Below are 98,042 nucleotides of genomic sequence, written 5' to 3'. Positions count from 1 at the left end.
GTGCGGGAGGTGGGTCGGCGGGTGGTCGTGGCGGATCTGCGGGTGGTGATGGCGGCGGATCTGCGCGTGGCAGCGGCCGCGGCCGATCGGCGGGCGGCGGCGGCGGCGGATCCGCGGGCGGTGGCGGCCGTGGCGGCCCTACTTCGTCGCCGGCTCCCGGGCGGGAACCGTCGGGTCGGTGATCCGGGCGAGGGTGTCCTCGAGCCAGTCATAGACCACGGCATCCCAGACCCGCTGTCCGACACCGCCGCAGTGCCCGGAGATGCCGCTGTCCGGGTCGGGGGTGATCAGTCGCTTCGTCTCGACGGTGAGCGCGTCGAAGAGCGTCTGTCCCTGTCCGCCGACCGGGTCGCCGGGAGATTCGACGATGAGTGTCGGGCACGCGATGTCGGCGGCGATGTCGGTGAAGGTGAATGTCGCCAGTTCGGCAAAGTAGTCGGCGATGGTGTCGACGCCGTGGCAGGCCATGCGTGCGCGGAAGAAGTCGTCGCGTTCGCGGCTGATCTTGCTCAGCGCTGTCATCAGCGGCGCAGCGATGCGGCCCTTCCACCCGCCGGGGATCTTGGCGCCCATGTCGGGTTGGGCAGGATCGCAGACCATCGCGGCGACCCGGTGATCGACGGCCACACCGCGCGGGACGAGGTAGCCCGCGAACGAGCGGCCCATCGCGACCAGCCGGGCCCCGTCGACGCCGGGAGCGGACTCGAGCCAGTCGAGGATCTGTGAGAGCACGACCTCGTAGTCGCGGCGGAAGTAGATGCGATCGACGATCAGCGATGCGCCCTGGCCGGGGCCCTCGACGCTGAGGACATTGAATCCACGGGCGAGGGCGCCCTGGGCGAATCCCCAGCCCGACTCGGCGGTGGAGTCATAGCCGCAGGGCATCACGATTGTCGGACGTGCGCGGTCGGTGTTCGAGTCCGGGCGGAAGAGCCAGGCGTGGATGGCGGTCGGGTGAGGAGTGCCGGTGGTTGTGGTCTCTGTGGTCGCGGCAGACTCGGTGGGAGCGGCCATGTCGGCCGTGTCGGCGGTGACGGGCGCGGGACCTACGGGTGCCGGACCCGCGAGCGAGTCGGCGGTGACGGGGATGGTCACCTCCTCGGCGACGATCGGGCTGCTCGTGCGGGGGAGCAACTCCATGGCGTGCCGGAAGGTCCGGCAGTGAGCCTGATAGGCATCCTGCAGGCGTTGGTCATCGAGATCGGTCCGGAGGTAGAAGTAAGCCTGCCGGTAGTACTCGCTTGCGCGCAGATACGACTCGTGCGCGGTGACGAGGTGCCCACCGACGTAAGCGCGTTCGGCGGCATCCCGGACGGATTCGGCGCGGGCGAGCCACTGGTCGTACCAGCGTTGTGTGTCGTACTTGTCGCCGATGTCGCGGGCGGTCGCGAACGCCTCGCCGAGATCGGCGGCGCCGATGGCTGCGGCCTGCAGAGTGCGGCCGAACTGGCCGTCGAACTCCTCATCGGCGAACGCCAGGTACTTCTTCATGGGAACCTCCGTGGTGGTGTCTGTCCGGTCATCCCGGTCGTACGGCCGGTGATGAGAACAGGAGATCGTGGGGTCCTCACAAACTGCTCACATGGGGCGATCGGCGGCGCGCGTGCCCGGCGGGTGGCGAGGGTGTGTGAATGGTGGGCGTGGGACCGGGTGGCGGTCACCTATCCAGGGTGTGCGGGGTCGTCGCCCCCGTTGTGATCGGGTCGGTGACGTCGTGGGCCGAGGTGTTCGGGTGCGGGGTGTTCGGGTGCGGGTCGTCGCCAGGGGTGTGTCCAGGTGCGAGTCACCGGTCTGCGGCTGGTTCCGTCGGCAGGTCACATACCTGCGAAGCGTTCGTGGTCGCCTGTGGCGAGGGCATCGCGGGCGGCCGCGGAGCCGTCGCGCCAGCCGGCGTCGAAGGCGTCGTTGTCGGTTTCGCGGCAGCGGCGGACGGCGTCGTGGGTGAACGGTCCGCGGGGCCATGCCATGCCGGCGTCGGCGGCGTAGGTTCGTGCCACCGCGAATGCCGCGCCCGCGCGCCGGATGTCGGCGGCCGCGGCGAGGTGGTTGCCGCGTTGCTCGATCGTGTCGCAGATCTGCACACCCCCGGCGTCGAGGTAGGCGCGAAATGCCTGGTCGTTCCATTTCAGGCCCATCTGGGTGTCGCCCTCGAACAAGGCGCCGATGCCCATCATCACGCACGCGAGGTGCATCGCGAGTGGGTCGCCCAGTTCAGTGCTGAGTGCGAGTGCGCGGTGGGCGTTTTCGACGCCGGCCGCGACGTCGCCGGCGGTCAGTTCGCACAGTGCGACGGCGGCGGTGACGGTCGCGGCGATCGGCCGCGTGTCGGGACCGGCGTCCAGGGCCGACGCGGCGCGGCGGGAGAACCGTGAGGCGAGCTCGTGGGCGTCGCCCGTCCACGCCGCGAGCGTCACGAAAGCAAGTCGGAGCGTGCGGGTTTCGGGGTCGTCGTCGGCGGTGAGGGTGTCGAGCTCGTTCGGGGTGATCGCGGTGAGATGGTGATGGGCTTCGTCGGTGAGCTGGCTGAAGGCGAGTGCAGCGCCGAGTGACAGCGTGACCAACGCCTGCGTGCGAGGTGAGGTTTTCCCGGTGGTGCACGTCTGGGCCGCGCGTCGGAGCAGTCGTATGCCGTCGGCGAGACGACGACGCAGGAACCAGTACGGACCGAGGCGATCGATCAGATCGACGTGCTCCTCGACCCTGTCGGGGTCGATGACGACGGATTCGAGGAAGGCCACGACCGTGTGATGGTCGTTGTCGACGCGGGCGAGGTCGCGGGCCGAGGTCGCACTGCTGCGCATGGAGGTGGTTGTCAGAAGTGCGGTGATCGCGTCGTCACGTCGTTGCAGAGCTGTGCGGGCGGCGACGGGCTCGGCGGTGCGAGCATGGTCAGCGACGGTGCTCAGCACGGTGAATCGGGTCGGCCGGTGGCGATCGCCGCGGATCGGCCACAGCAGTGAGCGGCGGGCGAGCTCGGTGAGTGCGTCGGTGACCTGGCTGCCCCGGTTGTCGCACACCGATTCTGCGAGCGTCGGAGTGAAGGGGTTTCGCAGTGCGGTGAGGCGGAGGAACGTCGCGGCGAGATCGTCGCCGAGCGATTCGTAGGCGAGTGCGAATGCGCGCTGGACGGGCTCGGGCATCTCGGCGCCGAACTGTTCGGCGACCTCGTGCAGAGAGAACGTCGCCGTCCGGGCCGCAGCCAGCTCCAGCCCCAGTGGCAGCCCCCCCATGGCACGACAGATGCGGTCGAGGTCGGTGCGGTCGGCGGCGTCGGGGTCGAACGTGCCGATCGCCACGCGGATTCGGTCGGTGAGGAGGCGGTGCGCAGGAGGCGGCCCGGCGTAGCCGGCGGTCGCATCGACAGGGAGGGGGTGCACGGTGACCACGTGCTCGCCCTCGACTCCCAATGGGGCGCCGACGCCGAGGACGGTGACCGCTGCGCAGCGCTGCAGGATCGCGTCGACCACATTGGGTGCGGGTGCATCAGCGGTGTCAGGTGGTGCGCCGTCGAGTACGAGCAGGGCCGACATCGTCGACAGGTGCGCGCAGACCTGGTCGAGCGCCGTCGGGGCGTCAGCCGACGGCTGGACTCGCATCGTCGCAAGGATGGCGCCGGCGTCGTCGGTGCCGGTCCTGCGTGGGATGAACCAGACCCCGTCGTCGAACGAGTCGGCAGCGCGCCGAGCGGCTTCGAGTGCGAGGCGCGTCTTCCCGACGCCGGGGATGCCGGTGATCGAGATCGCGCGTTCGCTTCCGAGGAGGCGGACCAACTCGGCGAGTTCGTGGTCGCGGCCGACGAACGAGGTGTGTTGAGAGGGGAGATGGATACGTCGCACCGTGCGACTGTGATCGTCGAGCACACTGCGGTGCGCGGCGCGGAGTTCGTCGCCGGGGTCCATGCCGAGTTCGGTCGCCAGGAGTTCGCGGATGTCTCGGTAGGCCGTGAGAGCTTCCGCGCGTTGCCCACTCGCGGCGAGCGCGCCGATCTTGACCGTCCAGGCGTGCTCGTCGAGCGGGTCGTGGGTGATCAGGGCCTGTGCTTCATCCAGCGCGCGCTCGATGTGCCCTCCCTCGAAGAGCAGATCGGCGCGACGGGTCAGCAGCGCGGTGCGCGCGGTGTGCAGTCGTCGGCGGGCTTGATCGAGTGTCGGCGTCGATGCCGCCGTGGTGAACGGTTCCCCGCGCCACAGACTGAGTGCGTCGTCGAGGTCGCGCAGCGCGGTCGACGCGCCGTGGCGGGCGTTGGCTGTGGCCGCGGCCGCTTCGAACGTCGCCGAATCGAGCGTCACCGTCGACAGGTCGAGGCGATAGCCGGCTCGGTCGGTGGCGATGGGCGACCGGCCGTCGCCGTCCGGTGAGAGTGCCTTGCGTAGGCGCCACATCTGGGATTCCAGCGCACGCTGGGTCTTCTCCGGAGCGTCGGGACCCCACACCTCGGTGATGAGCGTCGACGCCGGAACGGGACTCCCGGCTCCGGCGCAGAGCAGCGCGAGAATGGTGCGAGGCTTGGTTCCACCGGGTTCGTGCGGTCGGGAATCGCGCTCGACGACGAGTTCACCGAGGTCGTGGATCAGCAGCACCTGTGGACCTCGCCGAACTCGCCGACCTGGTACGCCCAGCACCTCATTGAGAGATCATAAAGTCAGAATCCACTACCTCGCAGGTAGTAGATCTGGAGTCGCAGCCACCGGAACATGGAGGTATCCCGGCCGACCGCACCGAGGAGGCTCCCATGACCACGCGAGATGGCGCTGTCCGAGACAGACACACCCGAGGGCTCCCTGTCCGCGAGCTCCCCATCCGAGATCGCTCTGTCCCGGATCGCTCGGTCCCGATCCCCGTTGCCGCGCCTACGGCGGCGAGTCCGCGATGGCTCACGATCGTGATGCGTTGCGATCGCTGGGGGTCCTACTGGTTTGTCGCCGTGGGATTCTTCTTCGCGCCCCTGCTGATCCTGCTCGCGCCGTGGTCGATCGCGGTGGCGGTCGCGTGGACGTTGATCTCACTGTCGGGATTGTGGCTGGGGGTACTCGGCATCTTCATGGCGGTCGGCCTCGCCAGAGTTCTGCGCGCAGGAGAGGAGATCCCAGAGGAGTACTGGTGGTCACTCCTCGGAAAACCACCGCCGTCACAGCGATAGTGCTCGCCGCGATCAGCTGGGGTGGGTGGTGAGTTCGTACCCGGACTGAGCGTTGCGCCAGACAACAGTGCGGTCCACGTTCATCACGGGAATCCAGATCCCGAGATGCTTCCGCTGGTGATCAGGCGTACAGAGCGGGATGATGTTGTCGAGCAGCGTCCACCCGCCGGCCATCGGGTCGGCATGGTTGAACGGCACCAGATGATCGAGCTGACATTCGTGAGAAGGTCTGGTGCACAGCGGGTATCGGCACGTGAGGTCGCTGTACTCGACCTCCGCCCGCAATTTCGCCGAGGGCGCGTACATGAGAGCACCTGGAGGTGGGCGGTCGAATCCGCCGTGTCCGGTCGCGTCCACCGGCCGCGGGGGAGTTCGATCGGTGACGATCGCACCAGATGTCCGACGGGTGCGCGAGCTGACCGACGGGGGTCCGATGATGGTCGCGCGCGGCGCGAGTTCGGCAGCGAGTGCCGGATCGATGGCACCGTAGCCGCGCAGATGGGGAGGCCGTGCCAACGTGGGATCGAGGATGAGAGTGAGGGGCGAAGCCGGTTCGTCATCCACCGGATCGGCCCACTCATCGTCTGGGGTGATGGGACAGTTGGCCCCGCCAGGTGGGCCCCCGAACTCGGGGTCCGGGCCGGGGTCGTCGGGACCGCTGCCTCCGGCAGGGCCGCCATCGTCAGGATCGTCGGCCTCATCGCCGGGCTCCATGCGGCCGTGAATGTCCGGGACGTCGTTCGCCAGCTCGTCGCGGTCGAGTTGTTCGCAGTGGGGCTCGGAGTCGCCCGGCTCGCCACTACTGAGATCGCCACCGCTGGGATCGTCACCACTGAGATCACCCCCACCGAGATCACCCCCACCGAGATCGCCACCACTGAGATCGCCAGCACCGAGATCTGCAGCACCGAGGTCTCCGCCACCGACGGCATCACCACCGAGATCCGTACGGAGCGCATCATCGCCAGGCTCGTTGAACGGCTCGTTCTGCGCGTGAGCGGAGACATCGGCCGGAACAGCTGAGCGTTCTGGCGCCGCGGCGCCAGATGTCGAACCTCCACCGACCCGCGGTGCCGCCTTCCCGGTCTTCACCCGTGCGCGACAATCGGCGCGACCGCATTCGCAGGCAAGCCGAGCACCACGTTTCCGGGTGATCTCGGCGAAGGCGGCCACCCGCTGCTGGCCGAGGGTGCGCGGATCGCCAGGGCACACACGTTCGTGGATCAACGTGGCGATTCTCCGACTGATGCGCAGGCCGTCCTCGGCCGGAACGCACGCGTCGATACTCGCGTGTCCGGACGCATCGGTGGTCACGATCACGTTCTGGTATGTGCGGCCGAACTCTTCCCGCACCTCCGCGGCGCGGTCGGGATCCATGCTGATCACCACTGCGTCGAGCGCGTTCCCCAGAACAGTGTCGGTGGTCGGTCGCGACGCGAGATCCAGCGCGAGATCCTCGAAGTCCACGGTCGGCGAGCCGTCCGCCGGGTCGCAACCCGCCCCCGACGCATCATCGGCGTCACCACCAGTGCCGTCACCGCCACCACTGTCGTCACCCTCACGTTCACCGCGACCGCAGTCACCACGGTCATCGCTCTCCGCATCAGCGCGCGCATCAGCGAGCGCATCCTCCAGCGTCGCAGGGACTTCGGCGTCGATGTCATCATCGCCACCGCCACCGCCACCGCCACCGCCATCGCCCTTGCCATCGCCGTCATCGCCACCGCTGATGCTCGAGCCGTCGCCCCCGCCAACCTCACTGTCGCGGTCGGCCGACGGGTCCCGGGTCTCGGCCTCGTTCGCTGCGAACTCTCTGATCCATTCGTCGGTGATCGACGTATCCGGAACAGACTGCGCTGCGCGGACCATCTTGCCGACCCGATGGGTGCTGTGGTCTCCGGCGAGATACGACGCCATGATCTTGGGAAATCCATGCAGTGCCGCACCGAGATTGAACAGCCTACCGGCTTTGGAGCGGGACACCGACAGCTGCAGCGAGATCTCGCCGACGGCGGCCTTATCGGCGGCGTGCCGCACAGTCATCTGTCGGACCGGGTCGAGATTGTGGAGCACCTCGTCGTACATCGCCCCGCCGATCTCGTAGGCGGTCATCACCATCCGCGCCTCGAACCGGCGACTCAGTCGCAGGAGTGCACGCCCACGCTCACCCCGATCCGCCGACGACACGGCGGCCAACAGCTCCGCATCGTCGGTGAGGTCGAACTGTGTGTGCACGAGGGCTCCTCGGTTCGGATACAGCAAGGCCACAACAACATCGAAAGTCGGCGACATCACGACGCCGACACACCCACGTCTTTCGGATCGAACTCGACTCCGACGACGGTATGCCCTGATCGGTCGTAACGACCGGCCGCGGGCGGCTTGTGCACAAGCGGCCCACCCGCCGCATCGCCTGTGGATGACTGTGCGCGCGAATTGCACACACCGTCCGGGCTCGGCGTGAACGAACTTCGACTGAACCGAACCGGCGGCCGCTGCGTCTAACTGTCGTGACACCACGATTCACCATCGACCCCGGCGAGGTCTCTGTCGCCCTGACCATCTGGCGGTCGCAGGAGCGTACTGTCCGCGCCATCCGATTCGACCTCGCCGGCGAACTCCCGGCCTCGACGAGCCGTGTCGCCACCGTCCTGCGCGCCACCGCCACTCCGGCGACCGCCGCGATCACCCTGATCGCTGGCCGGCTCGAGTCGATAGCTCTCTCCGTCAATGGGTTTCGTTCCCGAGTGGTCGACGAGGACACCGCCTCCGCCGCCGCGCTCGACGGACGAGGTGCTCCGTGAACAGCATCTCGGAGATACGTACCTGGCGCGGCGATCTCGCAACTGCTGCCGGCGCTCAGGTCCAGGCGGCGGCCGCGACACTCGATCGAGCGATGGAGACCGTCGCCCGCGCCATGGACCAGATGGTGGTCTGGGTCGGCGACAGCCGTCACGTCGTGCAGGGTCGTGTCGAGGACCAGCGCGACCACGCCGCCGAGATCCGAAATGTGTTGAACCAGATCGCCGACGAGGCACTAGACGCCGCCACGGATCTGACACATGCCTGCGCGACAGTGCTGGCTAGGGTCGACGCGGCGATCGCCGACGGATACCTGGTCACCGACTTCGGCGAGGTCACCCACCCCGACGTCACCCTCCACGAGGAAGCGACAACGATCGAAGCGCACATCCGGGCCGGACTGACGACGGTCGCCGCACTCGACGACGACTACGGTGCCCGTCTCGACGCCCTGCGTTCCGATCTCTCCGCGATGACGAGCGGTCAACCGGCCGTGATCGTTCCGGATGGACGGCGCCTCGACCCCGACCGAGTCGTGACGACGCTTCGCGGCATGACGCCCGAACAGAGACGAAACATGCTCGCTGCCATGAGTAGCCAGGATCGGCGACGCGTCATGCACGCCGACCCGCACACCATCGGCAACATGGACGGTGTCGACTTCGCCACGCGTGCGGACGCCAACGAGATCGCCATCCGCACCGCCCTCGCCGCCGAGCAGCGCGCCGGCCGAGGCGACGGTCCGCGTGCCCGGCGTCTTGCCGAGTTCCTTCGGCAGACCGATGACCCGAGCGCTGGACGCGACGACCTCGACCGGACGACCGAGCGACGATTCATCGCCTTCGACGCGACCGGCGCCGGACGCTACATCGAGATGATCGGCACCCTTGCCGGAGCGCGTAACGCGGCAATCCTCGTGCCCGGAACCCATTCCTCCATGGACAACCGATCATCGACAATCGATGCGGCCCCGCTACTCTCGCGCTCCACCGGAGGTCCCGTGTTCGTCTTCCTCGACGGTGACTTTCCACAACGTCTCGGCTACGAGGGCCTCGGATCGGCGCTACCCCAGCTGGCACGCGGAGACATCCCCTCCGCGGCCGTCGACGTCGCAGTCGGACTGGCCGCCGGAGCATCCGGTTCGGCCGTCGATCCGTCCTTCGCGCGGACAATGGCGCCGCGCCTCGTCGAGTTCGCCGAACAGGTCGATGCAGAGATCGCCCTTCACGCCCCGGGTGCATCCACCACTGTCATCGGACACTCGTATGGAGGATCGGTCGTCGGTTCTGCCGAGCAGCTCGGCCTGCGCGCCGATCGGGTCGTCTACGCGTCTTCGGCGGGCACCGGTGTCTTCGACGGCCCGTGGCGCAATGCAAATCCCGGCGTCGAACGGTTCTCGATGACCGCTCCGGGAGATCCGATCGGCGTTGTCCAGTCCCTCGGGTCGCTCAACCCGCACGGCGCAGATCCCGACACGGCTGCGGGCGTCACTCGACTGGACTCGGGTCGCTTCTCCGACGGCACGCTGATCGAAGGAACCCGTGGACACGGTGACTATTGGAAAGATCCGGGGTCCACAGCGTTTCGGAACATGGTCGACGTGGTGCGAGGCGACAGTCCGATGCCCTATGTGGAACGACGCCCCGACGTCCTCCCCAAGCTGCACCTCGGTCTCGACAGCGGACTACCCGAGAAGCTCGCCGAGGGCACCGGTGAGCTTCTCGAGCTCGGCCTGGGACCGCTCGGCGACCTCCTCGACGGTGACATCGACCTCCCCGGGCCGATCCCGGATGTGCCGCTCCGGCTTCCGTGGTGACAGCGGTCGTCGCGCAATATCAGCGCGCGCGCAACTGTTCTCGCCAGTCCGCGGGCAGACGGTCCTGTGGGCCCGGTGCGGTCTGGTCACCGGGGTGTTCGGTGGGCTCGGCGAGACTGGGGCCGGTGAACAGTTCGTCGGTACCGAAATTCCAGAACCAGTTCTCGCCGGGCTCATAGCTCTGGATCACCAGATGGCCGGTCTCGGCGGCGTGCGCCCGTGCGTGCCGATGGAGCGAGTCGTCGCAACACCCGACATGACCGCACTCGGCACAGCGGCGCAGATGGAACCACCAGGAGCCGGTTGCCTCACAGTCGGCGCAGCCCGGTCCGCTGGGCTTCGCGGTGGGGTCGATGAACTGGTCGGACATGGGGTCTCCGTTCGATTGATCGGGTGTCGTCAGGGTTTGGCCGGCGGTAGGAGGCGTGAGTCGTCGGTGGCGTGGTCGATGATCTCCGCGAGCACGTCTGGCACGGTGAATGCGGACATGTGAGCCCAATCGGGACGTACAACGAACTTCGCGAACGGAATCCGTCGGGCCATATCGCCCATGGCATCCGGAGTCGACACGTGATCCCGGCCGGCGGCGACCACGGTCACCGGCATCCGCAACGTGGGCGTCAGATCCGAACTGTCGTAACCGGCGATCGCGTCCAGGGCCGCCGCCCATCGGATCGGGTCGGCGGTCGAAAGCTGTTCGCGCGCAGAGGAGATAGCGGCCATGCCTGCGTCGAGCTCCGCCTCGGTGAACCACCGCTCCAGCGAGGCGTCCACCGTTGGGCCGTGAGCGTTGCGCACCTGCGTGGCGAGTGGCGCGAATGGTGGGAACGGGGTGTCGCGGGTACACAGAAGCATCAGACTGTGCACGCGGTCGGGCGCCAGCAGGGCCATCTCGATCGCGATCTGACCACCGAATGAGTGCCCGACGACATCGACATCTCCGACGACCTCGGCCATGACCGCTTCGGCCAGCTTTGCCTGTGCGGCCGGGGAATCGGGAACACGAGTGCAGTCGGGAGTGTGGATCACCCGGTGGCCGAGGTAGCCGGCCGTCTGATCCCACACCGAAGGGGACAGCGGGGTACCGTGCACCAGCACCAGGGTACGACCCGAGTGCTCGTGCTGCTGTGCCATAGGCGGAGACTACCGCGCGCAGAAGGCATGTGCGTGCCCTTCGTGACGCTCGCGAGCTCGCTCCTCAGGGATCGGAGTGGCGCTGACGAGCTCGCTCCTCAGGGATCGGGTGGTGCTGATGAGCTCGCTCCTCAGGGGTCGGGGTGGTGCTGATGAGCTCGCTCCTCAGGGGTCGGGGTGGTGCTGATGAGCTCGCTCCTCAGGGACCTTCGTGTCGCCCCTCATCGGCCTCGCGCCCTCCGCCACGCCCGGGGATCCCGGCCAGTGATCGCGACCGTCGCCTCCACGAGGTCGTCATCGCCGACGACGACCCGATCTCCCCAGAGCGCCGGGATCGGTGCATTGGGCACGAAGACGACGACATGATCGTGGCAGGCTCGCACGAGGGAGGTCGGTGGGCGGTAATCTGCGCCGATCGCCACCGCCAGATCCCAACCGTGGACGATCACCTCGGTGAGCGCGATCCGTCCCCACGTCTCGTTCGGCAACGCCAGCCCACCCGGGTCCCCGGTGCCTGCCCATGGTTGCGGCGTCGACCATGCCCCGCCGAGATCGGTGACATGTGCTGCGACGCGTGCGCGGTGGTCGTCGCCCCGCACGTCGTCGACGCCCCGGCCCGTCGGCTGACCGCCGGCGGCCTCGGTGAACCCGGTCGCGAACTCCTCGACGTGTCCGAGCAGCCCGGCGACATCGAAGTCGGTGCACGGGGTGGGCAGCGGGAGGTCGTGGTCGGTGATCTGGACGACCATCCGATTCAGTTCGGCGCAGGCGTCCCGGAAATCGATCATCGTGCTCCTCATGCCGGCAGGTGCAGCGGTCGGTGAGATCTCAGTCGTGCTCATGACACAGGTGCTGACCTGCGGCGTCCCGAGAACTCATCGGAGGCACCGATGAACTTCGGCAGTCTGGTGGGTCGGCCCCTGAGAACGACCAACGGAAGAACGAATCGAGAAACGACACACAGGAGAGACCATGCGCAAGCTCGTCGTCACCCAGAACATCACCATCGACGGTTGCATCGAGATGATCACGTCCTGGTTCGACCCGACCGATCAGACGCCCGACCTCATCGAGGAGAGCCACAGGCAGGACTCCACGGCAGACGCTCTGCTGCTCGGGCGCCAGACGTTCGAGGACTTCCGTGGCTTCTGGCCACATCAGCAGGACGACGCGACCGGCGTCACCGACTACCTGAACGCTGTCGACAAGTACGTCGTCACCTCGACGATGACCGACCCCGACTGGCAGAACTCGTCGATCATCCCGGGCGACGACGTCCTCGCGGGTGTGCGCGATCTGAAGAACCGCGACGGGCAGGACATCGTCGTCACCGGCAGCATCACGCTCACCCACGCGCTGATCACGGCCGGCCTCGTCGACGAGTACCGGCTCTTCGTGTACCCCGCGGTGCAGGGCCGTGGGCGCGGACTCGTTCCGGACGGCGTGGAGATCCCGAAACTGTCGTTGATGCAGGCGAAGTCGTTCAGCAATGGCGTCGCGCTGCTGAACTACACGCCGGTCGACGGGGCCGGCGGCACAGGCGCCGCCTGACCGAATGGTCGTGTCCGATGACTTTTCGGTGCGACCCGGGTCATCATGTGCAGACCGGTGGCCGTGAGGGCCGCCGACACAACCGAGGAGTGGTCGATGGGCAAGATTCTCGTACATGAGTTCGTGAGCCTCGACGGGAGTTACGAGGACCCGAGTTTCACGTTCGAGTACGGGTTCCCGGCGGGAGTGGCGGAGGCGTTGGGCGAGCTGACCGGTTCGAGCACCGCGATCCTGCTCGGCCGGAACACCTTTCAGATGTTCGCGCCGGCGTGGTCGACACGTACCGCCGAGGACGATCCGGGTGCGCCGTTCTTCAACGACAGCCCCAAGTACGTGGTGTCGTCCACGCTCGAGAACGGCGACGAGTGGAACAACTCGACCATCCTCGGCGCCTACGACCCGGCGGCGATCCGCACCCTCAAAGCGCAGACCGACGGCAACATCTACATCAGCGGCAGCGGCACACTGGTCCGCGCGCTGCTGGCCGACGGGCTGGTGGACGAACTGCACATGCTGGTCTACCCGGTCGTCCTGGGTTCGGGTGCACGGCTCTTCCCCGACGGTATGGGGCAGACGAAGCTGGCCCTGCTCGAGAGCGAGTCCTTCGAGAATGGCGTCTTGCACCTGGTCTACGGCCCGGCGAGCTGATCCGGGCGCTGCCGCGTCACGCGAACGCGATCTGTCGAATGTGTACGAGATCGGCCGCGAAATCCGCGACGTCCTGATCGCGCCGATCAGCTGATCCTCGCTTCCCACAACTGCGGCGCTTCCCGTCTCCTCCTGTTTGTGCCCGCCGGCGCGTGGGTACAACTGGGCCAGCCACCGATGGGCGCCGCGGAGTCTGTCGGGGTGAGGTCTCCGGGGTTCAATCCTTGTAGCCCCGGTGGCCGCTCCCACCTGCGTTCTTCCGGCTATCATTGTCGAGGCAGTTAAGCAGCAGCGGCCGGATTCGACTGTTGGTGCCCAGCCGCCCTCTCGGCGGCAGGGCTGCACCGGAGGCACACATACAGGTGGAGAACTTCACGTCCGTCGACGGGACGGGCGGAACGCGCGACAACGGGATGCAGCGGGTGGGCAGCTTCCGCTTCCTGTATGAGGGTGAGCGCTGGGAATGGTCCGATGAGGTGGCCTGGCTCCATGGGTACGAGCCCGGACAGGTCACCCCGTCGACGGAGCTCATGGCTCAGCACAAACATCCCGACGACCGCGCCCATTTCGAGGCGATGGTCGCGGAGATGCTCACCAACCACGCACCGTTCTCCAGCCGCCACCGCATCATCGACACCCGCGGTCGGATTCACCCGGTGACGGTCATCGCACACACGATCTACGACCCCGACGGCCGCGCGATCGGCACCGAGGGGTTCTATCTGGATCTGTCCGGTTCGGTCGACGAGTCCGTCAAACAGCGGGTCGACGCCGAAGTCATGAACTTCCGTACGTCGCGCGCGTCGATCGAGCAGGCGAAGGGCATGCTGATGCTCGTCTACGGCGTCACCGAGGACCGTGCGATCGACGTACTCAAGTGGCGGTCACAGCAGGAGAACGTGAAGGTCCGCGACATCGCGGACACCATCATCATCGAGGCACTCGCGGGCATCGAGATCCCGGAGGTCACCCGCCGACGGTTCGACAACATCGTGCTGACGTCGTCTACGCGGCCCGATCCCGTCTCATCGGAGTGACCGGACGGCGCGGTGGGCGTCGAACTGTCGGTGCGGCGCGTCGGGAAATCCGCTCGACCGGTCGAACGCCGGTCGCGACGTGCCGTGCCCTGCGCGGCCTGCCGGCTCAGCCCGACCGATGGCTGGACAACAGATCGAACACGGCACCCAATTGTGCTCGTGCATCGTTGATCTCGTCGGTGCGCCCGGCGATCTGATGCAGTAGTGCGCGCTGGAAGATGCCGTCGACCATGACGTAGGCCGTCGACGACGGCATCGCCGGTTCGGTGCCGCAGAACTCGCAGTACCGCGCGATGACGCGCCAGATCATCTGCTCACGACGCGACTCGATCTCGAGCACATCCGCGCGGAACGAGTCGTCGAAAAGGCTCTGATTACGCAGGTCGTACCAGAGCCGGTGGATCGCGGCGTCGGCCGTCAGCGTCGCGAAGAAGGTGCTCGCGAAGTCGGCCCGGAGCTGGTCGGCGTCCTCGGCGTTGGCGACCACCTCGTCGTAGCGCGTGACGCATACCGCCTCGTACTGACGAACGGCATGCGCGATGAGATCCAGCTTGTCCGAGAAGTAGTAGTGCAGGACTCCATGGGAGTACTCGGAGTTCTGCGCGATCTCCCGCAGACTTGTCCGCGCGTACCCGAGCTCGGCCAGCGTGTGCAGCGTCGCCAGGGCAAGCTCTGTCCGCCGCTCCTCGAACTTGTCGCGGGAGCGTTCGGTGACGCGCGCTCTGCGGTCGTCGACCTGTGTCACTGCTGTCGATCCTGTCGTCTGGGTCACATCTCGGTGTGCAGCGAGTCTATCCGGTTCTCCGGGGCGATCTACCTGACGACCGCCCTTGACAACTGTCAAGGATTCTCTTGACGACTGTCAAGACTTCTGCCTACTGTGGCGTGCGACACAGTCGATATGTGCTGTGTGTCACACCGCGCGGCGGTGTCGACTCCACGATCTGCCGACTTCAAAGGAGAGGTGCGGATGACGAGTTACGACTTGACCGGGCGAACGGCACTGGTGACAGGCGGTGCGCAGGGTCTGGGCGCGGGTATGGCGGACGCGTTGGCCGGTGCCGGCGCGTCGGTCGCGATCGGCGACGTCAATGCTGACGGTGGCCAGGAGACCGTCGAGAATCTGCGGGCCCGAGGTGTGAAGGCGGAGTTCGTCGCGCTCGACGTCACCGACGACTCGGCGTGGGAAGCCGCCGTCGCCGCCACGGTCCAGTCACTCGGCGGCCTCGACATCGTCGTGAACAACGCAGGCATCGAGGTCACCAATCTGCTGGTCGATCTCGACGCCGCCGCCGCGTCGAAGATGCTCGAGGTGAACGTGCTCGGCACCGCACTCGGCATCAAGCACGCCTTCCGGGCGATGCGCCCGGGCGGTCCGGCCGGCAAGGGCGGAGCCGTGGTCAACATCGCCTCGGTCGCCGCAACCATCGCGTTCCCGGGGATCAGTGTCTACTCGGCGACCAAATCGGGCATCGACCGGCTCACCCGGGTGGCCGCGGCCGAATCCGGCAAGCTCGGCTACGGAGTCCGCGTCAACTCGATCTACCCGGCGCTCACCCCGACGGCCATGGGCAACAAGCTCGCTGTCGACTGCGCAGAACTGGGCCTCTTCCCGTCTCCGGAGGCTGCGGCCCAGGCGGTCGCGGAGATGACCCCGCTCGGGCGGCTCGGGCAGGTCGACGACATGGCCGATGCTGTCGTGTTCCTCGCCTCCGGCGCCGCCAAGTTCATCACCGGCGCGGGACTCCCCGTCGACGGCGGCATGGGTATGTGACCCGACCGCTTCCCCCATCCCGCACCCCACTGCCACATCCCACCGCCACATCACCGACCCGAGGAGATCAGTCATGTCCACCGACAAGCGTGTCGTCGTCTACGGAGCCTCCGGATACACCGGACGTCTCATCTGTGAATACCTGCGCGAGTACAACATCCCGTTCTTGGCCGCGGGCCGTGATCACGGCCGCGTCAAGGGCGCTGTCGACGCCGTTCCCGGCATCGACACCGTCGACCACGAGATCGTCGAGGTCGAACACACGACGGCAGCCCTCGTCGAGGCGTTCCGCGGCGCCGATGTCGTCCTCAACACGGTCGGACCCTTCGCCCGATACGGTCACGAGGTCGCGCAGGCGTGCCTCGAGATCGGCGCGCACTACACCGACACCAACGGTGAACAGAACTGGATGATCGACGCCGAGGCGCGCTACGGGGCGGATTTCGCCTCGCGTGGACTGGTTCTCACACCCGGGCTCGCCCAGATGTACACGATCGGTGAGATCGCCGCGAACATCTGTCTGGAGAATCCGGGCCTGGACACCCTCGACATCCAGGTGTTCTGGAAGGGCCACCCCACGGTGGCGTCGACCAACACCATCCTGACCAACGCGGCGTTCGCCAAGGCCTACTACCTCGAGCAGAACGAGTACGTGGAATGGCCTCCGGAGGAGGGGCTGTACACGGTGAGTGTGCCCGGCCAGCACGAGTTGGGGCTGGCATTGCCCTGGGGCGGGACGTCACACCCGGTGTGGTTCAAGAACGACCCGCGTGTCTCGACCGCCAAGGCTCTGGGTGGTGTGTTCAATCGCCCTCTGATGCAGGGTGTTCCGGTGCTCGTCGCAGCCGCCCTCGAGCAGATGGAGGGCAAGTCCGAGGAGGAGAAGTACCGGATCATCGACGAGCAGTCGGCGGCGATCCGCAGCGAGATGCCGCCGCGGGAGAATCCGCGCATCAACACCTCGCTGGATTCGGTGTACGCATCGGGTCCGCTCGGCCGGGCCCACTGCGTGATCCACGGCAACTGCAACTACAAGCAGACCGCACTGCTCAACGCACACGCTGCCGCCGAACTCCTCGCCGGTCAGCCACGCAAGGTCGGTTTCGCGTCCAGCTGCCAGGCATTCGGGCATCGCGAGCTGCTGGGTACCCTGCGCGCCTTCGGATTGGTCCTGGACCCGATCACGACCATCGCCCGCTGAGTCCGACGATGCGTCTCGCGGAGTATCTCGACAAGGGCGCCTCGCTCGGTCGTGAGGCGCCATGCCTCACGACCGGCGGGGTGACCGTCTCCTACGGCGACGTGCAGGATCGGTCCGTCGACATCGCCGGGGCGTTGCAGCACACCGGCATCGGGGCCGGTGACCGCGTCGCGGTCCTGTCGGCCAACGATCCCCTCGCGCTCACGTGCGTGTTCGGCATCTCGCGGGCCGGTGCCGTCTGGTGCCCGGTCAACCCGCGGAACGAGGCCGACGAGAATCGTCAGCTCTTCCAACTGTTCGGCTGCCGGTTCCTGTTCTTCCAGGAGAAGTTCGCCGGACTGGTCGACAAGATCCGCGCACAACTGCCGGCGCTCGAGTGGCTGGTCTGTCTCGACGGAGAGGTGGCCTGGGCGCACACCTTCGACAGCTGGCTGGCCGAACACAGGGCGAAACCCGATGTCGCGCTCCGACCCGACGGCGGTCTGTGCATGCTGGCCGGAACCGGTGGCACCACGGGTAAACCCAAGGGGGTCAGGCTGACCGAGAACAACATGATGACCTCGACCGCCCTGGCGCTGATGAGTTACCCTTTCGGTGACCGGCCACGCTATCTCGCGCTGGCGCCGCTCACGCATTCCGCCGGCGTGCTGACCTTCCCGATTCTGAGTCTCGGTGGTGAGGTGGTGATCATGCGGGCCCCCGACATCGGGGAGTTCCTGCGTCTCATCGAACATCATCAGATCACCCATGCATTCCTGCCGCCGACGGTGATCTACGGGGTGCTCGATCACCCGGACCTGGACTCACGGGACCTGTCGTCGTTGCGGTGCCTGTGGTACGGCGCGGCACCGATGTCTCCGACGCGTCTCGAGGAGGCGCTGTCGCGGATCGGTCCCGTGTTGGGGCAGTTGTTCGGACAGACCGAGGCGCCCAACATGATCGCGACCCTCGCACCGGCCGATCATTTCCGCGCCGACGGTTCTGTCGCGACCGAACGACTGACCTCGGCGGGCCGCCCGACACCTCTGACGACCGTCGCGATCATGGACGAGAACGGCGCGATGGTGTCCCGGGGACAGCGGGGCGAGATCGTCGTCCGGGGACCCCTAGTGATGGACGGCTATCACGACAACCCCACGGCGACAGCGGAGGTCAGTGCCTTCGGTTGGCACCACACCGGCGACATCGGCTATCTCGACGACGACGGATTCCTGTTCGTCGTCGACCGCGCCAAGGACATGATCATCAGTGGCGGTTTCAACGTGTACTCGGCGGAGGTGGAGCAGGCGCTCCTGGCCCACCCGGCCGTCAAGGATTCGGCCGTGGTCGGGCTCCCCGACGACAAGTGGGGCGAACGTGTCACTGCGGCAGTCGAATTACGCTCGGGCCAGAACGCCGGCGCCGACGACATCATCGCCTTCGTGAAGGAGCGCATCGGCAGCGTCAAGGCCCCCAAAGAAATCGAGATCTGGACGGAGCTGCCACGGTCGAAGGTCGGGAAGATCCTCAAGAACGAGGTGCGGGGAGCGATGCGGGAGCAACGTTCAGGTAGTTCTAGCTGATTCGTTGACCCAGATGTCACCGCAGAGGACCGTCGAGCGGGTCCGGGCGCTCGACGGTCAGCTGACGTGACATCTGGGTCAGCGCCCCGACTCAGGAAGCCGCCCCCGTTTCCACTGCGCGCAAGCAGTATCCGATCGACTCCGGCTGGGTGAACACCCAGGCGGTCTGGTCGTCGGTGCAGCTGACGGACGCGTCGGATCGGTTGACGGCCTCGGCGATGACGGTCGTCGCCGCCGGCGCTGCGCTGCAGTCCGATTCGCGGTAGTCGACGAGCTGGCCGCCGGGCAGCGGGATCTGATAGCACGCTCCGTTCGCGAAGTTCGGTGTCATGCAGAGCTTCTGCGGATCGTCGGGGAAGGACAGGCTGGCGCTGTTGTCGCCTGCACAGTCACCGTCGACCGCGACGGTGGACGCGGCGTAGAAGGTGAGTCCGTCGGCATCGCAGTCGACCTTGGATGCGCGGACCTTGCCGTCGTCGTCGGCCTTCTCACCGATCGTGAGGCATTCGCCCACCGCGATATCGGAGGTCTTCTCGACCGGTGTCTTCGCGGGCGTGCCGATCGACACGCTGCATGCCGCCAGCAGCGCGAACACCACACAGGCGAACAGAAGTCCGACTCCGCGGGCGATCTGCCATCGTCGGCGACGGGGTGAGTCGGCGGCGCCGTCGGCGATGTAGGTGATGGTCGGACGAGGGGAGGAGTCGTGGAACGACATCGGAAGAGCCTTTCGGTTGCTGGTCGTGCGACGAGCATCTCGATGGGCTCTTGCGGCGGACTTGGGGTCGACTTGGCGGAGGACCCGTCGTCGGCCGTATGACCGACGACGACGACACAGACGACCCCCGGAGCATGATGGTCACAGCTCCGGGGGTCTGACCGTCCCAGGACTGCCTAGAATTGCCAGGTCGGCTGTCGTGCCGGATTCCCGTATCCGGCAAGGATAAACGTGCGGCTGCGGGCGTCGGTGGTCGCCGCGGGGTCAGCGCCCCTCGGGTGGCAGCCGGTTGGCATCTGGATTCTGGGCGGCCCGGGGATCCATGGAGTGGCGCGGATCCTGCGCATGACGGGGATCCTGAATCTGCCGTGGGTCCTGGCCGTGCCGCGGATCCTGGGCGTGACGCGGGTCCAGGCCCGGGTTCCGATCGTTGCCCTGCATCGGCGAGCCGGTGGCATTGCCCTGGACCGCGTTGCCCTGAACCGCATCGCCCTGGACCGGTCGGCGCCGCTCACCGTTGCGGTCGACGTCCGGGTCGAGCTTGTCGGCACGAGCGAACTCCTTCTCGACCTCCTGGCGTGACTCTGCGGCCTGCCCTTGATGGGTGCGAGCGTGCTCGCCGAGTCGCTTGGCCTCGGCCGCTTTCGCGTCGGCTTCGGCCTTCGCCTGACGTGCGCGCGCCTCCGATTCCTCGGCTATCGCCTCACGCTTGCGTACCTCCGAGGCCTGATCGGACGCGTTCTCGCGGATCTCCTGCGCTTTCACACGCTGAAGTTGGCGGCGCTGGCGCATGGACAGCACCACCACGATCAACAACACGAGTACGACGACGATGGCGATGATGATCCAGACTGCGGCGTCCATGATCTCTCCTCTGACGACGATGGTCGTCGCGGAGTACCCGCGTAGCTGAGAATCAACCGTGGTGCGTCGACGGCACGACGGGTGGCTCGCTCGTCACCCTGACGCGGTCGATGACGTCCGGGACGCCAGGACCGCGGCCATCTGTGCGTATCCCTCGCGGACACTCGGATATCGGGGTGCCCAACCGGTCGTGCTGCGGAACAGGTTGTTGCGGACGCGTAGGGAGCGGGTCATCGACGTCGTCCGGTTGCCGAGCAATGCCGCCACGCGGCCGGGGCCCGACACCCACGAGCGTCGGCCGACGGCGGCGGCCATCGAGCGAGCGTCGTCGCGTTTGGTGACCGGTTCGTCGTCGACGATGTGATAGGTCCCGGTCGGGCAATCGAGGGCGGCGACGACGGCGGCGGCTGCGTCGGCGAGGTGAATCGACGAGACGTAGGCGTCGGGACGTCCCGCACGAAACCCGATGTGGTGTCGGGCCATTCGCATGATCTGCTCACTGTGGGCCGCGCCGGGACCGTAGAAGATGCCGAACCGCAGGACGACTCCCGTTCCGTGCTGCGTGCTGAATCTGTGGTTGTTCGCCTCTGCGGCGTGATTGCCGACAGCGAGTGGGAAGCGGTCGACCGGCGAGTCCTCGTCCACCCAGTCGTCACCGTTGTCGCGGCAGATCATCACGACCGACTCCTGGACGACCCGTGGCACCTCGGCATCGAGTGCGGCGTCCACGACGGCGGCCGACCCCTCCGTCCGAATGCGCTGGCATTCACGCCACGCCGAGGTCAGCATGAACCGCTCCGCCGACGGTAGGGCCGACGCGAGGTTGATCACCGCGTCGTGGCCGCGAAATGCCTCTCGGAGTTGGGAGCGGTCGAACAGTGAGACCTCAGCCGGTCGTGCACCCTGCTGTCGCACGACGGCAGACTTCTGCGGTGTGCGGGTCAGGGCTGTCACGGTGTGGCCCGCCGCAACGAGCGCGGGCACCGCGTATCCCCCGATCGCGCCGGTACCGCCCGTGACGAACACCTTCATCGGTCGCATGGCACGAGTGTCACATCCTGATCGAATGGATGTCGTTCGACCGGTGTCCAATCGTCCACTCGATGGACGTTGCGGGCGCCGACGTCTCGGCTCACTGCATAGCGCGCACAAGAAGTGCCTGATCGGGGCATGATGTGTTCGGATGGGCGCCAGTCGGCGTGCATCGACAATGCTTGATGCGGTGGGCTTCAGGTGTCGACCATCGCGTGCCGAGAGGACGCCCTGGATGACAGCGACCGGTGAATCACCCGCTCTGGGTGATGCGCATCTTCGCAGCGCATCGGACGTCGCCGCCGATGCGGATGTGGAACCGAATGTCGGTCTCGCCACCGTTGATGCCGCCGTCCGGCTGAAAACCTATGGACCCAACGAGGTGACCGCCGAGCCGCCGCCGTCCATCTGGGCGGTGTCACGTGGTCAGCTCGCGAACCCGATGAACATCATGTTGCTCATCGTCGCCGTCGCCGCGTTCGTGATCGGACAGATCGCCACGGGACTCGTCGTCGCATTCCTGGTCGTGTTCAACGTCGTGATGGGAACGCGGCAGGAGATGAAGGCGCAGGCGAGCGTTGATGCGCTCGCGAGTCTTCAGGTGCCCGTGGCCCGTGTCCGTCGGGGTGGTCAGGTTGCCGAGGTGCCGGCCGCTGATCTCGTCCCCGGCGATATCGTGCTGGTCGAGTCGGGCGACCTCGTGCCCGCCGACGGTCGGCTGATCACGTCGGCGACACTCGAGGTGCAGGAGGCGGCACTGACCGGCGAGAGCGCGCCGGTGGCCAAGGACCCGGCCATCGTCGCCGGCGGCGACGTCGCGCTGGGTGACCGCACCAACATGGTCTTCCAGAACACTCAGGTGACCCGCGGGTCGGCGGTGTTCGTCGTGACTTCGACCGGCGCAGGTACCCAGATGGGCCGGATCGCGGATATGGTCACCGCGACCAAACGTTCCAAGTCGCCGCTGCAGATCGAGCTGGACGGTCTGACCAAGGTGTTCGGTTTCCTCGCGTGGGGTGCGGTCGCGATCATCGGGGTCGTCGGACTGGTCCGCGGTCAGAGCGGTGAAACCCTTGCCCTCCTCTGTATCTCGACCGCCATCGCATCGATCCCGACCGGTCTGCCGACTTTCGTGCAGACGATGTTGTCCTCGGGCGCTCAACATCTCGCCGAGCAGAAGGCGGTGGTCAAGTCGTTGGCCGACGTGGAGACCCTGGGCGGTACCACGGTGATCAACTCCGACAAGACCGGCACGCTCACCATGAACGCCATGACGGTCACCTCGTTGTATGCGGATGATCAGTGGTTCCGCGTCGAGGGTTCCGGCTATGCCAAAGCGGGTGCGATCCTCGGCGCCGCAGGCGACCCACCCGACTTCACCCCACTGGCCCTCGGGTTGTCGCTCTGCTCCGACGCCACTGTCGGCGACGACGGTTCGGTGATCGGCGACCCCACCGAGGCGGCGCTCGTGGTCCTCGCCGCAAAGATGGGTGTCGACGCCGAGGCAACCCGTCGGGAGATCCCCCGCGTGACCGAGGTGCCCTTCGACTCCGACTACAAGTTCATGGCCACCTTCCACGACCGGCCGTCTTCGATCACCGGTGCGGTGATCGAGCAGCCACACCTCGTCGTCGTGAAGGGTGGGCCCGATGTGGTTCTCGACCGCTGCGGCGCGGCATTGCGACGCGGTGTGGTCGTTCCGATCGACGACATGCGCCGTCAGATCCTCGACGCCAATCGCGAACTGTCCGAGAAGGGTTTGCGCGTGCTCGCCTTCGCGGCCCGCGGGCTCGACGACAGTGCGATGGCGGCTGCATCGGCAGAGCCGATGGGCGCGGTCACCGATCTCGTGCTCGTCGGCCTCGTGGGCATCATCGACCCACTGCGTACCGAGGCGACCGACGCGGTGCACACCGCACTCGGCGCGGGCATCGACGTCCGCATGATCACCGGTGACCACACGATCACTGCGCGCGCGATCGCCGATCAACTCGGCCTGGGCCCCGGGGTGATCACCGGGACCGAACTGCAGAAGCTCAGCGACGACGATGTGAAAACCGAACTGCCACAACTTCATGTCTTCGGACGAGTGGCGCCCGAGGACAAACTCCGGCTGGCTCGGCTCATGCAGGAAGACGGCGACGTCGTCGCCATGACCGGCGATGCCGTCAACGATGCCGCGGCACTCAAGCAGGCCGATGTCGGCGTCGCGATGGGCAGCGGTTCCGAGGTGTCCAAGCAGGCGGCAAAGATCGTCCTGACCGACGACAACTTCGCCACACTGGTGCGCGCGGTGGAACTGGGCCGCGACATCTACCGCCGGATCTCGACCTACATCCGATTGCAGTTGACGATCCTGTCGTCGGTCCTCCAGCTGATGGTGTTCGCGACCATCTTCAATGTCAACGGCGGTGTGGCGATGCTGCCGATGCAGCTGTTGTTCTGCAAGCTGTTCGTGATCGTCACCGTCGTCGTCGGATTGATCGTCGACGTCCCTGATCCTGGCGTGATGCAGCGACCGCCCCGCAAGCCCGGAACCCGCATCGTCGAGGGCCCTCAGATCGTCCGATGGCTGATCAGCGGTTTTCTCGTCGCGGTCACCGCGCTGGCGTTGCTGCAATGGGGGCCTGACGAACCGTCGGCGGACAGTGGATCGGTGTCGATGACGATGGCTTTTGCCGTCGTCGCGCTGACCGGTGTCAATCTGGGTGTGGTCATGCGTCGAGAGCGTCAAGTGCCCTGGTCGCAGCCGATGTTTCCCTACTTCGGGTGGCTGATCGCCGGGTGGACACTCACATGGTCCGCCGTCGAACTGGGCATGCTGCAGCGACTGCTCGACACCGTGTCGCTCACCGGCGGGCAATGGCTGGTGGTGCTGGGATTGTCTTTGATCACGCCGTTGTTCGTCGGGGTCGACAAGGCGATCGGGATACGGAAGCTGAGGGCCGACGCCACGACACTCTGACCTGCCCGCGGCGAGCGGGGGGACCAGGACAACGACTCCCGCATCGGACACGGGCGACAGACAGACGCCGGCCCGGGCGACACCTTCGCAAGGCGTCGCCCGGGCCGGTGCGTCTGATCAGTGGGTTACAGGTGACGCTTCACGTAATCCGCGGCGTCGAGCGTCATGCCGTTGACGGAGTACAGCACATGCAGCCCGTTGGGCTGTCCGGCCGGCGCACCGTCACAGATGTTGTCTCCGGCGATGCAGTAACTCTTCGTCTTGGCCTTGTACTCGCGGTCGACCTCGATCGGAGGCGACCCGATGTCCCGCAGGAAGCGGTCCGACGGCGGCGCGAAGAGCACGACGGCCGCGATGTTGTCGGCGACGTCGCCCGGCAGCGGCGGCGGCACCTGGCTCGCGTACTGGCGGTACTCGGACGGCACGCTGATGCCGGTGGCGGTGGTGAAGCCGGCGACGACCGCACCCTGCGAATATCCGCCCAGCACGACGCGCGTGCCGGGGCAGTTGGCGGCGAGATACTTGATCCGCGACTGCGCCGAGCGCACGCCGACGGTCACGGAGTTGGCGATGGCGAGCCGGTTGTTGAACTTGTCGCTGGCCGGATACTTCACGCCGTAGCTGCTGACGGACTTACCGGGCAACTGGGAGCGGACGGCTTCGACGAACGAGACACCGGTCACCCCCATCGGGGGCGCGGGCTCGATAGTGCCGCGCGCGAAGATGACCTCGACATCGCTACACGGAGCCGCCTTGGCCTGGGCATTCGAGAAAATCAGAGAGCCGCTGAGCGCCATGGCCAGACAGGCCATCGACACCGTCACGCGGCGAAGAACGGTCGACACGGTCATAAATTCGAACTCCTCGGGTCAGACAGTGTTGGGTCGGGTCCTCGTGTGGTTGTTCGCACGGCGGCGCCGATCGGATGAGTCCGTCTGTGATCTGACCATAAACCCCTGGGTCGGCAATCTCGACCGATCGTCCATTCGGGTTCGTCGATCGCTTGTCCTGACCGGCTTCCACGACGACGCCGACGACGCGAGGGAAGAGGCCTCGTGCCGTCGGCGCCGGTGGGGTCGTCGCGGTCAGTACACGGGTGGTTCGCCCTCGGCCGCCGGGCCCTTCTCGACGGGAGTGTCGTCGATGATCGCCTTGTATGCGTGGTTCTCGTGACGGATCATCGCGACGAAGAAGGCGATGAAGAGCAGCACCGCCAGGACGAAGACGATCCACACTCCCACCGAGAAACCGCCGAAGGTGAACACGACGCCCGGGTCGTCATAGGAATCGATCGGATTGAACATCTACTTCACCTCGACTGGGGACGTGGCTTGTGTGGGAGGGACGGTCTCGCCGGGGGTGTCGGTCGGTACCGCGACGATGTCGCCGGTGTCGCCGCGCATGATGGTGACCGGGATACCTTCCGGATACGGGGTGGCAGGGACCTCGGTCAGATCGAGACCCTGGGCCTCCACCTCCGGTGGGATACGCAGCAGACCGACCTTCTTCAGGCCCAGCGACACCAGATAGGCAGGAAGGAATCCGAGGACGGCGAACACGGCTGCGCCGACGAGCTGACCCCACAGCGACACCGAGGGATTGCCGTCGGTGTTGGGATAGCCGGCCAGGAAGACGCCGGCCATGATCAGCGAGTACAGACCGATACCGCCGTGAACCGACACCGCACCCACCACATCGTCGATCCGGAACTTCTCCAACAACTTTCCGATGAAGGGGATCAACGCGCCCGCGCCCAGGGCAATGAGGAACGCCAAGGCCGGGTGATAGAGATCCATGCCGGCCGCGACGCCGATGACTCCCGCGAGGCCACCCGAGATCGTCCAGAACGGCTCGCCCCGCGACGTCAGGTAGGCGCCGATGATGCCGCCTGCCAGCCCCATCAACGTGTTGAATGCGAAGGCGGACAAGGTCGTCGGGCTGCCGTAGATAGTGGTGTAGCCTCCGGGGCCGTAGATGACACAACCCATCAGGAAGCCGAAGAAGCCGGTGAAGATCAGCATCAGGCCGAGCATCGTGAGGGGCAGGTTGTGCGGGCGGATCGTGACCGGGGTGCCGTCGGCTCGGAAGCGGCCGATCCGCGGGCCCAGGTTGAGCAGGATGCCGAGCGTGGCGAATCCCGCGATCATGTGCACACACCCTGCGGCTCCGACATCGTGGAACCCGAGTTTGGTCAGCATCCATCCGGAGCCGTGCCAGCCCCAGGCCGCCGCGATGATCCAGACGACGGAACCGACGAGCACCGTCAGCACCAGGAATGCGCTCGTCCGGATGCGCTCGAGCACCGCGCCGGACATGATGGAGCCGGTGGTGGCCGCGAACAGGGCGAATGCGCCCCAGAAGATGCCGCTGGCGGAGTCCGTGGTGTTCGGTCCCATGTTGTCGCTCCATGGCAGCGCGGCCTGCGCGGCGTCTGTCATCTCGACGAATCCGCTCGGCATCGCGTTGTAGAGAAACCAGCCGACGAAGAAGAACGACGCGATGATCGTCGCGAAGGCGAGCAGATTCTTCATCGCCGTCGCGAGCACGTTCTTCGAGCGTGACGCACCGACCTCGTAGGCGAGGAACCCTGCATGGATCAGCATCATCAGGGCGATGGACACCCAGTAGAAGAACTCATTGTTGACCGACCCCATCGTGGTGATGGCGTCCTCGACGTCTGGTGGCACGGGTTACCTCCGTTGGGCGACACAAGGTTTCGCTGGGTTTCGCACGAGTGTGCACTGCGCACCGACGGTGTACGCATGAGAGACGATAGGCCTGCCAACGTCTCGTTCTCGTGCCTCGGAGGTAAAGGGAACGTAAATCGATGCCGGGATCTGTTACGCGGGCGCGAGTGCGCTACACGAATGTGAATCGGGTGCAGTCTGTCGGAAACGACGCCCACGCGAGGGCTCGTTGAGGGGTGATCGCCCGCAGGCCACCGCCGTCGGTCGGTGATTGCCAGGACTCGGGGCCGGGGCGGTAGTCCTGATCCGCATATTTGGTGAAGGCGGCGGACAGCCGGGCGCCGAGGCCTTCCGGGAGAGCGCGCACGGCCGTCGAGTACCCGTCGATGATCACCACGTCGGTTCCGCTCTCCAGGTTGAGGGTGCATGCCGGATTCGCTTCGACGTTGCGTGCGTGGCGGGTCGTCGGCGCGCCGTCGTAGAAGAAACGACCGTCGACCCAGACTCCCCAGCGCGGCACCACATGCGGCGTGCCGTCGCCCCGGACCGATGTCAACCAATAGTGTGTCGACGCCACGAGACGCTCCTCGACCGAAGCCCACGAGCGTGTGCCGGCCAGACCCTCGCCGACGCCGTAGCCGTCCGGGAACACCGGTCGGTCGACCACCGGCGCCGACACGGTGGGCAGGTTGTCGGCCACCGGCAGGCCGTACGGGCGGGCGTCGGAGTTCGGGGCAGATGAGGTGGGTGCGTGGGGAGATTCGGTCACGGTTCAACCGTACGAGTGGGAGGTTCTCCGGGCTTGACCGTTCTTGCTCTGTTTCTGGTGCGCACACGACCACGGTGGAGCGTGTCATCGGTCACTCTGCGAATAGCCAGACGAGTCATGTCGTTGCACCACAGGTCACTGTCGTCGACCACAGAGGTGTTGTTGTGAAAATCGGGATCATCGGTGCCGGATTCATCGGCGGGACGCTGACGCGTCGACTCACCACACTGGGGCACGAGGTGCGCGTGGCCAATTCGCGGGCGCCCGAGACGCTCGCCGAACTCGCCGAGGAGACCGGTGCCACAGCGGTGTGGGCTGCCGATGCCGCGCAGGACGCCGACCTCGTCATCGTCAGCATTCCGCAGAAGAACACCCCCGATCTCGCCCCGGGAATCCTCGACGGCCGCAAGATCGGTGCGCCGGTCGTCGAGACCAACAACTACTACCCGCAGCAGCGTGACGGGAAGATCGACGCGATCGAGGAGGGGACCCCGGAGAGTGTGTGGGTGTCCGAACAGCTCGGCGTGCCCGTCTACAAGGTGTTCAACGGAATCTATTGGAAACACTTGCTGAACAAGGGTGTTCCGGCCGGCACCGAGGGGCGGATCGCGCTCCCGATCGCCGGGGACGACGCCGACGGCAAGAAGATCGTGTTCCAGCTCGTCGATGAGCTCGGTTTCGATCCGGTCGACGGCGGAACACTCGCCGACTCGTGGCGCCAGCAGCCGGGAACGCCGGTGTACGGGAAAGACTTCGGAGTCGACGACACGATCACAGCGCTTACGGATGCCACGCCGGAACGTACCGAGGAGTGGCGAGCGGCCTGACGGTCTCGCGCTGGGCTGCGCCACCCGGCCCCTCAGGAGTGGAGCGATAGCGCAGCGTCACGAAGGGGCTACCCAACCCGGCCCCTGAGGAGCGGAGCGAAAGCGCGGCGTCACGAAGGGCGTCACCGTCGTTTCGGACGCCCCGCCCCCCGCCGCGCACCTTTGCCGCGCACCTTCCCGGCGGCCTCGCGTGCCGTCCGCTTCGCCGCGGCCTTCTCTTTCGCCGAGCGCTTTGCTGTCGGCTCGGAGCGGCCGCGGGACGATGTCGACTTGCGTCCGCGGACGATGCCGATGAACTCATCGGCGAGATCCGTTGTCGGCGACGGCCACAGGAGTCCGACAGTCCCTTTGGGGGCGTCGATCACGGGCCGGTAGGTGAGGTCCCTGCGGTGGTGCAACCGCGCCAGTGATTGCGGCACGAGCACCAGCGCCATCCCTGTGGCGACGAGTTCGATTGCATCACCTGTTGTTTCGGGTCGATGATCGACGGCGCGGCCAGGTCGTCCGGCGACGGTCAGTGGTTCGTCGAGTGGCCATAGGAACTGCTCGTCGTCGAGGTCGGCGAGGGTAAGTTCGTCGGCTGCGGTGAGGACGTGGTCTTTCGGTACCACCGCCACCGTGGTCTCGTCGTACAGATCGATCGTGTGGTGCTCGCCGACCTCGCCATGGCGGAGCGCGTCGGGAAGGCGCGTGATCGCCATGTCCACCTGGCCGTCGTGAACTGCCTGCGCGCAGCTCGACACGTCGAGGGTGATGAGCTGTAGCGCAACGTCGCGTCGGCGCTCGGCCCAGATGCGGGCCCACTTGCTCGGGGTCACGCCCGGGACGTACGCCAGACGAAAGGCGGGGACGTCGTCGGGTGTGCTCACCCTCGAAGGCTACCGCCGGATACCCTCAGGACATGAGCTCGCAGTCGATGAAGCCGGCGACAGCCGCCAAGAAGCTGGACGTGTATCTGCCGGCCACGCCCGACGAGTTTCGGAGCGGATCCATCACCCGAGCCGAGCTCACCGCCCTCCAGAACGACCCGCCCGAATGGCTCCGCACACTGCGCGCCGACGGTCCGCACCCGAAGAACCTGGTGGCCGCGAAACTCGGGATCTCCAACTCCGGGCTGATCCGCGGCGGCATCACCGAAGCACTGACGACTGCGCAGATCGATGAACTCCTGGCGGAGATGCCCGAGTGGCTGGCCGCAGAGCGCGCCACGCGTGTCGAGGGTCGGCGCGAGGAGCGGCGGATCAAGTCGCTTCACGAGGACAAGCGACGGGATGCGGAGTCTGCTGAGGAGTGATGCGTCGAGGTGGATCGTTGATGTAGTCGCCGCCGCGACACCGGATCGATTCGACGACCACGACGGCAGGGTTACTCAGGAGCGCTCCGAAGCCCCTCACCGGTGCAGTCGAGTTGACCGCCGAAGAGGGTCCGTCGCAAGAATATGCACCAGTCGCTCGCGGGCCTCGTCATGAGGGAACGACATAGCAGCTTTCGCGTTCGGCGGTGTGCGCCGCGATGTCACGGCCGACCTGGTAGCCGAAGACCAGTGCCGGGCCAATGTTTGCGCCGTAGCCCGGGTAACCTCCGCCGAAGACACTGACCGCGGCGGTGCCCACCGCGTATAGGCCCGGGATGGGGGTGCCGTCGCCGGTGATCACCTCGCTGCGTCGGTTGACGGCGAGGCCCGCGTACGAACCAAGGTCGCCCATCTGGATCCGCACCGCGTAGAACGGGGCACGGTCGAGAACCTCGAGGTTCGGGTTGGGCGTGTGGTCGAGGTCGCCCTTGAAGTGGTGAAACCAATTGGAGCCGCGACCGAACCGCGGGTCCTCGCCACGGGCTGCGCCGTCGTTGAAATCGGCGACGGTGGCCTCGAGCCGATCCGCGGGGACGCCGACCTTCGCCGCGAGTTCGGAGAGGGTTGGCGCAGAAGTCAGATATCCGACCTTCTCGTAGTACCAGGTGGGCATGGGCCAGGGTTTTGCGTAGCCGATGCCGTAGGTATGCATCGCCTTGCGATCGGCGATGATCCAGCCATAGGTTTCGCGTTCCCCGTCGCTGTCGGCGAGCATCTGGACGCCGAAATCGTGATAGCTGAACGACTCGTTCGCGAACCGCTCGCCGTGCCGGTTGATCGCGATCAACCCGGGCAGGCCGAACGCCCGCAGGTGCGGGAAGATCCGGTCCTGGCCGCGCAGGCTCTTCCACACCGTGACCGGGCCCCACGAGGCGGGCTGATGCGGGCTGGCGTCGAGCACACCGCCAACAGCGGCAGCCAACCGGTAGCTGTCTCCGTCGTGTCCACGCGTCGGCGTGACATGGTTGTCGCCGTACCGATCATGGGGGAAGACACGCTTGCGCAGCTCGGCGTCGCCGGTGAAGCCGCCGGCGGCGATGACGACGCCGAGGCGCGCGTGGACCGTGGACTTGTGGGTACCGCCGACGACGACCCCGTTTGCGACACCGTCGTCGCCGATGAGAATCCGGAGCACGGGTGCCTCGGTGATCATTGGGATACACAGGCGGCGCGCCGCGGCGACCATGCTCGTCATCAGGGCGTTCCCGTTGGTTCGGTCGTATCCACGCTTGTGCGCGGCGGTCTCCCACCAACACTTGAGGATTCGGCGCATGACGTAGGCGAACGCCTTGGGTGAGCGGTTGGCGCGAAGGAACGTGGCGATATCGTCGCCGATCTCGGGCATATAGCCGAAGACGGTGTAGGGGTACAGGTATGGCTGAACGCGGAGCCTGTCGTCTCCGAGGACGCGGCCATCGGTCTTGGCCACGGTGACTGCGCGTCCTCCTTTGCGGGCGCCAGGGGCGTCCATCTGGTAGTCGGGCGCGGTCTCTGGTAAGACGAAATCGACACCGGCTTCGTCGGTGAGGAAGGTCATCGCGTTCGGGACTTCGTCGAGAAACGTTTGTACCGCCTCCGGATTGTAGGAGTCTTTCGCGAGAGTTCGGATATAGGTCTCGATATCGGCACGTGAGTCACCGCGGGCGATGCCCTCGCGGGTTCCGGGAACCCAGGCCCAGCCGCCTGAGATCGCCGACGTGCCACCAAGATATCGGTCTTTCTCGAGGACGACCACGCTCTGGCCCTGTTTGGCGGCCGTCAGGGCGGCGCTGATGCCGGCGGCGCCCGAGCCTATCACCACGATGTCGTAACTACTTTCGAGCATTTCTGTTCTTCCTTGTGCGGTCGGTGTTCTCATTGGGTGGTCAGTGGGCTGTGTAGCCGCCGTCAACGACCAGTTCGGTCCCGGTGGTGAAGGAGGATTCGTCGGAAGCCAAGTAGAGGACGGCATCGGCTATCTCGCGTGGAGTGCCCTGGCGCGTCAGCGGATTGCCGGACACCAATTGGCGGTAGTACGCCTCGGGTCCGATCGGACTGCGTTCCGCGGAGGATCGGCTCATCCTGGTGTCCATCGAGCCGGGGTGTACCGAGTTGACGCGTATCCCACTGGGCCCGTAAGTGACTGCGTCGGACTTCGCCAGCAGTCGGACGGCACCCTTGGACGCATGATAGAGCGGCACATTCGCGCCGCCGGTCAGCCCGTGAATCGACGAGAAGTCGACGATACTGCCCTGTCCCGCCGCGATCATGTGCGGAACAACGTATTTCGTCATCAGCCAGGTACCTTTGACGTTCACGCCGAAGACGACGTCGAATTCGCATTCGGTCGCCTCATGCGACGGTGCGGGTCGGCCGAGAATTCCGGCGGCATTGACCAGAATGTCCGGGGTGCCGAGGTCGGCGACGGCTGCGGCAACCGTTGTCGCCACATCGTTCTCGCATGTGATGTCGACGACCCGGTCGGTTATGACATCGGTGACGGCGAACGGCCATGCTTCGCGTGGCTTGTCGCGGTCGAGGTTGGCGACGGTGGCCCCCTCCTCGGCGAGCCGCTTGACGACAGCAGCACCGAGATCCCCGCTGCCCCCGGTTACGAAGGCAACCTTTCCGGCCACTCGTCCAACGTTGTTGACCATGGTTAATCTCCTTGTCTAAGTCTTGATCTCAAATGATGAAGTCGACGGATGCGATCTCTGCGGCGCCGGTCCCGGAGATCGTGATGAGTGGTCGGTGGGCAGGATGTTCGGTGTAGGTGGCGACGTCCTCGATCGTGTCGAACTCTGCGACGATTGCCGCGTCCCAGGAGCGGTCAGTGCCCAGAGTGTCGACACCGGCACTGAGACTGCGCAGCACGCCGATCTGTGATGGTAGTTCGCGCACCGCGGCGAGCCACGAAACACGTTCGGCTTCAGGGAATTCGGGATGCCATCGGAACATCACCACGTGTCGGATCATGGCTAACAGGATGCGGGCGATCTGTGGCCGTAGCCACAGAGACTTCATTCAATGAGAAGTCAACTGTGCGCGCCGAGCGTGCGAGAGATGGTGCGCGCCGTCGTCATCAGCGCACCGATGTACTGGCGGCGGTTCTCGCTGACCGCAGGGACCACAAGGCACAGGGCAGCGACGACGTCCCCTGTGCTGCCGCGGACCGGGACGCCGACTCCGGTCGACCCGAGCGTGATCATCTGCTCGGCGACAACGTATCCCTGGCGGCGGATGTCGGCGAGTAGGCGGCGCAGGTCGCGGGGGTCGGTGATCGTGTACGGGGTGTACCGCGCAAGGTGACCGGCGAGTACAGACTCCTGCACGTCGACCGCGGCGTTTGCCAACAAGACGAGGCCCGCCGAGGTGGCGTGGATAGGTAGCCTCCCGGCGATACGCGTGTCGTTGTGCACAGCGGTGCGCGCGGAAAGCCGCTCGATATAGAGAACGTCGGTGCCCTCGAGCACCCCGAGCTGCGTATGGTGGCGCACCACCGCGTGCAGGTCTTCCATCGCCGGCATCGCCGCCTCCCGCAGGTCGAGCGCCCGCGATGAGCGCGACGCCCACTCCCACATCTGGACGCCCATCCGGACCCGGCGGTCCGCGGCCCGTTCCAGAACCCCCAGCTCGATGAGCTCGCCGACCAGCCGGTGCGCGGTGGCGATCGGCAGGTCGGCGCCACGCGCGATCTCCGCGACCGTGAGTGCCGGGGAGCCGGCAGTGAACAGCCGCAGGATGCGGACGGCACGCTCTAGTACCGACTCTCCGCTCGGTGACCGCGCCATCGGTCTATCCTCCCGCGTATGACACCGCCAGACTCGCGGTTGATCAGTTGCCCAGTTTGGCCAGAGGCAGGTGCGCGGTCTCCCGGCAGAAGTACACCGCCACGGCGGAGATCACGCCGCACCCGGCGGTGAAGACGGCGACCGGAACCCACCCCATAGATCCCGCACCCATCAGGGCATATCCGATGGTCGGGGAGAACCCCGCAAGCAGAAGGCCGATCTGGCTGGCGACTGCGAATCCCGAGAACCGGACCCGCGCCGAGAACTGCTCCGAGAAGAAGGCGGGCCACAGCGCGTTCATCCCCGAGTACGCGACGCCCAGCAGCACCGCGCCGGTCACGAAGATCGTCACCAGGTTCTGCGTGGAGATCGCACCGAAGTACACGAACACCAGCACCGAGCTGCTCAACGCACCTGTGATCCACACCGGGCGTCGGCCTATGCGGTCCGAGAGCGCCGCCACGAGTGGGATACACAACACCGCGGCGACATTCGACATCACCGACACCCACAACATCGTCGTACGCCCCAAGCCCACGGCGTCGGATGTGGCGTACGCCAGACCGAATACCCCCATCACGGTCTGGAACACGGCGAACAGCGACGCCAGGGTCACACGTACGACATCGCGCCATTGGCGACGAAACAGTTCGACCACAGGTAGGGCGGGCGGCTCATCGGTCTTGGTCTCTGCGACGAAAACCGGGGTTTCATCAAGCCGGGTGCGGATCACGAAAGCCAGGACCAGGACCACAAAGCCGGTCCAGAACGGAACCCGCCAGCCCCAGCTCATCAGCTCCTCCCTCGGCAGAGCGGCGACCGGGACGAACACCAGATTCGCCAGGACGATGCCGCCCATGCAGCCCGACATGGTGAAGCTCGCGAACAGTCCGCGACGGCCCTCGGGTGCGTGCTCTATGGTCAATGTCGATGCACCAGCGGCTTCGCCGCCGGCCGAGAAGCCCTGCACCATCCGGCACAGGACGAGCAACGCGGGGGCCACCCATCCGACTGCCGCGTAGGTGGGCAGGAAGCCGACCGCGAGGCTGGACAACCCCATCAGCGTCAGAGTGATGATCAGAGTTCGCTTGCGACCCAGCCTGTCCCCGAAATGGCCGAGCACCAGCCCGCCCAGGGGGCGCGCGACGTATCCGATCCCGAAAGTGGCGAGCGAGCCGATGGTCGCCACGGTCGGATCACCGGTGGGGAAGAAGAGCGTCGGGAACACAAGCGCTGCCGCGGACCCGTAGATGAAGAAGTCGTAGTACTCGAGCATGCTTCCCAGGAACGCGGCGAGCGCGGCACGGCGGCCTTGGTTCGACGACGGTGCGGGTGTCGTGGCGGGCGGGCGAGTCGGGATGGGTGTCGTGGTCACTGCGGCCTCTCCAGTCGGTCGGACGAGGCCAATACGACCCCGTGGTCGACGATCTTGTGATCGGCGACACACGGTGCGCTACCCATACTCCACTGGATGAGAAACTGTCTGTCATCTTTTCGCAGTGATCATCTCTGACCATCACCGACCGGCGACGCTCATGCAGGCGAGGGTGCAAGCGAGGCGGGACTCGAAGCGTCTCGTGCGTTCATCGGGTGCGGAGTGGGGAGTGGCTCAGAGTCGGGCGACGTGTGACCGTCCGTCTTCGGCGCGAGACCGCGATGGATTAATTCGCACGGAGGCGCGCTGCCGCATACCGGAATACGCACTGATGCAACGGTGGATCGACTGGGATTGAACTGACCGCCGGGGTGCACGCAGACGGTTTCGGTCGCGCACGACCGTCGACGCGAGGAACAGCGCGGCGCTGACTCAATGCCGTGGATCACTCGTTGGTGCTGGGTATCAGGCGCTCTGGCTTCGGCGATGGTGGAGCCGATGACGGGAATCGAACCCGCGTATTCAGCTTGGGAAGCTGATGTTCTGCCATTGAACTACATCGGCGTGCAAGGCGCTGACCTCGCGATCGACAGCCTAGCAAACCTCTGGCGTTGCACAGCCGCAGAGGCCGACTCAGCGAGTCCGTCGCGAAAACCTACCAGTTGGTTTGGCAAAACCTACCGGCTGGTTTAATCTGGTCCCTGTGAGTCCAGTAGAACCGTCGACTGCCAAGGGTGCCGCAACGCGCGCGAGACTGCTCGAGGTCGCCGCCCGAATCTTCGCCGAGAAGGGCTACGCCGCAACCAAGTTCAGCGAACTCATCGCTGAATCGGGCCTGACCAAGGGCGCGTTCTACTTCTACTTCCCGTCGAAGTCCGCGCTCGCCCGAGCCGTCATCGACGACCAAGAGCGTCGCTGGGTCGCCGAGGTTCAGCAGCGAGTGCTCTCGCACGATAGCCCGACCGAACAACTCGCCGACGTGATGCCGGCGATGCTGGAACTCCTCGACCGCGAGCCGGGGGCCTGGAGTGTCGTCCGACTCGTGCGAGAACTCGGCGCGGACGGCACGACGTCCGGCGACGTCGTCAAACCCATGGATGCGTGGATCGGCCTGGTCGCCGGGATCATCCGCGACGGCCAGAGTTCCCGCGAGTTCCGAGCCGATCTCGACGCCGACGGACTGGCGAGTGTTCTCGTCGGTGCGTTCGACGGCATCAAGGGACTCGTCGACGCCACGCCGTCGGATCACCGCGGACGGCGGCTCGCGCAGTACGCGGACATCCTCGCCGACATCGCGTTCGCAGGCCTCGGCATCCTGTCCCATCCGAGTGCGCGCTGATCATCATCCGACAACCGAGGAGCCATCATGGAATTCCGACAGAAGACCGCACTGATCACCGGAGCCAGTGGTGGCATCGGTGCCGAGTTCGCACGAACACTCGCCGCCCGCGGCGCCGACGTCATCCTGGTCGCCCGCAGTGAAGGCAAACTGACGGCTGTCGCCGACGACCTGCGTACCCGCCACGGGATCCGGGCCGAGGTGATCACCGCCGATCTCTCGATCCCCGGTGCCGCCGACAGTCTCGTCGCCGACGTCGAGGCGCGCGGACTCGACGTCGACATCCTCATCAACAACGCCGGATTCGGAACGCACGGCGACCTCGTCGACGTCGACCCCGCGCGGATCCGGGAGGAGGTGTCGCTCAACGTCGGCGCACTCACCGACCTCACCACCGTCTATCTGAAGCGGTTGGCGCAGAAGCGTTCCGGCGCCATCATCAATGTCGCCAGCACGGCGGGGTTCCAGCCGGTGCCGCACATGGCCGTCTACGCGGCGACCAAGGCCTACGTCCTGTCGCTGAGTGAGGCACTGTGGTGGGAGGGCAAGCAGAACGGGGTGAAGGTGCTCGCACTGTGTCCGGGTGCGACCGACACCGAGTTCTTCGACATCGCCGGGTCCGACGATGCCGCCGTCGGCTCACGGCGAACCACCCAGCAGGTCGTCGACACCGCACTCGCTGCGCTCGAGGCGGGCAAGCCGAGCGTGATCGACGGCGCGCAGAACCGGATCAGTGCCATCGCTAGCCGTTTCGCGCCACGGCGTGTCGTGATCGCGATCGCCGAGCGTGCGGTGCGGCCGAAGAAAGGGTGAGGGGCCCTTCGTGACGCCCGCTCGTACCTCGCGGGCTCCTCAGGGGCCAGTGCCTTGCGGCCCGCTCACCACCGCGCCGCCGACACCGGGACACGCTTCGCCGACGGCGGGGTCGGAGTGGGGCGCTTGTCCTCGGCGAGACACATCGACCGAAGAACGTTGTGGTACACCACGAGTCCGTACAGATTCGGCGCGCCGACGATGCCCGTGGTGCGCGGGATCATGCCGGCGGTGATGCCGGCATCGGGGAACAGGTCGGCGAGAAGAGCGGCCGACGGGTCGGTTCCGCCCTCCTGCCAGGCCAATTCGACGACATGCGCGGCGAGGGCATACGCGTAGTAGGCGGCGGTGAGCGTCTTGGTCACCGACAGCGATGAGAGTGGAACGGTCCGGCCGAAATCCGCTCCCTGCCCGCGGTTGTGGTTCAGCCCTATCGCGATGTCGAGGGGTGCGCCGCCGACGTAGGGGATGAGCGCCCCGATCTGTGAGATCGCGTACTCGGGAGTCGAGAAGTCGGCCGGATCGGCCGGGATGAGATTGTCGGTGACCCGGGTGTGGCGCATCCAGTTCTGCACCTGATCGGCGGCGGCTCCGATCCGGCGGTCCGTTGCGCGGTCGGCGGTGATCGACTGCAGATACGAGGACGTGCGGGACGCGATGCGTGACAATGGGAGTCCGCCGATCGGCGGGCAGGTCTGTGCATCGGCCACATCGACCTGTCGGGCGATGTCACGGACGATACCCGGCACCGCACCGGCGAACCGCAGATCCTTCACCGCCTTGCCGGCGTTCTCCTTCTGTGAACGGGTCACCGACACGACACATGACTCGACAAGCGCACTGCTGATCGCCTGATAGAGCTGGGTTGCGGCGAACACTCCGAGAAGAATCGGCAGAGTCAGCAATGTCCCGACGGTGATCGGGCCCGCGACGGTCGCGATCGACGGAACGGTGCGCCGTACGACGGTGAGCGGAACCATCACCGTCACATACAGATACAGCCAGACGGTCTCGACGGCTTGTGCGACCGTCAGGTTCTCGACCGGGATCGCCTCCGCGTCGCGACCCTCGCGGACGCCTACCAGCTGGGAGACGATCCACTGGGAGATGGGGTCCCGGTAGGTCATGATCGGGTCTTTGTCGTCGGCGCCGAGATCGTACGGATGGTTGGAGACGGCGAGCGAGGAGATCCGCATGCCCTGCATTTCGCGGTGCGCGCGGGCGCGGATCGTCGGCGCCTGCTTCTTGATCTCTGACGGCAACATCGGCAGAAGCGAATCGAAGATGGCGTCGTAGACGGCGCCGAAGGTGGCGAACCGCGATCCGACGCACTCTCGTGGTTCGCCGTCCGACGGGTGAGCGGACTGGCCCGGCGCCTGCGGGGCGGCAGTCGCAACTGCACCGATGCCGCGCTCGCCGCCGAACGACGTCACCACCGCCAGCACGAGTCCGACGGCGACGATCGCCACGCGCCGACGTCGTCGTCGAGCACGGTCGACGAAATTCTGGACACGCTCGGCGGAATTCAGGGCACGATCGGCGGGGGTTTCACCCGCGACCGCATCCGCTCGACCGCGGACACTCGCACCACGGCGCGCACCTGCCCGTCGTCGTGCATCAGCGCGTCGTACTCCAGCACCCTGATCAGCACAGCCGAATCCCCGCATCCGTCCCCGACTTCCCCCGGTCTCCTGCACGTCACACCGCGATCACGCGCGTATCACGGGGGACACTAGAACACCGTCGGCCCGATTGACCATGGTTCGGATCAATTCGCATCTGGCTCGACAGATCGCGGTCACCCGCTGTTCATCGGGTCCGGTCGATTAACCTCACAGGCGTGCTGCTCTCCGATCGCGACATCCGTTCCGAGATCGCCGACGGGCGATTGGCCCTGGACCCGTTCGACCCGACGCTGGTGCAGCCGTCGAGCGTGGACGTGCGGCTCGACCGTCTGTTCCGCGTCTTCAACAACACCCGCTACACCCACATCGACCCGGCGCAGCGACAGGACGAACTGACGTCCCTCGTCGAGCCGACCGAGGGGGAACCGTTCGTGCTGCATCCGGGGGAGTTCGTCCTCGGGTCGACGCTCGAGGTGTGCACGCTGCCCGACGACCTGGCCGGCCGACTCGAGGGCAAGTCGTCGCTGGGACGCCTGGGCCTGCTTACCCACTCGACCGCGGGATTCATCGATCCCGGGTTCTCCGGCCACATCACGCTGGAACTGTCGAACGTGGCCAACCTCCCGATCACGTTGTGGCCGGGGATGAAGATCGGGCAGCTGTGCCTGATTCGGCTGTCCAGCCCGGCCGAACACCCGTACGGCAGCGATTCCGTCGGGTCCAAATACCAGGGTCAGCGCGGTCCGACGCCGTCGAAGGCGTACCTGAACTTCATCCGCCCGTAGGTCGCCGACGGTCGTGGGGCGATCTCGATATGCCACTCACTCCGTTCGCGGCTACTCGATCGGCGAGGCTGGTTCGCGCCGCGTTCACGTTCTCCGGACCGGTGTTCACCCGATCGATCGGGACGTGACACGTCGTCGTTGACCGGTGGCAGTACTCCGCGCGTAGTCACTTCAGACATGAAGCTCACTGTGATCGGATGCGGATACCTCGGCGCGACCCACGCCGCGTGCATGGCCGAACTCGGTCATGACGTTCTCGGCGTCGACGTCGATGCGGACAAGGTCGCCCGGCTGCAAGCCGGCGAGGTGCCGTTCTTCGAGCCGGGACTGTCCGACGTGCTGCGCCGCAACCTCGCCGCCGGCCGACTGCGCTTCACGACCGACCACCGCGACGCCGCCGACTTCGCGTCGGTGCACTTCCTCGGCGTCGGCACACCGCAACAGCGACGCGGCTACGCCGTGGACCTGTCGCACGTCGAGTCCGCCGTCGATGCCCTGGCCCCGCTGCTGCGTGGCGAGCACCTGATCATCGGGAAGTCGACCGTACCGGTGGGCACCGCCGCCGCTCTCGCCCAGCGGATGGCCGTGCTCACCGCCCCCGGCACCCGCGTCACGCTGGCGTGGAGCCCGGAGTTCTTGCGCGAAGGTTTCGCCGTCGAGGACACGCTCGAGCCCGACCGGCTGGTCGTCGGTACCGATCCGGACGCCGACGACACCGCCGCCGACGAGGTGATCGCGGAGATCTACCGCGAGATCCTCGAGACCGGAGTGCCTTTCGTGCGGACCGACTGGGCCACCGCCGAGTTGGTCAAGGTGTCCGCGAATGCCTTTCTCGCCACCAAGATCTCGTTCATCAACGCGATCAGCGAGATCTGCGAGAACGTCGGCGCCGATGTGTCGACCCTGGCCGACGCCATCGGCTACGACGGACGCATCGGGCGCCGATTCCTCAACGCCGGACTGGGTTTCGGTGGCGGATGCCTACCGAAGGACATCCGCGGATTCATGGCCCGGGCCGACGAAGTCGGTGCCACCCAAGCGCTCCGCTTCCTGCGTGAGGTCGATTCGATCAACACCCGCCGCCGCGGCGCGATGGTCGATCTGGTGACCGACGCGGTCGGTGGCGATGTCCTCGGCACCAACATCGCGATCCTGGGCGCCGCCTTCAAACCCGAGAGCGACGATGTGCGTGACTCTCCGGCGCTCAACGTCGCTGGACAGCTGGCGCTGCGCGGAGCGTCGGTGACCGTCTTCGATCCCAAGGCATCGCTGAACTCACGCCGCATGTTCCCGATGCTGAGCTACGCACAGAGTGCGCGCGAGGCCTGCGGGGCGGCCGACGCCGTCGTCGTGGCCACCGAATGGGCCGAGTTCGTCCACATGGCCCCAGAGGAACTGGCGGACGTCGTGCGCGCTCGGGTGATCGTCGACGGCCGCCGCTGCCTCGACGCCACCGCGTGGCGAGCAGCAGGGTGGGAGTTCCACGCCATCGGCGGACCGATGCGGGACCGGCCGAACGTCGGCCCGACACCGCGGGTCCGTCCCGACGTCGCGTTGCCGCAGGTGGAGACGGTCGCCACGCCCCCGTCCCGCTGACGTCGTGTTAGTGTCGTGCGTCCGGCCTTCGGAGACGAAAGGCTGGGCGGGGGACGCACTCGGGGGAGTTGCGAGACACGCAGACGCAGGCCAGGCGCAGGACACCGAATCGGATGACAGACGACGCGACGGATCGCGGTCGCTCGGCAGAGCCCACGACCGACGTTGATGCGCGCCTGATCGATGCCACGTTCCTGGGTGATGTCGCAGCCCGTCAACTGGCTCGGGAGATCCCCGCCGACCATCCGTTCCTGCTCCTGGAACTCGCCGACGATGCTCTGCGCCTGAGCATCGTCGACCCGCGGTTCGAGGCGATGATGGGAATCCGGAGCGACCCCGGAATCAGGCCGGCTGTCATCGACCGGCTGCTCGCCGATCATCTCGTTCGCACGGGCCGGGTCGAACAGCCGACGAACGAGGCGTGGACTGCCGAACTTTTCGATCTCGCCTCGCGTGGCCGCCGACGTCTCGCCACCGCCGACGGCACCTTCATCATGGGACGCGAACACGTGAAGTTCTTCCGGGTGGCCCTTCGCGACATCGACGAGGCGACCTCGGCGATCGCGGCCGGCCTCGTCCGGCAGTGCCGCGAGGTGGTCGCCGACGCGTCGGGTCCCATCAGTTCGCTCGTCCTCGCCCCCGGCCACGACGTCTGGCCCGGCCTGGCGGCGACCCTCGGCCGGACCGCATCTCTGCCGGTCGTCGCCGTGGATTCCCCCGCGCCCGCCGCCGACGACGACAAGGTGCCGAACCGGCACGACTCCGGTGTGGAGCCGCCGATCGCCGAACCGCCCACCGTCGGACCGCCCATCGGGCAATCACCCATCCTCCAACCACCCACCCCCGCGCCTCCGTCCTTCGTCGACCGGGAGAGCGCGGCTCCGGAGCCCGAGGCCCTCGACGAGGCCTCTCAACCCAGTCACTCGGGTGATTTCCCTGCTGCACAACCCGATTCGTCGCCGATGCCGACCATCGGATCGTCGACGGTCCGCGCCTCGACGCCGGTCGAGCTGATCCCTCCGCTCGACCTCATCCCGCCGATGGACCCCGACTGGCCCGTCGACGACCCGCTGTCGGAGAACACCCGGCCGGTGTCCGAACCGCTGCGCTTCGACGAGCCGATCGCCATGCCGCCGCGGCCGTACGAGCCCGTGTACGGTGCGGGACCGGTCGATCCGATGTTCGATCCCGTCGGACAGCCGGCGCCGTTCGGAACGTCCGCCGACGCCGACGGACCCGACGACCATGCAGCTCCCGACGACGGGCCCAGATCGCTTGTCATCGGTGCCATGCCGGACGGGACGCCGACTGCCCGGCGCTCCTACGAACCTCGCGAGTGGGAGCTCGATCCGGTCTTCACGCCGCCGACCACGCGCTCTCGGTCATCGGTGCGCACCCGGCGGATCGTCGGGGTGATCGTCGCGGCGTGCGCGATCATCGGGATCGGTGTCGCGGCGGCCGTCGCGGTCACCGGCACGGACGAACCACCCCGTCCGGCCGATGTCGCCGTCGGTGAGACGAGTACGGAGCAGCGTCCGTCGTATGCCGATCCCGCGGACTTCGCCGAGGCCCGGGTTCCCGCCGCGCGATATGTACCGCCGCCACCGCCGCCTCCACCGCCGACGTCGGAGGAATCCGCGGATGAGCCTACGCAGCAGCAGAATCGGCCGCGCCCGCGGCCACGGCCCCGTCAACGTACGATCCCGAATCCGATCCCGGGCCTGCCTCCGATCGTCCTGCCCGGCTGAGGGGACGCGGAACCGTCGGCACGCGGATCCGGCGGGGGCCCTTCGTGACACTTCGCTATCGCTTCGTTCCTCAGGGACCGGGGCGCATTTCGCTATCGCTTCGTTCCTCAGGGACCGGGGCGCACGTCGCTGTCGCTTCGTTCCTCAGGGGCCGGGGCGCACGTCGCTATCGCTTCGTTCCTCAGGGACCGGGTGAGAGGAGGCGGAACCGTCAGTCGGCGGGCTTCTCCGCCGCCGACTGCCGAGCGCGTCCGAGGTACTCGCTCAGCTGCCGGGCCAGGTCGCGGTCGAGGGCGCGGTCGAGTGCGTTGTGCGCCGACACCGATCCCGCTCGCCGGAGTTCGCCGAGCAACTCGGTGGCCCACTCGGATTCGGCGGGGGTCTGCGGAATCCAGCCGTCCTCATGGCCTTCGGTGATGGCGCGACGTCCCGCCGAGATGACGACCTCGGCCACCGCGGCCATCTCGCGGTCGAACCGTCCGTGCACATCCAGGATGCCGCTCAGCGGGAGCCCGAGTTTGACGAGCCGTCCATACGCCGACACCGTCTCCTGATCGAGGATCGTGTAGGTGTCGGGATTGTCGTCGGCGCCCTTCGGCTCGATCAGCCCGAACTCGATGAGCCGTTCGAAGTGTGCCGGATTCCCGGAGTTCAGCAACCCCTTCAGATCATCGGCCGAGATCGTCGTCGACGTCGCGGTCGACCAGGGCTCGGACACGATCTCTTCCAGGCCCAAGACCTCGGCCAGGTTGTCGCCACGTTGGATTCCCGAGAGGAACTCGCCGATGTGCCGGATCGTGAAGCCGCGTTTGAGCAGATCGTTGATGACCTTGAGGCGGGCGAGGTGGGTGTCGGTGTAGATCGCGATGCGTCCACGACGGACCGGGCGGGGGAGTAGCCCGCGGTCCTGATAGCCACGCACGTTGCGGGTCGTCGTGCCCGCTGCCCGTGCCAGATCGTCGATCCGGTATTCGGTCACCGCGACATTGTTTCAGATGGCCACCGCCCGTCGGGTCAGGCCGCGATTCCTCGCTCGATCAGGGTGAGCAACTGTTCGTAGTTGTCGGCGGGAGCGATCGTGGGTGGATGGGGAGCGAGCAACTCGAGACTGACGGCGCCGTGTACGCACGCCCAGACCTGCCCGGCCAGCGCATACGGCTCACCGTCCATGATGTGCCGCGCCGCCTGTCCGTACCGGATGATGTCGACGAGGACTTCGAACGCACCGGCCGCCACCTCGTCGTCGGGATGGCACTCGGTCGAGAACATCAGCTCGTACATCGTCGGACTGGCGATCGCGAAGAGTCGGTACTGCCTCCCGCTGCTGAGCAGGCGCGCCGATGCGTCGGCATCGGTGGCCGCGATCCGGGTGGCAAGTTCCCGGAACCCGTCGGTGACGACGGCGTTGAGCAGGCCTTCTTTGCCGTCGAAGTGGTTGTAGACGCCCATCGGGGCGACGCCCGCCTCGGTGGCCACCGCGCGCACGGTGAGTGCGGCGGCCCCCTTCTTCTCGAGAAGCCGACGACCCGCCGCGACGAGATTCGCGCGGACCTCGGTCGCGGGTGTTCGGGTGCTCTTTGCCGGTGACACGTTGACAACTGTACTGGCACGGCGTTCTACTTGAGTAGAACAACGTACTACAACGGTGTGACGACGTTCCACGAACAACACTCGAAGGAGAAGGTCATGAGAACCCGTTGGCTCGCGCTCGCGGCGCTGTGCTTCGCCGAATTACTTGTCATGGTCGACAACACGATCGTCAACGTCGCGCTGCCCACGATGGCGCGCGACCTCGGAGCAGGGACCTCCGGACTGCAATGGATCGTCGACGCCTACACGCTCGTCTTCGCCGGTCTGCTGCTCACCGGCGGCTACCTCGGCGACCGTTTCGGTCACCGCCGGATGTTGCTCGGTGGCATCGTCGGCTTCGCGTCGGTGTCCGTGCTGGCCGCTTCGTCGCAGACCCTCGGGCAATTGATCGCCACCCGCGGCGGTCTCGGATTGTTCGCGGCGCTGGTCTTCCCCGCGACGCTGGCGATCATCACCACCGTGTTCACCGAACCGAAGCAGCGTGCCGCCGCGGTCGGCGTCTGGGCCGCGACCTCGGGCGTCGCGGTCGCGATCGGGCCGGTGCTCGGCGGGTGGCTGCTCGAGCACTACTCGTGGTCCTCGGTGTTCTGGGTCAACCTGCCGATGGCCGTCATCGCCGTTGTCGCGATCGCGCTGGTCGTGCCGGGCACCCGACCGGAAGCGGTGTCGCGCTTCGACTCCGTGGGATTGGTGCTGTCGGTGATCGGCCTCGGCCTGCTGACGTACTCGGTGATCGAGGGACCGCACTTCGGCTGGACCGATCCCCGCACCCTGGGTGGTCTCGGCGTCGCGATCGTCGCGCTGGGACTGTTCGCATGGCGAGAGCTGACCATCGAGCACCCGATCCTCGACATCCGACTGTTCGCGAACCGGCACTTCGCGGCAGCCGCCGGGATGATCAGCGTCGCATTCTTCGCTCTCTTCGGGTTCATCTTCCTGATCACCCAGTTCTTCCAGGCGGTCAAGGGCTATGGACCGTTGGAGGCCGGACTGCGGACGTTGCCGTTCGCCGTCGTGATGGCTGTCTTCTCGCCGGTGGCGATGGCCCTCTCCCACCGGTTCGGCGCGCGTGTCGTCGCCGTGTTCGGCGCGCTCCTGATGTCCGGCGGATTCGCGCTCGTCGAGGTGTCGTCGCGCATGTCGGGGTACTGGGAACTGATCATCTGGTCGATGTCGTTGATGGCGATGGGATTGGCCTTCATCTCCGGACCGTGCACCCAACTGATCATGGACGCCCTGCGTCCCGAACAGGCCGGTGCGGGTTCCGCCGTCAACGACACCACGCGTGAGATCGGCGGCACCCTGGGCGTCGCCGTGCTCGGTTCCGTGCTGACCTCGGTGTACACCAGCGGTGTCGGGGATCGGCTTGCCGCGCTGGGTGTCCCGCAGTCGGCCGCCGGTATCGCCGAGGACTCGGTCATGGCCGGAGTCGAGGTGGCCCGACGCGCACCCGCGGCCGTGTCGGATCAGCTGCGGATCGCGGTGCAGGACGTCTTCGTCGAGGGGCTGCACAGCGCGGTCTGGGTGGCCGTCGCCGTCACCGGCGTCGCCGCACTGGCGGCTGCCTACTTCCTGCGCGGTACCGTCGGCGGGCATGTCGCGGAGGCGGGTTCGGCCGACGCCGCCGCCGACAGCACGCTAGAGGTCGACGGTGAGGTGGTCACCCTCCGCCCGTGAGACGCAGGTCAGGAAGCAGCCCGCGGCGCGCTCCGGCTCGGTGAGGATGTTGTCGCGGTGATCGATGTCGCCCGACAGCGTCCTCACCTTGCACGTGCCGCAGAAACCCTGCTGACAGGAATACGGAACCGACGGAAAGACTTTCCGGATCGCGGCGAGTGCCGTTTCGTCCGCGGCCACCTCGATCTGCTGTCCTGTCGACGCCAGGGTGACGGTGAACGGCGACCCGTTCTCGACCGGCGGCGGGCTGAATCGTTCGTAGTGCAGCTCGATGTCGGGGCGATCGGCCAGATGGCGGCGGAGCCTCTCCAACATGGGCACCGGGCCACAGCAGTACACGGCCAGACCGGCAGGTGCGCGGCCGGTCTCGGGGTCAGCAGGGCCGAGGAGCTCCTCCATCGTCGGCAGGCCTGCCGGCCGCCCGGAGCTGTCATCGGCATCGTCGGTGCGAATCGTCACCTTGTCGCCGTACTGTGCGACCTCGTCGCGGAACGGGATCGATTCCGCGGAGCGACCGGTGTAGATCATCGACCAGTCCAGCCCGAACCGGTCGGCGGCGGCGAGCATCGGCAGGATCGGGGTGATCCCGATGCCGGCCGCGATGAATCGGACCGATCGTGCGCGCGAGCCATGTCCGGGCACCGCCAGCGGAAAGGCGTTGCGCGGTCCCTTGATCGACACGAGATCACCGATCGCGAGGTCGTCGTGCACCTCGACGGAGCCACCCCCACCGTCCGGTATCCGTCGTACGGCGATGCGGTAGGTGTGTCGGTCGGCGGGGTCTCCGCACAGGGAGTACTCACGCATGCGACCCGACGGCAGCAGAAGATCGAGGTGCGCGCCCGGATGCCATCGGGCGAGTATCCCGCCGTCCGGTGCGGCGAACGTCAGCGCGATGACGTGCTCGTCGGCGGCGACGACCGTTCGTTCGACGAGTCGCACGGTGGTCACGCCGTCGTCGAGGGCGGTGTCGTGCAACGGGGCCAACGGCCGCCAGAACGGCCACCACATCTTCGCGATTGCGGTGCCGACGGTCAGGAACGGGTCGTGTCGCCATCGGCCGTGCAGATGTGGTGGAGGAGAGAGCATCTCCGTGGTGTGGGGATGTGCGCGTTGATTCATCGGCTGTCTCGTCAGTTCGCGTTGCGAGCCGCCGGTGACGCCGCGAGGTAGGCGACGGCCTGGGCGGTGCTGCCGATCTCGTTCGGATGGAAGCCGGGCCGGAAGTAGCTGAACGTCGCGAAGACGATGTGCCGCATCTTCGGCAGCACCCCGGCGCGCACGCCGCGGAAGTAGTGGTACTGCTGCGCAAACCAGTTGTGCCGTATCGAGGAATCCTGCGCCATGATGAACCGGAAACCTCGGTTGATGAGGAAGAGCAGGATCGGCAGCACGACCAGCATCGCTCGGCCGCGGCGTAGGTAGCTGTCGCCGAAGTAGACCGCGACCTCATGGGCGACTGCTCGATGCTCGACTTCCTCGGCGCCGTGCCAGGTGAACAGGTCGGTCATCGTCGGATCGGCGCCGGACGCGACCCAGGTGTTGTTGAGGGCGAAGTCGCCGAGGATCGCGGTGTAGTGCTCGAGCGCCGCGATCAGCCACAGACGTTCGACGAGATGCTTCTGGCGCGCAGCCGGAGTGCCCGTCTGCATGGGACCGAGGACCTTGCGGAAGATCCATTCCATCTGCCGCAGATACGGGTTCGGATCGATCCCGTGGTGCTCCAGGAACTCCCACAGCACGTGGTCGTGTGCCTCAGCATGCATGGCCTCCTGGCCGATGAAGCCACGCATCGTGGCCGCGAGTTCGTCGTCGCGGACCAACGGCAGTGCCTCGTTGTAGGTCTGGACGAACCATCGCTCGCCCTCGGGCAGCAGGAGGTTCAGCACGCTGATGAAGTTCGACGGCACGGCGTGACCGGGAATCCAGTGCAGCGGCACATCGCTCCAGTCGAAGGCGACGTTGCGGGCGTGCAGCTCCACGGGCCCGGGATCGGATCCGTCGAGGTCCCGGGGCTCACGTGCGTCGTTGATCGGGTGGCCGTGCTCGGTATGGGCGGTCGCGGACATTCCTCGACTCCTCTCAGTGACACTCCACTAGCGGGTGACCTTCTGTCGGGCCGCGAACCGCGACAACCAGGGGGTGAATCGGTAGATGCGGTAGCCCACCTTGGCTTCTGTGGTCACCGGTACGACGGCCTTGTTGCGAATGATCGCGCGCACGATGTCGCGGGCGACGCGATCCGGGGTGAAGCCTCGACGCTGATAGAAGCGATTCATCCGATCACGTTCGGATGCCTCGGTTTCGGTGTCGAGTCCGGCGATCGGGGTGTTGCCGACGATGTTGGTGTCGACGATGCCCGGGCAGATGGCGCTGACGCCGATGCGGTGCTCGGCCAACTCGGCGCGCAGCGACTCGGAGAACAACAGGACGCCTGCCTTCGAGGCCGAGTAGAGGCCGAGCGAGCGCTGCGGGGTGAACGCGGCAGCCGACGCGACGTTGACGATGTGGCCACCGACCCCACGCTCCACCATCTGCCGCCCGAACGAACGGCTGCCGGAGATGACACCCCGCAGATTGACGTCGAGGAGACGATCGACCTGTTCGTCGGTGGCGTCGAGAGCTCCACCGGCCAAACCGATCCCGGCGTTGTTGACGACGATGTCGGCGACGCCGTGGCGGTCGCGAACCGTGTCGGCGAACGTCGTGACCGCGGCGGTGTCGGAGACGTCGACGGTATAGGTGGAGGCCTGGACGCCGAAGGTCTTGCTCTCGCGTGCCGTGTCGTCGGCGGCGTCGAGGTCGATGTCGGCGAGGACCAGCTCGCAGCCCTGCTCGGCGAGCGCGAGCGCGGTGTCGCGACCGATTCCGCTCCCGGCCCCGGTGATGACGGCGAGCTTGCCCGACAACGGCTTCGGTGTGCCGAAGACACGTGCGCGATCGAATCGCGCCGCACTGTCGGCCGTTCCGGCCTGACCGGCGATGAAATCGCGCGCGGTGCGGGCAAGATAGTCGGGATTGGTGTACGGCAGCCAGTGCCCGGTCGGAGTGCTGCGTCGCCACAGCCGCTGGGTGTGACGATGTGTGTCGTCGAAGATGGCGGGGCGCAACGCGATATCGCGCTCGTTGACGATCTCGAGGACCGGTACGTGTGTGTCCTTGGTGGTCGGCCGCCGCAACTTGGTGCGAATGTTGGCGCGGTACAGACGAAGTCCGGAGATCATGTCGTCACGCAGCGTGTCGCCGACGACGACGTTCTCGCGGGGCGTGCCCTCGACCAGGTGAAGGAACTCCCGCCACACCGCCGGTGACCCCGCCGCGCCGAAGAACAGTCGCGGCAGCACCGGCAGTTGGAAGAACACCGTGTAGGCCGACGACGCCACCTGCGACGCAGCACGTCCCACGTTGCGCGGCGTCGGACGCGACAGGGTGCCGCGCGCCCACTGCGCGAGATGATCGAGGTTCGGGCCGGATACCGAGACGAACGACGCGATCCGGCTCTCCGCACCCGGACGGGTGACGGCCTCCCAGGCCTGCACCGATCCCCAGTCGTGTGCGACGACGTGGACCGGCTGATCGGGGCTGATCGCCTCGGCGACGGCGAAGATGTCGTCGGCGAGCAGTTCGAGACGGTACGGTTCGTCGCCGTCGGGACGGTCGCTCTCCCCGAAGCCGCGGCAGTCGTAGGAGACGACCCGGAACTCCTCGGCGAGGACCGGCGCCACATGGGTCCACAGATGATGGCTGTCGGGCCATCCGTGGATCAACAAGACGGTCGGTCGGGGCGTCGACCCCGCTAATCCCGGATCGGCCCCCACCTCGAAAACGGCCAGGCGGACCCCGCCGTTGCTGACCACGCTCTTATGCCAATCGACCATGTGACTCCCCTTCGAGACGATCGAATGGGGTTAGACGTTACCAAGCGTCACATGAATTGACCAGGGTGTCCGTGACTCGACGTCACGTGTAGTTGGGGAGGGGTGCGATCACTGCCGGTAGGAGGACAGGAAGTTCCCGATGCGTTCGACGGCGTTCTCCAGGTCACGGCCCCAGGGCAGGGTGACGATCCGGAAATGGTTGTGGTCGGTGAGGTTGAAGCCGGTGCCTTGGACCACCAGGATCTTCTCCTGCAAGAGGAGGTCCTGGACGAACAGTTCGTCGTTGTGGATCTCGTGCACGTTGGGGTCGAGGCGGGGGAATGCATAGAGCGCGCCCATCGGCTTCACACAGCTGACCCCGGGGATCTGGTTGAGTTTCTCCCAGGTGACGTTGCGCTGCTCGTACAGTCGCCCGCCGGGCGCGACGAGGGCGTCGATGCTCTGATAGCCGCCCAGCGCGACCTGGATGGCGTGCTGCCCCGGCACATTTGCGCACAATCGTGTCGATGCCAGGATTCCGAGACCTTCGATGAAGCCCTTCGCGTGGTCCTTCGGGCCCGTCAGGACCAGCCATCCGGCGCGGTAGCCGCACACGCGGTACGCCTTGGAGAGGCCGTTGAAGGTGATGCACAGGAGATCCGGGGCCAGCGAGGCGACGCTGGTGTGCACGGCATCGTCGTAGAGGATCTTGTCGTAGATCTCGTCGGCCAGGATCAGCAACGAGTGCTGGCGGGCGAGTTCGACGAGCTGTTCGAGCACCTCACGTGAGTAGACGGCGCCCGTGGGATTGTTCGGATTGATGATGACGATCGCCTTGGTGCGGTCGGTGATCTTCGACGCGATGTCGGCGATGTCGGGGTTCCAGTCGTTGTCCTCGTCGCAGCGGTAGTGCACCGCGCGCCCGCCCGACAGCGCGGTCATCGCCGTCCAGAGCGGGTAGTCGGGGGCTGGGATCAACACCTCGTCGCCGTCGTTCAGCAGCGACTGCATGGTCATCGTGATCAGTTCGGACACCCCGTTGCCGAGGATCACGTCGTCGACGTCGAAGTAGGGGAAGTCGATCAGCTCGTATCGCGTGACCACCGCTCGCCGCGCCGACAGCACGCCCGCCGACTCCGAATACCCCTGCGAGTAGGGCAGCGCGTGGATCATGTCCCGCATGATCACGTCGGGTGCCTCGAACCCGAACAGTGCCGGATTGCCGATGTTGAGCTTCATGATCCGGTGGCCATCGGCCTCCAGGCGCGCCGCATGCGCGTGCACCGGCCCCCTGATCTCGTAGCACACGTTCTGCAGCTTCTGTGACTGCTCGAGTGGCTTGAGGTTCTGGTTCAGGTGCGATACGTACGGTCTACTCACGAGTTCAATTGTGACAGGACACGGCAAGCAGGTTTTGGCGACTCCGCCGACCGATCACTCCGAAGTGCTGCAACACCCCTCGACGACAACACCACCTCGGTTCGAAACCGAGGTGGTGTTGTGGAGTGAGGGTGAGGTTTTCAAGCGGTCGGTCCGTGCACCGGATGTCGGCGCACGAACCTGCCGATCAGGAGTGCCCGGGCCGCTTCTTCCCGGCCGCGATACCGAAACCCTTCGCTTTCGAGGCGCCGGCCTCCGAGATCGTCTTCGCGGCCGACCCGTTCGACGATCCGTTCGGCGACGGCGCAGGCGCGTCGTCGGCGGCCGGGGCCGTGTCGGTCTCCGTGGTCGACTCGGCCTCTGCCGGCTCCGACTGCTCTGCCGGCTCCGACTGCTCTGCCGGCTCGGTCGGTGTCGACTCGGGCGCCTCCGGACTCGTCTCCGACGAGGTCTCCGCAGCCGTCCCCGACGCATCCGCCGACGACGCCTCCGACTCGTCGGCAGGTGCCGTGCTCTCGCTCGGCGCCGGAGCAGCGGCCTTCGCCGGTGCGGCCTTGCCGATCCCGCCCGGGCGCTTCTTGCCGGCGGACATGCCGAATCCCTTGGCCTTGCCAGGGGTGGCTTCCGTCGATGCCGAGGCCGCAGATGCTGCCTCGGTGGCGCCCTCCGTCGACTCCGTCGTGGAGACCGAACCGCCCTCGTCAGGAGCCTCCTGCGTCGCCGACGACTCGGCGTCGGCGGATTCGGTTGCCTCCGGACCGGATTCCGCCGGGGCGGACGCTGCGGCCGCAGGCTTCGGCGCCGACGACCCGATCCCGCCGGGGCGCTTCTTGCCGGCCGACATGCCGAATCCCTTGGCCTTGCCGGGCGTGGCCTCCGTCGATGCTGCCGCGGTCGTTGCGGCGGCAGCGGGCGCGCTCGGAGCGGGATCGCTCGTCGGCTCGGATTCGCTCGGCGCGGAATCGGATTCGGCCGGGGTCTCGGACGGTGCCGAGGCAGCCGGCTTGGCCGCCGACGACCCGACGCCACCGGGGCGCTTCTTGCCCGCGGCCATGCCGAATCCCTTGGCCTTGCCGGCCTTGGCCTCCGTGGCGGCCGGGGCCGACGACTCGGTGTCGGCGGTCGGGGCCGCTTCGGGCGCGGACTCGGTCTCGGCGACCTGGTTCTCGGCCGGAGCCGTCACGCCCGCGTCGGACGCGGCCGCGTTGGGCTTCGCCGCCCCGGGCTTCTTGGCCTTGCTGCCCATGCCGAATCCCTTGGCGGCGGGCTTCTTCTCGGCCGCCGGGGCGGACTCGGCAGCGGATTCGACTGCGGCCGACGACTCGGCCTCGGCGGGGGCGGGAGCAGCCGATCCGGCGGACGCCGCGCCCGGCTTCTTGGCCTTGCCCATGCCGAATCCCTTGGCAGCGGGCTTCTTCTCGGCGGGTGCCGACTCACTGGGCGCGGACTCCGCAGGTGTCGACTCGGCGGGGGCATCCGTCTTCGCCGTCGCGCCGGGCTTCTTCCCGCCCTTCATGCCCAGGCCGACCTTCGGCTTCGGCTTTGCCTCGGTCGTCGTCGCCGATGCCGCGGTGGCCGCGGGCTCCGGCTCCTTCTCTTCGGCAGCCGCGGGTTCGGGCTCGCTGACGGTCGGCACTGACGCCGGACCGAGGAAGCGGCCGCCGCGCTGGACCTCGGGGGCGCCACGACGGACCGACTCGAGCAGCAGCTGAGCGACGTCGACGACCTCGATCTTGCCTTCCTGCTCGGTGTTCGCCGTCCGCGCGGTCACGCCGTCGGTCAGCATCACGCGGCAGAACGGGCAGCCGGTGGCCACCTTCTGCGGCGTGTCCCCGTTGGGTGTTCCCAGGGTGTCGAGCGCTTCGTCGACGCGATCGATGTTGATGCGCTTGCCGATCTGCTCTTCCATCCACATGCGGGCGCCGCCGGCGCCGCAGCACATGGACCGCTCGCCGTGGCGCGGCATCTCGGTCAGCTGCGAGCCGGACGCCGCCATCAGCTCACGCGGGGCGTCGTAGACCTTGTTGTGGCGGCCCAGATAGCAGGGGTCGTGGTAGGTGACGCCCTCGCCCAGCGGCGCGACCGGTACCAGGCGCTTCTCGCGCACCAGCCGGTTGAGCAGCTGGGTGTGGTGGACGACCTCGTACTTAGCGCCGAGTTGCGGGTACTCGTTGCCGAGTGCATTGAAGCAGTGCGCGCAGGTGACGACGATCTTCTTGCGCTGCTCGGGTGCGGTGGAGAACACCTCGCCGAGCATCTCGATGTTCTGCTGGGCCAGCATCTGGAACAGGAACTCGTTGCCCGCGCGTCGGGCGGAGTCGCCGGTACAGGTCTCGCCCTCACCGAGGACCAGGAAGTTCACCGCGGCGATGTCGAGCAGCTCGGCGACGGCCTTGGTGGTCTTCTTCGCGCGATCCTCGTAGGCGCCGGCGCAGCCGACCCAGAAGAGGTACTCGAAGCCCTCGAACGACTCGACGTCCTGGCCGAACACCGGGATCTCGATGTCCATCTCGCCGATCCAGTTGGTGCGAGCGGACGCGTTCTGGCCCCAGGGATTGCCCTTGTTCTCGAGGTTCTTGAACATGCCGGCCAGCTCGGTCGGGAAGTCCGACTCGATCAGCACCTGGTAGCGACGCATGTCCAGGATGTGGTCGACGTGCTCGATGTCGACCGGGCACTGCTCGACGCACGCACCGCACGTGGTGCAGCTCCACAGGGTCTCGGTGTCGATGACCGCACCGATCTCCTCCGGGTCGTACTGCGCCTCGGTCCCGTGGGCGTCGCTCTTCTGCGCAACGCCGCCCTTGCTCTCGCCGACCAGCTTGCGTTCGGCCTCCACCCGGGCGGACTCGGGAATGGCGTTCAGCTTGTCTTCGAGGACGTTGCCGTCGGCGTCGACCAGGCCGACCTCGTCGCCGCCCATGTCCTTGCGACCGCCGGCCATGAGGTACGGCGCCTTCGCGTTGCCGTGATCACGCAGCGAGGTGATCAGCAGCTTGGGCGACAGCGGTTTTCCGGTGTTCCACGCCGGGCACTGGCTCTGGCACCGACCGCATTCGGTACAGGTGGTGAAGTCGAGCCAGCCCTTCCACGAGAAGTCCTCGATCTTGCCCGCGCCGAACGCGTCGACGTCGGGATCGGCGGTCTCCATGTCGAGGACCTTGCCCTGGCTCATCATCGGCTTGGCCGCGCCCAGCGCGACGCCACCGTCGGCCTCACGCTTGAGATAGATGTTGAAGAACGCGGAGAACCGGTGCCAGGCCACACCCCAGTTGATGTTGTAACCGACGACGGCCAGCCACACCATGCCGCTCATCAGCTTGATCACCGCGAAGATCGACACCAGCGTCGGGGACGCCGGCAGGATCTTGGCGACCTGCATCGTGAAGAAATCGGAGTACACGTTGCTGTGGTGATACGTCGCGATCTTCGACGCCTTCACCAAGATCATGCCCAGGCCCTCGAGGAGGACGACCACCTCGACGAAGTACGCGGCGCGGAAGTTCGATCCGCTGAAACGCGACAGACGTTCGGGGACACGCGGGTGATTCTGCTGACGGATCACCATCAGCACGACGATGCCGACGACGGTGCCGATGCCGAGCAGCTCGTCCCAGAGATGCCAGATGAACCAATCGCCGAAGACGGGCCAGTGGAACTCCGGATCGATCGACTGTCCGTACGCCTCGAACCACAGCAGGAAGCCGCCGAGGAAGCCCACCATCACCAGCCAGTGCGCCCAGCCGACGGTGCGGAACTTGACCATGCGCGTGTGGGCGACGAACTCCTTGAGCATCGTCATCAGGCGCGGGATGACCGGGAAGTACCGGCCGCGGTCGACGCTCTGTCCTTGCGCCAACATCCGCAGCATCCTCCAGATCCCGCGGAAGAAGATGGCCCAGCAGAACAAACTGAGAACAGCTGCGGTGGTACCGATGGCGATCGTCGTGGCTGTCACGGCGCGTACCGGCCTTTCTCTAGGTCGTCGCCGACCCGATTTGCGCAGGGCTGATGCGCACACGGGCTGACGTGTACTACAGGTAACCGTAGTTCGTCGGGGTGCTGGAACGCTGCCAAGGATGACCTAACTAACGCTCGGTCCCCAGGGGGATGTCATGTTGATGGTACTCATCAGTAACTTACTATCGAGTCAGATGGCCTGGAGGACCGCTTCCTGTGGGAAGCATCACGACATGCGCTGCTCAGAACGTATCAGGACGCTCAGCGCTGGATTCCGGCAACCTTCTCCATCTCCTCGAGCGCGGTGTCGAGATGGGTCAGCAGACGTTGCAGGCTCGGCAGCTGTGCCCGGGCCCCGATCAGTCCGAAGTTCACGTGGTCGGCGGTGCTCGTCACCGTGATGTTGAGTGCCAGGCCCTCCATCGGAATCGACACCGGGTAGACACCGTCGAGACGTGCGCCGTTCCAGTAGAGGTGCTCTGACGGGCCGGGCACGTTGCTGATGATGATGTTGAACTGCGGCGGGGTGTACTGGACGAACCCGGGCACCGTGGCGAAGGCCAGCGGCGCGAAGTTCGCCGCTCCCAGCGCAAGTGCCTGCAGGGGCTTCAGGCCGCGCACGACCTCTTTGCTGCGACGGGTCGACGCCACGATCGTCGCGAGCCGGCGTTCGGGATCGGGTTGATCGGTGGCCAGGTTGACCATGATCGCGGTGACGGAGTTCCCGACCTTGTCGGAATCGGTGTGCATGGACACCGGCACGGAGGCGATCAGCGGCTTGTCGGGGAGGGCGTCGTGATCGATCAGGTAGGAGCGGAGCGCGCCGGCGCACATCGCGACGACGACGTCGTTGAGCGTGATCTGCAGCTCGGTGGTGACCGCCCGTAGTCTGTCGATCTCCCATTGCTGAGCCGCGAAACGGCGAGCGCTCCCGATCGCGACGTCGAGGATGGTGCGCGGCGCACCATTGCCGGGCCCGACGAAATCGGGATCGGTGAGACCGCGCATCGCCACCTTCGCGGCGGCGGGGGCCATGCCGATCACCTGGCCGCCGACGTCGAGCGCGCCCCGCACTCGCGAGCCGAGGCCGGCGCTGGAGCCGTGAGACCGCCGCCGGGAGAGATTCGGGTTCCACGGGGCCGTGCCGCTGCGGTCGTCGGGATCGGTGGTGAGGGTGCGCTGCAGCAGCTTCAGCGCCGAAACGCCGTCGACCAGCGAATGATGCACCTTGGTGTACAGCGCGACCCGACCGTCGGCGAGACCCTCGACGACGTGGAATTCCCACATCGGCCGGAATCGGTCGAGGAGCGCACCGTGCTGCAGCGACACATAGCGGAGGAGTTCGCGGACGCGCCCCGGTGTGGGCAGCACCGCCCGGCGGACGTGGTATTCGAAGTCGATCTCCTCGTCGAACGACCACGCGACATTGCCGAGAATCGTCACCGGGGATGCCGGACGCTTCCGGAACAGCGGCTGGACGTCGAGGCACTCCTGGAAGGTGGTGAACATCTCCTCCGCGAGCTCGGTGGCCGTCTGGCCCTCGCGTGGCACGAACAGCTGGAGACCGCCGACGTGCATCGGTTGTTCGCGGGTCTCGGCGATGAGGAACATCGATTCGGTGATCGGCATGTAGGGCATGAGGGCGACCTCCGGATCGAGCAACGGGCACTGCGGTTCCATCAGTATCAAGGTGTGTCGCGGTCGGGGGCCGGGAATGACGAACACGGGTGGGCCGGGCCCTTCGTGACGACCGCTCGTTCCTCGCGGTCTCCCCAGGGGCCAATGAACGTCGGTCCCTGAGGAGGGCAGCTTGGCGACTGACGCCGGTCCCTGAGGAGGGCAGCTTGGCGACTGACGCCGGTCCCTGAGGAGCGAGCTTGCGAGCGTCACGAAGGGCGTCGCCTACCGTGAAGCCGTGCATCCGGCATCGCGGGCGGTCCTCGCCGCACTCGTCGTCGTCGAGCTGATCATCACGGTCGCGGCGACCTGTGTCCACGTGATGTCGGCGGGGCGGGTCCTCGACACCGACGACGTCCCCGACCATTCGACCGTCCTGGTTCTGGGTTCTCTCGTCGAGGACGACGAGCCGGGTGACTACGTACGGGGCAGGCTCGACACCGCGATCGAGCTGTACCGGGCCGGTCGAGCAGACCGGATCATCAACTCCGGCAACGGGATCACCGGCGAGGAGCCCGCCGTGATGCGGCGGTACATGGAAGAGCGGGGCGTCGACGGCCATCTCATCGCCGACGACCCGGGCGGCCTGGACACCGTGGCCAGCTGTCGGCGGGCACGCGACGAGTTCGGGGTGCGCCGAGCGGTGATCGTCACGCAGGACTTCCATCTGTCGCGTGCGATCGCGCTGTGCCGATCCGTCGGCGTCGACGCGACGGGCGTGGAGGCCGGATGCGAGTGCCCGATCCTGACCGTCGTGCGCAACCACGTGCGCGAGTTGCTGCTCGCGCGTCCGCGAGCCCTGCTGAGCGTGGTGACCGGGCGCTGAATCAGGAGGTGCGGCCCGGCAGCGGCAGGCGTGGCCGGCCGGTGAGGTACGACGACCCGGGGAGTCGTCGGAGGATCTCGACAAGCAGCAGCGAGCCGCCGATGGTCCCGACGTAGGCGACGATCGTGCCCCACGGTTGGCCGAACGTCTCGAGAATCCAGGCCTGTCCACCGGACTGCGGCTTGAGGATGAAGAACAGCACCAGCACGTGGGCGAGGAAGACGCTGAACGAGCGGTTCGATGCGTAGGAGACCGCGCGGGCGAAGCGTGGGGTGAAGTCGCGCCAGTGCGTCGCCCAATGGGCCGCGGCCGCGTACAGGCACGCGATGGCCACGACGAGGAACGGCAACAGATACGGATAGAACGCGGAGTCGTTGTCGTGCACCGGTTGTCCGCGGAACCACACACCGGTCAGATAGGTCCCGGCGGCGATCGTCCCGGTCACGAGCAGTGCCCCGAACAGCCACCAGCCCTTGCCTTCCAGCCACCGCGCGATCGCGTCACGGTGTACCGCGGCGACTGCGCCGTAGAGGATGAAGAACTGATACGGCACGAAGGTGGCGTAGTGGTGCCACCAGTAGTCGGAGATCGGGGCCGGCGGCTGCCAGTAGGTGATGGCCGCGGTGATCGCCACCTGCACTCCGAGTGCCGCGGCAAGCAAGAGGCCGTGATGGCGAGCGGTGGCCCGCACGAGGAACAGGACCAGTGGGAAGAGCAGGTAGACCTGCAGCATGACGAAGAGGAAGTACATCTGGAAACCCGACAGGCCCCAGCCGACGAGACCGGCGAACTCGCCGAGGCTGTGTACGGGGTTCGACACGACCTCCGCGATCCGGCCCTGCGCCCACACCTTCTGGACGAGCCAGTAGACGGCCGACCAGATGATGTACGGGAAGATGACCAGCTTGATCCGTCTGCGCCAGAACTCCGTGGCGCGGAAATCGGTCTTCTCGTAGTTCTGATACATCAGCACGAAGCCGGTCAACGCGAAGAACGTGTTGCGCGTGAAGTGCAGCAGCAGCGAGGTCGTGTTGACCGGCAGGCTGGTGAACTCATCCGTGGTCTGGGTGAGGCAGTGCACGAAGATGACCAGCGAGAACGTGGTCGCCCGGATCAGGTCGACATGATGCAGGTAGGCGCGCTTGCTCGCACTGCGGACCGCATCAGCGCTGCGCGTGAGGCTGCCGGTGGCCGTCGTGGCGGCGGCACTGTCCTGTCCCGGTGCGTACGTGGTCATGCGTGCTTCTTCGCCCCAACCCTTGACTGGATCCCGGTCCGAGGGGTCTCGGCCGCGAGTCCTCGGGCGCTCGTCGCATCTCGGTGGCGATCCGTGCCGCGCGGCGCGGACGCCCGGGCACGAGCATCGTGGGAGACCCTAGCAGTCCAACCTGGGGACAGCCTGAGATGCAGGTCGGGCCGCTGTCTCCGCCTGCGGGTGACGATCAGAATGTGACCGGGATCACCACCAGTGCAACGACTTTGCGAGGTCTGCCTCGACGGCGGGGATCAGGCTGCGTACGAAGGTCGCCGACAGGTGGTGATAGTCGTGCCATACCAGGATGTTGCCGACGACGGCCGGGCAGTAGGTCGGTCCGCACATGGCGTCGGAGTAATCGAGGAAGTTCATGTTCGGGAACTGTGGCGCGATGGCCGCCGCGGGGTCGGTCGGCGCGAGGGCGAGATCGCGCGACACCCCGCACACCTGGGGCTTGCGTCCCTCGGCGAGACACTCCGGCGGCTTGAGCTTGCCGTGCGCCCACGGGTTGTCGCGGACCGCGATGACCCGCTGCCCACGGTCGCGGAACTGTCCGAAGGTGTCGGTGTAGTCCTTCGGCACGTAGTCCCCGCGCGCACCGGGGCCCTCCTCGGGCCGGGTGGAGTTGGTGAACACGACGTCGGGCTTGTCGACGGCCAGGCGGTCCATCACACGCTTCGACCAGTCGTTGCACTGGTAGTACTTCTGACCGAACCAGATGAAGACATGGCTGGTGGTCAGGGCGCACCCCACCTTGAGGTAGGTGGTGACCTTGAAACCGCGCCGTTTGCCGATGTCGTCGAGCGCGGTGATCCAGTACTCGGCATGCGAACCACCGACGAGCGCGACGGTGCGGGTGGCGTTCTTGTCGCCGTACACCCCGACCTTGATCGACGGGTCCTTCCATCCGCTGATCACCGAGTCATATGACGTGATCGGCCAATCCTTGTCCACCACTTCGGGACTGGGCTGCGGGTCGACCTTCGGCACCGGTGCGCCGTCGAGGAACGCCCGCGCGCCCGGATAGAGCCGTGGGTCGAGATTCTCCGTGTTCACCGTGGCGTTGGCGGCGTTGCGCTGCCAGATCACCACGGTGCTGCCCGCGACGATGGTGGTGATCAGGATCAGCGCGAGCAGCGCCCGGCGGTAGCGCGGCCCGAGAACCGTCGACTTGCCGGCGCGCATCGGGGCCTCGACGAAACGGGTTGTCGCCCATGCCAACACCACGGACACCGCCAGGATCGCCGTGCCCTCGAACCAGTTGACGTCGTCCTGGTACCGCCAGCTGAGATAGAAGATCAGCAGCGGCCAGTGCCACAGGTACAGGGCGTACGCGATGGATCCGAGCCACACCAGGCGTGGATGGGCCAGTGCGCTGCTCACCGACGGGGCGTTGACGTTCGACGACGACAACGGACGAGTCGCCGCCGAGCCGGTCCAGATCAGGATGAGCGTGGCGCCGACCGGCACCAGGGCCATCGCGCCGGGGTACTCGGTGACGCCGGCGATCCACCAGCCGCAGGTGATGATCAGCGCGAGCGCGACGACACCAAGCGTGTTGCGCACCCACGCCGGCAACGCGACCCGCGGCATCCACACGGCGAGCAGACCACCCGCCAATGGTTCCCACAGTCGGGCGACGGTGTCGTAGTAGTTGAACGGCTGATTCACGCCGTGGCGGTAGTTCGCCCAGGCGAACGACACCACCGCGACCGCGAGCAGCGCGGTCCCGACGATGCCGCGGACCACCGCCGGATTCGTCAGTGCGGGGATGCGCCTCGACAGCGCGCGCAACACACCACCCAGCGCCAGTGCGCACACGAGGGTCAGTACGAAGAACTGACCCTGCATCGACATCGACCACAGGTGTTGCATCGGACTGTTCGCCGAGTCGGCGGCCTGATAGTCCTGCGAATCGAACGCGAGATGCCAGTTCTGGTAGTACAGCGCGCTGGCCTGGACCTCGGAGCCGAGCGGTCCCCAGCGTGTCTTCGGCATGACCAGCGCGATCATCGCGGTGATGAAGACCAGCACCACGAGCAGCGCAGGCAGGAGGCGACGGACCAGTCGCCAGAGTCGCGGCCACGGATTGACCGCCGCCGACCACGACGTCGACGCCGGTTGCGTCGCGAGGACGTGCTTGAGCAGCGATGCGACGAAGAAGTACCCCGAGAGCGTCAGGAAGACGTCGACGCCACCGGATACCCGGCCGAACCAGACATGGAAGATCGCGACCAATGCGATGGCGATACCGCGCAGGCCGTCCAGATCCAGCCGGTAGCCGGAGGTGTTGCCCGTCGCGGCGTCCTCGTTGGGGGTCGCGGGGGTGGTTACGGCCGTGCTCACAGGCTGCGATGCTACTTGGCCGCTGCCCTGTTTCCGGTGAGCAGCCACCGTGGAGCCTCTCCGAAACGGAGTAATCGGACACGCATTTGTGCGGGCTGCGCCTAACCCTTCACCCCGCTGCGGGGTGACGGCACGCTGACGCCGACACATCACACCGCACAGACAGAGGGGTTTCGCCATGGCAGGAGAAGGACAGTCGGGAGACGCACGCCGGACGGTGGCGATCGTCGGCGCGGGACTGGCGGGGACGAGCGCCGCACTCGGGTTCACCGACGCGGGGTTCGACGTGACGCTCTACAGCGACCGGGATCGCGAGTCGCTCCGCGACAAGGTTCCGCCGACCGGCGTCGGGGTGTTGTTCGGAAAGCCGCGCGAGTGGGACGCCGAGATCATCGACGATCTGTACGAGGTGGGCAACACGACCGGCATCAGCGTGCGTCTGCACTCGGGCAGCGGGGCGGATCGCGCCGACGTGCTCGAGTTCAATCCCGACTACGGCTATGTCGCCCAGGCGGTGGACCTACGGCTGCGTGCCGACGACCGGCTCGGCCGATTCCTCGACAAGGGCGGTCGGTTCGAGGTGACCTCCGTCGACACCGACCGTATCGACGCCATCGCCGGCTCGCACGACCTCACGCTCGTCGCCACGGGCAAGGGCGGGCTGTCCGCACTGTTCCCGGTCAACGAATCCCGCACCCATTACCGCGAACCGCAACGCAGGCTCCTGCAGGTGACCCTGACCGGTCTCGACCACGGCCCGGACACGTTCGCCTACCGCAGCAGCGCCGGCGGCGACCATTCGCTGTTCAATCTCGACAGCGAGAACGGGGAGATCTTCGTCGGTCCCTTCCTGCACAAGGACGCCGGGGCGACCTGGTCCTTCATCGTGTTCGCCAAGACCGACGGCGCGTGGGCAGCCAAGGTCGACGAGGTCGAGGACGCGGCCTCGGCCCGGCAGACGATCCTCGACATCTTCACCGAGTACTTCCCGCACGACGCCCCGGCGATCGAGAAACTCCAGGTCATCGAGGCCGATCCGGTCTCATGGCTCAAGGGCGCGGTCACCCCGACGGTGCGCCACGCCGTCGCCACCACGCGGGGAGGTCACACGGTCGCGGCGATCGGTGACACCGCCATCGCGGTCGATCCGGTGGCCGGGCAGGGGGCCGCGAACACACTCATCCAGGTCGCCGAACTCGTCAAGGCCGCCAAGACGCACGACGGAGAGTTCAGCACCGACTGGCTCGAGGCCGAGTTCGAGAAGCACTGGCAGCGGCGCGGGTGGGCCGCCGTCGAGGTCACCCGCCTGTACCTGGGAGATCCCGACTACGCGACCCACCTCGAACTGTCGTTCCCGGCCGCGGCCGTCGACACCAACGTCGCCTCGGCGCTGTTCGGCCTGCTGTCGGACCCCAACCCGTTGCTGACTCTCGGGAATCGCGACGACGTGCTCGGGTTCATCACCGCGGTGTCCGGCGAACCCGCCGACGACGTCCTCGGCCGTTTCGAGCCCGCCGGACGGTTCAGCTCGGCGACAGAATCGGCGACCGCCGTGAGCTGAGCTCGGAAGCGGCGGCCGGCCGCCGTGAACGCTCCCACACACGACTGAGCGAAGGCATCCGCTTGTTCGTCCCCCGGGAATCGTCTCATCCTCCAGCACGTGGTGGATGTGGTCATACCCGGGGGAGGAACGGCGGACCGACCGTCGGTCGAGTCGCGGCCGACCGCCGATGGCGAGCGAGCGTTTCGACGTCACCGCCTCCGGCTATCCGGTGGTTGGTGGGCGACATGCCGCGATCACCGCGACGCCGCGCCCCGGAGGTGACTCGACATGGTGTCGATGAGGTTGAGGTACACGCGGTCGCCGGTGCAGGCCGCGGCGCTCGTCGTCGGGGTCCTGTTCATCGTCGTGGGTGTCATCGGCTTCATCCCCGGAATCACCACCCATGTCGACGAGTTGGACCCGGCCGGGCACCGATCGGACGCACAACTGTTCGGCGTGTTCACCGTGTCCGTCCTGCACAACGTGCTGCATGTGGTCTACGGAGTGGCGGGAATCGTGATGGCTCGCATCGGTAGGTGGTCGCATCTCTACTTCATCGGCGGCGGCCTGCTGTACCTCGCGCTCTGGCTCTACGGCCTCGCAATCGATGTGAACAGTCCAGCCAACTTCATGCCCATCGACAACGCCGACAACTGGCTTCATCTCGTCCTCGGGCTGGGCATGGTCGCGTTGGGAGCCCTGCTCCGGTCCCGGCGTCCGCGCCCGTCCGAGATCTCCGGCGACTCGCCGAGGTAGTACCGGCGTAGTCCCCACCTGCGGTGCGCACGTGGAAGATGGTGCTGCACTCCCTGTTTGGTTCCTTGTTGACGATGTCCCAGGCATTCTCGTCGCCGTTGACCGGCGCGACGCTCAACGAACGCCTGATGGAGTGCGGCGTGCGGAAGAGTGGTGCGGCACGTCTGGATCACGGCGCTGCCGTGGTTCGCACGTGCGGACTATCCTGAACTCCGTGGCTGCCGACCAGGATTCGGGCCGACGCGGGGTCCGGACCGTGCTCAGGGACAACGGTCTGCTCCTGGCATGCCTCGGCCTGTTCGCCGTCTTCTTCCTCGGCATGGTGGTGTCCGGCTGGCATGTGTACAACGAGGAGCAAGTGTCCCACCAGTCCGCCGAGATCTCGCTGCCGCAGTATCTGCGGACCGGAGAGTTCGTCGAGGCGACGTTCGAGAACTGGGAGTCGGAGTTTCTCCAGATGGGGATGTACGTCGTCCTGACGGCGTTTCTGTATCAGAAGGGGTCGTCGGAGTCGAAACCCACCGACCACGATGCGCCCCAGGATGCCGATCCCCGATCGAGGCGATCCGATCCGGACGCCCCGTGGCCGGTTCGCCGTGGCGGCGCCGTTCTGTGGGTCTACGAGAACTCGCTGTCGGTCGTGTTCTTCGTGCTGTTCTTCGCGTCGCTCGCGCTGCATGCGCTCGGCGGTGCACGAGCGTACAGCGAGGAACAGCGACAACACGGCGAGAGTGCGGTCACGGTGTGGCAGTACCTCACCACGTCGCAATTCTGGTTCGAGTCGATGCAGAACTGGCAGAGCGAGTTCATCGCGGTGGCCGCCATCGTCGTGCTGTCCATCGTCTTTCGCCAGCGCGGATCGGCCGAGTCGAAACCGGTGGCCGACCCCCATCTCGACACCGGCGCCTGACGACCGAGGTTTGGGTCCACGGGGGCCGGGGAAAACTATCAGAGCACGCTCAGCCGATGCGGCATGCACATGTGCGTGCCGCATCATTCGACGGAAGGTGCTCCTATGACGTCCGAACCCGACACCACGCAGGAACCGCTGGACCCGGCCGACGGCACGCAGCATCCCGACGACGCGCGCGAGAAGGTCGACGAACTGGAGGACAAGCACGTCAGCACGCCCGACCCGGGAAAGGAGCCGGTGGTCGATCCGGCAGCCGACCAGGAGCCGGACGATGAGACGGGCGGCGACGCCGAACCGCCGGATTGATCGTCCGTCGTCTCGTCAGCCCACGTTCGACTCATTCGTGTCGCACACGACAGGCATCGCCACCCGCAACGGACCAGAACAGAGGTGCACATGTCCATCACGGCCAGCAGAGCGGTCGCGCATCCGACGCTCCCGTCGCCGAGAGGGCCGCTGTCCGAGCGTCTGATCGATTCGCTCCGGCACGGGACTCCGGTCGGATTGCCCGCAGATCTGGAGGGCGCCCGACTGTATGGCGACGATCTGCAACTCGCCCTGTACGTGGCGTATGAACTCCACTACATGGGTTTCGTCGACGTCGACGACGATCGCGAGTGGGACCCGGACATCCTGCGTTACCGCCGGGAACTCGAGCGCGGGTTCTTCGACTCCGTGCGAACCGACGTCGGCGATCTGGCGGGGTCGTCGGCGGAGTCGGAGATGGCCGAGTTGAGCATTGAGCCGACGACCGGTGATGGCGTGTCTTTTCGGTTGCGCGACAGCGGGACCTGGGAGCAGTATCGAGAGCTGTTCGCGCTGAGGTCGCTGTACCACCTGAAGGAGGCGGACCCGCATGCGTGGACCATTCCGCGCCTGCGGGGGGCCAGTAAGGCTGCGTTCGTCGCCGTCGAGTTCGACGAATTCGGCGGCGGCCGTGGCGATGCGGTCCACCAGGAGTTGTTCGCGGACCTGTTGGAGGCCGCCGACCTCGACCCGACCTATCTCGGCTACCTCGACGCCGTGCCGGGGTGGGCGCTGGCCCCGGTCAATCTCATGAGCGGTTTCGGCCTTCATCGTGCATCGCGGGCGGCGGCGGTGGGTCATCTGGCCGCCACGGAGATCACGTCGCCACCCGGCTCGCAGCGGCTGCTGACTGGCCTCGAGAACTTGGACGCGCCGGAGGCATGCCGGCACTTCTATCGCGAGCACGTCGAAGCCGATGCGGTGCACGAGCAGATCCTGCGCACCGATGTCGTGGGGTCACTGATCCTAGGGGAGCCCGAGCTCGAATCCGATGTCGTGTTCGGTATTCGTGCATTCCTCCTCGTGGAGGATGCGTTCGACGCGAATCTGCAGGCCGCCTGGGACGCGGGAACACCTGTCGTGGGATGACATGGCCTGCCGAAGCTCGCTGGCGTGAAACGTCATCCGTCACGACGTCGACGTCGATGACTGGTGTCGCACAGGGGATATCGGCGACTTCGGCCGCACGCGCACACCGCCACCATGAAGCGATCCGACTGCACGCGCGTGCCGTCGGGCAGTTCGATGTCCACGGGCCCCGGGATGAGCACCGGCCCCCCGCGGATCACCCGAACCGGAAGACGTTCGCGCTGTTGATCGTTCATCGTGAGGATCCGCCCGGCATCGGCTTCTTGTCCGCACGGATGACGGCCAGCAGTTCAATACGCCGACCTTTGTCCAGCCTGCCACCAGATTCCAGCCATGCGGCATGCGCCGACAGCACCGGCCCGAACGGTATGTGACGCTCCATTACAACGTCGGCGGCGAGACCTGCCGTGCGGAGAGCTGCCACGGATTCATCTATGCCGGCGAACTCGGACTGCACCACATACATGTGGCCACCGGGATTGAGAAGGTCGGCGGCCGTCGAGCACACCACATCGAGCACCGCACGCCCGTCGACACCGGCCTCCCACGCAGCACGCGGTAGCCCAGGTTCGCGAATCCGTCCGTCCGGTGGTGACGGAACATACGGCGGATTACACGTCACGAGATCGAACCTGCCCCGAAACGTCGCCACGTCACCGTGGCGTACTGCCACCCGATCCGAGGAATCGGTGCACAGTGCCCGAGCCACACGAACAGCATCGTCCGATGCGTCGACTGCGACGACCGACCGAGCGCCGAGGTGCGCGATCGCACGAGCGATCACGCCGCTCCCGGTGCACAGATCCGCCGCGACGGCGCCGACGGCGTGGTTGCTGTTCTGGACCGCCTCGATCAGTAGGTCCGAATCATGTTGTGGCCGATAGACCTTGCCGTGGTCGAGAAGGTCACAGATCGTCGGCGTTGTGGAGGTGAACAGAGGTGCTGTCGTCGGGTCGTCCCGATCGGCGACCGAGGTCACGTCACCGACCCGGCTCGTCGTCGCGATAGAGCTCCTCGTAGTGCTGCTCCTCCTCGACGGTCACCTCGGGCTGCAGTGGATCCTGTTGAATCCGTGTATCTCCCGGCTGGCGTGCGGAGATGTAGCGGCTCGTACCGAGGAGCGCGATCGCGACGATGGCGACGATTGCTGCGCTCAGTCCCCACCAGGGGGCCGAGGAGTGGTCTCCCGCTGCCGAGCCAATCGCCAGGACGACGAGGACGACCGCGACTATCAGAATGAGATAGCCGGTGAAACCCATCGCCTTCAGCGCCTTGGCGTACGGTGCGGGGCGACGAGCGGTCTCTCCATCGCGCATGTGTCCGGTGTCCTTGTGCGTCGACGCGTCGGTGGCGCGACCGTTCTTGTTCTGACTCATCCGAAAATCCTTCCTCGGCCGTCGTCGACGAGCGCGCCCGAGACGGACGTCGCGCGCCGCTCACGTACGGATGTCCCGTGCACGACGACGACGTCGTCGACCTGTTGTGCACAATGCGCACAGCAATAGAGTGCTGATCCGATCGCGACACCGTGACCCATCACTCGACATCCGCAGTGCGCGCACAGCGGTGCCAGCGCGGTGATCGCGCACTCGAAGCTGTCGAAGGTGCCGTGGACGTCCCTGTCGTCTCGGTTGATCGTGATCGTCATGCTGTGGTCGTCGTCATTACCGCAGACGTCGCAGATGGCCATGGTCGCTCCGTTCTCCACCGACGGCGGATCAGGTCGGTCGGTTACCCGCACATGTGCGATCCAAACCCAGGGGATTGCGCTGGACCTCTCCGAACGAGCGACGTGCGATTGACCCACCGCCGCAGCGGGTACCGCCCCATCGTGACCAGAGCACAACGACTTCCGCGCTTCGACGGCGTCCGCCTGGTGGTGGAGCCCGGCCTTCCGGCATCGGCAGCGGATCAGGCCGAGAGCACGATCGAGAAGGTTCTCACCGACCGCACCCTCGACTACCGGGGTGTCACGGTCGCTCCGGAAACCACCTTGCAGATGCCTCCCCGGGACGATCTGGCCACCGGCGCCGTCACGGACGCGGTGGAGGACACCGATGCTGTCATCTTCGTCACGGAATCACCCAGGGTGCTTGGCAAACGTATCGTCGCCGTGGAGATCGACCACGAGAGATCAGCCGCCGTGATCTCCTCGCCCGCACTGGGGCTGTTCCCGGGTCGGGCGATGCCCCGTATCGTCACCGCGATCGTCGACCGGATGATGGGCGGACAAGCCGACCGCCTGCGGCGAGCACATACCTGGGAGCGGTCGGGGGACGGGTCCACCGAGTTTCTGTTCGACCGCGGGGTCCTGAGTCATCTGCGTGTCGTGGCGGGGATGGTGCGCGGCAATCGGCCGTGGCGCCTGATACCCACACTGACCGGTCTTACCGCGGCGGCAGCAGCGGCCGCGTCGTTCGGCGTGTTCTTCTCCACGATCTGGTCGATGGCGAATGCGTTGAGTCCGTGGCGGCTGGGACTGATCGCGGTCCTGTCCGTGGTGCTCACCTCCACTTGGCTGATCGTCAACAACCGGCTGTGGGAACACGGAAACGACAAATCGGCGTGGCGTATCCACATGTACAACACCGTGACCGCATGCACCGTCGTCTCGAGCGCCGTGGTTCTCTACGCCGGATTGTTCCTGGCCACGCTTGTCGCCGCGCTCGCGGTGATCGACTCCGAGTACATGGCGGGCGCCCTCGGTCATCCGGTCGGCATCACGAACTATGTGACCCTCGCGTGGCTGGCGACATCGATGGGCATGTTCGCAGGAGGAATCGGGTCGAGTGCGGACAGTTTCGACGATGTGCTGAGGGCGACGTATGGGTACCGTGAGCGGATGCGGCGTCGCACCGCCGACGAGGATCGTCGACGACTGGACGAGAGGTAGACCAACCGACGGGTTTCGACGAGCCGTCGCGCGGGTAAAGAATGGCGTGACAGCACGGTCGGGCACATGAGGAGTATCTGTGAGCGAGAACAGCGGAGCCACCGCCGAACGGCAGGTGATCGGGGAGTTGACCCACGCGGCCGAGGCGCCGGTCGAGCTCTCGGTGCCGGCTCGTTCCGACCGGTTGCCGATTGTTCGTTCGATGGTGGAGCGGACGCTGTTCATCGACGACTGGTCGGTCGATGATGTCGCCGACGTCAACCTCGGCATCGACGAGATCTGCTCGCAGTTGATCATGGTCGCCGCACCGGACACCCGGCTGTCGATCGCGCTGAACGTGGGCCCACAGGGCGCAGTGGTGCAGGTCGACGGAGTCGTCAGTCGCGAACTCGGGCTCGACACATCGGGATTCGGTTGGCGCGTCGTCGAGACCGTGACCGACGCGCAGACCGTTTCGTACTCCGATTCGGGCGGCGACCGACAGGTGACCGTGCATCTGGCCAAACACCGCGTCTGACCACACGGAAACCTGCCGGACAGGGTCGCCGAGCAGTCAGTGGTGCACCTGCTCGGCCATGGCTGCGCCGGCCTCGCCCACGGTGTCGAACACATGACACGACGCCGTGAGGCCACATACCTCGATCGGTCGCGTCACCATACGGCCGCCGACGACGGCCACCGGGATGTCATGGCTCTTCGCGTCATCACAGAAGCGCGACAGGATGGCCAGGCCCGACGCACTCAAGAAGTCGACAGCCGACAGGTCGAGGACCACACCTTCCGGCCTGCCGGACAAGACTCGATCGAGAGCAGCGGTGAAGTCGGCGGCCGACAGCATGTCGATGTCGCCGGAAAACCTCTGTACGCAGTACATTCTGCCCGCGGAGAGGTTGCGTCCGGCCTGCCGGACGACGGCGGGGACGTCTGCCGATCGATAGGAAACGTGAGCGTTCAAAGTCATGCGCGTGCCCGTTCTCTGTAGTCATCGAGTCAGACGGGACACGTGGGCAGTGCAGCCTCAGCTGGTCCCGTCCGCCTGCAGCTGCTGACTGAACCGCTGTCTCTCACCGTACGACTCCGGCCCTCGGTCTTCAAGGGATGTTTGATGCCGATCGGCGGCGGGTAGGTCGTAGTGTCGTTCGTGTAAACCTGTCGCTTGTGCGACCACGTCGTCGAATGACGAGCCGTCTTGTTCTCCGTTCCTCCAGGGAGGTGCTGATTGTCGTCTCCGTTGCCACAGAAGCCGCACGGCTCACGAGATGACGACTACGCAGACGTCGTGGGCACCTTGCAGGCCATGCGCGACGAGACAGATCCAGCAGTCAAGGCCGAGATCAGAGATGCAGCGGTCGAGCGGTGTCTGCCGCTTGCCGAGCATGTGGCGCGGCGATTCAGCGATCGCGGAGAGGCCTTCGACGACCTGTTGCAGGTCGCGCGCATCGGGGTGGTCAACGCGGTGGACCGGTTCGATCCGGAGCGTGGAGCAGGCTTCCTGTCGTTCGCGGTACCGACGGTCATGGGTGAGGTGCGCCGGCATTTTCGCGACACCATGTGGTCGATGCGAGTGCCTCGTCGCGCCAAGGAGACGTCCCTGAGCATTGGGAAGGCCAGTGACGAGTTGGTGCAGCGTCTCGGTCGCTCGCCGCGGCCGAGCGAGCTCGCCGACTACCTGGATCTGCCGGTGAGTGAGGTGATCGATGGACTCATGGCGCGGTCGGCGTACAACGCCAAGTCGATCGACGCCGAGCCGGACGACGATGAGGGACGCTCCATACGCGACACCCTCGGCGACGACGACGAACGTCTGCAGCGTGTCGACGAATTCGTCACGCTGCGACCGGCTTTGGAACGCCTTCCAGAACGCGAGCGGCGGATTCTGTCGTTGCGCTTCTTTCACGCCATGTCGCAGAGCGAGATCGCCACGGAGGTCGGTATCTCGCAGATGCACGTCTCCCGATTGCTGTCGCGGACGTTGACGGCGTTGCGTGATGAGCTGAGCACGGAGCCCGAGGAACAGGCGTGAGATCTCGTCGTGGCGCGATTGTGTGACAGCGGGCCGTGACCCCGCAGAGGGTCACGGCTTGAGGACGACCTTCACGGCCCCGTCGGCCTTCTTCTGGAAGATGTCGTAGGCGTGTGGCGCATCGTCGAGCGGGAGTTCGTGCGTGGCAAACGAATCCACACCGAGTGGGTCGTCGTCGTGCAGAAGGGGCATGATCGACGGAACCCACTTCTTCACGTTCGCCTGCCCCATCCGCAACTGGATCTGCTTGTCGAAGAGTGTCAGCATCGGGATGGGGTCGGCGGTGCCGCCATAGACCCCGCTCAGGGAGATCGTTCCGCCCCGACGCACGATGTCGATCGCGGAATAGAAGGCCGCGAGCCGATCGACACCGGCTTGCTGCATCAGGGGCTCGGCCACCGCGTCCGGAAGAAGCCCGACCGCCTGTTGCATGAACTTGTTGATCGGTGAGCCGTGAGCCTCCATGCCGACCGCGTCGATCACTGCGTCGGTGCCGCGACCGTTGGTTCGATCGCGGATGACGTCACCGAGGTCGTCGACCTCATCGAAGTTGATCGTCGGGATACCACGTGCGTCCAGACGCGTGAGTCGTTCCGGTACCCGATCGACGGCGATGACGTCGGCGCCCTGGTATGCGGCGATACGGGCTGCCATGTCGCCGATCGGTCCGAGGCCGAGCACGGTCACAGACCCGCCGGGAGGGATGTCGGCGTAGGCGACCGCCTGCCATGCCGTCGGCAGGACGTCCGACAAGTAGACGTAGCGGGAATCCGGGGCCTCACCGGGAACCTTGATGTGAGTGAACTGGGCCTGGGGCACCCGAAGGTATTCGGCCTGACCGCCGGGCACCGACCCGTACAACTTCGAATAACCGAACAGCGCTGCACCCATGCCCTGCTCGCGAACCTGGGTTGTCTCGCACTGGGTGTAGAGCTCCTGGCCGCACATGTGGCATGCGCCGCACGAGATCTGGAAGGGGATCACGACGCGGTCACCGACAGCCAGATGTCCGGCGTCACTGCCCACTTCCTCGACGATGCCCATGGGTTCGTGACCGAGGATGTCGCCGGGCGACATGAACGCGCCGAGCACTTCGTACAGGTGCAGATCCGATCCGCAGATGTTCGTCGACGTCACCTTGATGATGGCGTCCGTCGGCTCCTCGATCTTCGGATCGGGAACGTTCTCGACCGTCACGTCTCGTTTGCCCTGCCAGGTGACTGCGCGCATGTGGTCCTCCTCCGCGGGTGAGCCCGCTAGATCCGTATTCGGGGCGTGCCCGGTGGACGCCGGCGTCAAACCTCGCTCACCGTCGCGGGCGTCGATCGGAACGGCCATGACAGGGCCGAGTCGATGAGAGACAATCCAGTGGTGTCCGAGACGAGCGGGAAAGAGCAGGGGTACCGGCCGGCAGGAATCAACACCGACCAGCATGAGCATGGTGTGCACGGGCAGATCGCCCGCCTCGCGCGCCGCCTGCATGGGACAGCTGGGGCCGCCGGTGTCTCTGATCCGATGGTGGTCCTGTCCGAGGTGACCCGAACGGCGGTCGACGTGTTGCCGGGAGTCGATCACGCGGGGATCACCCTGGTCCGCCGGGCCGCCCGCGGTGATCGCCCGGCGGCGTTGGAATCGACGGCCGCGACCGGTCCGATACCCGAACTCGTGGACAAACTGCAGCACGACTGCGGCGAGGGACCGTGCTTCGATGCGGTGTGGATGCATCAGACCAATCGAATCGACGACCTCTGGACGGAAACCAGGTGGCCGCGTTTCGTGTCCGCGGTGCGCGGGTCCACAGCAGTGCGGTCGGTGTTGTCCATCCAGTTGTTCGTGACCGATCAGGAACTCGGTGCGCTGAACCTGTATTCGGACGAGGTGTCGGTTTTCGATGCCGTCGCCGAGGATCTGGCGACCAATCTCGCCACGCATGCGGCGATCGCGCTGTCGACTGCGCGCCGCAGTGATCAGTTTCGCAGTGCGCTCGCCTCGCGCGACATCCTCGGCCAGGCCAAGGGCATCCTGATGGAGCGGTACGGCATCGACGCCCTCGCTGCATTCGACCTGCTCCGCCGCCTGTCGCAGGAGACCAACACCCCGGTCACGGAACTCGCTCACAAGCTCGTCGAGGTCGACGACGCGACGTGAGGTCGCGTCGCGTTTGCCGGGTGTGAGGCCCGGGTAGTCCCGGCCCCATGAGCGATGAGCAGCAGCACGCGCCCGAGACCATCGAGTATCCCGGCCGTACCGCGGAGATGCCCGATGAGCCGCGTGACGAGATGCGTGCCTATCGAGGGGCGAGATCTGTTGTCGGGGAAGGTGGCACTCGTGACCGGTGGCGATTCCGGCATCGGGCGTGCGGTCGCCGTCGCGTTCGCCAAGGAAGGGGCCGACGTCGCCATCGCCTACCTCGAGGAGTCCGACGATGCGCACCGCACTGCCGAGTTGATCGAGGCCGAAGGGCGCAGGGCGAGAACATATAGCGGCGACCTTGCCGACGCTGCGCACTGCATCGATGTAGTCGGGCGGACGGTCTCGGATCTGGGTGCGCTCGACATTCTGGTCAACAACGTGGCCTTCCAGAATCCGGTCGATGACTTCATGGAACTCGAGCCCGAGCAGTGGCGCCGGACGTTCGATGTCAACATCGACAGCTTCTTCCACACCACCCGTGCTGCCGTCCCGCACCTGACCGGCGGGGGCGCCATTGTCAACACCGGATCGATCAACGGTCTGCGGGGCAACAAACAACTCATCGACTACTCGGCGACCAAGGGCGCGGTGACCGCACTGACGTACTCACTCGCACAAGCCTTGCTGGAGAGGCGAATCCGCGTCAACTGTGTTGCTCCGGGACCGGTGTGGACGCCACTCATCCCGGCGACCATGCCCGCGGACAAGGTCGCCGACTTCGGCGCGCAAGTGCCTTTCGGCCGCGCAGCGCAGCCGGATGAGATCGCCCCGTCCTACGTGTTCTTCGCCGCCGATCAGCTGTCGTCGTACTACTCGGGCGAGGTCCTCGCACCCATTGGCGGCGAGACCCTGCCCGGCTGACACTCACTCGTAGGCCGGATAGCTGTTGTCGGACAACAGACGTGCGAGGTGGGCTGCGTTGCGCGCGGCGGCATTCGTGGCATCGGCCACGGCGCTGGGAACGGTGTCGAGGTCTTTGAAGTCGCGACCACCCATCGCCTCGTCGTTCCAGTAGGTGCTGCCCTGCGCCGGCACGCTGAAGCCGATGTCGTTCAGCGCCCCGAAGACGTCCGCGATGATCTTGTGTGCGCCGTCCTCGTTGCCGACGACCGCGCACATCGCCACCTTGCCGAGCATGCTGGGACGTCCTGCATCATCGGTTTGGGAGATCTCGGCGTCGAGACGCTCGAGGACCCGATGGGCGACGCTCGACATCTGTCCCAGCCATGTCGGCGTCGACAGGAGCAGGATGTCTGCGTCGAGTACACGCTCCACGATGTCGGGCCACGCGTCGCCGTCGCCCATGTTCCGCTCGACTCCGGGGAATATGTCGTGATCGACCGCACGGATCATGCTTCCGCGAACGCCCTGGGTGGAGAGCGCGTCGAGCGTTTGCCGCGCGATCAGTTCGCTGCTCGACGGGCCGGGTGACGGCTTGAGAGTGCAGGTGATGGCAAGTGCTGAGGGCATGGTGTCCGGATACCCCGCTGAGGTGACGGGAAACGGTCAGGCGGTGTGTCGTTCCGCCAGCATGGTGAGGCGTCGCAGACATTCGTCGAGTCGCGGCGCCATTGCCGTCTGCTGGACGACCGGCGGTATCCAGCGCAACGGGGCGGTCTCCACGAATTCCTCCATCGTGACGAGCGTGCCCTCGTCGTCCTTCTCGATGGTCAGCACGATGCGCGCCTTGCCGAACGGCCATGCCGCCGCGGACAGCTCCAGTAGACCGGCCTTGGACTGCAGAGAAACTGTCTCGTCGTCGAGCAGCACCGGCCAGAGGCCCACGGAATGATGGATTCGGGTGCCGGCCTGCGGCCAGTCCGGATCGACGTCCCGGATACGTGAGCTACCCACGACCCACGATCCGTAGAGCCAGCCATCAGACAACACCGACCAGACCTGAGCCGGTGTCGCATCGGTACGTCGGGTGACCTTGTTCATTGTTCTCCTGTCTCACCGCATCAGGTGATGCAGTGTCTTTCGGGTGAGGTATCGGCGCGGTAGTCCCCGGACGCCTGCTGATCCGAGCGCCGCGCGTGCGGCGTTGGTGCCGCACGCACCGTGGACACCGCCGCCGGGATGGGCGGCTGCGCTCGCCAGGAAGAGTCCGTCGATGGGTGTGCGGGCACCGCCCAGGCCGGGAGTGGGGCGAAAGATCAGCTGCTGGAACAGTTGTGCCGTGCCGCCGTTGACGGCTCCGCCGACCAGGTTGGCATCGGACGCTTGTAACTCAGTGGGTGTCTGCACCTGTCGGTCGACGATGCTTGCTCCGAATCCCGGTGCGTACTCCTCCATCACGCGGTCCATCCGGTCGGCGAGAATTTCGGCGGACCGGTCGTCGACCGTGTTGCGGGGGAGATGGCTGTAGGACCAGGCGCTCTCGGTGCCGTCGGGGGACCGTGTCGGGTCGGCGGTCGTCATCTGGCCGAACAAGAGGAACGGATGTTCGGGAATCGTCCCGGTCTCGATGTCGGCCGTGGCGCGGGTGACGTCGGCGAAACCCGCACCGACGTGGACGGTCCCCGCGCCGGCGAGATTGCGACTGTTCCAGCCGATCTTGCTGTCGAGCGCATAGTTGATCTTCACGACCGGCGTGTCCCATTCGAAGGCCTCGAGGTCGGTCAGAAGGCGAGCGGGCACGTCCGACGGCGACAGCAGGCGGGAGTAGAGCGCCGGCGCGGAAACATTGGCGAGGACGGCGCGTCGGGCACGCCATCGGCGACCGTCCCGGGCCGTCACACCCGTCGCGCGTCCGCCCGTCACCTCGATGTGTTCGACCGGACTGTCGACGACCACACGCGCACCGGCGGTTTCACACCGGCGCCGCAGAGCCGCGGACAGTTGACCGGAACCTCCGACCGGTACCGGGAAGCCCGAATCCTGCGCCAGCATGGTCAGCAGATAGCCCATCACGCCGCTGCCGGGAGCGTCGAGCGGGATGTCGGCGTGCAATGCGTTGCCCAGGATCAGCAGTCGTGCCTGATCACTGCGGAACAGTTCCCGGACCATCTGACCGGCTGGGAGCACGAGAAATCGAACCAACCGCAACGCGGCGGGGGTGCCGACGGCCCGCAGGAGACCGATGACGCCGGCGATGGGCGGGAACGGCCGAAAGAGCAAGCCCAACAGGGCGGAGCGGATCTCATGCCACTGCTCGACGAGTTCGAGCCACGCCCGGCCGTCTCGCGGATCGTACGAGGCCAGGTGGTCCGCGGTCGCTGCGACCTCGGGATGGACGACCGCGGCATGCCGATCTTCGGGACCGTTCGGGTGTCCGAAAGCCAGCGGCGCTCTGCTCCACCGCAATCCGTGAGAGGTCAGATCGAGATCGTCGAAACCGGGTGACGCGACGGCCAAGGGGTAGAACGCACTGAAGAGGTCGGTGATGTACCCCGGCGTGTGCTCGGTGCTGCGGACCGCGCCGCCGACCTCGGACTGTGCCTCGAGGACGACGACATCCCATCCGGCGTCGGCAAGCCGAGCCGCCGCAATCAGGCCGTGGTGACCTGCTCCGACCACCACGGCATCCGCGGTCTCCATCCACACCTCTTCCCTCAGTGTCTGCTCCGTCGATGTCTGCGTTGTCGATGTCTGCTGGAGATGTAGCAGTGCCGAGGTGTGTACCCACACTCGCGAGTGGTAATCGTGCGTGGGCGTGGCCCGTGTCGGGTATCACCGGCCGATGACCGCTCTGATGTGGCACCCGCGCGTCACGGACCGACGACTGCGCGATCTCTGCGCGGATCGGCCGGTGGTGATCACCGGGGCCGGCTCAGGAATGGGACGGGAACTGGCGTGCCGGCTCGCCCGATGCGGGGCTGTTCTGGAACTCAGTGATGTCGATGGCGCGGGCCTCGAGTCGACCGCCGCGCTGTGCCGACGGCCCGGCACATCGGTCCGGACACACCGTGTCGACGTCGTCGACATGCAGGCGGTGCGCGATCATGCCGACGACGTCGTCGCCCGCCGCGGCCCGCCGTCTCTGGTGGTCAACAATGCCGGGATCACCATGGTGGCGGGCATTCTCGACGAGGACGACGAGTACAGCCGTCGTGTGATGTCGGTGAATTTCACCGGGATGGTGAACGGTACCCGGGCGTTCCTGCCGTACCTGAGACGCGCCGGTGGTGGGCACATCGTGAACATGTCCAGTGCCTTCGGTCTTCTCGGCTCTCCCGCTCAGGCGAGCTACTGTGCGTCGAAGTTCGCCGTTCGCGGGTTCACCCAGACCGTGCAGGACGAACTCCGCGCCGCGAAGTCGGGCGTGGGTGTTCACGTCGTCTACCCGGGGGCCGTCCACACCCCGATCGCCCGAACCGCCCGCTACATGGATCCCGGGGTCCGCGACTACGTCACCCACGGATTCGATCGTCGTCTGCCGGGCACCAGGCCCGCGGCGGCCGCGGTCGCGATTCTGGCCGGAGTGCTCGCCGGCCGTGATCGGATACTGGTCGGGATCGACGCGAGGGCGATCGACATCATCGCGCGCGTCTTCGCAGGTGAGGTGCTGCGTCCGCTCGGAATCCTCGAACGGCCGGTGTTCGGTCCGGTGGTGGGACGTCGCGATGGGTGACCCGTCTCGTGCGGGCCGCGTGCAGGAGTCAGGTGTCGGTGCCCGGCAGCGGCCGCGTCGCCGGCCCCTCGAGTACTTCTCCGGTATGGGCGAATCGGGACCCGTGAAGTGGGCAGTCCCAGCTCTGCTCGGCATCGTTCCACCGGAGTACGCCGTACAGGTGGGTGCAGATCGGTGTCACCGTCGTCGTCGTACCCTGCACACGGCAGATCCCGCGCGGAGTGAGTCCGGCGTGCCCGACGGAACCCTGCCCCTCGCTTGGCGACTGATCGGGTGATCCGAGCAAGGCGAGATAACCCCCGACGAGGTGGGTCGCGACGGACAGATTCGTGGTCGCCGCGGACGCTGCGGATGCGATCTCGGATGTTCGCCAGGTGTCGAAGCTCCGTGCCCATTCCTGACGGGAACCGAGGAGGCGTCCGGTCATCGCGAGGGCCGCGGCCACCCCGTTGGTGAGACCCCACTTGGCGAATCCCGTGGCGACCTGGACGGTGTCGATGCCGGGCAGCAGAGACCCGACGTACGGCATCTCGTCGATCGAGCGGTAGTCCTGTGCCGACCATCGTGCTACCAGCCGAGCAGAGGGAAAGTGTTGTCCGGTCCATCTCATCAGGTCCCCGACGTGCTCGGCTTCGGAGGCGGCCCGTCCGACATCGTGACCGAATCCGCCTACGAGAAGCAAAGTTTCGTCCGGAGCGCCCGGACGGGGCGCGGTCCTCAGCGATACGGACGGATCGTCGGCGGACAGATACATGTCGCGGGGGATCTCGCCGGGCACGCTGAATGCGGCGGCGTAGGACCGTTGCGCATGGAGTCGGGCGAAGAAACCGCCGCGGTCGAGAAATGGTGTACCGGTGGCGATCACCACGGACTCGGCGGTGATCGAGCCGGCGTCGGTCTGCACGGTGTGGCCATGTCGTGAGTGCCGAAGCCCGCGCACGCGCACTCCTTCGTGGAGTTCGCCTCCGTGCTCGCGGAGGTCCTCGGCCAGGGCGCGGAGCACGGTCATCGGGTCGATCTGCAGCTGATCCACCAGGCGTATCGCGGCCGATGTCGGGAAAGGCAGCTCCGGACAATCGAATTCCTCGACGTCGATCCCGGCCTCGCGGCACGCGCGATGCTCGTCGGCGACACGTCGCGCTCCCGAGTCGGTCGTCGCGAAGGTCACTGCGTCCCGCTCCTCGATCTGCACTCCGCGCTCGCGGCAATAATGCGTCAACCACCCGAGACCTTCGCGGTTCGCCTCCACGTAGTCGTGAAGGGTCCGGCTGCTGTGCTTGCGCCGGATCGAGGACAGCCGCGTACCTTGCAGCAGCGAAAGTTTCCCGGTGGTGTGGCCGGTGGCGCCCGCGCCGATGTGCCGCGCTTCCACCACCGCCACGGACCGGCCCGCACGGGCCAGCAGGAGGGCGGCGGTCAGGCCGGTGATCCCACCGCCGACGACGACGTCGTCGTACCGGCGCTCGTCGAGGCCGTCCGGCACCGTGACCAGGCGCCGCACGCCGGCCGGGTCTGCGGTATCGAGCCAAAGCGTCTCCATCGGATTCGCTTTCCCGGCTGGTCGGCCGCTCAAACCGGCGGGATCGGATCGGTCGATGTGTTTGGCGGGCCCGGATTCGTGGGTACGACGAGTCGACCTACGACGAGCCGTCTACCGGTAGCAGGACGTGACATGCCATCGCCACACGATGTTTCCGTGCAGATCGACGTGACTGCCGAATCCTCTCGGCTGCCCCTGGTCCGCAGGACGCTCGCCGTCGTCCTGGACGGTGCGGGGCTCGACGGCGATACCGCCACCGACCTGACCCTGGCGACCGACGCCATCGCCGAACTCGTCGTGTCGTGCTCGGCGCACACCGCGCGACTGACATGTTCGGTCACCACCCACGTGCAGTGCACCGACGTGCTCGTCGTCGGGTATCTCGCCGACGAGCTCCCGCTACCCACCGACGGCTTCGCCTGGCACCTGATCGAGGCGATCACCGAGCGTGTGTCGGTGACGACGGGGGATCAGGGTCGCGTCGAGGTGTGGTGCCGGAAGAACCACCCGCGCGCAGCATGAACGGCACGCGACACCGGTCTTCACCGTGACGGGCCGATCACGCACCGCCGCGACGCCTCGCGCGCGACCTGTGGCAATCTGAGTCGCGAGTCACGGAGGGGTGGATCATGGCGAAGAGCGGATGGGGGCCGGCACAGGCGCCGCGGATGAACGACGCGACCGTGGTCGTCACCGGCGCCAATTCGGGGATCGGACTGGCGACGGTCCGACACCTCGCTCGACTCGATGCGCAGGTGGTGATGGCGTGCCGCAATGCGGGTGCGGCCGATCGTGCCCGCGCGGACGTCCTCGATTCCGTCCCGAACGCGCGTGTGGACATCGTGCAGCTCGATCTCAGCGACCTCGCTTCCGTCCGCAAGGGCGCCGACGAGATCGCCGACTCCTACCCGGTGATCGACGTCCTCATCAACAACGCCGGGGTGATGGCCGGTCGTCACCAACTGACCGCCGACGGCTTCGAGATGGACTTCGGGACGAACTTCCTCGGCCACTACGCCCTCACGGGACTGCTGCTCGAGCCGCTCCTGGCCGCGCGGTCGGCTCGCGTCGTGACCGTCGGCAGCAACGCGCATCGGGCGGGGGCCGTCGACTTCGATGACCTCGGACTCGACACCTCGTTCACGACGTCGAAGGCCTACGCGCGCGCCAAGTTCGCCCAACTAGTGTTCGCCGTCGAATTCCAGCGGCGGCTCTCGGCCGCGGGCCTGAGCTCACCGATTTCCGTCGCCGCCCACCCGGGCGCCACTCACAGCGGTGTCATGCGTGATTCGGGCGCGGTGATGTCATGGCTGTTCACCACGCCATCGCTGCATTGGATTCGACGCACCTTCATCATGGAGGGGCCAGAGGGTGCGCTCCCGTCGCTACGAGCGGCGACCGATCCGAGCGTCATCGGCGGTCAGTACTACGGGCCGTCGGGGCCGATGCAGTTCACCGGCCCGCCCGCGCTTGCCCTGCCCAGTCCGCGTGTCGTCGAACCCGAACTGGGACAACGGCTGTGGGAGACGGCGGAGGAACTCACCGGCATTCGCTATCCCTTCACCCGCACTCCGCAGGCGTAGCGGAAACCGTCTCTCCACGCCGATATCGGCTCCGTCTGCGGGCGGGTGGTGAGGTGGGGTGCGGGAGCGGCTCGGCGTGGCTAGGGGACCTCGACCGCATTCAGCATCGCCAGTTTCTCGTGACTTTCGCTCCCGGGAGTGGCGGTGTACACCAGCAGGCATTGGGTGCCGTCGGGGTCGAGGAGTGTCTGGCAGAAGACCTCGATGAGGCCGAGTTCGGGATGCAGCAGTCGCTTCCGACGGTCGGCCAGGCTGGTCGCGACATCGTGGCGACGCCACAGTTCGGCGAACTCGGCGCTTTCGGAGAGCAGGACATCCGCGACCTCCGCGGCACGTGAGTCGGGTCCCTCGCGGGTCACCGCCGCCCGCAAGCGCGCGGTGTGCGCGCGGGCGTGATGGTCGTGATCCTCGGCCGGAAAGCGTTGTCGGGTGACCGGATCGGTGAACCAGCGGTAGGCGATGCTGCGGCGGAACCCGGCGAAGTGGGTCTCGTCGCCGACCAGTGCCACGCCCGGGGCGGTCTGCAGCAGGGTCTCGCCGGCACTGTTCACGACCATCGCCGGGGTGTCGGCGAGGCGGTCGACGATACGCATCATGCCCGGCCCGACGTGGTCGGGGACCGAACGGCGCCCCGGGGCGTTGTGCCCACCGAGGCGGAACAGGTGGTCGCGTTCGTCGAGGGTGAGGTGGAGCGCACGCGCCATCGCCGCCAGCATCTGCTCCGACGGCTGCGGTCCGCGCTGCTGTTCCAGGCGGCCGTAGTAGTCGGTCGACATGCCCACGAGCATGGCCACCTCTTCGCGACGCAGGCCGCGGGTGCGTCGTCGTGAGCCGAGCGGCAACCCCACATCGGCGGGTTGCAGCGCCTCACGTCGATTGCGGAGGAACTCGGCCAACCCGGCCCGGTCGATCGCCATGCGGACGTCCCTGTCGTGTCGTTCGGTTGCTCTCACCACTTTGGCCTATCGGTACACCCGCAACCAGGGATCGCCGGTCCCCGGATCCACGCGGCCTTGTCGACCTCGCGCGTCGGGGGTGGACTGGATCGTGACAGCCGGGACGACCGGCGGACGGCACCGTTCGACGGACGGCGAGCCGACGGAATCACGAAACGAGGAGACCATGCGCATCAGCGGGAACACCATCTTCATCCCCGGGGCGACGTCGGGCATCGGACTGGGTCTGGCCCGTCGGCTCCACGACGCCGGCAATCGCGTCATCGTCGGCGGGCGTCGAACAGAGCTGCTCGACGAGATCCGGGACGCACATCCCGGCATCGAGACCGTCCGCATCGACACCTCAGACGCCGACGACGTGGCCCGGGTGTCCGCGGACGTTCAGCAGCGTTTCCCCGAGACGAACGTGCTGATCGCGATGGCCGGCATCATGCGCGGCGAGGATCTGCGCCGCCCGGACTTCCTGGCGACGGCGGTCGCCGAGGTCGAGACCAACATCCTCGGCCCGCTGCGTCTTGTCGCGGCGTTCGGCGAGTTCCTCGAGGCTCAGCCGGAGGCGACGATCGTGACGGTGTCGTCGGGGCTGGCGTTCACCCCGATGGCCGGCACCCCGACCTACAGCGCGACGAAAGCAGCGATCCACTCGTTCACCGACAGCCTGCGTCTGCAACTGGCCGACACCTCGGTGAACGTCCTCGAGCTCGTCCCGCCGGCGGTGCAGACCGACCTCACCCCGGGTCAGGCCGACGCCGACTGGGCGATGCCGCTCGACGACTTCTGCGACGAGGTCATGGCACTGCTGCCGACAGCAACCGACGAGGTCCTCGTCGAACGGGTCAAGCCCTTGCGGTTCTCGGAGGTGCAGGGCACCCGCGCCGACCTGATGGCGGCACTCGCGCGTCAGGTCGCCTGACCACCCCCGCTCCCGCCCACCTCGTCGACCGTGTCCAGAATTTCGCCGACCGTGCCCACCGCGGGCACGCTCGGTGAAATTCAGGGCACGGTCGGCGGTTGTCGGGATGTGGCCGATGGTGCCCACGGCCGGATGATCGGCGGTTCGGCATGCCACACGCCGGGGGTGACTCGGGGTTGGGCCGATCGCGGCGCCGACGACGCGCGACGACGCGCGACGGCGGGTGTCAGTCGCCGCAGGGTTCCGCGGTCAGATCGTCGATCCCGTTGCCCATGCAGGCGGCGGTCGCGGGACCGGTTCCGGCGAGTGCGATCCCGGTGGCTGCGGCGACGGATGCGAGGACGGCAATGATCTTTCGTGTCATCGGAGGTGTCTTTCGTTGCGGCGCTGTCACCGAGGCGCAGCGCCAAGCGGATGGGACGCGGGACATCTACCACCGACCCGGGCAGCCGTTGCCCGTAGAAGTGTCGCGCCTCCATCCTTGCGCCGTCACCCCGTCTGCGCAGCGAATTCGCGGATCAGCCTGCGCCCGAATCTCCTATGACGTCGACGCCAACGCATCCGCTGCCCGCACGAACGCCAGATGCGACAACGCCTGCGGCGTGTTGCCGGCCTGACGGCCCTCGGTCACGTCGTACTCCTCGGCGAACAGTCCCAGATCGTTGGCGGTGGCGCAGGCCCGCGTCATCAGTTCGTCGGCGTCGTCGCGCCGACCGCTCAGCGCATACTGCGTCACCATCCAGAATGTGCACGCCAGGAACGGATGTTCGTCGCCGGCGAGCCCGTCGACGCCGGTGGTGGTGCGATAGCGGTGGACCAGTCCTCCCCGCATGAGGGTGGCCTCGATCTCGGCCACCGTGGCCAGCATCCGCGGATCGTCGTAGGCGCAGAAACCGACCTGGGGAAGGATCAGCAGCGACGCGTCCACCTCGGTGGTCCCGGCGTACTGGACGAATCGGCCGGACTGGGGATCCACGCCGTTCTCGTCGATCTCGGCGCGCACGCGGTCGCGCAGCTCCCGCCAGTGATCGGGCGAGCCGTCCAGTCCGTAGACCTCGCAGCCGCGGACCCCGCGATCGAACGCCGCCCAGATCATCGCGCGGGAATGGGTGAACATCCGGGGTTCGCCCCGCATCTCCCAGATCCCGTTGTCCGGTCGTTCCAGATTCGCCTCGACCTGCTCGATCAACGCCTTCTGCAGGGACCACGAGATCGGCAGCTCGGTCAGCCCGGCGGCGCGCGCGGCCTCGAGGCCGCACAGCGTCTCACCGATGACGTCACCCTGATACTGATCCACCGCGCCGTTGCCGATGCGGACCGGCGCCGCCCCCTGATAGCCGGGGAGATGCGGGAGTTCACGCTCCTCGAGGTCGCGCTCGCCGGCGATTCCGTACATGATCTGGATCTCGCGGGTGTTCCCGGCGATGGCACGCATCAGCCACATCCGCCAGTGTTCGGCGACATGGAGGAAGCCGTGATTGACCAACGCCTCCAGGGTGAGTGATGCGTCCCGCAGCCACACGTAGCGGTAATCCCAGTTGCGCGCGCCGCCGAACTGCTCCGGCAACGACGTCGTGGCCGCGGCGACGATGCCCCCGGTGTCGAGATTGCTCAACGCGCGCAACGTGATCAGCGATCGCACCACCTGCTCGTGATGCGGTCCGGTGTGATCGATGCGTCCGGCCCAGTGCGTCCACCAGTCGTGGGTGTGGGTCAACGCTGAGCCCACGTCGAGCGGCTCGGGTTCGGGCCGGTAGGAGTGATACCAGGTGAGTGTGAGGTCGACGGTGACATCCGGTTCGACGGTGAAGAATCCCCGATGCACATTCCCGTCCGCGTGCAGTGCCACACCACGGACGATGACGGCGTCGGGTCCTGCGATCGCGCGCAGCGCGGGACCTTCGTCGGTGCCCGCCTGCATCACCCAGGGCACCGCGCGTGCGTAGTCGAACCGCATGCGCAGATCGGTCTCGAACTCCACATGTCCGGAGATGCCGGTGACGCGCCGCACCAGGTCGACCCGGCCGCCGTCGATCGGCATGAACTCACGGACCTCGGCGACACCGGTCGCCGTCTCCCACCGCGTCACCAGGATGAGGGTGTCCTCGTCGTAGCGACGCGTCGACGTGGCCTGCGGGTCCCGAGGGGCGAGCGCCCAGCGACCGTGTTCCTCACTGCCCAGGAGGGCGGCGAAGACCGACGGCGAATCGAAGCGTGGTGTGCAGAACCAGTCGACCTCACCGTCGGAAGAGATCAGTGCTCCGGTGCGGCAGTCGCCGACCAGTCCGTAGTCCTCGATACTCGCGCGCATGACATCGATTGTCACGGCTCGGTGTGACGTTGTGGTGAAGTGCTGTCGCGACACGCCCATCGGGAGTTAGCGTCGGGCATGGCCGAGACCACTCTCTTCATCCTGGGCGCGACGGGCGATCTGACATCGCGGTTGCTCCTACCTGCGCTCGAGCAACTCCTGACGCTCGAACCCGACCGCGGTGTGCGGCTGGTCGGTGTGGGTCGGCGGGACGTCGGCGACGACGCGTGGCGGGCGCGCGTCCGGGAGGCGTTCGGCGACGACGCATCCGACGCCGCCACCTCGCTGGCAGAGCAGACGACCTTCCTGCAGGCCGACATCTCGTCTGCCGACGGGTTGCGGTCGATCTTCGATGCCGCCGACGGGCGACCGGTCCTGTATTTCGCCGTGCCGCCCGCCATCGCGCAGGAGTCGTGCGAGGCGATGACCGGTGTCGACGTCCCCGACGGCACGATCCTCGCCCTGGAGAAGCCGTTCGGCACCGATCAGGAGAGCGCGCACGAGTTCAACGAGACGTTGGCTCGGCTGGTGCCCGAGAACCAGGTGTTCCGGGTGGATCACTTTCTCGGACAGTCGATCCTCCTCGACCTGATCGGCGTGCGGTTCGCCAACCGCGTGTTCGAGCCGGTGTGGTCGGCCGAGCACATCGAATCCGTCCTCATCCGCTACGACGAGACGCTCGGACTCGAAGGTCGCGCCGGCTATTACGACAAGGCGGGCGCCTTCGTCGACATGCTGCAGAGCCATCTGCTTGAACTCATGTCGGTGGTGGCGATGGATTCGCCGGCCTCCCTGGGTGAACGTGATCTGCGGGACGCGACGGCAGCGGCCCTGCGGGCGACCCGCGTGTACGGCGGTGATCCGGTGCAGTCGTCGCGGCGTGCCCGGTACACGGCCGGCGACGTCGACGGCCACCACATGCCGTCGTACGTCGACGAGGACGGAGTCGACCCGTCGCGCAACACCGAGACACTCGCCGAGGCAACCTTCGAGGTGTGTACGGGCCGATGGGCCGGGGTGCCGTTCACGCTGCGCTCGGGCAAGGCGATCGAACCCGCCGTGAAGGAGATCGCACTCACCTTCCGCCCGGTCCGTCATCTCCCCGAACAGTTCCACGGCGACATCGCGCCCAACGTGCTGCGCTTCGCCTTCGGCCCGGACACCATGACGCTGGAGCTGAACGTCCACGACGGTGCTCATCCGTTCGACCTCAAGACCACCCATCTGAACGCTGATCTCGGGCAGGGTTCGATTCACGCCTACGCCGAGGTGTTGTCCGGGATTCTCGACGGCGACGCCACTCTCGCCGTGCGGGGCGACACGGCCGAACAGTGCTGGCGCATCGTCGATCCCATCCTGGATGCCTGGAAGTCGAATCGGGTTCCGCTCGACGAGTATGCCGCCGGGACAATCGGTCCGGACTCCTGGCCGACCCCGTGACCCGGTTCGAGCCCCGGACCGACGCGGCCGTCATCGACGACCTCCGACGACGACTGCGTGCGACACGGTGGCCCGACATGACCGACGACGCCGGCTGGGGCCTCGGTGTCGACGTCGACTACCTGCGTGAACTCGTCGACTACTGGATCGACGACTTCGACTGGCAGGCCTCGGAAGACTCGATCTGCGCGCTACCCCATCGACGAATCATCATCCGGGGTCTGGGTATTCATGTCATCCACAGGACCGCCGTTCCCGGTGCACGCCCTGCGGTTCCGTTGCTCCTGAATCACGGGTGGCCCGACTCGTCCTGGCGCTACCTGAAAGTGCTCCCGCTGCTGGCAGATCCGGGCACCCACGGCGGGGACCCCGACGACGCGTTCGACGTGATCGTCCCCGATATGCCCGGATTCGGCCACTCCGAACGGCCGACCCGCCTCATCGACTCGCGAGATGTCGCCGGACTGTGGGGCGAGCTGATGACCGAACTCGGCTATGAGCGCTTCCTGACCGCCGGCGGCGACATGGGCAGTCATGTCAGCAGATTCCTCGCACTCGATCACCCCGACCGTGTCGTCGCCGTGCACCGTATGGACGCCGGTCTGCCCCGATACACCGGTGACCCGGCCGACCTCACCGACGACGAGCGCGCATGGTTGCGCACCGGCGCGAACTGGGCTCGGGCGGAAGGGGGTTACGCCGCGATGCACAGCACCAAACCGCAGACGGCGGCCGTCGGACTCACCGACTCGCCGGCCGGCCTCGCGGCATGGATCGTCGAGAAGCTGCGCAGTTGGAGCGATTGCGGCGGTGACATCGAGAGCGCGTTCACCAAGGACGACATCCTCGCACTGGTGACCCAGTACTGGGTCACCGAGACCATCGGATCGTCGATGCGGATGTACCGCGCGAACGCGATGATCCCGCCGGAGCAGTACACCCGCCGCGTCGAGGTGCCGTCGGGATTCTCCCTGTTCGGGGGCGACGTCCTCCGTCCACCCCGGGCATGGCTCGAACGCACCGCGAACGTCGTCAGCGTCACCGAACCCGCACGTGGCGGACATTTCGCACCGTATGAGCAACCGGAGTCCTACGCCGAGGAGTTGCGAACGTTCTTCCGCCCGTTTCGTTCACACTTTCGGTGACGACGGCCTCGGTCCGACGGTCTCGAGATGGCAACGGCGCCACAACATATCCGCACCAGGCCTCGCTAGTTCCCGCCGGCGTCGATAGTGTCCTCCGGCAAGGGGGCCAGTCACAAGGAGAAGCTATGCGTCGTCATGTCCTCGTCCGGTGGGCCGTGTCCCTGATCGCCCTGTGCGCCATCGCCGGCATGGTGCCCGCGGTGGCCGACGCGCAGCCTCGACCCGGTGCCGTGCAGGTCGTCGGCGTGGCCAAGGGCGTCGGCTACTCCATCAAGGTCACCGGCCGCGACATCGCCTACACCGTCACCAACGTGCCCCGGGTGAATGTGCTGATTCCCGGAGCGTGCACCACCGCCGTCATCGACGCGGTCAAGGCCGCCCCGATCGTCGGGCCCGACATCATCGCGCTGGTCCAGGGGCAGAGCGTGGACGTGGTCAAGCTGCTCACCGAACTCAACGACGCGAAGGCCGTCGCGGCCACGGATCTGGCGAAGTTCGCCGACAAGAACGGCACGGTCACGAGCACGTTCAAGGGTCTGCCGGACGGTCTGTACGCCGTCATGAGTGTCTGCAATCTGAACCGGAACCTGTACGGTCTCACCGGCGCGTTCATCATGGGCGAGGGTCTCGACTACGGGTCCTCCGCCTAGGCGCACGACGACGATCGGTCAGGAATCGAGAAGCCCTGACCGTCGTCGGCGCATAACGTCATCACCTATGACGAACATCGACTCCATCACCCTCGAAGTGCCCGATACTGCAGCTGCAGAAACCTTCTACGACAAAGCATTCGGCCTCGGCGACCGGCTGCGCTTCCAGAAGTCGGAAGCGCCGACCTCCGGTTTCCGGGGCTTCGTGCTGTCCCTCGTCGTCGCCGATCCGGGTGTCGTCGACTCCTTCCTGCATCCCGCCATCGATGCCGGCGCGACGGTCCTGAAGCCGGCCAAGAAATCGTTCTGGGGATACGGCGGGGTCGTCGCCGCCCCCGACGGAACGATCTGGAAGGTCGCCACCTCGACCAAGAAGGACACCGGCGCCCCGGCCCGCACGGTCGCGGACGTCGTGTTGCTGATCGGTGCCGACGACGTCGCGGTCAGCAAGAAGTTCTACGAGACGGCAGGGCTCACCGTCTCGAAGAGCTTCGGCCGCAAGTACGTCGAGTTCGACAGCGCTCCCGACGCGGTGACGCTCGCCCTCTACGGCCGGAAGGCTGCGGCCAAGGATGCCGGTGTCCCGGCCGACGGATCTGGATCACACCGGATCGTCGTCGGCGGCGGCGCATCGTTCACGGACCCGGACGGATTCGTCTGGGCGTGAACACTCGAATCGATCCGGGGCAATAGTCCGCGCCAGGCGCGGACTATTGCTGTGCTGTGCACGCGTTCCTCCAAACAAGGGATTGACACAAGTTACCGGCGAGTAGAGGATTATGGCGCTGGTCACCCGGGAAGTCGCCGTCGGCGCTGGGTCACATGCCGGCGAGCGCGGCCCGGAGTCGTGCGGGGGAACGACATGCCAGGGGGCGGGATGGTGCGAGAGATGGTGCGACGAGGACGTCGGCAACACCGAGCGAGGTGGGGCGGATCTCGGTGGGGGACGCTCGTCGTGACGATGGTGGCCGCTCAGCTGGCCTTCGGGCTGGCGCCCGCACCGGCCGACGGCGCGCCGCTCGGAATCGATCCGCCGCAGTGGACCCGCACACATGACGCTGCAGCGCAACGGTATCCGGGCATCGCAGTCATCCCCAGCGTGCCGATCCGCATGTCCGACGGGACGGTCCTACGCGCCGACGTCTACCGACCGGCGGACCGCTCCGGGCGGGCGGTACGCGATCGGAACCCGGTCATCGTCAACATGACCCCGTACAACAAGCTCATCAGCATGATCGCCGCAGCCGGCGGCAACGTGCCGGGTCTGTCGAAGCCGGCGTTCGACCTGCTGGCCGGAGTGAATCTGTCGGGAACCCCGATCTCCGGGACTGAGCGTCTGCTCAAGGTGGCCAATGGCGGTCTGCCGAGTCTCTTCTCGATCGACCCGCAACTGGTACGCAGCGGCTACACACAGGTTGTCGTCGACGTGCGCGGGACCGGGACGTCGCAAGGTGTGTGGGACGTCTTCGGGCCACGGGAGCAGAAGGACACCCTCGAAGTGCTCGACTGGGCGCGCTCACGCGCTTACTCGAACGGCGAACTAGGCATGTCGGGTTACTCCTATTCGGCGATCAACCAGCTCCAGGCGGCGGCGCAGCGTCCCAAGGGACTCAAGGCGATCTTTCCGGCCGCCCCCATGACCGACATCGTCGCCGATGTCGTGGCTCCCGGAAGTGGTTACGGTGCAGGGTTTCTCGCATTGTGGCTGTTCGCGGTGAACAGCTCGAAGATGATCCCCGACATCCCGAGCCTTCTTCGTGGACAGTTCGATCCGACATGGCTTCGAGATCGGGTCAACAATCCTGCGGTGTTCGTCAAGGAGTATCTCGAAGGACTCACCGCGTCGAGTGTCGGTTCACTGACGGGACGGACCAAGGAGATCGTGCAGCTGGGTTCGGCCTATCGCAAGGCATTGATGACCGACGCCGCCCGAGTCTCGGTGCCGACCTTCGTGGTCGGCGGGTGGCAGGACCTGTTCACCAACATGGAGTGGCGCGCACTCGATCAGTTGAGCGGCGTCCCGAGCGGTCAGAAGAAGCTCGTCATGAGCACCGGTCAGCACGTCACCAATGGTTGGGACATGCGTGGCGTCGCCGGCCAGCCGCCGTCGATGGCGGTCCTGCAGCGCGCATGGTTCGACAAGTGGATCAAGGGCATCGACAACAGGATCGACGAATACCCCGCGGCGACAAGCCATCAGCAGGGTGGCGGCTGGGTTCAATCCGACACGTTCCCGCGGGCGGGGCAGGAGCACCGCAGGCTGTATCTGACGTCGAAGACCAGCGGTACGTCGCCCACCTCCGTCCGTGACGGATCGTTGTCGGCGGCCGCGCCGCGGACCCCGGCGCGGTGGACGGTGGCGCCGGGAGCGACGACTCTCTGTTCGTCCGACACCAACCGGGACCAGATCGGCTTCTTCAGCCCGTTCGACTTCTGCAGTGCCGACAATCGGGTGGCCGAGCGCGGCGCACTCACCTTCACCTCGCGTCCGGTTCGTGCGGCGACCTCGATCAACGGCCCGATCAACGTCCATCTGAAGACGCAGGTCGACGCCACCGACGGCTTCTACGTCGCCACCGTCAGCGACGTCGCACCCGACGGGTCGTCGCGGGTCCTCACCACCGGCTCGATGACCGTGTCGATCCGGAATCAGATGGTGCCGTCGCAGTCGAGTCACGCCCCGAACGGCGACGTCACGGATCCCATCTATGCCCTCGACGCCTTCACCCGCGACACCGTCCGGCCGGGCTCGACCCAGTTCCTCGACATCGGCGCGCTCGGCACCGACGCGTTGCTGAAGCCGGGCCACCGCCTGCGTGTGAGCATCTACGCCTTCAACGCCCCGCGAGCGGTCAGTTTCGGGCCCATCAGTCACGACAGCGGTCTTCGGCCCGAGCACGTGGTGATCGACCCGACGGCGCCGAGCTGGGTGACCGTGCCGAGCAACCGGCCGATCTCCTGACCGGAGGAGCACGGCGATTCGCGTCGGCCGGCGTTGACGCTCGATCCGTCGACAACCGGCCCGCGAAGTCCGACGATGGTCGGCATGCATCCGATCGAGATCTACCACCGCTGGATCGATGAACTGTGGAACGGCACTGTCGACCGCGACGGACTCACCGACGTCGCCTCGTCCCTGGTCACCTCGGACTTCGTCGGGCACTGGCCGGGGCGGGAGGTCCGCGGACCGGCGGAACTCGCTGCGGTGATCGCCGAGACGAAGGCGATGTTCGACGAGGTCACCTTCACGCTCGACGTGCAACCGTTCGCCGGCGACGACCACGTGGCGGCCCGCTGGGTCGGTGCCGGGGTGAGGGACGGCGAGACGACGCGCTTCACCGGTAACGACATCCTGCGCCTCGACGGAGAGCGATTCGCCGAATACTGGGTCGGAACAGTCGAGCAGTGACCGATGATCCATGGCAGGGCCCGCGGGGTACGCGGACCGTTGTGAGGAGATCAGGAGGCCGCGCGTGAGAGATTCCACGGGTATCCCGGCGTCGTCGGCCACCGGACGCTGGCTGATCGCGGCCGCGGTCCTCGGCTCGGGTGTGGCGTTTCTCGACGGCACGGTGGTGAATGTCGCGCTGCCCGCCATCGCGCGCGACCTCGACACGGGCCTGAGCGGTCAGCAATGGGTGCTCGACGGGTACCTGCTCACATTGAGTGCCCTGTTGCTCGCCGGCGGAGCCGCCGGGGATCGATACGGCCGACGACGGGTGTTCGTCATCGGACTCGGTGTCTTCGCGGTCGCGTCCGTGGCGTGCGGCCTCGCACCCACCGTCGAGTGGTTGATCCTCGCCCGCATCGTCCAGGGCATCGGCGCGGCGGCGGTGGTACCTGGGAGCCTCGCGCTCATCGATGCTGAGATCGCCGACGAGGACCGCGGTCGCGCGATCGGCCTATGGGCCGGGATGTCAGGTGCGACAAGCGCACTCGGCCCATTCGTCGGTGGATGGCTGGTGGATGCGGCCTCGTGGCGGTGGGTGTTCCTGATCAGTGTGCCGCTCGCCTGCGGTGCGATGTGGATCGCGCAACGTCACGTGCCGGAATCGCGGGACGGCGAGTCCTCCGGTCGTCTGGACATCGCGGGCACCGTGGCCGTCGTCGTGGGACTCACCGGTGTCGTCTACGCCTTGATCGAAGGTCCCGCACAGGGGTGGGGGCCGCCGGCGATCCTGGCCGCGACGGTCGGCGTTCTGGCCCTGCTGATCTTCCTGGTGATCGAGACCCGCGCAACGAATCCTCTACTGCCGCTGGGACTGTTCCGCTCCTGGCAATTCACCGGTGCCAACCTGACGACCCTGGTGGTGTACGCAGCGCTCGGTGGGGCACTGTTCCTGCTCGCTCTGCAGCTGCAGCAGAGTCTTGGCTACTCTGCGCTCGAGGCCGGGGTGGCGACGGTCCCGTTCACCATCGTCATGCTGTTCGGGTCGCCGCTGTCCGGGAAGATCGCCCAGGTGACCGGACCACGGCTGCCGATGACCGTGGGGCCGTTGGTCGCCGCGGCAGGCCTGGCCCTCATGATGCGCATCGTCCCGGGCTCGCACTACACGACGTCGGTGCTGCCGGCGGTTCTCGTGTTCGGTCTGGGTATGACGATCACCGTGGCACCACTGACCGCGGCGGCACTCGGCGCGGTGGGTCCGCAGCACGCGGGTACGGCCTCCGGCGTCAACAATGCGGTCGCCCGGGTCGCGGGACTGTTGTCCGTCGCGGTATTGCCGGCCGCCGCGGGGATCGAGATCGGGCCGGGTCAACCACTCGGCGACGGCTTCGGGACCGCGATGGCCGTCTCGGCGGTGTGCTGTGCCGCCGGAGGCGTGGTCGCCCTGGTGAGCATCCGTACCGGTACCGGGTTCGTCCCGCACGTCCAACCGACACCCGAACACGCCTGTCAGCGACCCGAACCCGCCTCCGACTCGCATCGGGATGCCTGACGGGTCAGATGGTCACGCTCGGCGGCGTTCGTCGCGCGCCGGGCCGCCTCGGCGTAGGCGGTCGCCGCGACAGCGAGTTCGCCCGCCCGCTCGTGCAGATGTGCCGATGCGGCGTCGTAACGCGGAACACCGGGATCGATGTCGGCGAGAGCGGCGAGTCCGGCGCGCGGACCGTCTGCTTCGCCGACCGCGACCGCCCGATTCAGCCGCACCACAGGTGAATCCGTGAGTGCCGCCAGTTCGTCGTACCACTCGACGATCTGGACCCAATCGGTCTCGTCGGCGCTCTGGGCGTCGGCATGCAGTGCGGCGATAGCCGCCTGGGCCTGATACTCACCCAACCGGTCACGAGCCAGCGCCGACTGCAGGATCTCGACTCCACGGGCGATCATCGCCGTGTCCCACAGTGTTCGGTCCTGCTCGGCCAGGGGGATGAGTCGGCCCGACGGCCCGGTGCGCGCAGGCCGTCGCGCGTGATGGAGGAGCATGAGCGACAGCAGGCCCCGGACCTCCGGCTCGTCGAGGAGATCGGAGAGCTGCGTGGTCACCCGGATGGCCTCCGCAGCGAGGTCGACCTCACCCGAGTAACCCTCGTTGAACAGCAGATACAACACGTGCAGCACGGTCGACGCGTCACCTGGCCGATCGAGGCGAACCCCGGCGATACGCTGCTTGGCGCGGCTGATGCGTTGCGCCATCGTCGCTTCCGGGACCATGTACGCCGCCGCGATCTGGGCGGTGGTCAGACCCGCAACGGCGCGCAGGGTCAGTGCGATCGCCGACGCCGACGTCAATGACGGATGGGCGCAGAGGAAGTAGAGCCACAAGGTGTCGTCGCTGTCGGAGACAGTCTCGGGTTCCGGCTCGCGCGCGTCGAGTTCCTGCCGTGCCGAGCGCGCATCGTCGCTGCGAACCTGGTCGAGGAACTTGCGCCAGGCCACGGTCACCAACCACGCCTTCGGCTCGCGAGGCGGATCGTCGGGCCAGACCTCGAGCGCCCGGACGAGCGCCGACTGCACGGCGTCCTCGGCCGACGCGAAATCCGCTCCGCGCCGGACGAGGACACCGATCACCGACGGGATCAGCTCACTGAGTCCGGTCGTGTCCACGTGCGTGGGCTCGGATCGTCAGTCGGTGATCGTCGGCGGTTCCGACATGACCGGCCGGAGCTCGAGCCACTCGCCGAGCGGCTTGCCCTCGGCGCCCGGCGCCGCCGACAACTCGCCTGCCAACTCGAGGGCACGGTCGTAGGTGTCGACGTCGATGATCATCCACCCGGCGATCAGATCCTTGGTCTCGGCGAAGGGGCCGTCGGTGACGGGCGGGCGGCCCTCGCCGTCGTAGCGGACCCACACGCCGTCCTCGGCGACGGCGTCGCTGCTGACGAACTCACCCGACTCCTGCAACTTCGATGCGAAATCCTGCATGTACGTGATGTGCGCGTCCCATTCCGCGGAGGTCTCGGGGATGCCGTTGGTCGGGGTCTTGCCACCGCGGTAGTGCTTGAGAAGCAGGTACTTGGCCATCATTGTCTCCTTCGGTCCGACGCGACCATTCTGGCCGCGTTCACCCCTGGGACGGAGCCGAGTCGGGATTCTCTACATGCCCCACGACCCATTCTGTGGCGACGTCGTCCCGGCGCACCGGTCCATGGCAATACTCCGCGCTCACCGCGGACTAATGCCCCGGATCGACGCGGGACCGACACGAACGTTTCCTCGTCGTTCACGCCGATCGCCTGAAGGGATCGCGCAGTCCGGATACCGTCGAGTACGGCCACTACGAGGAGTGCAGATGTCAGCTGATTTCGCCGACCGAACCGACTTCGACAATGCCAATCGCGGTCTCATCGCCGAGTTGGACCCCGCCCGCGTCGAGGCCTCCGACGGCCGAGTCGTCTACGACGCGGCAGGTTTCGCGGCCGCGACCACCGGAGACTGTCCGGACACCGTCAACCCGAGCCTGTGGCGCCAGGCTCAACTCACGGCGATTCACGGCCTTTTTGAGGTGACCGACGGGATCTACCAGATCCGTGGCTATGACCTGTCGAACATGACGCTGGTCGAAGGGGACACCGGCGTCATCGTGATCGACCCCCTGGTTTCGGCCGAGTGCGCGTCCGCGGGGTTGGGACTGTATCGCGAACACCGAGGAGATCGTCCGGTCACCGCGGTGATCTACACCCATTCGCACATCGACCATTTCGGCGGCGTGCTCGGAGTGGTGGACGCCGATACCTCGGTACCGATCGTCGCACCCGAGCACTTCCTCGAGCACGCCGTGTCCGAGAACGTCTACGCCGGCAATGCGATGCTGCGCCGCGGGATGTACCACACCGGCGTTGTCCTGCCGGTCGGAGCAACCGGCACGTTGGGGGCCGGGCTCGGACCGAGTACTTCCACCGGCACTGTCGGACTCCTCGCGCCCACCGTGGACATCACCCACACGGGACAGGTGGAGACGATTGACGGCGTGCGGATCGTCTTTCAGGTGACACCCGGTACTGAAGCCCCGTCGGAGATGAATTTCTTCTTCCCCGATCGTCGGGCACTCTGCATGGCGGAGAACGCAACTCACAATCTGCACAATCTGCTGACGTTACGTGGTGCCGAGGTCCGCGACGCGCGTAACTGGTCGCGGTACCTCGCGGAGGCCGTCGAGATGTTCGGCTACGACTCCGACGTCGCGTTCGCGTCCCATCATTGGCCGACCTGGGGCACCGAGAACCTGATCGGCTATCTGACCCAACAGCGAGATCTGTATGCGTATCTGCACGATCAGACGTTGCGCCAGATGAACAGGGGTTTCGTCGGAACGGAGATCGCGGAGGACTTCCCGATGCCACCTGCGCTCGATGCGGCGTGGCACACGCACGGCTACTACGGGTCGGTCAGCCACAATGTCAAAGCCATCTACCAGCGCTATCTCGGGTGGTACGACGGCAACCCGGCGCATCTGTGGCAGCATCCGCCGGAGGCGACGGCTGCTCGGTATGTACGCGCGATCGGCGGCATCGATGCAGTGGTCGCCCGAGCGCAAGAGTTCGCCAACGAGGGTGATCTGCGTTTCGCGGCCGAGTTGTCGAGTCACGCGGTGTTCGCGGAGCCCGACCACGCGGGCGCGAAAGCTCTGCTCGCCGAGACGTTGACCCGACTCGGCTATGGCTCCGAGTGTGCGACGTGGCGTAACAACTACCTCGTCGGCGCCAGCGAGGTCGATGGGCCACCGCACCCGGCCGAGGTCAGCGCAGCGGGCATGGCGACGGCGCTCACGATCACCCAGATCTTCGACAGCCTTGCCATCAGAATCGACGGTCCGCGCGCCTGGGACGTGACCGCCTCGATCCGTTGGCATTTCACCGACAGCTCCGAGGTCTATCGGATGGAGTTGTCCAACGGCGTGCTCGTCCATTACCCGACACGCCGATCGGATCCCGCCGACCTCGTGGTGACGTTGACCAAGGCGCAGCTTCTCGGTCTGCTCGCCGGCGTGGGTACCGGCGGCATCGACACGGACGGTGACGAGTCGACGATCTCGCGGATCGTCGGCCTGACGGACGAGCCCGACAACGCGTTCCGGATCGTGCTGCCCTGACCGAATCGCACCGGATGAGCGCCCTTGCCGGGGTACCTTCACAGCACGCCGACCGAAGGGCACCCACCATGACATGTGCAACAGTCGACCCACGGAGCCGGTGGCGAGGTCGTCGTCTGGTCGCGACGAGGTGGGCACGGTCGGCCGTTGTGCTGGCGGGTGCACTCGCGGTGGTCTTGTCGAGCGGATCAACCGCGGGAACCGCAAGCGCCCGGCCCGGTGACGGCTCACCCTTCGGCAGCTCCAACCTCGGGGTCGGCGAGTACCGGGTGCACAAGAAGCTGACGCTGGACCTCGGGGCGGGCGCCCGGGGTGGCGTCGAGGCCGTCGACGGTCACTGCGTGAACGCCAATGGAGAGTTCCCCTTCTCGATGACGAGCGATGCGCCGCAGGTGCACGATCTGTGGATCGACGCGAGCGAATCGTTTCCCGTGTGCATCACCGATCTGAGCTCGATGGTCTTTCGCGTCTACCTAACGAGCCCGATCACGAAAGAGCTGAAGATCGCCATCGGTGAGCGGCCCGGCGGTGGGTACGACATCTATTGCTATGTCCATGTGGACGACCCCAGCACATATCCGCTCACGTGCTCGTTCGACTATGGCACGGACCTGGGGTCGGCGATCACCGTTCGTCGCGCACGCTGAAACGACGCTCCCGCTAGCTATCGCATTTGTCAGCAGGCACCTTCGCCGGTGCGAAGGTGGCCGCTGACAATGCGGTAGCTGCAATAGGCGCCGGCGCGGGGTGGCACAGACAGCGGGCCAGTGGGTGTGCTGACCGTTCCAACGTGTAGGATCTCATCCTCTTTGTCAGTCGCGAACTGGGGTTTCTCATGATCTTGTCACCTGTGGGTTCTCACTAACTTGTCAGAATCCTCAGGCCAGCACTGCTCCCCGGCCGGCGCGTCATAGTTCGAGGTTGCAGTGCTGAAGCGGCGGGTTGCTAGGAGACCGCTACGCGACGTGAACTGCGGCTTGTGAATGGTCGAACCGTCCGACCGGCTGAACAAGGGCGATCGAACGCCGGCCGGTGTCGTGGCGATGTTCCCGGATGTGACGTGTAAGGGCTCGGGACATGCTTGACGTCGTGTCGTCGGGACATCGTTGACGTCTCACGCTTGTCGGTGGTCGCAGTCAGAGTGTGGGGGGTGTCCTTCTCTGCTGAGACTGAATCCGATG

General features: G+C 66.7%; 87 protein-coding genes, 1 tRNA gene and 2 pseudogenes. 42 read left to right on the top strand and 48 right to left on the bottom strand.

The features are described from left to right. Positions 1-138 precede the first annotated feature (138 nt). Both EEB19_RS19145 and EEB19_RS19140 read right to left on the bottom strand, forming a co-directional pair. Positions 139-1,491 carry a S9 family peptidase gene (locus EEB19_RS19145; protein ID WP_187588930.1) on the bottom strand — a complete coding sequence of 451 codons (1,353 nt, stop codon included), beginning with the start codon at positions 1,489-1,491 and terminating at the stop codon, positions 139-141. A 323-nt stretch (positions 1,492-1,814) separates the two neighbouring features. Continuing rightward, positions 1,815-4,580 carry a BTAD domain-containing putative transcriptional regulator gene (locus tag EEB19_RS19140; protein WP_187588929.1) on the bottom strand — a complete coding sequence of 922 codons (2,766 nt, stop codon included), beginning with the start codon at positions 4,578-4,580 and terminating at the stop codon, positions 1,815-1,817. Between the two features lie 305 nt (positions 4,581-4,885). On the opposite strand from EEB19_RS19140, the gene EEB19_RS19135 reads away from it, so the two are divergent. After that, positions 4,886-5,140 carry a hypothetical protein gene (locus EEB19_RS19135; protein ID WP_262365787.1) on the top strand — a complete coding sequence of 85 codons (255 nt, stop codon included), beginning with the start codon at positions 4,886-4,888 and terminating at the stop codon, positions 5,138-5,140. Positions 5,141-5,152: 12 nt separating this feature from the next. Here the strand turns inward: EEB19_RS19135 and EEB19_RS19130 are convergent, their stop codons facing one another. Then, positions 5,153-7,375, bottom strand: coding sequence for a hypothetical protein (locus EEB19_RS19130; protein WP_187588928.1), 2,223 nt, complete (start codon positions 7,373-7,375; stop codon positions 5,153-5,155). A gap of 275 nt (positions 7,376-7,650) precedes the next feature. Between EEB19_RS19130 and EEB19_RS19125 the strand changes: the two genes are divergently transcribed. Both EEB19_RS19125 and EEB19_RS19120 read left to right on the top strand, forming a co-directional pair. Continuing rightward, entirely contained in the window at positions 7,651-7,944 is a 294-nt protein-coding gene (locus tag EEB19_RS19125) for a hypothetical protein (RefSeq protein ID WP_187588927.1), read from the top strand. Next, entirely contained in the window at positions 7,941-9,758 is a 1,818-nt protein-coding gene (locus tag EEB19_RS19120) for an alpha/beta hydrolase family protein (protein WP_262365785.1), read from the top strand. Before EEB19_RS19125 ends, EEB19_RS19120 begins: the two co-directional genes overlap by 4 nt. Before the next feature lie 19 nt (positions 9,759-9,777). On the opposite strand, the gene EEB19_RS19115 is transcribed toward EEB19_RS19120, so the two are convergent. The 3 genes from EEB19_RS19115 to EEB19_RS19105 form a co-directional block, all read right to left on the bottom strand. After that, positions 9,778-10,128, bottom strand: coding sequence for a UBP-type zinc finger domain-containing protein (locus EEB19_RS19115; RefSeq protein ID WP_187588926.1), 351 nt, complete (start codon positions 10,126-10,128; stop codon positions 9,778-9,780). Between the two features lie 29 nt (positions 10,129-10,157). Further along, positions 10,158-10,892: an alpha/beta fold hydrolase gene (locus EEB19_RS19110; RefSeq protein ID WP_187588925.1), complete on the bottom strand. Its 735-nt coding sequence runs from the start codon at positions 10,890-10,892 to the stop codon at positions 10,158-10,160. Positions 10,893-11,113: 221 nt separating this feature from the next. After that, complete coding sequence (locus EEB19_RS19105; protein WP_187588924.1) at positions 11,114-11,680, bottom strand: TIGR03086 family metal-binding protein; 567 nt, start codon at positions 11,678-11,680, stop codon at positions 11,114-11,116. A gap of 184 nt (positions 11,681-11,864) precedes the next feature. On the opposite strand from EEB19_RS19105, the gene EEB19_RS19100 reads away from it, so the two are divergent. The 3 genes from EEB19_RS19100 to EEB19_RS19090 all read left to right on the top strand — a co-directional run bounded on the left by EEB19_RS19100 (position 11,865) and on the right by EEB19_RS19090 (position 14,128). Next, complete coding sequence (locus EEB19_RS19100) at positions 11,865-12,443, top strand: dihydrofolate reductase family protein (RefSeq protein WP_187588923.1); 579 nt, start codon at positions 11,865-11,867, stop codon at positions 12,441-12,443. Positions 12,444-12,539: 96 nt separating this feature from the next. Then, positions 12,540-13,091: a dihydrofolate reductase family protein gene (locus EEB19_RS19095; RefSeq protein ID WP_187588922.1), complete on the top strand. Its 552-nt coding sequence runs from the start codon at positions 12,540-12,542 to the stop codon at positions 13,089-13,091. 362 nt (positions 13,092-13,453) lie between these two features. After that, positions 13,454-14,128 (top strand): PAS and ANTAR domain-containing protein, encoded by a 675-nt coding sequence (locus EEB19_RS19090; protein ID WP_316245478.1) that lies wholly within the window; start codon positions 13,454-13,456, stop codon positions 14,126-14,128. 106 nt (positions 14,129-14,234) lie between these two features. Here EEB19_RS19090 and EEB19_RS19085 read toward each other — a convergent pair whose 3' ends face one another. Further along, positions 14,235-14,873: a TetR/AcrR family transcriptional regulator gene (locus EEB19_RS19085; protein ID WP_187588921.1), complete on the bottom strand. Its 639-nt coding sequence runs from the start codon at positions 14,871-14,873 to the stop codon at positions 14,235-14,237. Between the two features lie 225 nt (positions 14,874-15,098). Here EEB19_RS19085 and EEB19_RS19080 point away from each other — a divergent pair, with 225 nt between their 5' ends. The 3 genes from EEB19_RS19080 to EEB19_RS19070 all read left to right on the top strand — a co-directional run bounded on the left by EEB19_RS19080 (position 15,099) and on the right by EEB19_RS19070 (position 18,665). Continuing rightward, positions 15,099-15,902 carry an SDR family NAD(P)-dependent oxidoreductase gene (locus EEB19_RS19080; protein WP_187588920.1) on the top strand — a complete coding sequence of 268 codons (804 nt, stop codon included), beginning with the start codon at positions 15,099-15,101 and terminating at the stop codon, positions 15,900-15,902. Between the two features lie 73 nt (positions 15,903-15,975). After that, positions 15,976-17,103 (top strand): DUF5938 domain-containing protein, encoded by a 1,128-nt coding sequence (locus tag EEB19_RS19075; protein WP_187588919.1) that lies wholly within the window; start codon positions 15,976-15,978, stop codon positions 17,101-17,103. 8 nt (positions 17,104-17,111) lie between these two features. Beyond that, positions 17,112-18,665, top strand: a complete 1,554-nt coding sequence (locus tag EEB19_RS19070; protein ID WP_187588918.1) for a long-chain fatty acid--CoA ligase — start codon at positions 17,112-17,114, stop codon at positions 18,663-18,665. Between the two features lie 91 nt (positions 18,666-18,756). On the opposite strand, the gene EEB19_RS19065 is transcribed toward EEB19_RS19070, so the two are convergent. From EEB19_RS19065 to EEB19_RS19055, 3 genes are all read right to left on the bottom strand, one after another. Beyond that, on the bottom strand, positions 18,757-19,383 hold the full coding sequence (locus EEB19_RS19065; protein ID WP_187588917.1) for a pyridine nucleotide-disulfide oxidoreductase: 627 nt from the start codon (positions 19,381-19,383) through the stop codon (positions 18,757-18,759). A gap of 264 nt (positions 19,384-19,647) precedes the next feature. Next, positions 19,648-20,247 (bottom strand): hypothetical protein, encoded by a 600-nt coding sequence (locus EEB19_RS27030; protein WP_262365784.1) that lies wholly within the window; start codon positions 20,245-20,247, stop codon positions 19,648-19,650. A 93-nt stretch (positions 20,248-20,340) separates the two neighbouring features. Beyond that, a complete protein-coding gene (locus EEB19_RS19055; RefSeq protein WP_187588944.1) occupies positions 20,341-21,279 on the bottom strand; it encodes an NAD(P)-dependent oxidoreductase in 939 nt (312 codons plus the stop codon). 235 nt (positions 21,280-21,514) lie between these two features. Here EEB19_RS19055 and EEB19_RS19050 point away from each other — a divergent pair, with 235 nt between their 5' ends. After that, complete coding sequence (locus tag EEB19_RS19050; RefSeq protein ID WP_187588916.1) at positions 21,515-24,244, top strand: cation-transporting P-type ATPase; 2,730 nt, start codon at positions 21,515-21,517, stop codon at positions 24,242-24,244. 125 nt (positions 24,245-24,369) lie between these two features. Here EEB19_RS19050 and EEB19_RS19045 read toward each other — a convergent pair whose 3' ends face one another. The 4 genes from EEB19_RS19045 to EEB19_RS19030 all read right to left on the bottom strand — a co-directional run bounded on the left by EEB19_RS19045 (position 24,370) and on the right by EEB19_RS19030 (position 27,700). Further along, on the bottom strand, positions 24,370-25,095 hold the full coding sequence (locus tag EEB19_RS19045; protein ID WP_187588915.1) for a cutinase family protein: 726 nt from the start codon (positions 25,093-25,095) through the stop codon (positions 24,370-24,372). A gap of 234 nt (positions 25,096-25,329) precedes the next feature. Further along, the gene (locus EEB19_RS19040) at positions 25,330-25,548 is read right to left on the bottom strand and encodes a hypothetical protein (protein WP_187588914.1); all 219 of its coding nucleotides are present in this window, start codon (positions 25,546-25,548) and stop codon (positions 25,330-25,332) included. Further along, on the bottom strand, positions 25,549-26,931 hold the full coding sequence (locus EEB19_RS19035; RefSeq protein ID WP_262365783.1) for an ammonium transporter: 1,383 nt from the start codon (positions 26,929-26,931) through the stop codon (positions 25,549-25,551). A 172-nt stretch (positions 26,932-27,103) separates the two neighbouring features. Next, positions 27,104-27,700, bottom strand: a complete 597-nt coding sequence (locus tag EEB19_RS19030; RefSeq protein WP_262365782.1) for a pyridoxamine 5'-phosphate oxidase family protein — start codon at positions 27,698-27,700, stop codon at positions 27,104-27,106. Between the two features lie 158 nt (positions 27,701-27,858). On the opposite strand from EEB19_RS19030, the pseudogene EEB19_RS19025 reads away from it, so the two are divergent. Continuing rightward, positions 27,859-28,527: pseudogene (locus EEB19_RS19025) on the top strand (NADPH-dependent F420 reductase); the annotation flags it as partial. A gap of 122 nt (positions 28,528-28,649) precedes the next feature. Here the strand turns inward: EEB19_RS19025 and EEB19_RS19020 are convergent. After that, positions 28,650-29,396, bottom strand: a complete 747-nt coding sequence (locus EEB19_RS19020) for a LysR family transcriptional regulator substrate-binding protein (protein ID WP_187588912.1) — start codon at positions 29,394-29,396, stop codon at positions 28,650-28,652. A 47-nt stretch (positions 29,397-29,443) separates the two neighbouring features. Between EEB19_RS19020 and EEB19_RS19015 the strand changes: the two genes are divergently transcribed. Next, the gene (locus tag EEB19_RS19015; protein ID WP_187588942.1) at positions 29,444-29,821 is read left to right on the top strand and encodes a DUF5997 family protein; all 378 of its coding nucleotides are present in this window, start codon (positions 29,444-29,446) and stop codon (positions 29,819-29,821) included. 169 nt (positions 29,822-29,990) lie between these two features. Here EEB19_RS19015 and EEB19_RS19010 read toward each other — a convergent pair whose 3' ends face one another. The 6 genes from EEB19_RS19010 to EEB19_RS18985 all read right to left on the bottom strand — a co-directional run bounded on the left by EEB19_RS19010 (position 29,991) and on the right by EEB19_RS18985 (position 35,590). Next, on the bottom strand, positions 29,991-31,706 hold the full coding sequence (locus EEB19_RS19010; protein ID WP_187588911.1) for an FAD-dependent oxidoreductase: 1,716 nt from the start codon (positions 31,704-31,706) through the stop codon (positions 29,991-29,993). A gap of 40 nt (positions 31,707-31,746) precedes the next feature. Further along, complete coding sequence (locus EEB19_RS19005; RefSeq protein ID WP_187588910.1) at positions 31,747-32,517, bottom strand: SDR family NAD(P)-dependent oxidoreductase; 771 nt, start codon at positions 32,515-32,517, stop codon at positions 31,747-31,749. 28 nt (positions 32,518-32,545) lie between these two features. Next, a complete protein-coding gene (locus tag EEB19_RS19000; protein ID WP_187588909.1) occupies positions 32,546-32,836 on the bottom strand; it encodes a Dabb family protein in 291 nt (96 codons plus the stop codon). A 59-nt stretch (positions 32,837-32,895) separates the two neighbouring features. Beyond that, positions 32,896-33,651, bottom strand: coding sequence for an IclR family transcriptional regulator (locus EEB19_RS18995; RefSeq protein WP_187588908.1), 756 nt, complete (start codon positions 33,649-33,651; stop codon positions 32,896-32,898). Positions 33,652-33,694: 43 nt separating this feature from the next. Then, complete coding sequence (locus EEB19_RS18990) at positions 33,695-35,011, bottom strand: MFS transporter (protein ID WP_262365786.1); 1,317 nt, start codon at positions 35,009-35,011, stop codon at positions 33,695-33,697. 505 nt (positions 35,012-35,516) lie between these two features. Then, positions 35,517-35,590, bottom strand: a tRNA-Gly gene (locus EEB19_RS18985). A gap of 139 nt (positions 35,591-35,729) precedes the next feature. Between EEB19_RS18985 and EEB19_RS18980 the strand changes: the two genes are divergently transcribed. Both EEB19_RS18980 and EEB19_RS18975 read left to right on the top strand, forming a co-directional pair. Next, positions 35,730-36,365, top strand: coding sequence for a TetR/AcrR family transcriptional regulator (locus EEB19_RS18980; RefSeq protein ID WP_187588907.1), 636 nt, complete (start codon positions 35,730-35,732; stop codon positions 36,363-36,365). A gap of 27 nt (positions 36,366-36,392) precedes the next feature. Further along, positions 36,393-37,178, top strand: a complete 786-nt coding sequence (locus EEB19_RS18975) for an SDR family oxidoreductase (RefSeq protein WP_187588906.1) — start codon at positions 36,393-36,395, stop codon at positions 37,176-37,178. 65 nt (positions 37,179-37,243) lie between these two features. On the opposite strand, the gene EEB19_RS18970 is transcribed toward EEB19_RS18975, so the two are convergent. Both EEB19_RS18970 and EEB19_RS27025 read right to left on the bottom strand, forming a co-directional pair. Beyond that, the gene (locus EEB19_RS18970; RefSeq protein ID WP_262365781.1) at positions 37,244-38,647 is read right to left on the bottom strand and encodes a hypothetical protein; all 1,404 of its coding nucleotides are present in this window, start codon (positions 38,645-38,647) and stop codon (positions 37,244-37,246) included. Between the two features lie 56 nt (positions 38,648-38,703). Further along, positions 38,704-38,829, bottom strand: coding sequence for a hypothetical protein (locus tag EEB19_RS27025; RefSeq protein ID WP_262365780.1), 126 nt, complete (start codon positions 38,827-38,829; stop codon positions 38,704-38,706). A gap of 189 nt (positions 38,830-39,018) precedes the next feature. Between EEB19_RS27025 and dcd the strand changes: the two genes are divergently transcribed. The 3 genes from dcd to EEB19_RS18955 all read left to right on the top strand — a co-directional run bounded on the left by dcd (position 39,019) and on the right by EEB19_RS18955 (position 42,932). Next, complete coding sequence (dcd, locus tag EEB19_RS18965) at positions 39,019-39,588, top strand: dCTP deaminase (RefSeq protein WP_187588905.1); 570 nt, start codon at positions 39,019-39,021, stop codon at positions 39,586-39,588. 177 nt (positions 39,589-39,765) lie between these two features. Continuing rightward, positions 39,766-41,184: a UDP-glucose/GDP-mannose dehydrogenase family protein gene (locus EEB19_RS18960; RefSeq protein WP_187588904.1), complete on the top strand. Its 1,419-nt coding sequence runs from the start codon at positions 39,766-39,768 to the stop codon at positions 41,182-41,184. A gap of 113 nt (positions 41,185-41,297) precedes the next feature. Further along, a complete protein-coding gene (locus tag EEB19_RS18955; RefSeq protein WP_187588903.1) occupies positions 41,298-42,932 on the top strand; it encodes a hypothetical protein in 1,635 nt (544 codons plus the stop codon). Between the two features lie 211 nt (positions 42,933-43,143). Here the strand turns inward: EEB19_RS18955 and EEB19_RS18950 are convergent, their stop codons facing one another. Both EEB19_RS18950 and EEB19_RS18945 read right to left on the bottom strand, forming a co-directional pair. Further along, a complete protein-coding gene (locus EEB19_RS18950; protein WP_187588902.1) occupies positions 43,144-43,911 on the bottom strand; it encodes a MerR family transcriptional regulator in 768 nt (255 codons plus the stop codon). A gap of 35 nt (positions 43,912-43,946) precedes the next feature. Further along, complete coding sequence (locus EEB19_RS18945; protein WP_187588901.1) at positions 43,947-44,522, bottom strand: TetR/AcrR family transcriptional regulator; 576 nt, start codon at positions 44,520-44,522, stop codon at positions 43,947-43,949. A 96-nt stretch (positions 44,523-44,618) separates the two neighbouring features. On the opposite strand from EEB19_RS18945, the gene EEB19_RS18940 reads away from it, so the two are divergent. Next, positions 44,619-46,199: a DHA2 family efflux MFS transporter permease subunit gene (locus tag EEB19_RS18940; protein WP_187588900.1), complete on the top strand. Its 1,581-nt coding sequence runs from the start codon at positions 44,619-44,621 to the stop codon at positions 46,197-46,199. Here EEB19_RS18940 and EEB19_RS18935 read toward each other — a convergent pair. From EEB19_RS18935 to EEB19_RS18910, 6 genes are all read right to left on the bottom strand, one after another. Continuing rightward, positions 46,161-47,321: a PDR/VanB family oxidoreductase gene (locus EEB19_RS18935; protein WP_187588899.1), complete on the bottom strand. Its 1,161-nt coding sequence runs from the start codon at positions 47,319-47,321 to the stop codon at positions 46,161-46,163. The two genes, EEB19_RS18940 and EEB19_RS18935, sit on opposite strands and share 39 nt — an antisense overlap. Positions 47,322-47,332: 11 nt before the next feature. Beyond that, positions 47,333-48,268 carry a metal-dependent hydrolase gene (locus EEB19_RS18930; protein WP_187588898.1) on the bottom strand — a complete coding sequence of 312 codons (936 nt, stop codon included), beginning with the start codon at positions 48,266-48,268 and terminating at the stop codon, positions 47,333-47,335. A 27-nt stretch (positions 48,269-48,295) separates the two neighbouring features. Next, positions 48,296-50,077: an SDR family oxidoreductase gene (locus EEB19_RS18925; protein ID WP_187588897.1), complete on the bottom strand. Its 1,782-nt coding sequence runs from the start codon at positions 50,075-50,077 to the stop codon at positions 48,296-48,298. A 108-nt stretch (positions 50,078-50,185) separates the two neighbouring features. Continuing rightward, complete coding sequence (locus EEB19_RS18920) at positions 50,186-51,436, bottom strand: pyridoxal phosphate-dependent aminotransferase (protein ID WP_187588896.1); 1,251 nt, start codon at positions 51,434-51,436, stop codon at positions 50,186-50,188. Between the two features lie 187 nt (positions 51,437-51,623). Then, positions 51,624-55,394 (bottom strand): (Fe-S)-binding protein, encoded by a 3,771-nt coding sequence (locus tag EEB19_RS18915; RefSeq protein ID WP_187588895.1) that lies wholly within the window; start codon positions 55,392-55,394, stop codon positions 51,624-51,626. Between the two features lie 263 nt (positions 55,395-55,657). After that, entirely contained in the window at positions 55,658-57,034 is a 1,377-nt protein-coding gene (locus EEB19_RS18910) for a wax ester/triacylglycerol synthase family O-acyltransferase (RefSeq protein WP_187588939.1), read from the bottom strand. Positions 57,035-57,311: 277 nt separating this feature from the next. Between EEB19_RS18910 and EEB19_RS18905 the strand changes: the two genes are divergently transcribed. Then, on the top strand, positions 57,312-57,899 hold the full coding sequence (locus tag EEB19_RS18905; RefSeq protein WP_262365779.1) for a vancomycin high temperature exclusion protein: 588 nt from the start codon (positions 57,312-57,314) through the stop codon (positions 57,897-57,899). A 1-nt stretch (position 57,900) separates the two neighbouring features. On the opposite strand, the gene EEB19_RS18900 is transcribed toward EEB19_RS18905, so the two are convergent. Together EEB19_RS18900 and EEB19_RS18895 are read right to left on the bottom strand one after the other, a co-directional pair. Further along, on the bottom strand, positions 57,901-59,136 hold the full coding sequence (locus EEB19_RS18900) for an acyltransferase (RefSeq protein ID WP_187588894.1): 1,236 nt from the start codon (positions 59,134-59,136) through the stop codon (positions 57,901-57,903). A gap of 222 nt (positions 59,137-59,358) precedes the next feature. Beyond that, on the bottom strand, positions 59,359-61,500 hold the full coding sequence (locus EEB19_RS18895) for an acyltransferase family protein (RefSeq protein WP_262365778.1): 2,142 nt from the start codon (positions 61,498-61,500) through the stop codon (positions 59,359-59,361). 178 nt (positions 61,501-61,678) lie between these two features. Between EEB19_RS18895 and EEB19_RS18890 the strand changes: the two genes are divergently transcribed. The 5 genes from EEB19_RS18890 (at position 61,679) to EEB19_RS18870 (ending at position 66,107) form a co-directional block, all read left to right on the top strand. Continuing rightward, positions 61,679-63,061, top strand: a complete 1,383-nt coding sequence (locus tag EEB19_RS18890) for a styrene monooxygenase/indole monooxygenase family protein (protein ID WP_187588893.1) — start codon at positions 61,679-61,681, stop codon at positions 63,059-63,061. 270 nt (positions 63,062-63,331) lie between these two features. Then, the gene (locus tag EEB19_RS18885) at positions 63,332-63,799 is read left to right on the top strand and encodes a DUF4383 domain-containing protein (RefSeq protein WP_187588892.1); all 468 of its coding nucleotides are present in this window, start codon (positions 63,332-63,334) and stop codon (positions 63,797-63,799) included. Positions 63,800-64,013: 214 nt separating this feature from the next. Then, on the top strand, positions 64,014-64,709 hold the full coding sequence (locus EEB19_RS18880; protein ID WP_187588891.1) for a DUF6766 family protein: 696 nt from the start codon (positions 64,014-64,016) through the stop codon (positions 64,707-64,709). A 105-nt stretch (positions 64,710-64,814) separates the two neighbouring features. After that, positions 64,815-65,018 carry a hypothetical protein gene (locus EEB19_RS18875; RefSeq protein ID WP_187588890.1) on the top strand — a complete coding sequence of 68 codons (204 nt, stop codon included), beginning with the start codon at positions 64,815-64,817 and terminating at the stop codon, positions 65,016-65,018. A 90-nt stretch (positions 65,019-65,108) separates the two neighbouring features. Continuing rightward, positions 65,109-66,107, top strand: a complete 999-nt coding sequence (locus EEB19_RS18870; RefSeq protein ID WP_187588889.1) for an iron-containing redox enzyme family protein — start codon at positions 65,109-65,111, stop codon at positions 66,105-66,107. 32 nt (positions 66,108-66,139) lie between these two features. Here EEB19_RS18870 and EEB19_RS18865 read toward each other — a convergent pair whose 3' ends face one another. Genes EEB19_RS18865 through EEB19_RS18850 form a run of 4 tightly spaced genes read right to left on the bottom strand, consistent with a single transcriptional unit; the run spans position 66,140 to position 67,797 of the window. Beyond that, entirely contained in the window at positions 66,140-66,343 is a 204-nt protein-coding gene (locus EEB19_RS18865) for a CDGSH iron-sulfur domain-containing protein (protein WP_187588888.1), read from the bottom strand. Next, positions 66,340-67,086 (bottom strand): methyltransferase, encoded by a 747-nt coding sequence (locus EEB19_RS18860; RefSeq protein WP_262365777.1) that lies wholly within the window; start codon positions 67,084-67,086, stop codon positions 66,340-66,342. Before EEB19_RS18860 ends, EEB19_RS18865 begins: the two co-directional genes overlap by 4 nt. Before the next feature lies 1 nt (position 67,087). Beyond that, positions 67,088-67,483 (bottom strand): hypothetical protein, encoded by a 396-nt coding sequence (locus tag EEB19_RS18855; protein WP_187588887.1) that lies wholly within the window; start codon positions 67,481-67,483, stop codon positions 67,088-67,090. Then, positions 67,480-67,797: a hypothetical protein gene (locus EEB19_RS18850; RefSeq protein WP_262365776.1), complete on the bottom strand. Its 318-nt coding sequence runs from the start codon at positions 67,795-67,797 to the stop codon at positions 67,480-67,482. Before EEB19_RS18850 ends, EEB19_RS18855 begins: the two co-directional genes overlap by 4 nt. A 102-nt stretch (positions 67,798-67,899) precedes the next feature. On the opposite strand from EEB19_RS18850, the gene EEB19_RS18845 reads away from it, so the two are divergent. Together EEB19_RS18845 and EEB19_RS18840 are read left to right on the top strand one after the other, a co-directional pair. After that, positions 67,900-69,000, top strand: coding sequence for a hypothetical protein (locus tag EEB19_RS18845; RefSeq protein WP_262365775.1), 1,101 nt, complete (start codon positions 67,900-67,902; stop codon positions 68,998-69,000). 79 nt (positions 69,001-69,079) lie between these two features. Then, complete coding sequence (locus EEB19_RS18840) at positions 69,080-69,517, top strand: ATP-binding protein (RefSeq protein ID WP_262365774.1); 438 nt, start codon at positions 69,080-69,082, stop codon at positions 69,515-69,517. Positions 69,518-69,553: 36 nt separating this feature from the next. Here EEB19_RS18840 and EEB19_RS18835 read toward each other — a convergent pair whose 3' ends face one another. Beyond that, positions 69,554-69,961 carry an STAS domain-containing protein gene (locus EEB19_RS18835; protein WP_187588886.1) on the bottom strand — a complete coding sequence of 136 codons (408 nt, stop codon included), beginning with the start codon at positions 69,959-69,961 and terminating at the stop codon, positions 69,554-69,556. 336 nt (positions 69,962-70,297) lie between these two features. Here EEB19_RS18835 and EEB19_RS18830 point away from each other — a divergent pair, with 336 nt between their 5' ends. After that, on the top strand, positions 70,298-71,023 hold the full coding sequence (locus EEB19_RS18830) for a SigB/SigF/SigG family RNA polymerase sigma factor (protein ID WP_187588933.1): 726 nt from the start codon (positions 70,298-70,300) through the stop codon (positions 71,021-71,023). Between the two features lie 51 nt (positions 71,024-71,074). Here EEB19_RS18830 and EEB19_RS18825 read toward each other — a convergent pair whose 3' ends face one another. Beyond that, positions 71,075-72,253 (bottom strand): zinc-dependent alcohol dehydrogenase, encoded by a 1,179-nt coding sequence (locus EEB19_RS18825; RefSeq protein WP_187588885.1) that lies wholly within the window; start codon positions 72,251-72,253, stop codon positions 71,075-71,077. A 141-nt stretch (positions 72,254-72,394) separates the two neighbouring features. Here EEB19_RS18825 and EEB19_RS18820 point away from each other — a divergent pair, with 141 nt between their 5' ends. Together EEB19_RS18820 and EEB19_RS18815 are read left to right on the top strand one after the other, a co-directional pair. Beyond that, positions 72,395-73,171 carry a GAF and ANTAR domain-containing protein gene (locus EEB19_RS18820; protein ID WP_262365773.1) on the top strand — a complete coding sequence of 259 codons (777 nt, stop codon included), beginning with the start codon at positions 72,395-72,397 and terminating at the stop codon, positions 73,169-73,171. Positions 73,172-73,218: 47 nt separating this feature from the next. Further along, a pseudogene (locus EEB19_RS18815) lies at positions 73,219-74,077 on the top strand (SDR family oxidoreductase). 3 nt (positions 74,078-74,080) lie between these two features. Here the strand turns inward: EEB19_RS18815 and EEB19_RS18810 are convergent. The 3 genes from EEB19_RS18810 to EEB19_RS18800 are packed head-to-tail and all read right to left on the bottom strand — an operon-like array spanning position 74,081 to position 76,756. Continuing rightward, a complete protein-coding gene (locus tag EEB19_RS18810) occupies positions 74,081-74,686 on the bottom strand; it encodes a flavodoxin family protein (protein WP_187588883.1) in 606 nt (201 codons plus the stop codon). Positions 74,687-74,722: 36 nt separating this feature from the next. Then, entirely contained in the window at positions 74,723-75,157 is a 435-nt protein-coding gene (locus tag EEB19_RS18805; RefSeq protein ID WP_187588882.1) for an SRPBCC family protein, read from the bottom strand. Between the two features lie 12 nt (positions 75,158-75,169). Continuing rightward, positions 75,170-76,756, bottom strand: coding sequence for an NAD(P)/FAD-dependent oxidoreductase (locus EEB19_RS18800; protein WP_187588881.1), 1,587 nt, complete (start codon positions 76,754-76,756; stop codon positions 75,170-75,172). A 142-nt stretch (positions 76,757-76,898) separates the two neighbouring features. Here EEB19_RS18800 and EEB19_RS18795 point away from each other — a divergent pair, with 142 nt between their 5' ends. After that, a complete protein-coding gene (locus tag EEB19_RS18795) occupies positions 76,899-77,789 on the top strand; it encodes an SDR family oxidoreductase (protein WP_187588880.1) in 891 nt (296 codons plus the stop codon). A gap of 28 nt (positions 77,790-77,817) precedes the next feature. Here the strand turns inward: EEB19_RS18795 and EEB19_RS18790 are convergent, their stop codons facing one another. After that, complete coding sequence (locus tag EEB19_RS18790) at positions 77,818-79,329, bottom strand: FAD-dependent oxidoreductase (RefSeq protein ID WP_187588879.1); 1,512 nt, start codon at positions 79,327-79,329, stop codon at positions 77,818-77,820. Positions 79,330-79,485: 156 nt separating this feature from the next. Between EEB19_RS18790 and EEB19_RS18785 the strand changes: the two genes are divergently transcribed. Together EEB19_RS18785 and EEB19_RS18780 are read left to right on the top strand one after the other, a co-directional pair. Beyond that, complete coding sequence (locus EEB19_RS18785; protein WP_187588878.1) at positions 79,486-79,851, top strand: hypothetical protein; 366 nt, start codon at positions 79,486-79,488, stop codon at positions 79,849-79,851. A 107-nt stretch (positions 79,852-79,958) separates the two neighbouring features. Further along, entirely contained in the window at positions 79,959-80,912 is a 954-nt protein-coding gene (locus EEB19_RS18780; protein ID WP_187588877.1) for an oxidoreductase, read from the top strand. A gap of 80 nt (positions 80,913-80,992) precedes the next feature. Here the strand turns inward: EEB19_RS18780 and EEB19_RS18775 are convergent, their stop codons facing one another. Then, positions 80,993-81,829, bottom strand: a complete 837-nt coding sequence (locus tag EEB19_RS18775) for a helix-turn-helix transcriptional regulator (RefSeq protein WP_187588876.1) — start codon at positions 81,827-81,829, stop codon at positions 80,993-80,995. Positions 81,830-82,034: 205 nt separating this feature from the next. Between EEB19_RS18775 and EEB19_RS18770 the strand changes: the two genes are divergently transcribed. Next, on the top strand, positions 82,035-82,781 hold the full coding sequence (locus EEB19_RS18770) for an SDR family oxidoreductase (RefSeq protein ID WP_187588875.1): 747 nt from the start codon (positions 82,035-82,037) through the stop codon (positions 82,779-82,781). A gap of 226 nt (positions 82,782-83,007) precedes the next feature. Here EEB19_RS18770 and EEB19_RS18765 read toward each other — a convergent pair whose 3' ends face one another. Together EEB19_RS18765 and EEB19_RS18760 are read right to left on the bottom strand one after the other, a co-directional pair. Beyond that, positions 83,008-83,145, bottom strand: coding sequence for a hypothetical protein (locus EEB19_RS18765; protein ID WP_187588874.1), 138 nt, complete (start codon positions 83,143-83,145; stop codon positions 83,008-83,010). Between the two features lie 174 nt (positions 83,146-83,319). After that, entirely contained in the window at positions 83,320-85,092 is a 1,773-nt protein-coding gene (locus EEB19_RS18760; protein WP_187588873.1) for a glycoside hydrolase family 15 protein, read from the bottom strand. 78 nt (positions 85,093-85,170) lie between these two features. Here EEB19_RS18760 and EEB19_RS18755 point away from each other — a divergent pair, with 78 nt between their 5' ends. From EEB19_RS18755 to EEB19_RS18725, 7 genes are all read left to right on the top strand, one after another. Then, the gene (locus EEB19_RS18755) at positions 85,171-86,532 is read left to right on the top strand and encodes a glucose-6-phosphate dehydrogenase (protein WP_187588872.1); all 1,362 of its coding nucleotides are present in this window, start codon (positions 85,171-85,173) and stop codon (positions 86,530-86,532) included. Then, positions 86,529-87,677, top strand: a complete 1,149-nt coding sequence (locus EEB19_RS18750) for an epoxide hydrolase family protein (protein WP_222929955.1) — start codon at positions 86,529-86,531, stop codon at positions 87,675-87,677. Before EEB19_RS18755 ends, EEB19_RS18750 begins: the two co-directional genes overlap by 4 nt. A gap of 125 nt (positions 87,678-87,802) precedes the next feature. Continuing rightward, on the top strand, positions 87,803-88,327 hold the full coding sequence (locus EEB19_RS18745; RefSeq protein ID WP_187588871.1) for a hypothetical protein: 525 nt from the start codon (positions 87,803-87,805) through the stop codon (positions 88,325-88,327). Between the two features lie 67 nt (positions 88,328-88,394). Beyond that, positions 88,395-88,994, top strand: coding sequence for a glyoxalase (locus EEB19_RS18740; RefSeq protein WP_187588870.1), 600 nt, complete (start codon positions 88,395-88,397; stop codon positions 88,992-88,994). 294 nt (positions 88,995-89,288) lie between these two features. Then, the gene (locus EEB19_RS18735; protein ID WP_187588931.1) at positions 89,289-91,289 is read left to right on the top strand and encodes a CocE/NonD family hydrolase; all 2,001 of its coding nucleotides are present in this window, start codon (positions 89,289-89,291) and stop codon (positions 91,287-91,289) included. An 84-nt stretch (positions 91,290-91,373) separates the two neighbouring features. Continuing rightward, the gene (locus EEB19_RS18730; protein ID WP_187588869.1) at positions 91,374-91,736 is read left to right on the top strand and encodes a nuclear transport factor 2 family protein; all 363 of its coding nucleotides are present in this window, start codon (positions 91,374-91,376) and stop codon (positions 91,734-91,736) included. Positions 91,737-91,800: 64 nt separating this feature from the next. Further along, complete coding sequence (locus tag EEB19_RS18725; protein WP_262365772.1) at positions 91,801-93,267, top strand: MFS transporter; 1,467 nt, start codon at positions 91,801-91,803, stop codon at positions 93,265-93,267. Here the strand turns inward: EEB19_RS18725 and EEB19_RS18720 are convergent. Continuing rightward, a complete protein-coding gene (locus EEB19_RS18720; protein WP_187588867.1) occupies positions 93,225-94,376 on the bottom strand; it encodes an RNA polymerase sigma factor in 1,152 nt (383 codons plus the stop codon). The genes EEB19_RS18725 and EEB19_RS18720 overlap by 43 nt on opposite strands. A gap of 18 nt (positions 94,377-94,394) precedes the next feature. Then, a complete protein-coding gene (locus EEB19_RS18715) occupies positions 94,395-94,793 on the bottom strand; it encodes a YciI family protein (protein ID WP_187588866.1) in 399 nt (132 codons plus the stop codon). Between the two features lie 268 nt (positions 94,794-95,061). On the opposite strand from EEB19_RS18715, the gene EEB19_RS18710 reads away from it, so the two are divergent. Together EEB19_RS18710 and EEB19_RS18705 are read left to right on the top strand one after the other, a co-directional pair. Next, the gene (locus EEB19_RS18710; protein WP_187588865.1) at positions 95,062-96,861 is read left to right on the top strand and encodes an alkyl/aryl-sulfatase; all 1,800 of its coding nucleotides are present in this window, start codon (positions 95,062-95,064) and stop codon (positions 96,859-96,861) included. A 149-nt stretch (positions 96,862-97,010) separates the two neighbouring features. Continuing rightward, positions 97,011-97,508 (top strand): hypothetical protein, encoded by a 498-nt coding sequence (locus EEB19_RS18705; RefSeq protein WP_187588864.1) that lies wholly within the window; start codon positions 97,011-97,013, stop codon positions 97,506-97,508. Positions 97,509-98,042 lie beyond the last annotated feature (534 nt).

This window comes from Gordonia sp. OPL2 (genome assembly GCF_003797825.1).
Lineage (GTDB): Bacteria > Actinomycetota > Actinomycetes > Mycobacteriales > Mycobacteriaceae > Gordonia.
The sequence above is the reverse complement of the archived record's forward strand: the minus strand, read 5'-3'. Positions and strand labels throughout refer to the sequence as shown.

Bases quoted from the DNA above. Each gene is read 5' to 3' on its own strand.
- EEB19_RS19145 (WP_187588930.1), bottom strand. From the start codon at position 1,491: ATGAAGAAGTACCTGGCGTTCGCCGATGAGGAGTTCGACGGCCAGTTC.
- EEB19_RS19135 (WP_262365787.1), top strand. From the start codon at position 4,886: ATGCGTTGCGATCGCTGGGGGTCCTACTGGTTTGTCGCCGTGGGATTC.
- EEB19_RS19115 (WP_187588926.1), bottom strand. From the start codon at position 10,128: ATGTCCGACCAGTTCATCGACCCCACCGCGAAGCCCAGCGGACCGGGC.
- EEB19_RS19110 (WP_187588925.1), bottom strand. From the start codon at position 10,892: ATGGCACAGCAGCACGAGCACTCGGGTCGTACCCTGGTGCTGGTGCAC.
- EEB19_RS19105 (WP_187588924.1), bottom strand. From the start codon at position 11,680: ATGATCGATTTCCGGGACGCCTGCGCCGAACTGAATCGGATGGTCGTC.
- EEB19_RS19100 (WP_187588923.1), top strand. From the start codon at position 11,865: ATGCGCAAGCTCGTCGTCACCCAGAACATCACCATCGACGGTTGCATC.
- EEB19_RS19095 (WP_187588922.1), top strand. From the start codon at position 12,540: ATGGGCAAGATTCTCGTACATGAGTTCGTGAGCCTCGACGGGAGTTAC.
- EEB19_RS19080 (WP_187588920.1), top strand. From the start codon at position 15,099: ATGACGAGTTACGACTTGACCGGGCGAACGGCACTGGTGACAGGCGGT.
- EEB19_RS19075 (WP_187588919.1), top strand. From the start codon at position 15,976: ATGTCCACCGACAAGCGTGTCGTCGTCTACGGAGCCTCCGGATACACC.
- EEB19_RS19070 (WP_187588918.1), top strand. From the start codon at position 17,112: ATGCGTCTCGCGGAGTATCTCGACAAGGGCGCCTCGCTCGGTCGTGAG.
- EEB19_RS19065 (WP_187588917.1), bottom strand. From the start codon at position 19,383: ATGTCGTTCCACGACTCCTCCCCTCGTCCGACCATCACCTACATCGCC.
- EEB19_RS27030 (WP_262365784.1), bottom strand. From the start codon at position 20,247: ATGGACGCCGCAGTCTGGATCATCATCGCCATCGTCGTCGTACTCGTG.
- EEB19_RS19055 (WP_187588944.1), bottom strand. From the start codon at position 21,279: ATGAAGGTGTTCGTCACGGGCGGTACCGGCGCGATCGGGGGATACGCG.
- EEB19_RS19050 (WP_187588916.1), top strand. From the start codon at position 21,515: ATGACAGCGACCGGTGAATCACCCGCTCTGGGTGATGCGCATCTTCGC.
- EEB19_RS19045 (WP_187588915.1), bottom strand. From the start codon at position 25,095: ATGACCGTGTCGACCGTTCTTCGCCGCGTGACGGTGTCGATGGCCTGT.
- EEB19_RS19040 (WP_187588914.1), bottom strand. From the start codon at position 25,548: ATGTTCAATCCGATCGATTCCTATGACGACCCGGGCGTCGTGTTCACC.
- EEB19_RS19015 (WP_187588942.1), top strand. From the start codon at position 29,444: ATGAAGCCGGCGACAGCCGCCAAGAAGCTGGACGTGTATCTGCCGGCC.
- EEB19_RS19010 (WP_187588911.1), bottom strand. From the start codon at position 31,706: ATGCTCGAAAGTAGTTACGACATCGTGGTGATAGGCTCGGGCGCCGCC.
- EEB19_RS19005 (WP_187588910.1), bottom strand. From the start codon at position 32,517: ATGGTCAACAACGTTGGACGAGTGGCCGGAAAGGTTGCCTTCGTAACC.
- EEB19_RS19000 (WP_187588909.1), bottom strand. From the start codon at position 32,836: ATGATCCGACACGTGGTGATGTTCCGATGGCATCCCGAATTCCCTGAA.
- EEB19_RS18995 (WP_187588908.1), bottom strand. From the start codon at position 33,651: ATGGCGCGGTCACCGAGCGGAGAGTCGGTACTAGAGCGTGCCGTCCGC.
- EEB19_RS18975 (WP_187588906.1), top strand. From the start codon at position 36,393: ATGGAATTCCGACAGAAGACCGCACTGATCACCGGAGCCAGTGGTGGC.
- EEB19_RS18960 (WP_187588904.1), top strand. From the start codon at position 39,766: ATGAAGCTCACTGTGATCGGATGCGGATACCTCGGCGCGACCCACGCC.
- EEB19_RS18955 (WP_187588903.1), top strand. From the start codon at position 41,298: ATGACAGACGACGCGACGGATCGCGGTCGCTCGGCAGAGCCCACGACC.
- EEB19_RS18940 (WP_187588900.1), top strand. From the start codon at position 44,619: ATGAGAACCCGTTGGCTCGCGCTCGCGGCGCTGTGCTTCGCCGAATTA.
- EEB19_RS18935 (WP_187588899.1), bottom strand. From the start codon at position 47,321: ATGAATCAACGCGCACATCCCCACACCACGGAGATGCTCTCTCCTCCA.
- EEB19_RS18930 (WP_187588898.1), bottom strand. From the start codon at position 48,268: ATGTCCGCGACCGCCCATACCGAGCACGGCCACCCGATCAACGACGCA.
- EEB19_RS18925 (WP_187588897.1), bottom strand. From the start codon at position 50,077: ATGGTCGATTGGCATAAGAGCGTGGTCAGCAACGGCGGGGTCCGCCTG.
- EEB19_RS18910 (WP_187588939.1), bottom strand. From the start codon at position 57,034: ATGCCCTACATGCCGATCACCGAATCGATGTTCCTCATCGCCGAGACC.
- EEB19_RS18900 (WP_187588894.1), bottom strand. From the start codon at position 59,136: ATGACCACGTACGCACCGGGACAGGACAGTGCCGCCGCCACGACGGCC.
- EEB19_RS18890 (WP_187588893.1), top strand. From the start codon at position 61,679: ATGGCAGGAGAAGGACAGTCGGGAGACGCACGCCGGACGGTGGCGATC.
- EEB19_RS18885 (WP_187588892.1), top strand. From the start codon at position 63,332: ATGGTGTCGATGAGGTTGAGGTACACGCGGTCGCCGGTGCAGGCCGCG.
- EEB19_RS18875 (WP_187588890.1), top strand. From the start codon at position 64,815: ATGACGTCCGAACCCGACACCACGCAGGAACCGCTGGACCCGGCCGAC.
- EEB19_RS18870 (WP_187588889.1), top strand. From the start codon at position 65,109: ATGTCCATCACGGCCAGCAGAGCGGTCGCGCATCCGACGCTCCCGTCG.
- EEB19_RS18865 (WP_187588888.1), bottom strand. From the start codon at position 66,343: ATGAACGATCAACAGCGCGAACGTCTTCCGGTTCGGGTGATCCGCGGG.
- EEB19_RS18855 (WP_187588887.1), bottom strand. From the start codon at position 67,483: ATGAGTCAGAACAAGAACGGTCGCGCCACCGACGCGTCGACGCACAAG.
- EEB19_RS18850 (WP_262365776.1), bottom strand. From the start codon at position 67,797: ATGGCCATCTGCGACGTCTGCGGTAATGACGACGACCACAGCATGACG.
- EEB19_RS18835 (WP_187588886.1), bottom strand. From the start codon at position 69,961: ATGACTTTGAACGCTCACGTTTCCTATCGATCGGCAGACGTCCCCGCC.
- EEB19_RS18830 (WP_187588933.1), top strand. From the start codon at position 70,298: ATGCGCGACGAGACAGATCCAGCAGTCAAGGCCGAGATCAGAGATGCA.
- EEB19_RS18825 (WP_187588885.1), bottom strand. From the start codon at position 72,253: ATGCGCGCAGTCACCTGGCAGGGCAAACGAGACGTGACGGTCGAGAAC.
- EEB19_RS18810 (WP_187588883.1), bottom strand. From the start codon at position 74,686: ATGCCCTCAGCACTTGCCATCACCTGCACTCTCAAGCCGTCACCCGGC.
- EEB19_RS18805 (WP_187588882.1), bottom strand. From the start codon at position 75,157: ATGAACAAGGTCACCCGACGTACCGATGCGACACCGGCTCAGGTCTGG.
- EEB19_RS18800 (WP_187588881.1), bottom strand. From the start codon at position 76,756: ATGGAGACCGCGGATGCCGTGGTGGTCGGAGCAGGTCACCACGGCCTG.
- EEB19_RS18795 (WP_187588880.1), top strand. From the start codon at position 76,899: ATGACCGCTCTGATGTGGCACCCGCGCGTCACGGACCGACGACTGCGC.
- EEB19_RS18790 (WP_187588879.1), bottom strand. From the start codon at position 79,329: ATGGAGACGCTTTGGCTCGATACCGCAGACCCGGCCGGCGTGCGGCGC.
- EEB19_RS18780 (WP_187588877.1), top strand. From the start codon at position 79,959: ATGGCGAAGAGCGGATGGGGGCCGGCACAGGCGCCGCGGATGAACGAC.
- EEB19_RS18775 (WP_187588876.1), bottom strand. From the start codon at position 81,829: ATGGCGATCGACCGGGCCGGGTTGGCCGAGTTCCTCCGCAATCGACGT.
- EEB19_RS18770 (WP_187588875.1), top strand. From the start codon at position 82,035: ATGCGCATCAGCGGGAACACCATCTTCATCCCCGGGGCGACGTCGGGC.
- EEB19_RS18765 (WP_187588874.1), bottom strand. From the start codon at position 83,145: ATGACACGAAAGATCATTGCCGTCCTCGCATCCGTCGCCGCAGCCACC.
- EEB19_RS18760 (WP_187588873.1), bottom strand. From the start codon at position 85,092: ATGCGCGCGAGTATCGAGGACTACGGACTGGTCGGCGACTGCCGCACC.
- EEB19_RS18755 (WP_187588872.1), top strand. From the start codon at position 85,171: ATGGCCGAGACCACTCTCTTCATCCTGGGCGCGACGGGCGATCTGACA.
- EEB19_RS18745 (WP_187588871.1), top strand. From the start codon at position 87,803: ATGCGTCGTCATGTCCTCGTCCGGTGGGCCGTGTCCCTGATCGCCCTG.
- EEB19_RS18740 (WP_187588870.1), top strand. From the start codon at position 88,395: ATGACGAACATCGACTCCATCACCCTCGAAGTGCCCGATACTGCAGCT.
- EEB19_RS18735 (WP_187588931.1), top strand. From the start codon at position 89,289: ATGGTGGCCGCTCAGCTGGCCTTCGGGCTGGCGCCCGCACCGGCCGAC.
- EEB19_RS18730 (WP_187588869.1), top strand. From the start codon at position 91,374: ATGCATCCGATCGAGATCTACCACCGCTGGATCGATGAACTGTGGAAC.
- EEB19_RS18715 (WP_187588866.1), bottom strand. From the start codon at position 94,793: ATGGCCAAGTACCTGCTTCTCAAGCACTACCGCGGTGGCAAGACCCCG.
- EEB19_RS18710 (WP_187588865.1), top strand. From the start codon at position 95,062: ATGTCAGCTGATTTCGCCGACCGAACCGACTTCGACAATGCCAATCGC.